This window comes from Faecalibacterium duncaniae, assembly GCF_010509575.1.
Classification (GTDB): Bacteria; Bacillota; Clostridia; order Oscillospirales; family Ruminococcaceae; genus Faecalibacterium; species Faecalibacterium duncaniae.
The window spans coordinates 2,302,791-2,416,612 of sequence record NZ_CP048437.1 but is presented as its reverse complement, the minus strand read 5'-3'; the positions used below and the strand labels follow the sequence as shown (position 1 = coordinate 2,416,612).

Sequence of the window (113,822 nt, the reverse complement as noted above, 5' to 3'; positions counted from 1 at the left end):
GGACACCGCTGTCCTGATCCCCAATGAGCATCCGGGCGATGTTGGGGAGGACGTGAGCACCCTGAGCATGAACGGCACCGACCTGCTTTTCAACAACAGGTGGTAAAAAAGATGAAAAAACAAATCGGTATCCTGCTGGCGGCAATTCTGATCCTGCTTCTGGGATGGAACCTCCTTTCAGCTCCTGCAGTACGGGAAACTGACCCGCCGGAGGAGGACATTGCCGGAAGCGATTGGCGCACCTGGGGCATCATCGACGATCAGGGGACGCTGGTGCGGGGCGGGGAGGCCATCGACTTCTGCGCCTGCGTCCACACCGGGGACACCGCCCTCTACTATGATACAGAGGATCAGGTGCTGCTGGCCGAACTGGTCTACCCCGCCCCTGTGGAGAATGCGGAGGAACGCTACCTCGGCATGGAGATCACAGACCGGAACGGCGATGGCAGCAGCGATATCCTGCTCCGCTTTTCGCAGGGAAAAGGAACCCTGGAACTGCTCTTCTGCTGGGACCCGGAGACAGAGAACTTTCTGTCTGTTCCGTCATAACCAAATCTGAAATCATTTTGCAATAGGGAGGCATTTTTATGAAAAACACGATGAAACGCACCCTTGGGTTCTTTGCGGCTGCGCTGCTGACCATGACGCTGGCACTCAGCGCCTATGCATCCGGCCACGACCTGACCTTTACCGACAAAGGCAACCGGATGCACGTCAAGGACAAGACCGTTCATGTGCAGACCTATTACCCTTATGAGTATTATGTGCTGGACGTTCTGGACGACGCACTGGTGGTGGCGAACCCCGAATGGGACGACTGTGGTTTTGCGGTCTGCCGCAGGATCACCAATGAATACCTGGACTATACCGGCTCCGATGATGACTTTGTTCTGGACTACGCAGAGGAATATCTGGAGTATGATTTCCAGCAGCTGTACGGCGGTCAGTGGCCCGATACCTCCTGGGAAGTGGTGGATGAGAGCAGCGCCACCAACCGTGTTGCAACCATGCGGGGCTATATCTGGAACGATGAGATGGATGCCTATATGTGGACTGTGATCTACTGGGACACCAGCTACAACAACGTGATGGCCAAGACCTTCTTTGTTCCGGAGTACAACGGCTACGATAAGGCAGACAAGATGGGCAAAAAAGTGAGCAGCACCGTCGGGTGCTGATGGGAGTGATGCGGTATGAGGAAACGGAACCGTGCCCCGCAGGAAAAGATGCCGGATGAGGAGTTTTCCCGCCGCATCCTGTTTTACGGCCATTTGGCAAACCTCTGCGCCTACGGCTGCATTGCAGGTGCCGTGCTGGGTGTTCTGGCAGGCATCCTGCTTGAAAGCTTTGCAGCGGGCTGCGTCATCGTGATGCTTGTGATCGTAGCAGCGGTATTTTTGATCCAGCTGATCCACGCCATGCAGAGCGCTTTGATCCTCGGGCAGCTGGGCGACGGCTTTCTGGATGCACTGCGCAAGGCCTTTGGCCCGCAGCCGGAGCACAAACAGTGGCCCATGAGCAATGAACTGGTGCGGCGTTCCGGGCTTTTTCCGGAGGAATGGGAATCTGCCAGTGCCCGCGGCAGCTACGAGGGCAGCTATCAGGGCATCCCCTTTGCCATGCACAACGCTTCCCTCACCCATGTCTGGGAGGTGCGGGACCCCATGCCCGACGACCCACACAACACCCGCACCTGCTCCAAAACGATCTTCAAGGGGTTGTTTCTGGTCTGCCGGATGCGCAGGCCGGTGGCGCAGGAAGCGTTCGTCCTGCCCGGAAGCCCCCGCCCCGGCTTTGGCCCGGAGTTGGAAAACTGGGAGCAGCAGCTGCGGAGGGCAGTGGATGCCCGGGAACTGCGGATGAGCTTCCGGGGGGATCTGATGTTTGCCGCTTTTGCCACCGACCGGCAGATCATGGCTGTTTCCAAGGATATCGACCCGAAGATCATTGAGGAATACCGCCGCAGTTTTCAGGACTCGGTTGACCTGATGAAGGGTTTGATGGAAGCTGTGGCGCAGAATACGGAGCTGTTCTGAAACAGGAGGAACGACAAATGAAACACATTGCACTTTTGCTTGCCGCACTGCTGGTCTTTTCCCTGACCGGCTGCAGCAGTTCCGAGGCCGCAGGAACGGCTTCGGACACCGACAAGGCGGGAGCCTATGAGGTCATCCCGCCGGAGGACGGCCGGGGCGACCTGATCCCTGCCTCTTCGGACGTGGCGAGTATCCCGGTGCTGGTGGGCGGCGGCCTGCCCTTTACCAGCATGGAAAACCTGATGAACGAGAACTACGAGGATGGCACTTACACCTATGAGGATATGACCCAGGACGGTTCGGTGCTGGTGGTGGATATGGCGTTCCAGTCGCTGCGGACCGACGAGACCGTGGAGGAATACGCAGAATATGCCGCCCAATTTGCGGCCCTGGATACCGGCGAGGGAGAACCCTATAACGTCACCTGCTTCCAGGATGAGGACTACACCCAGAATCTTTCCTACCCGGTGTACATTGTCTGGTACACCACAGGATCGGGGGAGGACCAGCGGGAATGGATGGTCTACACGGTAGACACCGACGACTACACCTATCTCTATGCCTTTGGCACCATTGCTGATGAGGCAGACGACATGCAGGATGTGTTCTACAACATCTGCGATCAGCTTGAGCTGGTGAATTGAGGGCTGAGAATATGACACTGGAACGATCGGTTCTGCTGCTTGTGCTGACGCTGGCCGGGCTGTATGTGCTGCCCCGGCTTTTGCCGCGGAAGCCCCGGCTGCGCCGGGGGCTTCAGGTCCTGTGCATCATGGCGGCAATGCTGGATGCGGCGTATATCCTGCTGACGCTGCTGTTTGTCTGGGCAGCGGGGCAGAAACTTTGAAGAGGAGAAAACGACCATGAAACACAAAACACGTCTGCTGCCCCTTGCCGGCCTTCTGCTGGCGGGAGGCATCCTCTGTACCGGCTGCGGCGGTGCTGCCCCGGCCAGCAGTGCTCCGGCTGCCGTCAGCACGGCTTCCTCTGTGGAGGAGGTCAGTGCCATGGATGGTTACGACTACCTCAATGATTATATCGGTCTGTGGGGCTATTACGACATCGACCTCTGGCTCCGTGTCCATGAGGACAGCACCTTTGAATTCGTCAACTCTGAGGATGAGGCCATTTACACCGGCACGGCAGATGCGGACGAATACGGTATGGATCTCTATTTCGACGATGATACCCCGCAGATGCGGCTGGATCTTTCCGTCAGCGGCGACCTGCTGGAGGTGGGGTCTTCGGATGCGCTGCACCCGGTGGATGCCATCGTCTCCCGGGCGACCTGCTTTGAGAAAAATGGGCTGGAGATCAATGCCGCCGTGGATTCCTCTGACCCCATCCAGCTGGACAGCGGCGTGTGCAGCTTTACCGGAAAGGGCAGCGGCTACAACACCGACCTGTGCTACTGGCAGGTGACAAAGTATAACGATGTGACCCACGACGGCATCCGGGAGATCCAGTTCGATGCGGTCTGCTACATCCCGGATTCCTCCATCCCCTACTTTGGACAGACCTACGAAACCTACATCTCCAGCGAGCTCTACGATGCCTATACCGGCACATGGCTCACGGCATCCACCGCCAGAGGAGATACGGGCCGGGACAAGAACCATTATTATCACACAGTGTACTGGAACGACAACGCTTACGACATCGAGTTCTTCTTCTCCACCGACTGGAATATGAGCAGCACCAGTGACGACAAGATCTTTACCAAGAGCTATGTGGTCTATCTGCCCGAGGATTACGATGGGCTGGTGTTTGCCGCACAGGCGCAGCCGGACAATTATGCCGATGCCATGGCGCTGGACAACTTGGAAAATGTCAGCCCTGAGGGCAACATCATGGATCTTTCCCCGCTGGACCCCTACGCCAGCCTGTACTTTAACATCTGCGGCTGAGCCGGACAGAGGAAAGGAGGACACTATGCCCTATGGAATGCTCTTTGTGATCGCAGTGGTGCTTCTTCTGGGGTGGCTGCACAGCAGCCGGAAGGAGGCCGCACGGCAGGATGCGGATCGCCGCATCGTTCCGGTGGTGCTGGATGCCGTGTTTCAGGAGGTGCAGTTTGCACCCAATGGCCGGATCACCTGCTTTGGAGAATCGGGGCTTCCGCTGCCCCAGTATGACCGCATGACCGGCGGGGAACACGTCCGGGCAAAGTACCGGGGCTATGAGGTGGAGCTGTGTAGCATCGAACTGGACCGGGATGTCAGCTATACGGACCCAGACGACCCCACTGTGGTCAATGCGCCGTCCTATGACACGGTCTACGCCGGTCTGTGGGGCATCTGCCGGTACGGTACACCAATGCCGGTGAGCCTGACCTTTACCCCAAGAGGGAAGCTGGGGCAGCTTGTCCGGAGCGCATCGGTGCAAAACCCCGTGGACGGCTTTGAACAGCAGTTCAAGCTGACAGCAGACGATGACACCGCCCGGAACGTCTGTCTGACGGAGGAAAAATGCCGGAAGCTACTGGCCCTGGCCGGAACAGCCGAGGGCAGCTTCAGCGGAAGCCTGCACCGGGACGGCACCCTGTATTTTGCCGTGGAAAACAACAAGGGGCTTTTCAAGGGCAGCGGCAGTGACGATGTCCTGCGGGAAAAGTTTGCCCGGCAGCTGAAGTGGTGTACCGATGTTATGGATGTTTTTGCACCCTGAATGGGGCTGAAATTAAAAAATGCAGTACCTTCTCTGCGCTTTCTCGCATGGAAGGTACTGCATTTTTGCTTGCTGCCTTATCTGTGCAGAATGGATGCCGCACGCGGCATTCAAGGGTCAAACCGGTCTGCATTCTATAATTGCCACTTGACCCAACCCGTGGTATAATGAAAGAATCGAATACTATGGGAACAAAGGACAGGGGTCAGAACAGAAAATGGCAAAACGAAAGCGAAAAACAACTGCAAAGCGCGCGTCTGCACGCAGAAAAAGCCGGGCCGAGGAGCGGATGCCGGCGGGGCTGGGCACCCTGTTTGTGGGGCTGCTGCTCATCGTGCTGGCGTTCGTGGAGGGGGACTCCGTCTGGAAGAGCGCCCACCAGATCCTATTCGGGCTGTTCGGCTGCGGCAGCTTTGTGCTGGGCGCGGCGGTGTGCTATCTGGCCATCCTCTACACCCGGGGGCAGGACCTGCTGATGCAGGTGTTCAAGCTGCTGCTGGGGCTGATCTTTGCCAGCGGCACGGTCATCGTGTTTTCGGATATCTCCGCCGACTTGACCGCTGCCCAGATGATCGCTGCCTGCTACCAGAACGGCGCAAACGCCTGGCTGGGCGGCGGCGTGCTGGGCACTCTGCTGGGCGGCAACCTGCTCCTGCTCTGCGGGCGGCCTGCGGCCAATCTGGTCATGGCGGTGCTGGCCCTGTGCGCCAGCCTGTATATTTTTGATATCACCCCTGCCGAGTGCTGGCAGTGGCTCTGCAATGTGGGCGGCGGTGTGCATGAAAAAGGCGTGGCGGTCTATGAGCAGAACGCCGCCCGCCGTGCTGAGCGCCTTGCGGCCCGGCAGGCGGAAGAGGAGTACTGCGCCGAGGAACCTGCGGACGATTACGATGATAATTTCGATGAGGAAGACGTGCCCGGCGGCATTCCGGTGCCCGGGTGGCTGTCCGGCGTGTTCAGCTGGGGCCACAAGGTGACCAAGGAGATGGAAGGCGAAGCGGAACCTGCTCCCGTGGACGATTCTCTGGGCTACGAGCCGCCTGCGCCGGTGGAGCCGGAACCGGCTCCCGCCCAGCCTGCCCCAGCCTTTGAGCCGGTCAAGGTGACCTCCAACCATCCCCGCGCGGCGTTTGATATTGATCTTGGGCCGGATACCTCTGTTTCCGAGGGCGGAAGCGAGCCCATTGAGCCCATCATCATCGGGCCGGGCGGCACCTTTGGGCAGGACCCGCTCCAAAAGGCCCCGCCCCGGGCCATCGTCAAACCGGTGGTGCCGGATGCCGTGGAGACTGCCGCCGAGGATTTCTTCGCGCCCGCCGGATCGCCTGCTCCGGCCCCGGTGGTGAATCCCACCGTGCCGCCTGCGGCCCCGGAAGCCCCTGCGGCTGCACCGGCAGAGCCCGTGCAGCCTGAGATGCCGGTGTTCCAGACCCCCACCCTGCCCACTACGGATGAGCCGGTGGTGCCGGTGCGGGTCAGCGCGGAAAACGCGGTGGCCATGCGCAGTGAACCGGACGAGGACGGCTGGATCAGCATTACCAGCGAACCGGTGGAGGAAAAAGACCTGAACACGCTGGTGGCGGCTGCCATGGAAAAACCCGCCGCAGGCGAGCAGGCTGCCGCCACCGCCCCGGCCGAGGAGCCGGAGGTGGTGGAGACCTTCCAGTATCAGTACCCCAGCATCGAGCTGTTTGAAAAGTCTGCCGAGGAGGGGGACCCCGGTGCCCAGGACGAGCTGAAGGCCAACGCCCAGAAGCTGGTGGACACGCTGGAAAGCTTCGGCGTGCGCACCCGGGTGCTGGATATCTCGCGGGGCCCCTCCGTTACCCGGTACGAGGTCCAGCCCATGGCGGGCGTGAAGATCAGCCGCATCACCTCGCTGGCCGATGATATCGCCCTGAACCTTGCCGTGGCCGATGTCCGCATGGAAGCACCCATCCCCGGCAAACCTGCCGTGGGCATCGAGGTGCCCAACCACAAAAAGACCCCCGTTTTTATCCGCAGTGTCTTTGAAAGCCAGGCCTTCCTGCGGATGACTTCGCCCTTGGGCGTGGCGCTGGGCAAGGACATTGCCGGTGTGGCCCAGGTGGCCGACCTGTGCAAGATGCCCCATCTGCTCATCGCGGGCAGCACCGGCAGCGGTAAATCTGTCTGTGTGAACAGCATCATCATCAGCATCCTGTTCCGCTCCAGCCCCGAGGACGTGAAGCTCATGCTCATCGACCCCAAGGTGGTGGAGCTGGCAGAGTACAACGGCATCCCCCACCTGCTGATGCCCGTCATCACCGAGCCGAAAAAGGCGGCGGGTGCATTGAGCAGCGCGGTGCAGGAGATGGAGCGCCGCTACCACCTGTTTGCGGAAAACAATGTCCGTGACATCAAATCCTTCAACAAGCTGGCGGCCACCGATCCCATGCTGGAAAAGATGCCCTATATCGCCATCATCATCGACGAGCTGGCCGATCTGATGATGGTCGTGGGCAAGGACGTGGAGGATTCCATCTGCCGCATTGCCCAGAAGGCCCGTGCCGCCGGAATGCACCTCATCGTTGCCACCCAGCGCCCCAGCGTGGATGTCATCACCGGCCTGATCAAGGCCAACATCCCCAGCCGCATTGCCTTTGCCGTGTCCAGCCAGGTGGACAGCCGCACCATTCTGGATGGTGCCGGTGCCGAGAAGCTGCTGGGCCAGGGCGACATGCTTTTTATGCCTGTGGGCGCGCCCAAGCCGGTGCGTATCCAGGGCACCTTTGTGCGGGATGAGGAGATCAGCCGCGTGCTGGACTTCATCAAGCAGAGCGCCACCGTCCAGTACGACGAGGCCATGATCGAAGCCATGGAAAAGCACGCCATTCAGGATGGCAAGAAGGGCGCATCCTCTGCAGATGCGGATGAGGAGACCGGCAGCGACCCGATGCTCAAGCAGGCCGTTGAGGTGGTCATCGATGCCGGGCAGGCATCCACCAGCCTGCTGCAGCGCCGCTGTAAGCTGGGTTATGCCCGCGCCGCCCGCATCATGGATGAGATGGAGCAGAAGGGCATCATCGGCCCCTATGAGGGTGCCAAGCCCCGCGCTGTCCTCATCAGCCGCCAGCAGTGGCTGGAGATGCAGATGAATCAGCCGGAGGAATAATTATAGTTTTATATAGGAGCAATAACTAATGCGACGGCCTTTAACGTGTGTTGAAATATGTGCAGGTGCGGGAGGGCAGGCTTTGGGTCTTGCAATGGCGGGTTTTGTCCATGTTGCACTTGTTGAATATGAACAAGAGTACTGTAATGTTCTGAAAGCGAACCGTCCGGAATGGAATGTTATTTGTGCAGATGTCCATAAGTTTGATGGTCATCCATATGAAGGAGTGGACTTGCTGGCAGGAGGTGTCCCATGCCCGCCGTTTTCTGTTGCAGGAAAGCAATTAGGTAAGGATGATGAGCGTGACCTGTTTCCGGAAGCAATTCGTTTGATTCGAGAGATTCGTCCAAGAGCTGTTATGCTGGAAAATGTTCGAGGTTTTCTGGACTCTGGCTTCGAGGAATACCGAGACCATATTTTTACAGAGATAAAGAAGCTAGGGTATGTTACACACATTAAATTATTGAATGCCTCAGATTATGGGGTGCCCCAGCTTCGTCCAAGGGTTGTTATAGTTGGAATCCGAAAAGATCAGGCAGGGGCATTTGAATATCCACAAGAGCATCCAAGAGAATCTCCTACGGTTGGAGAGACACTGTGCGATCTGATGTCACAAAATGGATGGAAAGGTGCAAAAAAATGGGCTGAAGGAGCTGATAGGATTGCACCTACACTGGTTGGAGGCTCTAAAAAGCATGGCGGACCGGACCTTGGCCCGACAAGAGCAAAAAATGCATGGGCAGAGCTTGGCGTTGACGGAAAGGGAATTGCAAATGAGGCACCGGAACAGGATTTTGACGGGATGCCACGTCTGACCAGTCGAATGATGGCACGCATCCAAGGTTTTCCAGACACATGGACTTTTGGAAGCAAAAAGACTATTGCCTGTAGAATGATCGGCAATGCTTTTCCGCCACCGGTGGCGCAGGCTGTTGGAATTGAAATCAGGAGGTGCTTAGAAAATGCCGAAAGATGAAGTCTTGATTGCAATGGAACGCAAGAGATACCATGAGAGACTGCTGCAGACTGGTACATTGGCAATCAATGCAAATGGTGTTGCCACAAATGCAGACAAAGACAGTGTGATATCTGTAATGATTGCTAAAGGAATTGCCGAGCAGCTGATGGCAGAAACCAATGAGCGTGTTGCAGGTCAAACAGCAGGAGCGTCATTTGAAATGCTTACGATGGAGTTTGTAAAGAGAACGTTCCCACAGCTGCAACATCTTAGACCGGGCAATTGGGAAGTCCTTAAACTTGGAAATAGAAGCAGGACGAAAACATCAACATTCGCTCAATATGAACATTTGGCGTATTTGACCGAACTGACAAAAGCTAACAGAAAATTGTCAGCTATGATTGGAAATGACTATATGGTAGCACCTGATATTGTTGTTTACCGAAACCTTTGTTCTGATGAGGAAATAAACGCAACAGAACCTATCGTAAATGATACTGTGTGTCGGTATGCTGATTTGAGAGAAAAGAATGGTGGCAAAGCAATCTTACATGCTTCTGTTTCGGCAAAATGGACAATGAGATCTGATCGAGCACAAAACAGTCGTACGGAAGCATTAAATCTGATTCGTAATAGAAAAGGGCATCTTCCGCATATTGTTGTTGTCACGGGAGAACCTCTTCCATCCAGAATTGCATCACTTGCACTTGGGACAGGGGACATTGATTGTGTATATCACTTTGCATTGCCGGAATTGATCGCGTCAGTTAACTCAACAGAACGGGCAGATGTGATAGAAACACTTAAAACATTGGTGGAAGGAAAAAGATTGAAAGATATTTCGGATTTGCCGTTAGATCTTTCCGTATAATGAGATGAATTGCGTTCTAAAAGACTTCATAAGTGTGAAGTGAGGATATAAAGGATATGCAGGAAAATACTTCCCCGATCTATACCGAATTTCTTCCCATCAGCCGGGCGGACATGGAAGCCCGGGGGTGGGATCAGCTGGACTTTGTGGTGGTGGGCGGCGATGCCTACGTTGACCACCCCAGCTTTGGCACCGCCATCATCAGCCGCCTGCTGGAGGCCGAGGGCTATAAGGTCGGCGTGCTGGCCCAGCCCCGTTATTCCGACTGCGAGGACTTCAAGCGGTTCGGCAGGCCGAAGTACGGCTTTTTCATCGGCGGCGGCAACGTGGACAGCATGGTGAGCCACTACTCCGTGGCAAAAATTCCGCGTGCCGAGGACGAATACTCTCCCGGCGGCATCGGCGGCGCGCGGCCTGACCGCAGCGCCACCGTTTACACCAGGCTGGCCAAGGAGGCCTACCCCGACCTGCCTGTGATCCTGGGCGGTCTGGAGGCTTCTCTGCGCCGGTTTGCCCACTACGATTACTGGCTGGACACCGTTCTGCCCAGCATTGCAGAGGACTCCGGAGCCGATCTCATCAGCTTTGGCATGGGCGAGCACCAGACCGTGGAGATCGCCCGGCGGCTGGCGGCAGGGGAGCCGGTGGAGTCCATCACCGATGTGGATGGCACCTGCTACCTGACCGATTTCGACCACCTGCCCGAAAAGTATGTGGAGTGCGCCGGTTTCCGGAAAGTGGCCTCCGATAAGGTGGCCTACGCCAAAGCCTGCCGCATCCAGATGGACAATCAGGATGTGGTCAGCGGCCAGATCATTGTCCAGAAGCAGAGTGAAAAGTACCTTGTGCAGAACATCCCGGCAAAGCCGTTGGTGCGCTGGGAGCTGGACAAGGTGTATGCGCTGCCCTACACCCGCCGCTACCACCCCATCTACGAGAGCATGGGCGGCGTGCCTGCCATCCGGGAGGTGCAGTTCTCCATCATCCAGAACCGCGGCTGCTTCGGCGGCTGCAACTTCTGCGCCATCCAGCTGCATCAGGGCCGCCGGGTCACCAGCCGCAGTGCCGACAGCATTGTGGCCGAGGCCGAGCGGATGACCCATGAGCCTGATTTCAAGGGCTACATCCACGATATCGGCGGCCCCACCGCCAACTTCCGGTTCCCGTCCTGCCGGGAGCAGATGCTGCGGGGCATGTGCAATGGCGGCAAGCACTGCCTGGCCCCCACCACCTGCTCCCACATGATCGTGGATCACAGCGATTACCTCAAGATCCTGCGCCGTGTCCGGGAACTGCCCGGCGTGAAAAAGGTGTTCATCCGCAGCGGCATCCGGTTCGATTACCTGATGGCTGACCCGGACGACACCTTCTTCAAGGAGCTGGTGGAGTATCACGTCTCCGGCCAGCTGAAGGTGGCCCCGGAGCACTGCGCCCCCAACACACTGGCCTACATGGGCAAGCCGCCCATCCAGACCTTCAACAAGTTCAAGGATAAGTTCTACGAGCTGAGCAAGAAGGCGGGCAAAAAGCAGTACCTCGTGCCCTACCTGATGTCCAGCCACCCGGGCAGCACCCTGAGCGATGCCGTCTATCTGGCCGAGTATCTCTACAAAAACCACATGCGCCCCGAGCAGGTGCAGGATTTCTATCCCACCCCCGGCACGGTGAGCACCTGCATGTTCTACACCGGCCTTGACCCCTACACCCTCAAGCCTGTGTTCGTGGAAAAGACTGCGGAGGGAAAAGCGCTCCAGCGCGCCCTGCTCCAGTATTACGAGCCCCGCAATGCCGAAAAGGTCATCAAAGCGCTGAAAATGACCCACAGGGAGGACCTGATCCCGCTGCTGGTGCCCGCCGAGGGCCGCCGCGCGGTCCAGCGCTCTGCCCGCCGGGCCGAGCCTGCCGAGGTGACCATCCACAACGACGGCACCTATACCGTCCGCTCCAACAAGGGCAGGGGAGGCAGGAATCAGAGCCGCGGAGCCGCCCCGGCCCGCACCGCAGGCGGCCGCCAGCCCAGCCCCGGCGCACGCTTTGCGCCCAACGGCACGGCACCCCGTAAGCCGAAGAATGATCAACAGAAAGAGAATACAGCGTGGAAAACTTCAAAAAAGAAAAAGTAAGCTTTTGGCGGCGCATTGCCGCTCTGGCCCTGGCTGCGGCGCTGGCCCTTGGCCTTGCCGCCTGTGATGCCTCGGCGGTGGTGCCGGGCAGCAGCACTCCTACGGTCAGCACTGCCCAGCCTGCCGGAGACGGCCAGACCGCCAACTTTGAGATGCACTTCCTGGATGTGGGGCAGGCCCTGAGCGTGCTGGTGGAATGTGACGGCCAGTATATGCTCTACGACGGCGGCAATGTGGACGATGGCAGCTATGTCGTCTCCTACCTGCAGAATCTCGGTGTGGAGGAGTTGCAGTATGTGTTCTGCTCCCACGCCCATGAGGATCATGTGGGCGGCCTGTCCGCTGCGCTGGCCTATTTTCCGGCAGACCATGTGTACAGCCCCGTGACGGAAGCCTCCACCAAGTGCTTTCAGGATTTCGTCAAGTACACCGGGCAGCAGGGCCTGCAGGTGGAGGTGCCCGCCGTGGGCACGGTCTGGCCGCTGGGCAGCGCCACTGTGACCATGATGGGCCCTGTGGCGCAGTATGACAACACCAACGATACCTCCATCGTTCTGCGGGTGGACTACGGCTCCACCAGCTTTCTGCTCACCGGCGATATGGAATCGGATGCGGAGCGCGATCTTGTGAACAGCGGTGCCAACCTGAAGGCAGATGTTCTGCAGGTGGGCCACCACGGCTCCAGCACCAGTACGAGCTACATCTTCCTGAACGCCGTCCTGCCCGAGATGGGCATCATCTCCTGCGGTGTGAACAACAAGTACGGCCACCCCCACGAGGAGACCCTGAGCATCCTGCGGGATGCGGGCGTGGATGTTTACCGCACGGACCTGCTGGGGGCCATTGTGATCGGTTCCGATGGACAGAACTATACCATCCGCACCGAGAAAACGGCTACCGATGCTGAGCTCAACCACACCGACCCGGCGGCAGCGTCCACCGCGCAGCAGGGGTATATCGGCAACGTGAACAGCAAAAAGTTCCACCTGCCCAGCTGTGCAAACCTCCCTGCGGAGAAGAACCAGATCCTCTTCTCCAGCTACGAGGAGGCCATTGCGGCAGGGTACAGCCCGTGCTCGAGCTGCATCAAGTAAAAAGCATATCAAACAAGCAGCGCCCTGCCGGGGCAAACCGGCAGGGCGCTGCTGTTTTTTGGGATCATTTTTTTCGCTTCTTGAAATCGACCGGCAGCGTTGTCCACCGCTTCCGGAAGAGGTACGCCGCATCCTTGGGCTGGCGCTGGCGGGTAAAGATGCCTTTTTTGTTGCCGTCCACCCGCAGGATGCCCTCGGTGGTCTGGAAATCGGCAAAATTCCACACCAGCTCACCCTGTACGAAATCGTAGTGGTCGAACACGGCGTGGGTCATCTCCAGATATTCATTCTGGTACTCGGCACTCCACATCACACTGGGGAGCTTGTGCGCACCGCTCAGGTTGTCGGTGCCGTACTCAGTGAAGATGAGTGGGCGGCCATGCAGGACTTTTGCCCAGCCGTCCATCTCATGGTGGAAGGCGGCTTCAGCATCTGCCAGCCCGGCCCCGCCCAGTACATACCAGCCGTAGTAGCGGTTCAGGCTGACGAAATCGGCAAAGCGCTGGCCCTTGCTGGTGTCGGGCAGGCTGGTCATCAGGACCGTATAAGTACGGGGGCGCTTCTGGGGGTCGAGGCGGCGGGCCAGCTCAAACAGGGGCTTGAAATATTCCTCCGTGCCCGCGCTGGTACACTGAGGCTCGTTGAGCAGGCTCCATGCGATGACCGAGGGGTGGTTTTTGTCCCGGTCGATCATATCGGTCAGGGCTGCCTTGTGGTTCTTGAGCAGCGCAGGCGTGGTCTCCTTCTCAAAAAAGCCCTGCTGCCTGCCGTTGCCCTGATTGGCGGCCAGGAAGTTGGCTGTGCTCTGCATAAAGCCCACGGCGGGGACTTCGTCAATGATGAGGAAGCCCTCCTCATCGGCCATCTGGTAGATCTCCTCGGCGTAGGGGTAGTGGCTGGTGCGGAAGCAGTTTGCGCCGATCCACTTCATCAGCTCAAAATCCCGCTTGACGGTGGGCAGATCAAGCCCGCGGCCCCGGATGTCGGCATCCTCGTGCCGGCCGAAGCCCCGCAGATAGACCGGGCTGCCGTTGAGCAGGAAACGCCCGTGCCGGATCTCAAAGGTGCGGATGCCGATCCGGTCCAGATACTCGTCCACCACCGCGCTGCCCTCGTGGATGCGGATGACCAGATCGTAGAGATAGGCGGCGTGGACATTCCACAGCCTGGCGTTTTTGACCACCAGCGTGCCGGTGGTGCCGGAGCTTTCGGCCACCCGGGTGGTGCCGTCGTAAAGCTCCACAGTCACGGGGTGGGGGCCGTTGGTGGACACGGTATAGTCGATCTCGGCCCCGGTCTCGGTCAGGCGGTATCGTGTGGAATAATCCAGCACCCGCTCCTTGGGCAGGGCCATCAGCCAGACGGGCCGGTGGATGCCGGCGTAGTTGTAAAAATCAAAGTAGGGTGCGGCGATCTTTCTGCCATCCGCAAGGGTACAGGTGGTGCCTGCGGGTAGCATCGTCTCGCTGAGCTCGTTGTTCGCCAGAACACTGAGCTTGTTGAACTGGTTGTAGCGCACGATGTTGGTCACGGTGGCATCAAAGGGCAGGAAGCCGCCCTCGTGTTGGGCCACCTCCACGCCATTGACAAAGACCCGGGCCCGGTGGGTGACCGAGCCAAACCGGAGAACAATGTCCCAGCCGCTCCATTCCGCAGGGACAAAAAAGCTGGTCTCGTACCAGAAATCACCGCAGTATTCGCGGGAGGCCTTGTCGGTGAACAGGTCGCAGAAGGAGGCGGGTACCGGCATGGAAAGAGAGGAGGGTAGGTCCAGCGCCCATCCGGCCTCCACACCCTTGCTCTCGGGGTCGAAGCTGAAACGCCACATCCCGTCCAGGCCGATGAGACGGCGGGTGGTGGTAGCGCGGGGATACAGCAGGGAGCGGTTCATCAGGATGACCTCACATTCATCAGCCCGGCGGCATTTTGCGTGCCACAGGGGCGTTTATTGTCTTTGTACCCAGTATGACAGAAATTTTATAAAAGGGATAGAAAGATTTTTGAATAAATCCAGACTTTTTTCAGGAAAAAAGGCGCTGCTCTGGGCAGAATACCTATTATCTCCGTCCGGGTTTAAAAACTTCCGTAAAGAGTGCCACAAAAAGTGAATGCTGGGAAAAAGAGGAAAAACAGAATGTGAACAAAATGTGAAAATGTACAAAAACAATACCTTAAAATTGTACGAATTCACCTAAAAAATATTCTAACATTTTTTGATAAAAGTTTGTCATAATATTGGAGTACAAACTTGGATACAGCAGAAGGGACGCTGTACCGTTTGAATTGACCACCGAAGGAGAATACAATGGCAAATGAAATGCAAAAGACCACCCCGTTTGGGATGCGGGACAAGGTCGGCTATATGTTCGGCGATTTCGCCAACGATTTTACTTTTATCCTGTCGTCCAGCTTCCTGATGAAGTTCTATACCGACGTGATGGGCGTGAGCGCCGGTGTTGTGGGCATGATCATGATGATCGCCCGCTTTGTGGATGCCTTTACCGATGTGACCATGGGCCAGATCGTGGACCGCTCCAAGCCCACCAGGGACGGCAAGTTCCGCCCCTGGCTCAAGCGGATGTGCGGCCCTGTGGCCATCGCATCCTTCCTCATCTTCCAGTCCGGTCTGGCCGGGATGTCCTACGGCTTCAAGGTGGCATGGCTCTTTGTGACCTATATCCTGTGGGGCTCCATCTTCTACACCTCCGTCAACATCCCTTACGGCTCCATGGCTTCCGCCATCTCTGCTGACCCCAAGGATCGCGCAGAGCTGTCCACCTGGCGTACCATCGGCAGCACCCTGGCCAGCCTTGTGATCGGCGTTGGCACCCCCATGGTGGCTTACGTCACCGTCAATGGCCAGACGGTCCTCTCCGGCAGCCGCATGACCATCATTGCAGGTGTTTTCTCTGTCTGCGCCATCCTCTGCTACCTGCTCTGCTTTAACCTGGTGCGTGAGCGTGTGGATGTGCCCGCCAACGACAGCAAGATGGACATTGGCAAGATGCTCAAGAGCGTGTTCACCAACCGTGCCCTGCTGGGCATCATTGCTGCCGCCCTCTTCCTGCTGCTGGCCATGCTGACCATGCAGGGCATGGCAGGCTATGTGTTCCCCAACTTCTACGGCAGCGCCGCCGCCCAGTCTACCGCTTCTCTGCTGAGCAGCGTGCTGATCCTGCTCGTCTGCGCACCCTTTGCCTCCAAGCTGGCCAACCGGTTCGGTAAAAAAGAGCTGGCCACCGTATCCTGCATCGTGGCCACGGTGCTGGAGGTCATCTGCTTTGTTCTCAAGCCCACCAATGTCTGGGTCTATGTCGGCTTCTTCTGCGCCGCCTTCATCTGCCTGGGCTTCTTCAACACCATCATCTGGGCAATGATCACCGATGTCATCGATGATTCCGAGGTCCGCAACGGCATCCGTGAGGACGGAACCATCTATGCGGTCTACTCCTTTGCCCGCAAGCTGGGTCAGGCGTTCTCTTCCGGCCTGACCGGCGGCCTGCTGACCATGATCGGTTACAGCGCTGCCACTGCCTTTGACCCGGAGGTCACCATGGGCATCTTCAACATCTCCTGTATTGCCCCCGCCATCGGCTTCATGGCCGTGGCCCTGAGCCTGTTCTTCATCTACCCCCTGACCAAACAGAAGGTGGAGGAGAACGTGGCCGCACTGGCACAGCGCCATAATAAGTAAGGAAACGGATCAAGCCGCCCACGGGAAATTCCTGTGGGCGGCTTGTTTCTGCTTCAAAATTGATGTATACTAATATATCAGGAATGACACAATGGCACGAGCGGAACAACAGGAAAAAGGAGCGGTGTACGATGCGGGTGGATCCTTTGCAGATCCTTACAAAGCTGGCAGCGGTGCAGAATATCCCGACCCGGCGGGTCACCCCGCCCTTTGAGGGGTTGGAAGAGTTTGACTACGGCCTGCGGCGATCGCTGGACCCCCAGTTCGACTGGCAGGAGTTCGGCCAGCTGCTGCTGGACAGCACCCCTGAAAATACCCTGCTGCTGGTGGAGGGCACCTTTGAGCTGCACTTTGCCCTGTTCCGCATCCCAGATGAAAAAAACACGGTCTTTCTCATTGGACCCTGGACGGTGGGCCCCCGCACCCAGAGCGCCCGCAAATGGGTCAGGCGCTATTTGGGGGAAGCCGGAGAGGCCGCTGTGCAGGAGTACTACAACGGCGTGAAGATCCTGGAGGCCAGTGATTTCTATGGAGCTTTGCGGGTTGTGGTGGATACGATGTTCGGCTGCACTGTCCCGGTGCAGGAGCTGAAGGAATTCCTGCCCTTCCAGTTCCACCCGGATACCCGCTATTTCCACGAGCCGGAGTTCCAGAAGGAGATCCCGGTCACCATGCTGGAGCAGCGGTATGAATCGGAGAACCGCATTCTGGACGCGGTGGCCCGGGGCGATGAGGAAGCCGCCATCGAGGCCATGCACCAGCACTCCCGCTTTACCTATGGCGGCCGGTTCGAGGGGACACTCTACCAGCAGAAGAACAAGATGATTGTGCTGAACACCCTGCTGCGCAAGGCCATTGAGCCCAGCAAGGTGCATCCCTATTATATTGATGCCATTTCCAGCAAGTACAGCCGCATCATTGAGGAAGCCAACGAGGTGCCCAACGAGATGATGTGGCAGATGACGCGGGATTACTGTGCCTATGTCCGCCGCTACTCGCTGAAGGAGTATTCGCCCGCGGTGCAGAAGGTGATGAACTACGTCAACCTGAACGTGGCTGAGCCGCTGACGCTGAAAAGTCTGGCCGCCATGTGCTTCATCAGCCCATCGTACCTGTCGGCATTGTTCAAGCAGGAGACCGGCAGCACCCTGATCGATTATATCAACACCCAGCGCGTCAACCGCGCGGCCCAGCTGCTGGTGCAGAACAACCACACCATTGCCGCCGTGGCCGAGGAAGTGGGCATTCTGGACGTGAATTATTTTACAAAGATCTTCAAAAAGACGCTGGGAGTCACCCCCACCCGCTACCGCCGCGAACACAAAGAAAAGTGAAAAATGAAAAAAATGCCCGGTTTTTCCCGGAAATGTACGTTTTGTGCAAAACTCCCGGGAAAAAACGGGCATTTTCTGTACAGAGAAATTTGTTGCATGAACAGAACGATGTTGTAACCATTTTGAAAGGATTTATGGATTTTTGGCATGGAATTTGGATGTATGTTGCGTTTTTGACTGATTTTGTACTTGATAGCAAAAAGAATGTTGTACACAACAATATCAACTGTGAAGAATGCACAAAGAAATGACCGGAATCTTGTGAACTTGTCCCATTGCGAATGATTTTCCAGACGGTTATAATACAAACAGAAACCATGGAACATACATGTAAGTATATTCCATGAGATGCTGTGATATGCGAATGAAGGAGAACAAGATTATGAAAATGATTTCCCGTCGTGACTTTATGAAGGCTTCTGCTGTTGTGGGTGCTGCCGGCGTTCTGACCGCCTGCGGCGGCTCCTCCAGCTCCACTGCTGCTTCCTCTACCGCCGCTTCCTCTGCAGCTGCTTCTTCTGAGGCTGCAACCGGCAGCGCAAACGTCGGTGTCTGCATCTATCAGTTTGCTGATAACTTTATGACCCTGTACCGCACCGACCTGGAAGAGTACCTGAAGGATAAGGGCTACTCCGTGACCATCGTTGACGGCAAGAACGACCAGAACACCCAGACCGAGCAGATCAACACCTTCCTGCAGCAGGGCGTTGACGTTCTGATCATCAACCCTGTTCAGACCACCTCTGCACAGACCATCGTGGATACCATTTCTCCCTCCGGCACTCCCATCGTCTTCATCAACCGTGAGCCCGAAAAGGCTGTTCTGGATTCCTACGCAGGCAAGTGCTGCTACGTTGGCGCTGACGCACGTCAGTCCGGTACTTACCAGGGCGAGCTGATCCTGGAGACCGAGACCCAGGGCGATATCAACGGCGACGGCAAGATCACCTACATCATGTGCAAGGGCGACCCCGAGAACATCGATGCTCAGTACCGCACCGAGTACTCCATCAAGGCTCTGACCGATGCCGGCAAGGAAGTGGAGTGCCTGTACGAGTACCTGGACAACTGGGACCAGACCACCGCACAGCAGGACGTTGCAAACGCTCTGGCACAGTACGGCGAGAAGATCGAAGTTGTGTTCTGCAACAACGACGCAATGGCTCTGGGCGCTCTGCAGTCCATCGAGCAGGCTGGCCGTACCGTTGGCAAGGACATCTACCTGGTCGGTGTTGACGCACTGAAAGAGGCTGTCCAGAACGTTGTTGACGGCAAGATGACCGGTACCGTTCTGAACGACGACGTGGGCCAGGCTACCGCTGCTGCCGAGGCTACTCAGCTGTTTGTTGAGGGCAAGGACGTTGAGGAGTACTACTGGGTCGACTACGTCAAGGTCACTACCGAGAACGCAGCACAGTACCTCTAATTCCTGTAGCACAAAACTCACGTTTGCAAGGTACGCAGTGAGTCCTATGGCTTGGTAAAAGCTTAAAAGCGCGTGCGTGCGAGATTTCTCTCGGGCGCACGCGCCTTCTTTTAGAAAGGACGCACCGCGCGGCCTGCAAATTGCAAGATAAGGAGGCTCTGCGGAATGTCAGAATACCGTCTGGTAATGAAAGGCGTGGTCAAGACCTTCCCCGGCGTAAAAGCGCTGGACCACGCGCAGTTGGAGCTCCGCCCCGGTAAAGTTATGGCCCTGATGGGCGAAAACGGTGCCGGTAAGTCCACCCTGATGAAGTGCATGTTCGGCATTTACAAGATGGACGAGGGCGAGATCGAATACGAGGGAGAAAAGGTCGTTATTGCGAACCCGTTGGAAGCACTGGGCCGCGGCATTGCCATGGTGCATCAGGAGCTGCAGCCCATCCCGGCCCGTACCGTGGCTGAGAATATCTGGCTGGGCCGCTACCCCACCAAAAAGATTGGCCCCATCACCATTGTGGACCACAGCAAAATGTATGCCGATACCGATGCACTGCTGAAGAAGCTGAAGCTGCAGATCAATTCCCACGCAAAGCTGGGCAGCCTGAGCATTGCCCAGATGCAGATGGTGGAAATTGCAAAGGCTGTTTCCGCAAACTGCAAGGTGCTGATCCTGGACGAGCCCACCTCCTCCCTGACCGCCAATGAAGTGGAATCGCTGTTCCGCATCATGCGCGAGCTGAAGGAGCAGGGCGTTGCACTGGTTTACATCAGCCACAAGATGGATGAGATCAAGGTCATTGCTGACGAAGTGACCATCATGCGTGACGGCCATTACATCGGCAAGTGGGACGTTGCCAACATGACCAAGGAGCAGATCATCGCCAAGATGGTCGGCCGTGAGCTGTCCAATCTGTTCCCGCCGCTGGAGAACCACCCCTCCGAGGAAGTGATGATGAAGGTGGAGGACTTCACCTCCATCCATCCGCGCTCCTTCCGCCATTGCAGCTTTGAGCTGAAAAAGGGCGAGATCCTGGGCGTGGCTGGTCTGGTGGGCGCACAGCGCACCGAGCTGATGGAAGGCATCTTTGGTCTGCGTGCACACACCTCCGGCAGGGTGTGGATCAAGGGCGAAGAGGTCAACATCAAGCAGCCCCGCGATGCCATCCGGAAGAGCGTGGCTCTGCTGACCGAGGATCGCCGCGCAACTGGCATCATGGGTGTGCTGAGCGTGGCCGACAACATCTCCATTGCATCGCTGGACGCTCTGCGCAAGGGCCCCATCATGCTGGATGACAAGAAGATTTTGGATCTGGTGGCGACCAATAAGGAAAAGATGGCCATCAAGGTGCCCAGCCCCAAGACCCAGATCAAAAGCCTGTCCGGCGGCAACCAGCAGAAGGTGCTGATCGCCCGCTGGCTGGCAAATAACCCCGATGTCCTGATCCTGGACGAGCCCACCCGCGGCATCGACGTTGGTGCAAAGTACGAGATCTACTGCATCATTGCCGATCTGGCCAAGCAGGGCAAGAGCATCATTATGATCTCCTCTGAAATGAGCGAGATCATTGGCATGTCCAACCGCGTCATGGTCATGTGCGATGGCCGCGTCACCGGCTTCATCGACGGCAAGGACGCGACCCAGGAGAACATCATGGAGCTGGCTACCCAGTTTGAGACCGCGCCCGAAACGGCAGCGGCCAATCAGTAAACAAGGAGGCTGTCTATTGTGGAAGCTACCAAGAAATTAACGGGTAAATCCGTAAAGAAATGGCTGGGCAACAACGCCATTATCGTTCTGATGCTGCTCGTCTCTCTGTTCGTCGGCATCATCCATCCGAACTTTTTTGCACCTGCAAACCTGATCAACCTGTTCAAGAACGTGTCCATCCGCTACATCATCGCGCTGGGCATCTCCGGCTGTCTGATCACCACCGGCAACGACCTGTCCGCAGGCCGTCTGGCTGGTTTTGCTGCCTGCCTGGCCTGCATCTTTGCGCAGACCGAGGGCGCTGCCGGTAAGTTCTACCCCAACATGCCCACTCTGCCCACCCCTGTGGTGTTCATTCTGGTCATTGCCATCTGCGCCATCGTGGGTCTGTGCAACGGTCTGGTCGTTTCTTACCTGAAGGTCCAGCCCTTTATCGCTACCCTGGGTATGCAGCAGGTCGTCTACGGTATCTGCCTGGTCTACACCGGCGGTACCCCCATCGGCTCCCTGAACAAGAACTTTACCTCTCTGGCCTCCAACACCATCCTGAAGGTCCCCGTGCTGATCTGGATCGCCCTGGTCGTGGCTGTGTGCTTCTGGTTCCTGTACAACAAGACCCGTCACGGCAAGTACATGTACGCCATCGGCGGCAACGAGGCTGCTGCTGAGGTGGCCGGTGTCAACGTTTACGCCACCAAGATCCGCATCTACATCCTGGCCTCCTGCATGTTCGGTCTGGCAGGCTGCCTGCTGGCTGCAAAGTCCGGCGGCGCATCCGTCAACACTGCAATGGGCTATGAGCTGGATGCCATTGCGGCTTCTACCATCGGCGGCGTTTCCACCACCGGCGGTGTCGGCACCGTGCCCGGCATTCTGGTCGGCGTTCTGGTCTTTGAGCTGATGAAGGTCGCTCTGCAGTTTATGAACGTCAACTCCTCTTACACCTATATCGTCCAGGGCCTTGTCATCATCGTGGCTGTGGCCATCGATATCCGTAAGTACCTGGCAAAGAAGTAACCCCTCATTCGCATACAGCAGAAGCCCCCCGCCGGTTCTCCCGGCGGGGGGCTTCTGCTGTTATTTTCCCAGCTGCCGCTGCTGCAGGCGGTACTGGCGGGGTGTCAGCCCCTCCTGCTGCTTGAACAGGCTTCCAAATAGCCCTCCGCGTTTTCTCGCCCACTCTCCGAAAAAAAGTTGGAGAACTTTTTCTTTTTCGTTGAATTGCACGAGAACTTGCCTCCTTGTTTGGCGGTTGCGTTGAATTTATGAACGTTCTTTGAATTTTGATATTTTCCTTCGATTTATTATAACATAGCTCCCGGAAGAGTGGTATACTACAAGCCAGAAACAGTGCTGTTATGTTCGGAAAACAAAGATCGGTGAATGAGGTGTGTCTTATGAGTGTTTACGAAAAAATTTCCGGTTTTGCGGATGAGATCAGCCAGGACTTTGACCAGCAGCTCAAAACTGTGACGGATCTGGGGATGAAGTATATCTGCATCCGCAGCGCCGAGCACAAGGGCATTGCCGATTACACCCCTGAGGAAGTACGCACCGTTCTTCTGCCAAAGTTACAGGCCGCAGGTGTGGGTGTATCCAGCCTGGGTACGGCCATCGGCAAGGTGGAGGTGGACGATGAAGAGGGCTTTGCCAAGCAGCTGGAGCAGCTGGAAACACTCTGCGAAACGGCCAAGCTGCTGGACTGCTCCTTCATCCGGATGTTCAGCTTCCTCATCCCCAAGGATGCCGATGCAGACAGCTATACCGATGTGGTGCTGGATAAGCTGCGTCAGTTTATCCGGATCGCGGAAAAGCATGACATTGTCCTGCTCCATGAGAATGAGAAGGGCATCTACGGAGACACCGGTGCCCGCTGCAAATTGCTGTTCGACCGGCTGGCCTGCCCCCACTTCAAGGCGGCGTTCGATTTTGCCAACTTTGTCCAGTGTGAGCAGGACACCGCGGAGTGCTGGGAACTGCTCCATGACCAGATCACTTATATCCACATCAAGGATGCTCTGCCCGGCTGCCTGCTGAATGTGCCCGCAGGCACCGGCCTTGGCAAGATCCCTGAGCTGCTTCGCCGTGCTTTCTGCGAGGAGGGCTACCACGGCTTCCTGACGCTGGAGCCCCACCTGGCAATGTTTGATTTCTTTGCACCAGGAGCCAAAGGCGGAAAGAGCCAGAAGCTCCAATTTGAGAATAACCCGATCGTCGAGAAGATGAAGTCCGAGATGGCCGAGCCGGGCCGCCCCAAGGACGGAGCAGAAGCTTACGCCACCCAGTATCATGCACTGGTCGAGATCCTGAATCCCATTCTCAATTGATATCCACTCTCCGTTTACCATAAGCTGCCACAGCAGAAGCCCCCCGCCGGGAGAACCGGCGGGGGGCTTCTGCTATTAGCGTGTATTGCAGCGGGAAAGGGGAACACACTCCACTCAGCGGCCCACGATGAGGTCGCGGCGGCAGCGCAGGCCGACCATCAGGAAAGCGCTGTCGCCCAGCTGCCGCAGCACCACCCGCTGGGTGTCGGTCTGGCCCTCACACAGCAGGGAAAGGTTCAGGGTGGTGGAACCCTTCTCCGTGGTGAGCACCAGCGTGGATACGCCCTGCTCCATCAGGGCCTTCATGTCCTGAATGGTGGTGCGGAAGGTGGCGGCGCAGTCCGGCACGTCCAGCGTCAGGACACGGCCCTCCTGCCGGGCGGTGTAAAGGACCTGACGGCCCAGCAGACCCTTGACGGTGTACCGGACTTCGGTGGTCTTTGCCTCGTCAGCGGAGATCAGCATGATGTCGCCCTGAATGGGGTCACCCTCCGGTGCGCCGTAGCCGCCGTAGGCGGGGTCGGTCTCGCCCACGGCAACGTCGCCGCTGTGCAGCGCGATCTCGCCCTGAAGCATTACGCTTTCATCCTGCGGGGGCAGGTAGCCTGCAACAACGGTGTCATCGGCGGCAGCCGCAGCGGCAGGCTCCTCGGCAAATGCGCCGACGCTCATGGGGATGGCAAGGGACAGCACCAGGGCTGCGGCAATGGCCTGACGGCCCAGCATTGTATTCAGAATCTTCATAAGAAATATACCTCCTGTACTATGGACGAAAAACCGCCCGTTCTGTAATGAATACGGAACGGGCGGCTGGTTTATTGCAGGGGGAAGGAAATTTTTATGGAACGTTAAACCCCTCAGTCACGCTCCGCGTGACAGGTCCGGGTTGCGGCACCCAGCATCCACTTCGTGTTGTAAACAACACTTGTGTCTTGCTGGCCGCGGCCCCAACAGCAACGCCCTTTATCCGCCACTGGCGGCGGTTGTTACTGTTGCCCCTAATAGTGGGGCCCTTGGCATAAAGGGGAACTCGCAGGGCTCTACGTAGCGCCAGAGCCGCCCCTACTAGGGGCGGTGGCAATGCGAAGCATTGACGGTGGGGTTTAACCTTCCCGGTTCAGGATTTCCATGAACTCGTCACCGGTGATGGTCTCCTTCTGGTACAGATACTGGGCCAGCTCATCCAGCTTTGCGCGGTTGTCGGTCAGGATCTGCACAGCCTTGGCGTGCTGGGCCTTGACCAGCTCCACCACCTTCTGGTCGATCTCACACTGGGTCTGGGCAGAGCAGGCAAGGGAAGTGTCGCCGCCCAGATACTGGTTGTTGACGGTCTCCAGTGCCACCATGTCAAACTCATCGCTCATGCCGTAGCGGGTCAGCATGGCGCGGGCCAGCTTGGTGGCCTGTTCGATATCATTGGAAGCGCCAGTGGTGATGGAGTGGAACACCACTTCCTCGGCGGCACGTCCGCCGGTGAGGGTGGCGATCTTGTTTTCCAGCTCCTCCTTGTTCATCAGGTAGTGGTTGCCCTCGTCCACCTGCATGGTGTAACCCAGAGCACCCGAGGTGCGGGGGATGATGGTGATCTTCTGCACGGGGGCGGAGTGGGTCTGCTTGGCGGCGACCAGAGCGTGGCCGATCTCATGGTAGGCTACGATGCACTTTTCGTGGTCGGTCAGGATGGAGTTCTTTTTCTGGTAGCCTGCAATGACCACCTCGATGCTCTCCTCCAGGTCAGACTGGGTCACGCTCTTGCGGCCTGCACGGACGGCCCGCAGCGCGGCCTCGTTGACGATGTTGGCCAGCTCGGCACCGGACGCACCGGAGGCCATCCGGGCCACGGTGGTAAAGTCGATGCCCGGGGCCAGCGCGACCTTCTTAGCGTGGACCTTCAGGATCTCCTCGCGGCCCTTGAGGTCGGGCAGCTCCACGGGCACCCGGCGGTCAAAGCGGCCGGGGCGGGTCAAGGCAGGGTCAAGGGATTCGGGACGGTTGGTGGCGGCCAGAATGATGACACCGGTGTTGCCCTCAAAACCGTCCATTTCGGTCAGCAGCTGGTTCAGGGTCTGCTCGCGCTCATCGTTGCCGCCGTACTGGCCGCCGCTGCGCTTTTGGCCAATGGCATCGATCTCGTCGATAAACACGATGCAGGGCGCTTTCTCCTTGGCCTGCTTGAACAGGTCGCGCACCTTGGAGGCACCCATGCCCACGAACATCTCCACGAACTCGGAGCCGGAGATGGAGAAGAAGGGCACGTTGGACTCACCGGCCACAGCCTTGGCCAGCATGGTCTTGCCGGTGCCCGGAGGGCCCACCAGCAGGATGCCCTTGGGCATCTTGGCACCAATGCTCTCATACTTGCTGGGGTCATGCAGATAGTTGACGACTTCCTGTAAGTTTTCCTTGGCCTCGTCCTCGCCGGCCACATCCGCAAAGCGGATGCCTGCCGTGGACTGCACATAGACCTTGGCGTTGGATTTGCCCATGCCGCCAAACATCATGGAGCCCGGGCCGCCGCCGGCCTTTTCCATCAGCTTTTTGTTCATCTGGTTGCCGATGGCCGAGAACAGGATGATGGGCAGGACGAACCAAATCAAAAAGTTCAGCACCGGCGAGGACTGCTCCACGATCTCGCTGGAGAAGGTGGCTCCGGCATCGTACAGCCGCTCGGTCAGGCCGGTGTCGTTCATCAGGCCGGTCTTGTAGACCTGCGTCTCGTCCTTATCGGTAAAGATGATCTGGTTGGATTCAATGTCCACACGGCCGATGTTCTTCTCCTCGGTCATGGTCATAAAGGTGCCGTAGTCTACCTCTTTGATCTGGCGCTCCTCCATCCACGGCAGCAGCACAAGGTTGAGGAGCAGCAGCATCAGCAGCACGAGGGCGTAATAGATCGCCAACGGCTTGCGCGGTGTCTTGACTTCTTTCATAGGATTTCCTCCTCGGTAAACGGCCTCGCCCTCTCAGTCTGCTTCGCAGCCAGCTCTCCCAAAGGGAGAGCCTTTGACAAATCGGTCAGGGGCCTTATTCTTTCGATAAGCTTATCTTAACACAACGAAAATTAACAAAAAAGCTTTTCGAGGGCTTGTTTCCAAAAACTTCCCAGATTCTTAACAAACCCCGAAGCCTGGCGGGAGGAAAGCGGGGGAATGCCCTAAGCAAGTGTCCGCTGGGGTGGGACCCTGTTGCCGCAGGCAATAGGGCGGGTGATGGAATGGCCTGCAACGACAGCGACCGCCGCCAGTGGCGGATGCAGGGAACTGTTGTTGGGGCCGCGGCCAGCAAGACGCAAGCGTAAGCGATGCGAATGCTGGGAGCCGCAACCCGATTTCACTTGCGTGGGCATCCCCCGCTTTCCCAGCGCTCTACGATTCGATGCAGAAAGCGCAAAATTTGGAAAATTGTGCCGCCCATGATGTGAATTTGTTTCATTTTTGATATGAGCCAAACTTCTTGACAGCAAATCCGGTGTTTGGTACAATAAGCTCACTTTGAAACACAAAGACCAAATGCGTTGACGGGGAAAAAACGATCTTCTTCTGCTTCAGAGAGCTGCCGGGTGGTGCAAGGCAGTGCGGAGGGTTTCGGCTACTGGCCCCTGAGCGGCAGAGCTGAACGGAGAGTAGGCTCTGACGGATGCCCACCGTTACCGGGGCAGCGATTCGCCGCCAAAAGCTGATCGTGTGAGTGGCTGGTTTTCCAGCAAAGAGAGTGGTACCACGGGTGCTCTGTTAGAAAAATGACAGGCCCTCGTCTCTCAAGGCTTATCGCCTTGGAGACGAGGGCCTTTTCGTATGTAACTCCTTCAGTCAGATCCTTACGGATCTGCCAGCTCCCTCGGGGAGGGAGCCTCTGGCGAAGCGGGAAACTTTACCGTACTGCCAAGGGCCCCATCTCAGAGGGGGCTGTCACCGTAGGTGACTGGGGGAGTTGGGCAGGAAGAAACCTCAAAAGTGTAATTTGTTTAGGAGGACACGCAAAATGATGGACGCAACCAAGTACGCACCGGGATATTACCCTGTCCCTGCCGGGTATGACAGCTGGGTGAAGAAGGATCACATTGAAAAGGCCCCGGCCTGGTGCAGTGTGGATCTGCGCGACGGCAATCAGGCTCTGATCGTGCCCATGAGCCTGGAGGAAAAGCTGGAGTTCTTCCAGATGCTGGTGAAGATCGGCTTCAAGGAGATCGAGGTGGGTTTCCCCGCCGCCAGCGATACCGAGTACGAGTTCCTGCGTACCCTGATCGAGAAAAACATGATCCCGGAGGATGTGACCGTGCAGGTACTGACCCAGTGTCGCGACCACATCATCCGCAAGACCTTCGAGGCCGTCAAGGGTGCCCCCCGCGCGGTCATCCACTTCTACAACTCCACCTCCGTGGCCCAGCGCGAGCAGGTGTTCCACAAGAGCAGGGAAGAGATCAAGAAGATCGCCACCGACGGCGCAAAGCTGGTCAAACAGCTGAGCCAGGAGTACGAGGGCAACTTCCTGTTTGAGTACAGCCCCGAGAGCTTTACCGGCACCGAGGTGGACTATGCTGTGGAGGTCTGCAACGCAGTGCTGGATATCATGCAGCCCACCCCTGACCGCCCCATGATCATCAACCTGCCGGTGACCGTGGAGATGAGTATGCCCCATGTCTACGCCAACCAGATCGAGTATTGCGACAAGCACCTCAAGTACCGTGACAGCGTGATCATCTCCACCCATCCCCACAACGACCGCGGCACCGGTGTTGCCTGCGCTGAAATGGCCGTTCTGGCCGGAGCCCAGCGCGTGGAGTGCTGCCTGTTCGGCAACGGTGAGCGCACCGGCAATGTGGATGCCGTGACTCTGGCCATGAATCTGTACAGCCACGGCGTAGACCCCAGACTGGACTTTTCCGATATGCCCGAGATCTGCGCTACCTACGAGCGCGTGACCCGGATGCACATCTACGAGCGCACCCCCTACGCCGGTCAGCTGGTGTTTGCAGCCTTCTCGGGCAGCCATCAGGATGCCATTGCAAAGGGCATGGCCTACCGCAAGGAGCGGGGCGAGCACCGCTGGACCTGCCCCTACATCCCCATCGACCCCCACGATATCGGCCGCACCTATGATGCCGATGTCATCCGTATCAACAGCCAGAGCGGCAAGGGCGGCATCGGCTTTGTGCTGGAGCAGAACTACGGCTATAATCTGCCCCCCAAGATGCGCGAGGTGCTGGGCTACAAGGTCAAGAGCGTGTCCGACCACAGCCACAAGGAGCTGAGTGCAGGCGAGGTGCTCCGCATCTTCGAGGAGAGCTTCCTCAACCGCGAAAAGCCCCTCCGTGTGGTGGAGGCCCACTTTGCACAGGTCAACGGCATTACCGCCACGGTCACCCTGGACCTGAACGGTCAGCGCAAGGTGGTCACTTCTGTGGGCAATGGTCGTCTGGATGCTGTGGCCAACGCCATCCAGAGCGCCACCGGGATGGATTTCCATCTGGAAAGCTACTCGGAGCACAGCCTGGACGAGGGCAGCACCTCCCGCGCGGCTTCCTATGTGGGCCTTGCCTGGGGCGATGGCAGCATGACCTGGGGTGCCGGCACCGACACCGATATCATCGTTGCCGGCATCAAGGCGCTGGTTTCGGCAATTAACAGTAAGTAAAAATCGAACTCCCTCAGTCACCTGCGGTGACAGCTCCCTCTAAGAGGGAGCCTGTTGCGTAACGGAAAGGCAAAGAGGCCCCCTCCTAGAGGGGGCTGTCGCGTAAGCGACTGGGGGAGTTATAGAAGATAAAAGGAGAGTATCACCATGGGAATGACTCTGACGCAGAAAATTCTGGCCGCACATGCGGGTTTGCCGGAGGTCAAGGCAGGCCAGCTCATCAATGCCAAGCTCGATATCGTGCTGGGCAACGATATCACCACCCCGGTCGCCATCAACGAGTTTGAGAAGGCAGGCTTTGACGGCGTGTTCGACAAGGAGCACATTGCTATCGTGCTGGATCACTTCGTCCCCAATAAGGACATCAAGAGCGCAACCCAGTCCAAGCAGTGCCGCGAGTTTGCCAACAAATATGATATCCTCAACTTCTACGATGTGGGTCAGATGGGTGTTGAGCACGCCCTCCTGCCCGAAAAAGGCATCGTGACCGCCGGTGACTGCATCATCGGTGCCGACAGCCACACCTGCACCTACGGTGCACTGGGCGCATTCTCCACCGGTGTGGGCTCCACCGATATGGCCGCCGGTATGGCCACCGGAATGGCATGGTTCAAGGTGCCCTCTGCCATCAAGTTTGTGCTCAAGGGCAAGTTCAGCCCTCGCGTATCCGGCAAGGACCTGATCCTGCACATCATCGGCATGATCGGTGTGGACGGCGCACTGTACAAGTCCATGGAATTCACCGGCCCGGGCGTGGCTTCCCTGACCATGGAGGATCGCCTCTGCGTCTGCAATATGGCCATTGAAGCCGGTGCCAAGAACGGCATCTTCCCTGTGGACGAGGTCACCAGAGCGTATCTGAACGGCCGCAGCCAGCGCACTCCGGTCTACTACGAGGCTGACCCGGATGCCGAATACGAAAAGACCATCGAGATCGACCTGGACAAGCTGGAGCCCACGGTCAGCTACCCTCATCTGCCGGAGAACACCCATCCCGCCAGCGAGGGAAAGGACATCCGGATCGATCAGGTGGTCATCGGCAGCTGCACCAATGGCCGTCTGGAGGATATGGAGGCCGCTTACAACATCCTCAAGGGCAAGCACATCGCCAAGGGCGTGCGGGGCATCATTATCCCGGCCACCATGGCGGTTTATAAGGAGTGCATCCTGCGCGGTTGGACCGAGGCCTTTATTGATGCGGGCTGCATCGTGTCCACCCCCACCTGCGGTCCCTGCCTGGGCGGCTACATGGGCATCCTGGCCGAGGGGGAGCGCTGTGTCTCCACCACCAACCGCAACTTTGTGGGCCGCATGGGCCATGTCAAGAGTGAAGTCTATCTGGCAAGCCCGGCCACTGCCGCTGCCAGCGCCCTGACCGGCTATATCACCGACCCCCGCACGGTCTGATCGAAAAGGAGAAACAACGATGAACGCAAAAGGTTCTGTTTTCAAATACCCGGATAACGTGGATACCGATGTCATCATTCCGGCCCGCCACCTGAACACCCAGGACCCCAAGGAGCTGGCCAGCCACTGCATGGAGGACATCGACAAGGACTTTGTCCGGAACGTCAGGGACGGCGATGTCATGGTGGGCGGCTGGAACTTCGGCTGCGGATCCTCCCGTGAGCACGCCCCTGTGGCCATCAAGGCCGCGGGCATCTCGGTGGTCATTGCCAAGAGCTTTGCCCGCATCTTCTACCGCAACAGCATCAACATCGGCCTGCCCATCATGGAGTGCCCCGAGGCTGTGGATGCCATCAGCGCAGGGGATACCGTCAGCGTGGATTTTACTACCGGCCTCATCACCGATGAGACCACCGGCAAGACCTTCCAGGCGGAACCCTTCCCGCCGTTTATCCAGAAGATCATTGCCGACGGTGGCCTGATGAAGTCGCTGACCAAGAAATAAACCCCACCGTCAATGCTGACGCATTGCCACCGCCCCTAGTAGGGGCGGCTCTGGCGTTGCGGAAAGCTCTGCGAGTTCCCCTTTATGCCAAGGGCTCCCCATACTAGGGGAGCTGTCGCGCAAGCGACTGAGGGGTTTGGGTAAGAAGCTGTTGAGGAGAATTTAGAACTATGGAAAAAAATATTGCTGTCATCTGGGGCGACTGCTCCAGCCCCGAGATCGTGAAACAGACCATCCGGGTGCTTGATAAGGTGGCTGAAAAGTACGGCCACACCTTCCACTATACCGATGCCGCCATGGGCGGCGAAGCCATTGACAAGTACGGAGACCCGCTGCCTCAGCACGAGCTGGACAAGTGCCTTGCTGCGGACAGCGTCCTGCTGGGTGCCGTGGGCGGCCCCAAGTGGGAGGGCCTGCCCGGTGAGCAGCGCCCGGAAAAGGGCCTGCTGCGCCTGCGCGCGGGCATGGGCCTGTACTCCAACAACCGCCCCGCCAAGATCTGGCCCCAGCTGGCCCCGGCCAGCCCCCTGAAGCCTGAGATCGTGGCACAGGGTATTGACTTCATCATCGTGCGGGAGCTGATCGGAGGCGTGTATTTCGGCAAGCACGAGACCCACACCCTCGAGAACGGCGAGAAGCAGGCCATCGACTCCATGCCTTACTCTGAGCACGAGATCGAGCGCATCGGCCGCATCGGCTTCGAGACCGCCCAGAAACGCCGCAAAAAGCTCTGCTGTGTGGATAAGGCCAACGTGCTGGACACCAGCCGCCTGTGGCGCAGTGTGATGCACCGCCTGCAGGCCGAGTACCCGGACGTGGAGTACAGCGAGATGTTCGTGGACAACTGCGCCATGCAGATTGTAAAGAATCCCGCGCAGTTCGATGTCATCGTCACCGAGAATATGTTCGGCGATATCCTCTCCGATGAGGCTTCCATGATCACCGGCTCCATCGGCATGATCCCGTCCTCCTCTCTGGGCGATGGCACCCGGGGCCTGTACGAGCCCATTCACGGCTCGGCCCCCGACATTGCGGGCAGGGATATCGTCAACCCCACCGCCTGCATCCTCTCTGCCGCCATGATGCTGCGCTACTCCTTTGGCATGGCTGAGGAAGCCGATGCCATTGAGAATGCTGTGAACAAGGTGCTGGACAAGGGCCTGCGCACGGCAGACAACATGAGCGAAGGCTGCACCTGCCTGGGCTGCACCGCTATGGGTGATGCGATTTTGGCCGAGATCTGATCTGAAATGAATAGCCCTCTCTGTCAGCGTGAACGCGCTGCCACCTCTCCCGAAGGGGGAGCTGGCAAGGCCTGCGGCCTTGACGGAGAGGGCATTTTCGTTCTCCCAAAAACAAAAATGCAAACTTTTTGCAAATTCCTCTTGCAATTTGCATCCGAAGCGTGTATAATCTCCCTTGCACGAAAATGCAAATTGATTGCAATTTACTGCAATAAAGCACATTACAGTTGTTTTTGGAGTATCAAATGGAATTGTTTCTGGATGTTCTGGGCGAATCTCTGGTGGACACCGCCAAGATGCTGCCCTTCCTGTTTTTGGCCTATCTGTTCATTGAATATGTGGAGAACCGCCACGGCGAGCGCATCGAAGCCATTCTGGCGGGGGGCGGACGCTGGGGCTCTGTTCCGGCGGCACTGCTGGGCTGTGTGCCCCAGTGTGGTTTCTCTGCCATTGCGTCCAATTTCTATGCGTCCCGGGTCATCAGCCTGGGCACGTTGATGGCCGTGTTCCTCGCCACCAGTGATGAAGCGGTTCCGCTGCTGGTCTCCATGCCTGCCTACTGGGATAAGCTGGTGCTGCTCATGGTCATCAAGGTGCTCTACGCCATTGCGGTGGGCCTGGTGCTGGACTTTGTCCTGCGGGGCGTTCTGCCCAGGAGCCTGCGAGGCGGCTATACCGGCAGCGTCGATGAGATCGACTGCCACGAGGAGCACAGCGATGAGGAGGGCAAGCCCGCCCCCATCTGGAAAGCCGCCCTTCGCCACACGCTGGAGATCTTCGTGTTCATCTTTGTGTTCAGTCTGGTGTTCGGCCTCATTGTGGAGGGCGTGGGTGAGGATGTCTTTGCCGACGCTCTGGGCCGGATGGGCTTCTTCCAGCCGGTGGTGGCCGCACTGGTGGGGCTGATCCCCAACTGTGCCGCCAGCGTCCTGCTGACCCAGCTCTATGTGGAGGGAGCCCTCCGCTTTTCCAGTCTGGTGGCAGGTCTGTGCACCGGCGCGGGCGTGGGCCTGGCCGTTCTCTGGCGGGCAAACCCCTCCTGGAAGCAGAACCTCTTTATCACCGGCCTGACCTGGGCTGCCGGTGCGGCTGTGGGTGTTGGGATCCAGATCGTGGTAGCCATTTTCGGTTAAAGTAAAATATTCAGTCAAAACGCCGTTTCGGGATATCCCGGAGCGGCGTTTTGTGTTATACTAGACACTATCAAAACGATAAAATGGCTCACCCTCTCCGTCATCGCTTGCGCGATGCCACCTCCCCCAAAGTGGGAGGTCTTGACAGTCTTTGGGAAGTTTCCGATTATGTCAAAAGCTCTCCCTTTGGGAGAGCTGGACGCGAAGCGGCCTGAGAGGGTGAGGATGCTGAAATAGGAGAAACGATGCAATACAAACTTCTGGCAAGCGATTTCGACAATACCCTTGTTCCCTTTGGTGAGCCCTGCCCCCGCCCGGCGGTGGTCAAGGCCGTGAAAAAGATGCAGGCCGCAGGCGGCAAATTTGTGCTGAGCACCGGCCGCGGCTACTGCGTGATCAACAAGCAGCAGCTGGGCGGCATCCGGTTCGACTACGCCATCACCAACAACGGAGCCTGCGTGGTGGACAGGGACGGCGCGATCATCGCCGAGCACCCGATGACCAATGAGGAAATGTACGCACTGGTGGATTTCTGCGAGGATTACAACTACCCCCTGCAGTTCAATTTCCGGGATGGCTACTATGCCTACTGCGAATACGAGAGCCTCCGGGATTTCTACGCCCAGCTGAGCGGCAGCGGCCTGACCTGCAAGGACGGCGAGGATCAGGACCGCCATCTCATCGATATGCCCCATGCCGCCTTTGCCTGCCTGCCCGATGAGGCGCTGGAGGCGTTCAACCGGAAGTACGGCCACCTGAACCTCCGTTTTATGATGGTGGGTGCTGTGCGGGAGGGCAGCTGGCACTGCTATGATATCGTCCGGGAGGGCATTGATAAGGGGGTGGGTCTGGCTGACCTGTGTGAAACCGTGGGTCTGACGCTGGCCGATGCTGTTTCGGCGGGCGATTCCGCCAATGATGTGGGGATGCTGAAGGCGGCGGGACTGGGCTGCTGCATGGCCAACGGCTCGGACGATGCCAAGGAAGCCGCAGACCGCATCATCGGGGATGTGCGGGAGGACGGCCTTGCCGCCCTCATTGAGGAGCTGTGGTTCAACGGCCCCCGTGCGGAGCCCTCGGGCCATGAACTTGGCTCCCCCTGGGGCCAGATGGAAGCCGCGGAGGAAAAGCAGTGAGCTTTGCACCGGTCTACAACGAGCACAGCCGGGCGCTGATCCTGGGCACCTGGCCCAGCCCCAAGAGCCGGGAAATGTCCTTCTACTATGGCCACCCGCAAAACCGCTTTTGGCCCATGCTGGCGGCCCTGACCGGGGAGCCTGTGCCTGCCCGGGAGGACATCGAAGCGAAAAAGCAGATCATCTTGCGCCACGGGCTGGCCCTGTGGGATACGCTGGAAAGCTGTACCATCACCGGCGCGTCGGATGCGTCCATCCGGGACGTGGTGCCCAATGATATTGCAGATCTGCTGGCAAAAGCGCCCATTGAGGCTGTTTTTTGCAACGGGGCTACGGCATATAAGATCTATACAAAATATCTCGAGCCGGTCAGCGGCATCCCGGCGGTCAGGCTGCCCAGCACCAGCCCCGCCAATGCCGCCTGCAGGCCGGAAAAATTACGGGAGATCTGGAAGAAGGAATTGGCGAACTGGATTCTGCCTTGAATGGCGCGCGGACTTACCCGATCTGCCAGGGGCTCCCCTATGAGGGGAGCTGGCGCGCAAGCGCCTGAGAGGTTTGACTTTTCGATTTCAAACCTGTAAATAATTCGTGAAACGCTTGCGCCCCGCTGGAAAAGGATTTATTATGGAAGATACAGGGGGCGCAGCTCCCGGAAAAGGAGGAACCCATGAGCAAGATCATTCGCACCCGGAAGCCCAGTGTCCTGCCGTACTACGCGGCGGCGCTGGCATTTGTGGTGCTGTGCGCTGTGCTTCCGGTCTATCGGCTGTGGGCACTGCTGGCGGCGCTGGGCGCGGCTGTGCTGGCCTTTGCCGGGGCCAAAAAGATCTGCCCGCCCCGGGTGGTGGAAACGGAAGTGCCTTTCCATACCGGTGTGGACGATGTGGATGCCATGCTGACCGAGATGCAGCAGCAGCTGGACACCCTCCATGCCCTGAACGAAGCCCTGCCGGACCCGCAGCTCTCCGCCGCCATGGCCCGGATGGAAAAGGCGGGCCGCTCCATTGTGGAAACGGTGGAAGCCACCCCCGCCAAGGCAAAGCAGGTGCGGCGGTTTGCCAATTACTATCTGCCCGATGCCGTGAACGTGCTGCAGCAGTACGCCAAGCTGGCAAAGCAGGGGGTGCGGGGCGAGAATGCCGCCTCCATCCGCGCGGAGGTGGAGCACAACGCAGCCTCCATTGCCACGGCATTTGAAAATCAGCTGGATGCCCTGTATGCTGCCGAGAGCATGGACCTCTCGGCAGACCTGACCGTTTTGCAGAATATGCTGAAAGGGCAGGGATTGTAACAACCCTCTCAGTCAAAGCCTGACGGCTTTGCCAGCTCCCCCGAAGGGGGAGCCCTTGGCAAACCGGTTAGAAAATAGCGCACGCCGATAGGCGGCAGGCGCTGTCGTAATTGGAAAGGATGGAATCAACAATGGCTGACAACAACACTCTGAACTTCGATCTCGATGCTCCTGCAGTGCCCACCCTGACGCTGGACCCCACCCCGGAGGCAGCTGAGGAGAAAAAGCCTGAGCCCGCCCCGGCGGCCCAGCAGCCGGAGGTACAGCTGACCCCTGAGGAGCAGGCAATGGTGGATTCCTTTGCGGAAAAGATCGATATCACCAACAGCCAGCAGGTGCTGCAGTATGGCTCCGCCTGCCAGAAGAAGATCGGCGATTTCTCCGAGGCTGCTCTGGCCAAGGTGTCCACCAAGGATCTGGGCGAGGTGGGCGATATGATCACCAACCTCATCGGGGAGCTGAAGAGCTTTGATGCCAATGAGGAGCAGCAGAAGGGCATTCTGGGCTTCTTCAAAAAGAAGGGCAATGAGCTGGACAACCTGAAGACCAAGTACAACAAGGCCGAGACCAACGTGGAGAACATCCAGTCCATGCTGGAGGGCCATCAGGTCCAGCTGCTGAAAGACATCGCCATGCTGGATAAGATGTATGAGCTGAACATGGCCTACTTCAAGGAGCTGAGCATGTATATCCTGGCCGGCAAGAAAAAGCTGGCCGAGGTTCGTGCAAACGAGCTGCAGCAGGCCATGGACAAGGCCAAGCAGTCCGGCCTGCCCGAGGATGCTCAGGCCGCCCGCGACCTGGCAGACCAGTGCGAGCGCTTTGAGAAAAAGTTGTACGATCTGGAGCTGACCCGGAACATCAGCCTGCAGATGGGCCCCCAGATCCGCCTGCTGCAGAACAACAACACCATGATGGCTGAGAAGATCCAGTCCACCATCGTCAACACCATCCCGCTGTGGAAGAACCAGATGGTGCTGGCGCTGGGTCTGGCCCACACCCAGAAGGCCATGCAGGCCGAGCGTGCCGTGACTGACATGACCAACGACCTGCTCAAGAAGAACGCCGATGCCCTCAAGATGGGCACCATCGAGACCGCCAAGGAGAGCCAGCGCGGCGTGGTGGATATCGAGACCCTGCAGCAGACCAACAAGAGCCTGATCGAGACCCTGGACGAGCTGAACAAGATCCAGACCGAGGGCCGCGCAAAGCGTGTGGCTGCCGAGCAGGAGCTGACCCGCATCGAGGACGAGCTGAAACAAAAGATGATGGAGATCCGGAGCTGAAATGGCAAACGCTGATTTTTCCAGAGAACAGAATCAAACGCCCGGCGGCTTTGACAGCGGCAGCTACCGCGAGGCAAAGCGCCCGGACACCGAGGCAGTGCGCCTGACCCCCTTGCAGCAGAAGCTGGCCGGGCTGGAAAAGGCGCTGCCCGCCGCACTGGCAAAGCAGGGCACAGCCCTTGTGCTGAGCGTGGTGGTGATGCTGGCGGCGTTCGTGGGCTTTGGCGGTGCCAAGGTCAGGGGGAAGTATAACGAAACCCGCCAGTGGTTCACCACCGGCGTTCCGGCCGACAACGGTTATGCCCTGAGCGAGGAGCTGACCACCCGTGCCAACACGGCGGCAAATATCATCACCACCGGTGCAAACACGCTGGGGGCTGACAGCGCCGAGGTGCAGGCTGCACAGGCTGCGCTGGATGATTTCTCTGCCTGCCTGGAAGCAGTGCAGAACGGCAGTAAAAAGCAGTCCCTGACCTCGCTGCCCTATTATCAGGGCAGTACCATGCACGCCCTCTATCAGGCCAATGAGGCTTTGGGCACTGTGATCGACCAGCTCTATGCAAAAATGCAGGAGCAGGCCGCTGACCCCATGAAGATGGGGGCAGTGCAGGGCCAGTACGGCCAGTTCAACAGCGCAGGCACCATCATTGGTAATCTGCAGTACAATGATGCAGTGTATGAGTATCAGAATGATGTCGGCGGCTTCCCGGCCAGTATGCTGGGCAGGCTGTTCGGCGTACAGGAGGTGGAACCCTTCACATGAAAACGATGAAACGATTTGCCGCCCGCATCTGCGCCCTGTTCGTGGTGCTGACCGTCAGCCTGACGGCTCTGGTGCCCGCCGCCTTTGCGGCCACCAAGGCCCAGCTGCCCGATCTGCCCAGCAGTCAGTGCGTGGTGGATGATGCCAACATCCTGAGCAGCAGCACCAAAACGGCCATTGAGAACCTGAATGCACAGCTCACCCAGCAGTGCGAGGGTGCACAGATCGGCGTATTGACTGTGGATTATACGGGAAGTTTATCCACGGAGGATTACGCCGTGCAGGCCGCCAACACCTGGGGGCTGGGCAGCTCCAGCAAAAACAACGGTGTGCTGATCCTGCTGGTCATGCAATCCCAGCAGTACGCCGATGGCGACTATTACCTTGCCACCGGTGACGGCTTCCGCAATACCATGCTGGAAAAGCAGGCCAGCGCCATTGCCCAGACCATGGAGGATTCCTTCGCAGCGGGCGATTATGACGCGGCTGTGACCACCTGTGCCAATAATGTGGCCAGCACCATTGCCGATCTCTACGGTGTGACCCTGAGCGGGACCACCGGCACGGTCAGTAACGGCAATACGGATGGTTATAACAACGGAAATGATTACTATGAGGCCCCGGCAGCATCCTATCAATCGCCCTTCCTCACCCTTCTGGCAGTGGTGATCGTGGTGTTTGCCCTGACCTCCATCTTCGGCGGCATCCGGCGCGGCTTTGGCGGCGGCGGGTTTGGCCCCTTCTTCGGTTTCGGGCTGGGCTACGGCCTGGGCAGCAGACGGCGGCGCAGACCTCCGTATGACGATTGGGGCCCCGGCGGCCCCCGTGGTCCGCGCGGGCCCAGACCGCCCCGCGGCGGGCCGCGTCCTCCCCGTGGGGGCGGCGGCTTCGGCGGTGGTTCTTTTGGCGGCGGTATGGGCGGCGGACGCTCCGGCGGCAGCTTTGGCGGGGGCGGCAGCTTCCACGCAGGCGGCGGCTCCTTCCATGGCGGCGGCGGTGGCCGCGGGCGGTAATATCTGAGTAAACAAAAAAGTGGGCGGTTCGTGTGAACCGTCCACTTTTTGTTGATTCAGATTTACTTCGTACCGTAGATGCGGTCGCCGGCATCGCCCAGGCCGGGAACGATGTAGCCGTTCTCGTTCAGGTGGTCGTCCTTAGCGCCCAGGTAGATGTCAACATCGGGGTGAGCCTTGTGCAGGGCCTCAATGCCTTCCGGAGCAGCGATCAGACCGATGAACTTGATGCGCTTTGCGCCGTGCTTCTTGATCTGGGTAATGGCATCAATGGCGCTGCCGCCGGTTGCCAGCATGGGGTCCAGAACCAGAACGTCACGCTCGGCGATATCCTGGGGCAGCTTGCAGAAGTATTCCACGGGCTGCAGGGTCTCCTCGTTGCGGTACAGGCCGATGAAGCCGACCTTTGCAGCGGGCAGCAGGGTCAGCATACCGTCCAGCATACCCATGCCTGCACGCAGGATGGGCACCAGAGCCAGCTTGCGGCCTGCCAGCACCTTGGTCTTTGCCATGGTGATGGGGGTCTCGATCTCGACCTCCTCCATGGGCAGGTCACGGGTGGCCTCGTAGCACAGCAGGGTTGCGATCTCGCCGACCAGATCACGGAACTCCTTGGTACCGGTCTGCTTGTTGCGCAGGATGCTCAGCTTGTGCTGCAGCAGGGGATGCTCAACGATCATAGGGGTCATAAATACACGCTCCTTTTTATGTTTATCGGGTTTCGATTGCCATCAGTTTTGCAATGCGCTTTTCGTGGCGGCCGCCCTCAAACGGGGTGTTCAGGAACAGATCCACCAGCTGGCAGGCAAGGCCGGGGCCGACAACGCGGCCGCCCATGCACAGGGCGTTGGCATCGTTGTGGCGGCGGGTGTACTCGCAGCTGAAGCTGTCGGAGCAGCAGCAGGCGCGGATGCCCTTGACCTTGTTGGCGGCCATGCTGATGCCGACACCGGTGCCGCAGAACAGCAGGGCTTTGTCGCACTGGCCGCTGACCACAGCGTCACAGGCAGGCAGTGCCATATCGGGGTAATCCACGCTGGCAGTGCTGTGGGTGCCAAAGTCGATATACTCCAGCCCCAGCTCGTCCAGGTGAGCCTTGACGGCTTCCTTCAGTTCAAAACCGCCATGATCGGCGGCAAGCGCAATGGGTTTTGCCATGAGAAATTTCAATCCTTTCCGTTTTCCGTATCGTTGTTCCGGGCAGCGGCCTCGGCAGCAAGGCGCTCGGCGCGTTCCCGCTCGGCCTGGCTCAGGCGGTGATAATCCGGCAGCAGGGCCTCGGGCAGAACGGCTTCGCCCCGCTGGGCCATCTGCTTGGCCACCAGTGCCACGGCAGCGGCCCGGCCGCCCCGCAGCTCCGGCGGAACAGTGAGCACGCCCGGAACATTGCTGTATTTATTATAGCACAGAGATGCGCCATCACCAACAAAAAACAGGGGCTTTTTGCAATTTTCTACAAATTGGGCAAGGTCAGCCACAGCCCGGGCATCGTCATCCAGCAGGCGGGTGTGGGTGGCCAGGTCAAAAGCGGCGCTGTACACCTGGGCACGGCGGGCATCCAGTGCGCAGAGCACGGTGCCTTCGCCGGTGTGGGCAGCGGCCAGCGCTTCCAGTGTGGAGACCGGAGCGCAGAGGGTCTCGCGGGGGAAAGCCAGCCCCTTGACGGCGGCCAGCCCGATGCGCAGGCCGGTAAAGCTGCCGGGGCCTGCGTTCACACCGAACAGGTCGATGTCTGCACAGGTCAGGCCGCACAGCTTCAGGCAGTGATCCACCAGCGGCATCAGGGTCTCGCTGTGGGTCATGCCGCCGTCCAGATAGCACTCGTACTTCAGGCGGTCGTCCTGCAGCAGGGCCACGCCCAGCGTCTTTCCGGCGGTGTCTACGGCTAAGATATTCATACGCTGACCCCCTCGATGGTGATGCGGCGGGTGGTGTCATCCACCCGGTCGATGTTGATGTAGATCGGGTCTTCCGGGGCCAGCAGGTCGGCGAAGTTTTCGCTCCACTCAGCGGCCACAATGGCACCCTGATCCAGATAATCGTAGAAACCGGCGGCGCACAGGTCGTTCTCGGTGGAAATGCGGTAGAGGTCGAAGTGGGCCAGCGGGCGGGGGCCGCGGTAGTAGTTGACGATGGCAAAGGTGGGGCTGCTGACCGGGTCGGTGCAGCCCAGCCCCTCGGCCAGGCCCTCACAAAAGGCGGTCTTGCCCGCGCCCAGACCGCCGGTGAAGGCAATCAAGGCCCCGTCCGGCAGCACTGCCGCCAGCTTCCGGCCCAGCGCAACGGTCTCTTCTCTGGAATGTGTAATATATTCAGCCATACAATGCTCCTTCATCTTGAAGCTTGAACTTTCCCGTTTTGCCAGCTGTCTGCGAAGCAGACTGAGAGGTAAATCAAAAGGGATGACAGAAACTTCTGCCATCCCCCAGTATAATATAAATCGAGCAAAAGTGCAACGCTCAAGCGGCCTGCTGTACTTCCTGTGGGACAGGTGCCGCGTTCGGTTCGATCAGCCGGACCCCAACATCGCCGAACAGCAGCGGGTAAGCTGCCGCCGCATGGGGGCGCTTGCCGCCCTGCGCGTTGTACCAGACCAGATCATCCGCGCCATAGGTATCCATGGAGTGCTGAACGGATTCCTGCAGGGTCTGGCCCAGGATCAGGTGATTGACGGTATCCCACAGCATACTGCGGGAATACACGGTGTAGACGTTGTTCACATAGCCTGCCACTGCTTTGGCACCACCGGCCAGCAGGGCATCGGCCATGGAGGTATCCAGACTGCCGCTCACGCCAAGGAACTCACAGGTCTCGGAGAGCACTACGGTGTCCTTGAGCTGGCCGCCCCGGTATGCCGCCCGGAAAAAGCTGGGCGTGATGCAGTACAGGCCGTTGATCTTGATGACCCGGTGGGTCAGCAGATCAATGCCGTAGTAGAGGTCTTTGTAGAAATCCGATTCCTCTGTCAGCAGGATGACCGGCTCGGTACGGGTCTGCTTGAACAGAAAACCGGAGGTGTAGGTGTAGTAGGAGCCGTGGGCGCTGAGGATGCACAGCCCGTAATCGTTCATCCGTTTCAGGTCAGAGACGGTGACTGTGGTATCGATGCGGGTGTGCAGGCCCATCGCCGTCCAGAAGCCCTTCATATAGGAGTAGTACGGGTAGCGGGAGCTGTTCACGGTGTTGTCAAAGGCGTAGTAGATCATGGCGCTGCCCAGATCACCCTGCGGGGCGTTGGACATTTCGTGCAGATCCACAGCGGGCAGTTCGGAAGGGGCGAAGGGAGTATTCTCTTCGTCCGGGTCCTCCACCAGAACGCCGCCCAGCGCACCGCAGCTGTACGCAAAGCTGACCATGCCGTTTTCTTTGTCCACATGGAGAGAGCGCGCCGAAACAAGCCCTTCCTCGGCCAGCTGCTGCAGCTGTGCCACGGCGGCATCCAGCCGCTGGGCACGGGTCATCTCAGCGTAAGCGTCGCTGCCGGTCAGGGCGGTCACGGCGCTGTCGGCCTGCTGCATCTCCTGAGCATCGGCAGTGGTCAGCGTGGTCTGGGCCACGGTGTCGGCTGTCTGTGCGGCAAAAGCAGAAGCAGGGAAGAGCGCGGAAATAAAAACAGTCAGTGCGCAGAGCGCGCACAGAAAGCGATGAGAGTTTGTTTTCATCTTGGAAGTTCCTCCGGAAAAATCCTGCCGAAAAAGCAGGTCTCCAGCTTCCATTTTAGAAGGTGGAGGGGGCTTTGTCAAGGCTGCGGCAAATATTTTGCAGAGTTGTCACAGGATGAAAAGATCTGTGGAAAAAACTTCCGCAATCTTGCGCAAAAAAGGGCGGTGCGGTATACTTATATTACATAATGGAGCAGTATACGCCCTCTCTGGCATTGCGGACGAGCGAAGCAGACCTGAGCGGGCGATCCAATGAAAGAAAGAGGTGTTTTCGTTTGGAAAACATTCGGCGCTACTTCAAGCGCACCGATAAAACTTACCTGCTGCTGTGCATCTTCAGCAGCGTGATGGCTGTGACAGCGCTTTCGAGCTGGGCAGCCAAGCAGGGCAATGGCTTTGCCGTGGATGAGATCACCGGCCAGATCACCGGTCTGGGCGATTACCGCCGGGCGGCGGTGCAGGCGGGTGCAGCCCTCATCGGGCTGGTCATTGCGGTGCTGCTGTCCAATATCGATTACCGCAGCCTGGTGAAGGTGTGGCCGGTGCACGTGGCCCTGACCTGGGGCATGGTGCTGCCCACGCTGGTGCTGCGCAATGTGAGCATCGGCCCGCTGACCATCGGCTACAACGCGGGTGATACCGACAATTATTCCTGGTACAAGCTGGGGGGCTTTACCCTGCAGCCCACAGAGCTGGCCAAGATCAGCTTTATCCTGACTTTTGCCATGCACCTGAACAATGTGCGCACCCGGCTCAACGAGCCAAAGGAGCTGGGCAAGCTGCTGCTGCATCTGGCAGTGCCCATCCTCATCATCCATGTTCAGGGCGACGACGGCACCGCCATCATCTATGCCATCATCGGCTGCTGCATGATGTTTGCGGCGGGCCTGAGCTGGAAGTATATCCTGGGGGCGGTCTCGGCGGCGGCAGTGGCTATGGCGACGGCGTTCGCCTTTTTCAGCGATAAGATCGGCAAGGGATACCAGTGGTACCGTATCCTTGCTGTCATCGATCCCGATAACAAAACCGGCTGGGCCCCCAGCGAGACCATCTGGAAGAACATCATCTACCAGCAGCAGCGCGGCGAGATCGCGCTGGGCTCGGGCGGCATCTTTGGCAATGGGCTGTTTGGCGGCAGTTATTACAGCGTGCCCAACGCCCACAACGATTTCATCCTGAGCTGGATCGGCAACGCGGCGGGCTTTGTGGGCTGCTGTGTGGTGCTGGGCGTGCTGTTCGCACTGGTCATCAAGACTTTCCTCACCGGTGCCCGCAGCGAGGATCTGCTGGGTGCCTTCATCTGCGCGGGCATCGGCGGCGCTCTGATGGCCCAGATCGCCGTGAACGTGGGCATGAACCTGCGCGTTCTGCCCGTGATCGGTGTCACCCTGCCGTTCTATTCGGCGGGCGGCAGCTCGGTGCTGATGCTGTACATCTGTGTGGGCCTGGTGCTCTCGGTCTATACCCACAATACGAAAAAGCTGTTCGGCTGAGCCGGAACAGAACGCGGCCCCGGAGAGAAGGAAAACTCTCCGGGGCCGCGTTTGTATGTCAGCCAAAGGTATTGCGCAGCTTGTTGGCAAGCCGTTTCAGCTGAGACCGGTGAGAGAACAGTTCCCGATGGGAGAACCGCTGAAATTTGAGGGAGAATTTTGGTGGAGTTGACAGTTTTCACCCGCAAAAGACGGCGTGTGTGGAATTTGCCCTTGACCCCGGGGCGTTCCGTGTTACAATATTTCCGGTACAGCCTGTCTGTTTGGGCTGCGGAACACAAAAAAGGAGTATTGAACGGTAAATTTTATGGATACGAATGCGGAATCTCCCATGCAGAACAAGGTCATTGAATATGTCAAGCAGTATGCAATGATCACGCTGAGCATTTCCATCATGTCGGTGGGTGTGTACTTTTTCAAATTCCCCAACAACTTCGTTTTTGGCGGCGTGACCGGTATGGCGGCGCTGGCGGCCAAGCTCACCCCGCTGTCGGCTTCGGCCTTTTCCTCGGCGGCCAACATGATCCTGCTGGGGGTGGGCCTGATCTTTCTGGGCAAAAAGTTTGCCATGACCACCGGCTATGCCACTGTGGTCATGTCGCTGGAGCTGATGGCGCTGGAAAAGATCTGCCCCCTGCGCGGCCCCTTGAGCGACCAGCCCATGCTCGACCTGCTGTTTGCCATTGCCCTGCCGGCCATTGCGTCGGCTCTGCTGTTCAATGTGGGCGCTTCCTCCGGCGGCACGGATGTTATTGCCCTCATTGTGGAAAAGTATACCCACATCCACAACGTGGCGGTGGCGCTGTTCCTGACTGACCTGTTCATGGTCATTGCGGACTGCTTTGTGTTCGACCTGTACACCGCCCTCTATTCCTTCGTGGGTCTGACCGTGAAATCGCTGGTCATTGATGCCGTGTTGGAAAAGATCAAGATGTGCAAGGCCATCCTCATCGTCTGCGACGACAGGAAGCCAATCTGTGATTTTGTCATGCGCAAGCTGGTGCGCGGCGCAACCTATACGCCCTGCTTCGGCGCGTATACCGACAAGCCCCACTACATCATCTACACCACCCTGACCCGCCGCGAGGCCGACCAGCTGCAGGATTTTATCCACAAACAGCACCTGAACGCCTTCATGTCCATGCTGAGCACCACCGAGGTGTTCGGCAAGGGCTTCAACCACGCATAAGGAGGAACGTATGGTACAGGTTGATCTCATCACCGGTTTTCTGGGTGCGGGCAAGACGACGTTCCTGCGCAGATATGCTGCGTATCTGACCGCGCAGGGGCATCATGTCTGCATTCTGGAAAATGACTTTGGCGCTGTGAACGTGGATGCCATGCTGGTGCAGGATCTGCTGGGGGAACGCTGCGAGATCGAGACCATCAGCGGCGGGTGTGATTGTGATACCCACCAGCGCCGGATGCGCACCAAGCTCATCTCAATGGCCATGCGCGGGTTCGACCGGGTGGTGGTGGAGCCCAGCGGCATTTTTGATGTGGACGAGTTCTTTGACGTTCTGCGGGATGAGCCGCTGGATCGGTGGTATACACTGGGCAATGTGTTTGCCGTTGTGGATGCCCTGCTGCCCGAGACGCTTTCCCCGCAGGCAGAGTACATTCTGGCATCGGAAGCCGCCAGCGCCGGACGCATCCTGCTCTCCCGCAGTCAGCTGGCCACCCAGGCCCAGCGGGAAAGCGCCATCGACCACCTGAAGCGTGCCCTTGCGGCCTGCAAGTGCAGCCGTACCCTGACGGAAGAAGATTTTCTGATCAAGGACTGGGCCGACCTGGAGGATGCGGATCTTGCGGCGCTGGATGCCTGCGGCTATCAGCATGCCGACTGCGAAAAGCTCTGCTTTGATGCGCACGATGCATTCGGTTCGGCGTATTTCCTCGAGCTGGGCCTGTCCCGGCAGCAGCTGGAAGCACGCATTCCCAGCCTGTTCACGGATGCCGCCTGCGGCCGGGTGCTGCGGGTCAAGGGTTTTGTGCAGGATGCCGCCGGTTGGGTGGAGCTGAATGCCACCGCCGACGGCCTGACCGCGGCCCCCATTCCGGCAGGGCAGGAGGTGCTCATCGTCATCGGCGAAGGGCTGGACAAGGAACGGATCGAAGCTGTTTTGCGGAACTGAGGGAGCGTGCGGGAAACACAGAAAAACACCGCTTTGCGGTGCATCGGCCCGGCAGATCGCGGCACGTGGGTGTGCGCTTTCTGCCGGGCCCTTTTCTTTTCCACAGTTTTTCCGGCAAAATATAACAATCCTTGTCAGATATTGCTGTTGCGCCCCCGGAGGTTTTGGACTATAATTTTGACTTAGCTGTTAGACAAGGGGGATTTTTTACGAATTATCTGTTTCAATTTGCGCGTATCCTCGCGTTTTGCTTTCTGGGGGAAGTATGTCATGCCGTACTGCCGCTGCCGGTTCCGGCCAGTGTGTACGGGCTTGTGCTGCTGCTGCTGGCCCTGAACTTCCGGCTGATCCGTCTGGAGGATGTAAAAGAGGTGGGCGTGTTCCTCACCGGTATCTTCCCGCTGCTCTTTGTGCCCGCCGCCGCAGGCGTGATGGAGCTTTGGGCGGAGATGGGGGAGATGCTGCTGCCCATCATCATCGCCATCATCCCGGTCACGGTTCTGGTCATGGTGACCGCCGGAAAGACCACCCAGGCTCTGACCAGCCGCAAAAAGAACAAGGAGACTGCTGCCAATGATGGAATTGCTGAATGAGTTCCTTTCGGGCTCTGTTGCCTGGGGTGTGCTGCTGACACTGGCCGCCTTTGCACTGGGAGCCCTTGTGAACAGAGTGACCGGAAAGGCATTTTTTAACCCGCTGCTGCTGGGTGCGATCTTTGTGATCATTTTCCTGTCGGTATGCGGTATCCCCTATGCCGACTACAAGGTCAGCGCCGCCCCGGTGAACTATCTGCTGCTGCCCGCCACCGTGGCGCTGGCCATCCCGCTGTATGAAAAGCTCGACCTGCTCAAGGCAAACGCCGCCGCCATCATTGCGGGCATCTCGGTGGGCACGCTGGTCAGCCTGGGCAGCGCGCTGGCACTGGCACTGGCGCTGCACCTGACCCAGGAGCAGTACGCCACCCTGCTGCCCAAATCCGTGACCACTGCCATCAGCATGGATGTAGCTGCAGAGCTGGGCGGCATTGCAGCCCTGACCGGTGCCATCGTCATCCTGACGGGCATCGTGGGCAACCTGCTGGCCGAGACGGTCTGCAAGGCGTTTCACATCACCGACCCCATTGCCAAGGGTGTGGGCATTGGCACCTCGGCCCATGCCGTGGGCACCAGCAAGGCCCTGCAGATGGGTGAGGTGGAAGGTGCCATGAGCGGCCTGTCCATCGCCGTGGCCGGTGTGCTGACCGCAGTGCTCTGCCCGGTGTTCGTGAACCTTATTGATTGATTGCATAAAAACACCCCTCTCCATCCGTGCATCAGCACAGCGGAGAGGGGTATTTTTATGCGTTCTCTTTTTTCAGAACTCTGGTCACCATGAACACACAGTAGAGCAGTGCCAGACCCCAGGCAATGGGGTTGGCAATGCAGATGCCGAAGTAGCCCAGACTATGAACGGCCAGCCAGCCGCAGAGCGCGCGGCCGATGAGCTCGCCCACACCGGAGATAACGGCCTGCACACTGTATCCCAGACCCTGCAGGGTGTTGCGGAAGACCATCAGCAGGCCGTTGATGCAGAACAGCACGCTGATCACGGTCAGGTATTCCACAGCACCGGAAGTCACGGCAGGGTCGGCATCGCCCAGAACAAGGCCCACGGCCCAGCCCTTGACGAAGAAGAGCACCACCCAGGCAGCCGCGCAGTAGCACAGCTGGAGGATGCAGCCATCCCGGATGCCCTGCCTGACGCGGTCAGTGCGGTGGGCACCGTGGTTCTGGCCGACATAAGTTGCCATAGCCGTGCCCACGCTTGCCATGGGCACGGTGAACATCTGGCGAATCTTCTCACCGGCGGTCTGGGCGGCCACGGCGGTGCTGCCCAGCAGGTTGATGGCATCCTGCATGATGAAGGCACCGATGGCAGAAACGGAATACTCAAAGCCCATCGGAAGGCCGATATAGGCCAGCCGCCCGCAGTGCCCCGCCGAGAGGACACAGTTTTCCCGGGTGAAATGGATGCCCTCCACCCGGGTGAAGAACCACCAGGTGCAAAGCAGGCCGCTGAACAGCTGGCTGACAACGGTGGCGATGGCTGCGCCCTCCACGCCCATACCCAGCGGTACGATGAACAGCCAGTCCAGCCCGATGTTCAGGAAACTGGAGATTAGCAGGAAATAGAATGGGTGCTGGGAATCGCCCAGACTGTGCAGGACGGTGGAGGTGTAGTTGAACAGCACCGTGGCCGGAATGCCGAGGAAGATGATGCGGATGTAGGCCACCGCGTCCGGGAACAGCTCGGCCGGTGTGTGGATGAGCTGCAGCAGCGGGGCAGCAGTGAGGGTGGTGACGATGGTGAACACCACGCTCAGGACCACGCAGAGCACCGCGCCGTTGAACAGATACTTGTGCATATCCTCGCTGTCCCTTGCACCAAAGCTCTGGGCCACCGGGATGCCAAAGCCCGTGCAGGAACCCAGCACAAAGCCTAAAATGAGAAAATTCAGAGAGTAGGTGGTGCCCACCGCGCCCAGTGCATCGGTGCCCAGACAGCGCCCCACAATGACGGTGTCCACAAAGCTGTACAACTGCTGGAACAGGGTGCCCAGCACCAGCGGCAGGGCAAATTTCAGGATCTGGGGCAGCGACCTGCCCACCGTGAGGTCGGTGGTGCCGGAACCCTTTTTGGTTTCTTCCATAAGTTTTACATGCTCCCTCCGGGTTTGATCTGCTATTAAGATACCACGGCAGCCGCCTCCGGTGTTAGCATTATTTTATGGAAAACCCGGATAAATTCTGTTTTTTCTCACCAAAGGGGCAGGGCACTGACTTCATCCCGGAGCTCCAGTGCCTGGGTGTGGGTCAGCTTTTTGGCGCGCTCCATCCGCTCCACCACCACAAGGGCGCGTCTGCGGGCCAGCTCCCCGTTGGCGGCGTAGACCGAGGGCGCGTTGGGCAGGCCGGCCAGCACCACACATTCGGCGCGGGTCAGCTCCCGGGTGGGTTTGCCAAAGTAGCCCTGCGCAGCCTGCGCCACGCCGGACCACTGGTTGCCGAAGTAGCAGCTGCCTGCGTACATCTCAAAGATCTGCTGCTTGGAGTAGTAATCCTCGATGTCCCTGGCGGCAAACATCTCCGCTGCCTTGCGGGCCATCTGCTTTTCCTGGGTGAACAGCTCGTTCTTGGCCAGCTGCTGGGTCAGGGTGCTGCCGCCCTCGGCCAGAGAGCGGGTGCGCAGGTCGGCCCAGAGCGCCCGGACAATGGCCGCCGGGTCGATGCCGTGGTGCTTTTCAAACCGGCTGTCCTCCACGGAAATGACTGCGTCGATATAGGTCTGGGGCAGCTGGTCACAGCTGGCAAAGCCGGGCCGGGAGCTGATCTCATCATAGAGGCCGGCAATGGGCTTTTGCGCTGCTGTGGCGCGGTAGAGCCGCCAGCCCTGCACGCCCAGTGTTCCGCCAATGACCACCAATACAAACAGCGCCGCCAGCAGCAGGCAGCTGAGCAGTCGCTTTACAAAACGTTTCAGCATCTTCACGTTCCCCTTCGGTTTTGATTCAACGTTATCCTACCCGATTTGACGACAGAATGCAAGTTACATTTTTATGAATACGGCTGCACAAGAAAAAAGCGCCCTGCCGGGGCAAACCGGCAGAGCGCTTTTACAAGTTATAGAAAGGGGATGCAGAGACGCTGCTTACAGAGCGAAGTAACGCTTTGCGTTGTCGAAGCAGATGCCCTTGACGATCTTCTCCAGAGCCTTCTCATCGTTGGGATACTCGCCATCCTCGACCCACTGGCCGATCAGGTTGCACAGGATGCGGCGGAAGTAGTCGTGGCGGGTGTAGCTCAGGAAGCTGCGGCTGTCGGTCAGCATACCAACAAAGTTGCCCAGCAGGCCCAGGTTTGCCAGGCTCTTCATCTGGTTCTCCATGCCGATCTTCTGATCGTTGAACCACCAGCCGGAGCCGTGCTGGATCTTGCCGGGGATCTCATCATTCTGGAAGCAGCCCAGAATGGTGCCAATCTGCTCGTTGTCAGCGGGGTTCAGGCTGTAGATGATGGTCTTGGGGCACTCATCAGTGTCGTTCAGGGCGCTCAGCAGAGCAGCGATCTCGCCGCCGCACTTGGCAGTGTTGATCATGTCGAAACCGGTATCGGGTCCCAGCAGGGCGTTCATCTTACGGTTGACACCGCGCAGGCAGTTGTAGTGCAGCTGCATGGCGATGTTCAGGCGGTGATACTGCTTGCCCAGGTGGATCAGGATGTAGGTCTGGTACTTCTCAGCCTCTTCAGCGGTCACAGCCTCACCGGCCATAGCCTTCTGGTAGATGGCGTTGACCTCTTCCTTGGTGGCTTCACGGTAGGGCACATAGTCCAGGCCGTGGTCAGATGCACGGCAGCCCATCTCGGCAAAGAACTCGATGCGCTGGGTCAGAGCGTCGGTGACGCAGTTGATGCACTCCAGCTTTTCCTTGCCAACGGCCTGAGCCAGCTTGCCCATGTACTCCGCGAAGCCGGGCTTCTGGATGTTGATGGCCTTGTCGGGACGGAAAGAGGGAGCAACGGTGAACTTGATGGACGGATCTTCCTTGATCTTCTTGTGCCATGCCAGATCATCGATGGGGTCGTCGGTGGTGCCGATGAAAGCAACATTGGACTGCTCGATCAGGCCGCGGACAGTCATGCTGTCATCGTGCTGCAGCTTGTCGTTGCACAGGTTCCAGACTTCCTCAGCGGTATCGCCGTTCAGCACACCCTGATAGCCGAAGTACTTGCGCAGCTCCAGGTGGCACCAGTGGTACATGGGGTTGCCAACGCACATGGGCAGAGCCTCGGCAAACTTCTGGAAACGCTCACGGTCGGGCTTGGTGCCGGTGATGTACTCCTCGGGCACGCCGTTGGAACGCATCACGCGCCACTTGTAGTGGTCGCCTGCCAGAGAGCCATCGGGCTGGCGGCCGCCCAGCCACACCTGAGCGATGTTCTCAAAGCGGCGGTTCTCGTAGATCTCCTTCGGGGAGATATGGCAGTGATAGTCGCAGATGGGCATATCAGCAGCGTAGGTGTGATACAGATGCTGAGCCACAGGAGACTGGAGCATGAATTCCTTGTCCATAAATGCTTTCATGGGTCGAAAACTCCTTTTCATTCTAATGTACTAATATATCACTATGGGGTACCTTTAACAGCGCCCGCGCAGGGCGTGTTAAGCCTATCTTTAGTATAGCGGAAAACGATAATGTATACAACTGAAAAACTGACAAATTTTCAGACTTTTCCTTGTAAAAAACGCTGGAATTTATAAAAATGGCCTGTTTTGGGCCAAAAATCTGGCAAAAAACACTTGACTTCTTTGTATACAACAGCATACAATAGAGACAGAATGCGGGGCACAAAAGGGTGCCCCGGAGAGAAGCAAAGCAAGCTAAAAGGAGAACACGTGATATGGAAACTCTGAATTACAAGGTTCTGTCTGAGACCGGCTACAACGGCTACATCCTCAAGGATGCCCCTGTCAAGGTCATGCAGTTTGGCGAGGGTAACTTCCTGCGCGCATTCGTGGACTATTTCTATGATATCGCCAACGAGAAGGCTGGCTACAACGGCAAGGTCAAGCTGGTGCAGCCCATTGGCAACTTCCCCCAGATGGCTGACTGGATCAACGAGCAGGAGGGCCTGTACACCCTGTATCTGCGCGGCAGCGAGAAGGGCCAGAAGGTGGATGCAAAGCGCGTGATCTCCTGCGTGTCTGACTGTGTCTGCCCCTACATCGATGGCAAGTGGGATGAAGTGCTGGCTCTGGCCCGCTCTGAGGATCTGGAAACGGTTGTATCCAACACCACCGAGGCCGGCATCGCTTACACCCAGGGCGACAGTGAGTTCGATCAGGTTCCTCCCAATAGCTTCCCCGCAAAGCTGACCCGCGTGCTGTACGAGCGCTACAAGGCATTCAACGGTGCCGCGGACAAGGGTCTGGTCATCCTGAGCTGCGAGCTGATCGACAACAACGGCAAAGAGCTGAAGAAGTGCTGCAACAACTACGCCAAGGACTGGAATCTGGAAGCTGAGTTCATCGACTGGATGAACAACGCCAACACCTTCTGCTCCACTCTGGTGGACCGCATCGTTCCGGGCCGCATCCGCGACCCCAAGGAGCTGGCTGCCATGGAAGAGGCCAACGGCTACCATGATCAGGTGCTGGATGTCGGCGAAGTCTTCGGCGTGTGGGTCATCGAGGGCCCTGCAGGTCTGGAGGACAAGCTGCCGTTCAAGAAGGCCGGTGTCAACGTCATGGTCGTGCCTGATGTTACCCCCTACAAGAAGCGCAAGGTCCGCATCCTGAATGGTGCACACACCGGCTTCGTTCTGGGCGCATATCTGGCTGGCTTCGACATCGTCCGTGACTGCATGCACAACGATACCGTCCGCGGCTTTATGAACAAGATGCTGCATGAGGAGATCATCCCCACCCTGCCTCTGGACAAGAAGGATTTGGAAGAGTTCGCTTCCGCCGTTGAGGATCGCTTCAACAACCCCTTCGTCAACCACGAGCTGATGAGCATCTCCCTGAACTCCACCTCCAAGTGGAAGGCCCGCAACATGCCTTCCTTCCTGGCTTACATTGAGGAGCAGAAGCAGCTGCCCAAGTGCCTGACCATGTCTCTGGCCGCTTACATTGCCTTCTACTCCAATGATATTCAGGAGCGCACTGCCGACGGCCTGATCTGCAAGCGCCCCGCAGGCAACACCTACAAGATCCAGGATGACGCATGGGCACTGGACTTCTACTATGCGCACAAGGACGACACCGACGCTCAGCTGGTGCACGCCGTTCTGACCAACACCCAGATGTGGGATCAGGATCTGACCAAGATCGAGGGCCTGGAGGCCGCTGTTCTGGCTGATCTGGAGCTGATCCGCACCCAGGGTGCCGAAGCTGCCTACAAGAGCTGCCTGTAAGCTGGAATATCACCTGCACAACAAGGGGCTGCTGCTTTGGGCAGCGGCCTCCTTGTGCTTTGTAAATGTCATTAAGGAGAATAACTATGCCGCAGGCGATTCATATCAGCCCCATTGACAACGTGGTGGTTGCACTGCACCCCATTGCCAAGGGCACTCTGGTGGAGGTGGACGGCCTTGCCGTGACCGCGCTGGAGGATATCCCTCAGGGCCACAAGATGGCAGTAAAGCCCATCAAGAACGGTGAAAATGTCATCAAGTACGGTTTCCCCATCGGCCATGCGACCGCCGATGCCGAGCCGGGCACCTGGATGCACACCCACAATGTCCACACCAACCTGTCCGGTGAGGTGGAGTACAGCTATCACCCCGCCCCCGACCTGGCCCCCCTGCCCAAGGTGGAGCCTGAGACCTTTATGGGCTTCCGCCGCAAGGATGGCCGTGCCGCCATCCGCAACGAGATCTGGATCATTCCCACGGTCGGCTGTGTCAACGACATCGCCAAGAAGATGGTGAACGACAACCAGGATCTGGTTACCGGCTCCATTGAGGGTCTGTACACCTTTACCCATCCGTTTGGCTGCAGCCAGACCGGCCACGACCATGCCCAGACCCGCAAGCTGCTGGCCGCGCTGGTCCGCCACCCCAATGCCGCCGCTGTTCTGGTGCTGCATCTGGGCTGCGAAAACCTGCAGCACGATCAGTTCGTGGAAGAGCTGGGCGAGTATGACCACGACCGGGTCAAGTTCCTGACCTGCCAGGATGTGGACGATGAGTTCACCGCCGCCCGCGAGATCCTGAAGGAGCTGGCTGCTTACGCCGGTCAGTTCAAGCGTGAACCTATCCCTGTGAGCGAGCTGGTGGTCGGCATGAAGTGCGGCGGCTCGGACGGCCTGTCCGGCATCACCGCCAACCCTACCATCGGCCGCTTCTCCGACATGATGGGCCAGCGCGGCGGTTCCACTGTCCTGACCGAGGTGCCCGAGATGTTCGGTGCCGAGGGCTTCCTGATGGACCGCTGCATCAACAAGGAGGTATTCGTCAAGGCCGAGCACATGATCAACGGCTTCAAGGAATACTTCATCAGCCACAACGAGGTGGTTTACGACAACCCCTCTCCGGGCAACAAGCAGGGCGGCATCACCACCCTGGAGGACAAGAGCTGCGGCTGTGTCCAGAAGGGCGGCACCGCCCCCATCATGGATGTCATCGGCTACGGTGACCCCGTGGTGACCAAGGGCCTGAACATGCTCTACGGCCCCGGCAACGATCTGGTGTCCGCAACGGCCATGACCGCCGCAGGCGCTCACCTGATCCTCTTCTCCACCGGCCGCGGCACCCCGTTCTCTGCCCCGGCTCCCACCCTGAAGATCTCCACCAACACCCCGCTGGCCGAGAAGAAGTCCGGCTGGATCGACTTCAACACCGGTGTCATCGCGGACGGTGAAAAGACCATCGACGAGGCCGCCCGCGACCTGCTGGATCTGGTCATCCGCGTTGCAGGCGGTGAGCAGACCAAGGCCGAGAAGCACGGCTTCCGCGAGATCTCCATCTTCAAGGATGGCGTTGTTCTTTAATTGAAAAATGGCTGCTGTGCGTGCTTTTTGCGCGTACGGCGGCCTTTTTGTATCAAATGATATGGAGGTACAACTTATGAACCAGATCACCACCCAGTACGTCACCGAGGGCGGCGCATGCTTTGAGCAGTATGTCATCACCGACCCCGTGGCAAAAACTGCCCTGACCATCACCCCCGAGCGCGGCGGCATGGTCACCGGCTTTACCCTGGACGGCGACGAGTACATCTGGACCCGCCGCCCCAACTTCAGCGAGTGCAACCGCCCCCGCTTCGGCATCCCTGTGCTGTTCCCCAACTGCGGCAAGCCCGACAACGGCGTGCACATCTTCAACGGCCAGGCCTATCCCATGGAGATCCACGGCATGGCTGACCTGTGCCCCTGGGAAGTGGAGAGCGTCGGCCCCGACGGCGTGACCCTGATCCTGGAGTCCAGCCCCCTGACCAAGTTCCTCTACCCCTTCGATTTCACTGTCCTGATGAACTACAACCTGCAGGGCAACACCGCTTCCCTGAGCATGACCGTGATCAATGAGGGCGATATTCCGATGCCCTTCAGCTTTGGTTATCATCCCTACTTTGTGGCCTCTGCTCTGGAGAATGTGGACTTTGACATCAAGTGCGCCACCTGCTCCGAGGATGCCAAGGGCGAGCAGCCTGCTGCACCCGAGAAGATCACCCTGACCCGCAAGGAAGGTTCTGACAACTCCATCCGCCTGATGACCGGCGTGGAGTTCCCCATGACCTTTACGGATAAGGGCAACGGACACAAGGTCACCGTGGATGCCGATGAGAGCTTTACCAACGGTGTGCTGTGGCAGCAGGATGCCGAAAACTTCGTCTGCATGGAGCCCTGGAACGGCTGGGCCAACAGCGTGAACGAAGAGGGCAAGCACGAGGTGCTGGAGCCCGATGAGGCTATGACCAGCGAGTGGACCATCACCATTGAGAAGGTCTAAGCTTGAAATTCCTTTCTTTTTGAGATAACAGAAAAGACAAACGCCGCATGTGCTCCGGGGAGGAAGCCATGCGGCGTTTGTCTTGCTGATAGAAGAGGGTCTCAGAGGTTATGCTGGTAAAAAGGGAGAAATGTCATTTGAGGAGGCTGGCCAGGGTGCGGGCATCGGGGGTGTTTCCGGCACTCTTACCGTAGTGTGCGTAGAGGATCTTCCGCTCCTTGTCCACCACAAAGCAGGCGGGCAGCTGCAGCTCGTTGCCCTCATAGGCACCGTGCTTGTAGCCTGAGGCAGTTGCTTTGGCAATCTTCAACATCGTCCCGGCATCAGCCATCTTGGCCATAGAGGCTGCGGGCTGGATGCCAAAGCGTTCATACAGAGCGGCTTTCGGATCACACAAGATGGAGAAGGGGAAGGTATCGGGCTGCAGCTCCTGCGCCAGCCCGGTGGGGTCGGATTGCAGGACAACGATGACCTGACCGCCCACATCGGTGATCTGGTGGTAGTTCTCGGCCAGCTGATGGATGTCGTACTGGCAGAGGGTGCAGCCGTAGTAGCGTAGGAAGAGCAGAGCTGTTTTCGGGGTCTTCTGCACTGTGTCGGACAGTGTCAGACCAGTTGCAAAAGGCGTGTCATAGATGAAGTTGGGCATCACCTCGCCCACCGTCAGGCGGGCAGCAGTTTCAGCAGCCATAACTCACACCCACTCTCCATTGAACACGTGCTTGTCCAGACGGTCGAAGGCTTCCTTCACGCGGGACAGGGGCAGTGCAAGGTTCATGCGGATGGAGCAGGGGCCGTGGAACATCCGGCCATCCTGGATCGCAACGCCCACGTTCCAGCAGGCCTTTTCCAGTTCCTGAATGGTCTTGCCGTGCTTCTCGCACCATTCGGTGCAGTCCACGAACAGCATGTAAGTGCCCTCAGGCTTGGAGACGGTTACACCCTCAAAGTGCTTTGTGATGTAATCGCAGGCGTAATCCACATTGCCGGTAATGGTCTGACGCAGCTCATCGACCCACTCGTAACCCTCGGGCTTGTAGGCACCGATCAGGGCGTGCATGGACAGGACGTTCATATCGTTATAGTGGGGCTTGCTGCTCTTGGCGACCACACGGTCACGGATGGTGGGGTTATAGATGATATGATAGCTGCCCACCAGGCCGGCCAGGTTGAAGGTCTTGGAGGGAGCATAGACGGCGACAGTGCGCATCCGTGCATCCTCGCTGACAGACTGGGTGGGAATGTGCTTGTGGCCTTCCAGAATGATGTCGGACCAGATCTCGTCAGAGATCACGATACAATCGTTGGCCTTGTAGACCTCCATGGCCTTCTCGATCTCCCAGCGTTCCCAGACACGGCCGCAGGGATTGTGGGGGCTGCAGAACACAGCAACGTGGATGTGGTTTGCCTTGATCTTGGCATCCATATCCTCGTAGTCCATCCGCCAGATGCCGTTTTCATCCTTGACCAGTGGGCTGTGAACGATCTTATAGCCGTTGTTCTCAATGCACATGGTGAAGCCGATGTAGGTGGGGCTGTGCAGCAGCACGGCATCACCGGGGGCGGCATAGCAGGTCAGTGCAGAGACAACACCTCCCAGAACGCCGTTTTCGTAGCCGATGCACTCTTTGGTCAGACCCTTGACATCGTTGCGGGTCTCGTGCCACTTAATGATGGAGTCAAAGTATTCATCGGTGGGCTGGAAGTAGCCGTAGGCCGGGTGCTTTGCACGCTCGATGATGGCTTCGGGGATGGTGGGGACGGTGGGAAAGTTCATGTCTGCCACCCACATGGGAATGACATCATAGCCTTCCTTGGGCAGGTCGGGAGTGAAGCCGGGCATCGAGCCCAGACCATCGATGGCGGTTGCGTCCTTGCCATGGCGGTCCATGATGGAGGTGAAATCGTACTTCATAGTAAATTCTCCTTTTCCGGCAAATGCCGATTTCTTACAGTGTGTATGGGATTGAATCTTTTGTAATAAACATCGAAACATCAGAAAACTCAGGCGGCTTTTGCCTCGTCAGCAGTGGTATCTGCAATGGCCTGACGGACGATCTCCTCTTTCTTGGCGGCCAGATCTTCGGCCTTGACAGCGCCCTGCTTCAGGCGCAGGATGCTCAGTGCGCACAGAACGACCACGATGACCACTGCGAACACAGCATCGTTGAAGGTCAGATCCTTGAACAGGTTGTAGGCAACTACACCGGCGCAGAAAGCACCCAGCACGCAGCAGATGTTGTAGAACCACAGGGGCATCTTGATGCTGCGCTGTGCCCACTGCTCCGGGTATTTCTTGGGCAGTGTCAGGCAGGCCAGGTTCATGTAGATGTTGATGAGCATGGCAGGAATCATCACCTGAGAGACGATGGCATCCAGGCTGCGGCCGGTGACGATGGGGAAGACACTAATGACGTAGAACAGCAGATAAATGGCGTAGGGGTAGCCGTTCTTATCGGTTTTCTTAAAGACGGAAGGCAGCCAACCATCGTTGGCCACTTGCAGCAGGGGATAACGGAACATGCCCAGACCGCCCAGAGCAGAGCTTGCAATGGCACCGATGCCGCCGCCGACCACGAAGAATACATACAGTGCATTGGGGAAGATGGCCCGTGCGGTCACACTGATGTTCTGGCCAGCAGTCTCAGCGTAGGGGAGAACACCACCGGCAACGATGCCCATGGCACCGTAGATCACGGCCAGCAGCAGGGTAATGATGATGATGCCCAGAGGGATGGTACGCTTGGGATTCTTGGTGACAGCGGCCATAGAGACGGGAGCCATCGTAGTGCCCTGGCAGGCAAAACCCATCACGGCCAAAGCGGAGACGAAACCAGTGAAACCGCCGTGGAAGAAGCCGCCGTCAGCGCTGGTAAAGGTGCTGGCAAAATCAACCTTGGGAATGCCGAAAATAATAAACAGTGCAAGAGAAGCTACCAGAACCAGAGTAATGATGTTTTCCAGAATGGTGATGAAGCGGGAACCCTTGATGGTGGAAAGGAAAAATAGCGTGATTGCAATGAAAGCAACGAGTGTCTGATGATTTTGCAGGGCTGGAACAGCGATAGCCAAATACTGTGCCAGAGCTACCGCATAGCTGGACATTGCCAGACCATTGACCAGGATCATCCAGGCACTGACACCGCTCATGAACGGGTTAAACAGCATGGCCTTCATGCTGTAATCACCGCCCTTCAATACGAACATAGAAGGCATGATCAGATTATACCAATAGGCCAGCAGCATGAAGAAGCAGCCGATGGTAACAACCAGAGAAATGGAGCGGCCGGTGTAGGCAACGCCGTAGCCCAGCAGCACGAAGACACCGGTGCCGATGGCACCGCCAAGGCCCAGACCAATAATGTTCCAAAGACCTAGTTTTTTGCCTTTTTCTTCCATAATGAAATACCTCTCTTTTCTTGGCACCGTTTATTGAGGTGACCGTTGTGACCTGTGGGAAAAGTGAGAAAATCGGCAGGGGGTGCAGAATGTTACTTGACTGCAACGGCCTCGATCTCGACCCGGGCACCTTTAGGTAGTGCAGCCACCTGGAAAGCGCTGCGGGCCGGGCATACACCGGTAAAATAGGAAGCATAGACTTCGTTCATTGCGCCGAAATCTGCGATGTCCTTGAGCAGGACGGTGGTCTTGACCACATCGGACAGCTCATAGTCTGCTGCAGCGAGGACTGCCTTGACATTTTCCAGCGACTGGCGGGTCTGGCTGGTGATGTCATCGCCTGCAAATGCGCCGGTTGCCGGATCAATGGGCAGCTGACCGGAAACATAGACGGCTGTGCCGGTGGCGGTGATGCCCTGAGAGTAGGGACCAATGGCTGCGGGTGCTGCGGGGGTAGATACCTGATTCTTTGCCATGATAGAAACAACTCCTTTGAATTTAAGAATACCGAAATCACTGTGATAATTTATTTATCACTTGTTGATGCGATTATACAATACCACATCACAAATGTAAATACTTTTTTACAAATATTTTTATCATCGTGAGTAAAATTTTATCACTCTAAATTGTGCAGATTGCTAACTTGCGCTCTGCCGCAAAATTCTATATAATAAATAATAATAGAATAATTACGGTGAGAAACAGGAGGACAACGATGTGACAGATCAGGAATTGCTGAAGTGCTACACGGATTTCGTTCCGTTTCTGGCGGCTGTGTGCGGACCGGGGTGTGAGATCGTCATCCATGATGTGACCAACCCGGAACAGTCTATTATCGCCATTGGAAACGGGATTTCTGGCCGTGAGCTGGGTGACCCCATGACCGACCTTGCACGGGAATTGCAGGAAAAGGGGACTTACGCTGATACCGAATGCCTGTTGAACTACAAAGGAAAGACCAAGAGCGGGGAATTCCTCTCCTCGACGTACTTCATCAAGAACGAGGGACGGCTCATTGGGATGCTCTGTGTCAACAAGGAACTTGCCGCTGCACAGGAACTGAATCTTGCTCTGCGCGCGCTGTTGGATCGGTTCAATCTCTCGGCCCCGCCGGAAGATTCGCCCTCTGAGGATCTGAGCAGCCCGCTGGAAAGTGTAATGCACTCCCGCATTGCGGAGATCATCAGCAGGGAAGGCACTGCCCCGGCCCACATGTCCATGCAGGAAAAGATCCGCGTAGTACATAAGCTGGATGCAGACGGTATCCTGATGATGAAAGGCGCGGTCGCAGAGATCGCAGACCAGCTTTCGGTTTCAGTTCCTACGATTTATCGTTATCTGAACAAACCGCAGGCCTGAGAAAAAACGGATAAAAAAAGCAGAGACGCTTTGGAAAGCTCCTAAGCGTCTCTGCTTTTTGTGCTTTTATCTTACCACATTATAACCCGGTTGGAAAGGGCAAAACCGCACAAATAATAAAATAATTATCAACTGATTTTTTAGTTATCAGCCAGGCTGCAAATCTCTCTGTCAGTACGAACGCACTGCCCGCTGCGAAACCTTTGATACGCAAAAAACTCCCCTGCATTCCGGTAAAATGGAGTGCAGGGGAGTTTTTATGTTACAGGCTCAGGCCTGCGTTTTTTTACTGCTCCGGAGCGGTGAAGCTGATGGGGGTAGCACCTGCAGCAGCATCAACGCTCAGCAGGGAGATGGGAGCAACCTCGTAGCTCAGGGTGTCGAAGCTCTGGGTGTCGCCGCTCTCGGTGGTGAACTCCAGGACATACTCAGCGCTCTTGTCAGCGTCCTCGGGCAGGGTCAACACAACGCTGTCGCCGTCAGCCAGGCCGTCAGCAGCCAGGTTCTCGCCCTTGTCCTCAGAGCCGGCAACGTACAGGTACAGATCGGTGACGTTCTCGCCGGTGGTGTTGTAGACAGTGTACTCGGCGGGCTCGACCTCGGCCTCGCTGGAAGCTGCCTCAGAGCTTGCAGCCTCAGAGGAAGCGGCAGCGGAAGAAGCAACAGAAGAAGCAGCGGAAGAAGCGGTGGTGGAAGAAGCAGAACCGCCGCAAGCGGTCATACCAACAGCCAGTGCCAGAGCAGCGGCAACAACAGCAACATTCTTGAGTTTCATTGTGTAATCTCTCCTTGTTCGTGACGAAAATCTTTTCTCGTGGGCAGCTCTCGTGAAAAGTTGCCCACAAGCAACTATTATACAAGGATGTGTCGAAGAATACAATAACAAATCCTTTACAAAAGTGTGAAAAGTATGACAAAGACCCTCTCCGTCCTGCTGATGCCCGCCAGCACCTCCAAAAGGGAGGGGCGGCATTGCGCAGCAATGACGGAGAGGGTCTTTTCTATTTCGAGGTGCTTTACTTACTTGGGCTGCTTGCCGATGTAAGCCAGGATGCCGCCATCAGCGTACAGGATCTGGCCGTTGACAAAGTCGGAAGCATGGGAGGCCAGGAACACGCAGGGGCCGACCATGTCCTCGGGGGTGCCCCAGCGGCCTGCGGGGGTCTTGGCGCAGATGAAGGTATCGAAGGGATGGCGGCTGCCATCGGGCTGGATCTCGCGCAGGGGAGCGGTCTGAGCGGTGGCAATGTAGCCAGGGCCCATGCCGTTGCACTGGATGTTGTACTCGCCGTACTCGGAGGCGATGTTGCGGGTCAGCATCTTCAGTGCGCCCTTGGCGGCAGCATAGGCGGAGACAGTCTCGCGGCCCAGCTCACTCATCATGGAGCAGATGTTGATGATCTTGCCCTCGCGCTTGGCGATCATATCGGGCAGAACAGCCTTGGAGCAGTTGAAGGCACCGCCAACGTGCACATCGATGACGCGCAGGAAATCGGTGTGGCTCATCTCGATCATGGGCACGCGCTTCATCAGACCGGCATTGTTCACCAGAATGTCCACGGGGCCGACTTCAGCCTTGATCTGGGCGATCATGGCGTTCACGGCAGCCTCATCGGTAACATCGGCCACATAGCCGTGTGCGTCGATGCCAGCAGCCTTGTAGGCGGCCAGGCCCTTTTCCAGGCTGCCCTCGTTGGAGCAGTTGAAGCAGACGGTAGCGCCGCACTTTGCCATGCCCTCGGCAATGGAGAAGCCGATGCCATGTGCGCCGCCGGTGACCAGGGCAACCTTGCCCTTCAGATCAAATGCAGTAAGATCCATAAGTAGAACTCCTTTACTGAAAGACCCCGCGCCGGTTTGCCGGTGCGGGGTCTGGTTTGTGCTTAGCGCAGGTCGGTGGTAGCGATGTTGTCCATGTCGTCAAACTCCATGTTCTCGCCGCCCATAGCCCAGATAAACGTATAGTTCGAGGTGCCGACACCACTGTGGATGCTCCAGGAGGGGCTGATGACAGCATCCTCGTTGTGCATCACGATATGGCGGGTCTGGGTAGGCTCACCGCACATGTGGAACACCACCTGCCCCTCGGGCAATTCAAAGTAGGTGTAGATCTCCATCCGCCGCTCATGGGTGTGGCTGGGCATCGTGTTCCAGTTGGAACCGGGGTCCAGCTCGGTCATGCCCATGCTCAGCTGGCAGGTCTTCAGCACGTCCGGGTGGATGAACTGATTGATGGTGCGCTTGTTGCAGGTCTCCACGCTGCCCAGAGGACGATGATTTGCATCGGCCATCTTGATCAGGCGGGTCTCGTAAGCGCAGTGTGCCGGAGCAGACACCATATAGAACTTGGCAGGATGCTCGGGATCGGCGGAAGCAAAGGTCACTTCCTTGGTGCCCTGGGTGATGTACAGGCAGTCCTTGTAGCCCAGCTCGTACTTCACGCCGTCGGCCACCACGATACCGGTGGAATCCTTGCCGATGTTGAACATACCGATCTCGCGGCGCTCCAGGAAATAATGGGTGCCGAAGTTTGCCCAGATGTCGATGCCCTTGTCGATGGACACGGTCTCGTGCACCGGCATACAGCCCAGCGTGACCATGCGGTCCACATGGCTGTACACGGCAACAACTTCATCTGCCTTGTACAGGCCGGTGATGAGCATCTCGTCCCGCATTTCCTCGGTGGTATAGCGCTTGAAATCCTTCTGGTTGCAGGAATAACGGATATCCATTGCGGACGACCTCCTGTAACGCTTGCTTAGCGCTGGATACGGCCGGAACCGTCGCCGCCAGCCAGCTTCTCGACCTCGGACACGGTCATCATGTTGTAGTCGCCCTCGATGGAGTGCTTCAGAGCAGAAGCAGCAACAGCGAACTCAACAGCTTCCTGAGTGCTCTTGCCGGTCAGCAGGCTGTAGATCAGGCCGCCGCCGAAGGAGTCACCGCCGCCAACGCGGTCGATGATGTGCAGGTCGTACTTCTTGGAGAAGCAGTACTCGTTGGAAGCAACGTCGTACAGCATAGCGCTCCAGCCGTTGTCGAATGCGCTGTGGCTCTCACGCAGGGTGATAGCAACCTTCTCGAAGTGGAACTTGTCAGCCAGCTGCTTGGCAACGCTCTTGTAGCCCTCAGCATTCAGCTTGCCGCCGTAGATATCGGTAGCCTCGGCCTCGATGCCGAACACGTCCTTTGCATCCTCCTCGTTGGAGATGCAGACATCAACGTACTGGCACAGATCGGTCATGGCAGCACGAGCCTGCTCACGGGTCCACAGCTTGCCGCGGTAGTTCAGGTCGCAGCTGATCTTCACGCCGTGAGCCTTAGCAGCCTTGCAGGCCTCGCGGCAGATCTCGACAACGTTCTCGCCCAGAGCCGGGGTGATGCCGGTGAAGTGGAACCAATCCACGCCCTCGAAGATCTTCTCCCAATCGAAATCGGAAGGCTGTGCCAGCTGGATTGCGCTGTTGGCACGGTCGTAGATGCAGACAGAACCACGCTGAGAAGCGCCCTTCTCGTTGTAGTAGATACCAACGCGGTCACCGCCACGGGTGATCATGCTGGTGTCAACGCCGTAGCGGCGCAGGCTGTTGACAGCGGCCTGACCGATGGCGTGTGCGGGCAGCTTAGTGACGAAAGCTGCGTCCAGGCCGTAGTTGGCCAGAGAAACAGCAACGTTGGCCTCGCCGCCGCCGAAGGTGAACTCCAGGCTGTTAGCCTGGACAAAGCGCTCATAGTTGAACGGCTGCAGACGGACCATCAGTTCGCCAAAAGTAACGACTTTCATTGTGGTGTTCTCCTTTATAATCAGATGTGTTTTATATCACCCGCCGCAGGGTGGACCGGTGCGGCGGGAAACGCCGTGAAAATGCTCAGGAACTCAGGCCTGGACCAGGTGCATTGCAAAGCCGGCGATCTCGTCAGCAAAGTAGCAGGCAATGGTCTTGCCGTTCTTGACATTCTTGCTGTCCAGATCGAACTTCACGCCGCGCTGAGACAGGTGATAGATGGCACGGTCAACGTTGTTGCAGGCGATGGCAATGTGGCCATTGGTGCCGCGGCCGGGCTTCTTCATGATCTCGAATTCCTTGTTGCCCACAAAGATGCTGGAGTTGCCGGGAGCGACCTTCATGTTCAGCAGACCGCCCAGCAGGGTGGCGACCTTCATGGCCTCTTCTTCGTTGCCGGTGTTGATGCCGATATGGTGCAGGCGCAGGCCCAGCATGGTGTCAACGGCTTCCTTGCTCTGAGCGGTGATCTTTGCCCAGTCGCCAGCCTTGATGACATCGCTCTTGCACATCCAGGTGCCGCCGACAGCGAAGATCTGGTCGTAGCCCAGGTAATCGTTGACGTTCTTTGCGTTGACACCGCCGGTGCACATCCAGCGTGCGCCCTTCAGGGCAGCGCCGATGTTCTTCAGCATACCGACACCGCCGTTTGCCTCAGCGGGGAAGAACTTCAGGGCCTCGCAGCCCATGTTCATAGCCTGCTGCATCTCGCCGGCAGAAGCGGTACCGGGCATCATAATGCCGCCCTTGTCGATCACGTGCTTGCAGACCTCGGGGTCAAAGCCGGGAGCAACGATGAAGGAAGCACCAGCTGCCATTGCACGGTCAGCCTGCTCGCAGGTCAGGACAGTGCCTGCACCCAGCAGCATCTCGGGCATCTCTTCGTGGATCTTGCGGATGCACTCCTCAGCACATGCAGTGCGGAAGGTGACCTCGGCTGCGGGCAGACCGCCCTCGGCCAGAGCCTTGCACAGGGGCAGGGCCTCGTCTACGCTGTTGAAGGCGATAACAGGGATAATGCCGATCTGATAGACCTTTTCAACGATGGGATTCATAACGCATTTCTCCTTTTTATTTGACACTCAGGGCGGGGCAGGGCCGGATGGGCACACTCTCCCCACCATACGTTCACAGTATTAGTATAAACGACCCGGCCGCTTTTGGTAATGCTCAACAAGCACAATGTTTTGCATAAGAGCTTGTATACATTGCACAAAAATGCCCAACGGTCACAGCCCGAGCCGCTCAAACAGCTCTGCAACGCCGTCGTGGTCGTTGTCGCGGGTGCTGACGATATCCCCCAGTGCCCGGATCTCGGGCAGGGCGTTGGCCATCACGGCGGCCACACCGGCCCGGGCCAGCATGGCACGGTCGTTGTCGCTGTCGCCGATGGCAAGGGTGGCCTCCCGGGGGATGCCGAGCCGGTCGGCCAGAGCCAGCAGGGCGGTACCCTTGTCCACCCCTGCGGCGGTGACCTCTACATTGTCCGGGGCACCCTGTACGGCCTCGATGCCGGGAAACGCCCGGAAACGGACGAGAGCGGCCTGTGCAATCTCGATGCTGTCGAAGAACATACAGAATTTTTCCACTTCGTGGGCGTGGCGGCTCATCCATTCGTCCAGATCCCGCACAACATGGGTACGGCCATCGTCCGGCTGTCTGGCCTCGGTGGAATGGCGCTGGATATGACGGTTCTGAAACAGGGCCATACCGGTACCGTCCAAATAAGAGCGCCCGTCCGAAAAAATGCTCAGTGGGCCATGATATTCCCGGTAGAGGGCAAACACTTCCCGGGCGGTTTCCGGGGGCAAACAATGACGCTCCAGCAGAACCGGTTCATGGGTCGGACGCCGGGCCGCATCGGAGTAACGGCTGTATACGGCACCCAGCGGGTCTGTGCCCATATCCCAGACAGCGGCACCGTTGGCGGTGATGGCGTACCGGATGCCGGGCAGCTGCGCCACCAACGGCGGCAGGCTGGCAAGGGGCCGCCCGGTGCAGGGCAGCACGATGACCCCGCGCCCGACGGCATCGGCAATGGCCTGCCGGGTGCGGGGGGAGATCTGGCTCTGGGAATTGAGCAGGGTGCCGTCCAGATCAAGGGCGACAAGACGGATGGGGGTAGAAGGTGACATAGTTTCTCCTTTGATTTAAGAACCTCTCCGGCAGCAGCATAAACATGGCTCCCCTGCCAGGGGAGCTGCCGCGATAGGTGACGGAGAGACTGATACCCTTATTTTATCCTATAAAGAATATTTGCGCAAGCGCCGGTTCTGTGTTAAAATATTCGCTATGCGGCGAGTGATTTTATAGGAGAAAAGAATATGAACGCAAAGACTCTGCGCACGCGGCTCAAGCCCCACCTGTGGTATCAGGCTTACTGGGTGGTCTACCTCATCTGGTTCTTCTGGCTGGATCTGACCATCACGGACCCCAAATACATCATCCACTCCCCGGTGGATGACCTCATTCCCTTCAACGAGTGGTTCATTTTCCCGTACTGCAGCTGGTTCGTGCTGCTGGCGGCGGTTACGGCTCTGCTGTGGTGGTTCGACACCGCCAGTTATGACAAGCTCTGCCTGATGATGTTTTCGGGTATGACGTTCTGCCTCATTATTTATATGGTACTGCCCAACGGCCTTGACATCCGCCCCACGGCGGAAGCCATCGGCCGGGAGAATTTTGCCATGACTTTGATGCAGCTCATTTGGAAAGCGGATGCCTCGGTCAATGTCTGCCCCTCTATCCACTGCCAGAGCACGGCCTGCATGGCCATTGCCTTTTCGGGCAGCACGCTGACAAAGCAGCGCCCCTGGCTCAAAGCAGCGGCCTGGGTGTGGGCAGCGCTCATCTGCGCCTCCACCGTGCTCACCAAGCAGCATTCCATCATTGATGTGGTCTGCGGTCTGGCGCTGGCGGCTGTGTGGGGCGTGATCCTTTACGGCCCGTGGAAAAAGCGGCAGGATTGACAAGAAAAAGTTTCTAATTTTGGCAGTTTCCCAATTGACGCGGACAAAGCGTGTGGGGTACAATACAATCGAGACTGATATATCAGTAAATGGCAAAGAAAACAGGCGTGCAGAAGCACAAAAGGAGCGAAGACAGTATGGCAGTTCGGAGCGCCCGCGAGGCAGCCTACGAAACCATCCGCAGCCGGATCATCACCATGGAGCTCAAACCCGGGGATGAACTGAACGACCACGAGCTGGCCCAGGAACTGGGCATCAGCCGCACCCCCATGCGGGAAGCGCTGATCATGCTCAACATTGCCCACATGGTGACCATCAAGCCCCAGAGCGGCACCTATGTGGCCCCCATTGATCTGGAGCTGATGGAGATGGAGCAGTTTGCGCGCTTCACGCTGGAAAAAGAGCTTCTGAACCATATCCGGGGCCGCCTGACCGGCGAGCAGGAGAGAGCCTACCGGCTGCTGATCGAGCAGTACCGTGTGCTGGAAAGCCACCCGGAGGCTGAAAACCGCGAGACCCGGATGCTGGATCTGGACAACGCCTTCCACCGCCGCGCCTTTGAGCTCTGCGGCATGGAGGTACACTTTGACCACATGCTCTCCACCTTTCAGCACATTGAGCGGCTGCGTAAGTTCAGCCTGCAGACGGATGAGAACAAATCGGTCTGTGGTGCCCACACCCGCATCCTGGAGGCTGTGCTCCACGGCACGGAGGAGGATGTGAGCCGGGCGCTGAGTGAACATCTGCACCGGTATAAGCTCAGTGTGGATCAGGCCCGTGCCGCCCACCCGGATTATTTTATCGGCAACGGCGATACCTGGTAAAAATTCCTTTCGTCAAACTGCCAAAGGCGTGTATTTTGCGGCCGGATGGGGGCAAAATCCCATGTGTGGCCGTTTCTTTGTGTAAAGTATACAAGAAAAAACATCAAAACTTGTCAAAACGTCAATTGCCAATTTGAAACTGATATATTAGAATATAAGCAAGAATGTGCCACGGCATCCGCCGCGGCATTTAAGAAGCAAAGCAACAAACAAGGAGGAACCCACTATGCCTATGAAAATGGGTTGGCGTTGGTACGGTGAGGGCAACGATCCCATCACCCTCAACGACATCAAGCAGATTCCCGGCGTGACCAGCATCGTCTGGGCACTGCACAACAAGATGCCCGGTGAGATCTGGGAGATCGACGAGATCCAGAAGGTCGCCGATCAGATCCACGCCTACGGCTTCGACATGGACGTGGTCGAGTCTGTCAATGTCCACGATGACATCAAGATCGGCCTGCCCACCCGCGACAAGTACATCGAGAACTACAAGCAGTGCATCCGCAACCTGTCCAAGTTCGGTGTCAAGGTCATCTGCTACAACTTCATGCCCATCTTTGACTGGACCCGTACCGACCTGTTCCACCCCGTCGGCGACGGCTCCACTGCTCTGTTCTACCAGAAGGACATGATCCAGGACGATTACAAGGCCATGGCCGACTACATCCTGGGCTTCACCGAGAAGTACAACATGACCTTCCCCGGCTGGGAGCCCGAGCGTATGGCAAAGCTGGACGAGCTGTTCAAGGCCTATGCCCCTGTCACCAAGGAAAAGCTGTGGGAGAACCTGAAGTACTTCCTGGAGGCTCTGATGCCCACCTGCCGCGAGTGCGACATCAAGATGGCCATCCACATGGACGATCCCCCTTGGGATATCTTCGGCCTGCCCCGCCTGCTGGTGGATGCTGAGAGCATCGACCGCTTCCTGAGCATGGTGGACGACGAGTACAACTGCTTGACCCTGTGCTCCGGCAGCCTGAACGCAAACCCCAACAACAACGTTGCTGAGATCGTCCGCAAGCACTGCGACCGCATTGCATTTGCTCACATCCGCAACATCCACCACTTCCCCAATGGCGACTTCTCCGAGGCTGCTCACCGCGACTGCTGCGGCGAGACCGGCATCATCGAGATCCTGCGCGCCTACCATGACTGCGGCTACGAGGGCTATATCCGCCCCGACCACGGCCGTCAGCTGTGGGAGGAAGGCCCCGGCAACTGCCGCCCCGGTTACGGCAAGTATGACCGTGCTCTGGGTATCCAGTACATGCTGGGTGTCTGGGACCTGCTGGACCGTCTGGATGAAGAGAAAAAGAAAGGCTGAGTACTATTATGAAGCTGTCTGATATCAAGAACGGCAATCTGTCCGCCGAGTGGGCAGAAAAGGGCTACGAGCTGCCCAAGTTTGACGTGGAGGCTGTCAAGGCCAAGACCCACGCAGAGCCCACCTGGGTGCACTTCGGCGCAGGCAATATCTTCCGTGCCTTCCCCGCTGCCATCCTGAATGAGGCCCTGAACAGCGGCAAGTATGACCGCGGTGTCATTGTTGCTGAGAGCTTTGACTACGAGATCATCGACAAGGCTTACCAGCCCTACGACAACCTGAGCCTGCTGGTCTGCCTGAAGTCCACCGGCGACATCGAGAAGAAGGTCATCGCTTCTGTGACTGAGAGCCTGAAGGCTGATTACTCCTTCGGCGAGGATTGGGCTCGTCTGGTCGAGATCTTCCAGAACCCCAGCCTGCAGATGATCTCTTTCACCATCACCGAGAAGGGCTACGGCGTTGCTCCTGCTGACCTGGAGCGCGGCCTGACCCCCGTTCTGGCCATGGGCAAGGTCACCGCTCTGCTGTACGAGCGCTTCAAGGCCGGCAAGCTGCCCCTGACCGTTCAGAGCATGGATAACTGCTCGCACAACGGCGACAAGGTCAAGAGCGCTGTCCACGCCTACGCTTCCAAGTGGGTCGAGCAGGGTCTGGTTCCCGCTGAGTTCCTGGCATACGTTCAGGACGAGACCAAGATCACCTTCCCCTGGAGCATGATCGACAAGATCACTCCCCGTCCCGATGCAAAGGTCCAGGAGATGCTGGCCAAGGATGGCTTTGAGGACAACTACACCATCGTGACCGAGAAGCACACCTTTACTGCTCCCTTTGTCAACGCAGAGGAGACCCAGTACCTGTGCATCGAGGATCACTACACCAACGGCCGTCCTCCGCTGGAGCTGGGCGGTGTGCTGTACTGCGACCGCGAGACCGTTGACAAGATCGAGAAGATGAAGGTGTGCACCTGCCTGAACCCCCTGCACACCGCAATGTCCATCTACGGCTGCATGCTGAATTACACCCTCATCAGCGCCGAGATGGCCGACGAGGATCTGCGCTCCTTCATCCAGAAGATCGGTTATATCGAGGCAATGCCCGTGGTCGTTGATCCCGGTGTCCTGAACCCCTACGAGTTCATCGGTGCTGTCATCAACCGCCGCCTGCCCAACCCCTTCATGCCCGATGCTCCCCAGCGTATCGCTACCGATACCTCTCAGAAGCTGGCCATCCGCTTCGGCGAGACCATCAAGGCATATCAGGCACGCGGTCTGGACAAGTCCAACCTGGTGCTGATCCCCCTGGTGCTGGCAGGTTATGCCCGCTACCTGAAGGGCATTGATGACAACGGCAAGGCCTTCGAGATCTCTCCCGATCCGATGCTGGCTGAGCTGCAGGCCATCGTGGCTCCTCTGGAAGTCAAGGAAGGCGAGCAGGACTTCAGCTGCCTGAAGAACCTGTACAGCCGTGCCGATGTGTTCGGTGTTGACCTGTACGAGGTCGGCCTGGGTGAGCAGATCGAGGGCATGGTCAAGGAGCTGTACGCTGGCAACGGCGCAGTCCGCAAGACCCTGCACAAGTACGTTGTCGCCCGCTGAGCACTGACACGATCCTGAATTAAGCTATCTTCGTTCCCGCGCTGCGTTTTGCTTTGCCGCAGCGCGGGATTTTCTTGTTTTCCGGCATGGCGGAGCGCATGGCTCTTTACATTTGGAGAGCGATTTGCAATAATAGAAAAAAAGCGCAGGAGGGTCTGTACATGAAAGTAATGGTTTTTGATGTGGGCGGCACCGGGATCAAATATTCGGTGATGGATGAGCAGCTGAACCGGACCGATACGGGCAGCACGCCCACCCCGGCGGATTCACAGGAGCACTTCCTGAACACTCTGCGGGAGATCTACCTGCCCCACAAGGACGAGGTGGACGGCATTGCCCTGAGCCTGCCCGGCTTCATTGATGCCGAGCAGGGTGTGGTCAGGGGCGGCGGAGCACCCTCGCTGGCCTACAACGTGGGCACGCCTGTCGGCCCCCGGCTGGCCGAGGCCTGCGGCTGCCGTGTCTGGATCGAGAATGACGGCAAAGCGGCCGCCATTGCAGAGCTGGAGCGGGGTGTGCTGAAGGGCTGCAGGAACGCAGCAGTGTTCATCATCGGCACCGGTGTGGGCGGCGGCCTGATCATTGATGGGAAGCTGGTGCGCGGCCGGGACTGCACGGCAGGCGAGTATAGCTTTATGAACACCAACGCCGATGCCTGGAACGACCCCACAAAGAGCGTTGCCTGCCAGTGCAGTACCAGCGGCCTGTTGAGCGGCTACCGCGCCCGCAAGGGCCTGCCCGCCGATGCACCTATGGATGGACGCATCTTCTTTGAGGCGGTCCACGCTGGGGAGACCGAGGCCAACGAGACCCTGCGCAGCTTCTGCCGGGCCGTTGCCGTGCAGATCTACAACCTGAACGTTTTGCTGGATCTGGAAAAGGTGGCCATCGGCGGCGGCATCAGCAAGCAGCCCATCCTTGTGGAGACCCTGAACGAGGTATATGAGGAGTACATCCTGCGGGGCCATCCCTTCAGCGAAGCGCAGGCCCGCTGCCTGCCCCGCCCGGAAATCGTGCCCTGCCGGTTCCTGAGCGAGGCCAACCAGATCGGTGCCTTTGCAAGCTACCAGAAGGCGTTTTTAGAAGATTGATGGACAAAACACACGAAGCTGTGTTATACTGGGCGTGACAGGAGGGTGGAATTATGCCGGAGATCAGTTTGTTTTGCGGGATTCGGATCACAATGTTTTACAGTGACCATAACCCACCGCATTTCCATGCGGAATATGGTGGCTATAAAGCACTGGTGGATATTCAGCACTCCTGTGTTATCCGTGGTGCATTGCCCAGCCGCCAGTTGAAATTGATTCTGGCATGGTGTGAGCTGCATAAAGATGAGCTGATGCAGAACTGGGAACTTGCCAGGGATGCAAAGCCCTTGAATCATGTGGCACCATTGATTTGAAAGGGGAGTACAGTATGGAATATATTCCAAAAGTATTGCAGGCTGTTGCAGGAGAAGATTTTACCATCTACCTGTATTTCAGTGATGGCTCTGTCCGCCTGTATGATGCAAAGCCCCTGTTGCAGCTGGGGGGAGTGTTCGAGCCTATGCGCGACCCGGATTATTTCCGTGACCGGCTGACGGTGCTGAATGACACGGCGGCATGGGATGTGAGCGGTGACATGGACCCTTGCAATTGTATCGACCTTGACCCGATAGAGCTGTATGAGACCTGTCCGGTGGTCGTTGACCCGTTGGAAAAGGCATCCTGAAATAAAACACAACGGCACAGCGCTGGTGCATCATCGTAACTGCGCTGTGCCTTGATTTTTGGGCGCACCCATGATATGATAGACCCTGCGCGCAGGGCGCGCGGAAAACAAACAAAGGAGTTCTTTTTCTATGAAAACCATGCATAAATTTCTGGCCGTTGTGATCAGTGCCGCTCTGGCTGCCGGGCTGCTGGCAGGCTGCGGTGCAGCTTCCAGCACGGCATCCAGTGCCGCCTCTTCTGAGGCCGTGTCCTCTGTGGCAGCTTCCAGTGAAGCCGCTTCCTCTGAGGCTGCTTCCGGGCAGGCTGAGGATGCCAAGGTCAAGGCAGAGTTTACCGTGACCGGCGCGGATGGCGAGAGCCAGACCTTTACGCTGGAAGTGACCGATGGCGAGAAGCTGAGCGATGCTCTGGTGGAAGCCGGGCTCATCAGCGAAGAGGAGGCTGCTGCAGGCTTTGTGACCACCGTCAACGGCGAAACCGCCGACTGGGATAAGGATCAGGCATGGTGGTGCCTGACCGATGCCACCGGCGAGATGACCACCGTGGGCGTGGCAGACATTGCGCTGCACGATGGCGACAGCTATGCCTTTACCTACACGAAGTAAGGAGCCTGTGCACATCCGGGTGCTGCGGCTGGTGCTCAGCGGCCTGATGGGTGCGCTGCTGGTGGTGAGCAAGCAGGCCATGAGCGGCCTGCCCAACATTGAACCGGTGACACTGCTCGTCATCCTGTTTGCGCTGGAGCTGCCCCGGGAAACGCCGGGGGCTGTTACGGTGTTCATCCTGCTGCAGGGTGTGCTGTACGGCTTTGGGCTGTGGTGGGCCATGTACCTGTATGTCTGGTATCTGCTGGCCCTGCTGGCATGGCTGCTGCGCCGGATGGACAATGCCCTTGGCTGGGCGGTGTTCAGCGGCATCTACGGCCTGTGCTTCGGCGGCCTGTGTGCGGCGGTGTATCTGGTGGCAAAAACACCGGCCTTTGCCCTGAGCTGGTGGCTCAGCGGCCTTTCCTACGATGCCATGCACGGCGTGGGAAATTTTGTCATCATGCTGCTGCTCTACCGCCCCCTGCGCAGAGCGCTGCAGACAGCCAAACGGCAGATCCATCTGGATTGAACAAAGGGAGCGTCCCACGGTGGAAAACCATGGGACGCTCCCTTTTGTTCTGCGCGGAAACAGGAAAGAAAGCAGGTTGCAGCTGAGGAAATCAGCGTTTTACGTTGAAGGCGGCCATGCCGGGGTAAACGGCGCTTGCACCCAGATCTTCCTCAATGCGGAGCAGCTGGTTGTACTTGGCAACGCGCTCGGTGCGGCTGGGGGCACCGGTCTTAATCTGGCAGGTGTTCAGGGCAACGGCCAGATCAGCAATGGTGGTGTCCTCGGTCTCGCCGGAGCGGTGAGAGCTGATGGCGGTGTAGCCGGCCTTGTGGGCCATTTTGATGGCCTCCAGCGTCTCGGAAACAGAACCGATCTGGTTCAGCTTGATCAGGATGGCGTTTCCTGTACCCAGCTGGATGCCCTTGGCCAGACGCTCGGTGTTGGTAACGAACAGGTCGTCGCCCACCAGCTGGACCTTGCTGCCCAGTTCCCGGGTCATCTCCTGCCAGCCTTCCCAGTCTTCTTCATCCAAGCCATCTTCAATGGAGATGATGGGATACTTTTCCACCAAGCTCTTCCAGTGTGCGATCAGCTCACTGGAAGTGTACTCTGTGCCGGCCTTGGGCAGCTTATAGAAACCCTTGCCCTTGGGGCTCTTCCACTCGGAGGAAGCGGCATCCATGGCCAGCATGAAGTCCCTGCCGGGCTGATAACCGGCCTTCTCGATGGCGGCCAGAATGGTCTCGATGGTCTCCTCGTCGCTGGACAGGTTGGGGGCAAAGCCGCCCTCGTCGCCCACGGAGGTGGCCAGGCCCCTGGCCTTCAGGATGGAGGCCAGAGCGTGGAACACCTCGGCGCACCAACGCAGGGCTTCCTTGAAGCTGGGTGCACCCACGGGCATGATCATAAACTCCTGCGTGTCCACGGTGTTGGCAGCGTGTGCACCGCCGTTCAGGATGTTCATCATGGGCACGGGCAGGCGGTTGCCGTTCACGCCGCCCAGAAAGCGGTACAGGGGCATTTCCAGAGAAGCGGCGGCAGCGCGGCAGGCGGCAATGGAGACCGCCAGAATGGCGTTTGCGCCCAGATTGGATTTGTCCTTGGTGCCGTCGGCCCGGAGCATGGCGGCATCAATAGCGTAGATGTCGGATGCATCCATGCCCACCACCGCGTCAGCGATGACAGTGTTGATGTTCTCCACAGCCTTGGTCACGCCCTTGCCCAGATAGCGGCTCTTGTCGCCGTCGCGCAGCTCCAGAGCCTCGAACTCGCCGGTGGAAGCGCCGGAGGGGGCACAGCCGCGGGCAACCGTGCCGTCGGCCAGAGTGATCTCGGCCTCAACGGTGGGATTGCCGCGGGAGTCCAGGATCTCGCGGCCGATCACAGATTCAATTTCCAGATAGTTCATCACAGTAACCTCCCGATCTTCGATGAGAAATTATATAGATAGTCAAAACTAACTAACTGCCTTTATCCTACCACGTCCCGCACCCTTGCGCAAGAGGGTCTGCGGATGTTTGCCGCTGTAAACATTGATAGGATGCCCGCCGGGGCGGGTGCGTATCCGGCAGAAAGCGGGAAAAGGATGGGGGAGTGTGTGGATTTGTGAGTTTACATTCCGAAGAGGGGACGGTAAAATGATAGATAGACAAGAGAGAACCAAAGATTGAGGAGGATTTTTTTACATGAACAAAGACCTGACCGTGGGCTCCCCGTCCAAGGTGCTGTGGCAGTTCTGCCTGCCCATGTTCGGCAGCATCCTGTTCCAGCAGCTCTACAACATTGCCGACAGCCTTGTGGCGGGCAAGCTGATCGGTGAAAACGCTCTGGCCGCTGTGGGCAACAGCTACGAAATCACCCTGATCTTTCTGGCGTTCTCATTCGGCTGCAACATCGGCGGCTCTGTCATCGTTTCCCGGTATTTTGGCGCAAAGGACTACAACACCATGAAAACCGCCGTCTCCACGGCGCTTATCGGCACGGTGGTGCTCTGCGGTGCCCTGATGGCGGTGGGCCTGCTGGGCTGCCGGAGCCTGCTGGTGCTCATCCGCACCCCGGCGGAGCTGATGGCCGACTCGGCAGAGTATCTGGATATCTACACCCTGGGCCTGCCCTTCCTGTTCCTTTACAATGTGGCAACGGGCATTTTTACGGCGCTGGGCGACAGCCGCACCCCGTTCCTGTTTCTGGCGGGTTCCTCTACCGCAAACATCGCGGTGGACGTGCTGTTCGTGGCTGCTTTTGATATGGGGGTTGCCGGTGTGGCCTGGGCGACCTTTCTGTGCCAGGGGGTGAGCTGCGTGCTCTCCCTGTGGGGGGTGGCCCGGCGGGTGCGTGCTGTCCCGAGTGAGGGGGAGCGGGTCTGGTTCTCTTGGAAGATGCTGGGCCAGATCGCAGTGGTGGCCATCCCCAGCATTTTGCAGCAGAGCTTTGTCTCAGTGGGCAATATCATCATCCAGAGCGTGGTCAACTCCTTCGGTGCCAGCGTGATCGCGGGCTTTGCCGCGGCCACCAAGCTGAACAATGTGCTCATCTCCTCCCTGACCACGCTGGGCAGCGGCATTTCCAACTACGCCTCCCAGAATCTGGGTGCCGGGAAGAACGAGCGTGTCAAGGCGGGTTTTGGGGCCGGTGCCAGACTGCTGGGCAGCATCTGCCTCTGCTTCACGGCCCTGTACCTGCTGGCAGGCCGCCAGCTGCTCATGCTCTTTATGAACAGCCCCACGGGCGAGGCCATCAACACCGGCCTGACCTTCCTGCAGACGATCGCACCCTTCTACCTGCTGCTGGCCTTCAAGCTGACCTCAGACGGCCTGATGCGCGGCTGCGGCATGATGGGCCGCTTTATGGCGACCACCCTTTCCGACCTGTTCCTGCGCGTGGTGCTGGCCATGCTGTTTTCCCGCTGGCTGGGCGTGAACGGCATCTGGCTGTCCTGGCCTGTGGGCTGGTTTGTGGGCACCGTGCTCTCCATGGTGTTTTATCGTACCTCTATTTACCGGCAGGCAGAAGAAAAAACGACGCTGTAACTTTTTTGACATGGGTGAAAGCCCTTCATTTCACGATGAAACAAAGTGAACAAAATGAAAAAATAACCAAAAACAACATGGATTTTTTGGTGGCTTTCACATAAAATGCCGGAAAATGCCCGGAAAAGTATGGACGGTTTGTGAATTGCACAACCCGCCCGGCGAGACTATAATGAATACACACACAAAGCAGGGCGGCTTTGAGGGAAGCGCCCTGCTTTGTGCATCTATCATACGAAAAACTTCCAACAGGAGGATATTGTATTATGAAAAAGATGATCTCTCGCCGCAACTTTCTGACCACTGCCGGTGTCGTGGCTGCTGCCGGTGTCCTGACCGCCTGCGGCGGCTCCTCTTCCAGCACTGCCGCTTCTTCCACTGCCGCATCCGCTGCAGGCTCTGCCGCTGCTTCCGGTGACACCATCAAGATCGGCGTGATGGGCCCCCTGACCGGCAACGTTTCCGTTTACGGCCAGGCCGTTGTCAACGGCGCTTCTCTGTACCTGAAGCAGGTCAACGCCGACGGCGGCATCAATGGCAAGCAGATCGAGATCCTGACCGAGGATGAGCAGGGTGATGCTACGCAGGCTGTCAACTGCTTCACCAAGATGGTGGACGAGGGCATCACTGCTCTGGTGGGCGATGTCACCACCACCCCCACCCTGGCAGTTGCTGCCGAGAGCGCAGATTACAACATGCCCATGGTCACTGCTTCCGCTACCGCTGAGGCCGTTACCTACGATGCCGAGACCGACACCGTGAACGAGAATGTCTTCCGTGCCACCTTTACCGACCCGTTCCAGGGCATCAAGATGGCTGATTATGCTTACCAGAAGCTGGGCTACACCAAGGCAGCTGTCATCTTCAAGAAGGGCGCTGACTACAACGAGGGTCTGGCTGAGAACTTTGTCAACGAGTTCGAGAGCCTGGGCGGCACCATTGTCGATCAGGAGAGCTACTCCGAGGGCGACGTGGACTTCAAGACCCAGCTGACCAGCATCCTGGGCAAGGGCCCCGAGACCGTGTTCTGCCCCAACTACTACGAGGAAGTGGGCCAGATCCTGTCTCAGGCTGAGAGCGTCGGCCTGAATGTTCCCTTCCTGGGCGGCGACGGCTGGGATGGTCTGGAGGGCTATGCCACTGCCGATCAGCTGAAGGACAGCTACTTCTGCGCAAACTACGCAAAGGGCTCCAGCCCCGAGTTCGAGGATGCCTACAAGGCAGAGTACGGCGAGGATTACCCCAACGGCTTTGCTCCTCTGGGCTACGATGCCGCCAAGACCGTGGTTTACGGCGTGCAGGCTGCTGAGGATGCCGGCCTGGAGGCCGGTACCGATGAGTACAAGCAGGCTGTCAACGATGCCATTGCCTCCGGCACCATCGAGGGCATCACCGGCACCTTTACCTTTGATGAGCACCACGATCCTGTCAAGAAGACTGCGATCCTGACCTACGTGGACGGCAAGCCCGAACTGAAGGAAATGTTCTGATCCCGCTTCTGCGCCGCACACCGGTGTGCGGCCTGAATGCCGGAACCAGAGAATGATGTACCCTTGCGGAGGCCGCCGGAACAGGTTGTCTCCGCTTTTTTGGTAGAAAGAAAGGAAGTGTCCATCCAATGACAGTGTTCTTTAGTCAGCTGATCAACGGCTTGTCCCTTGGCAGCATCTATGCACTGATCGCACTGGGTTACAGCATGGTGTACGGTATCATCCTGCTGCTGAACTTTGCCCACGGCGATGTCATCATGGTGGGTGCATACATGTCCTGGTTCGTTATGAACCAGCTGGGCCTTGGCCCGGTGACGGCCGTGTGCGCCACCATTATTACCTGCACCCTGCTGGGTGTGGTGATCGAAAAGGTCGCCTACACCCCGTTGCGCAACGCGCCCCGCATCTCCCTGCTGATCACGGCCATTGGTGTCTCCTTCTTCCTGGAGTACACCGCTGAGCTGGTGATGGGTTCCGGCGCGAAGGTCATCCCTTCCTACTACGGCAACAAGACCTTTATGATCGGCAGTGTGCCCCTGGGCCTGACCTCCGTGATCACGCTGGTGGTCACCGTGCTGTCCATGCTGGTGCTGACCTTTCTGGTGCAGAAGACCAAGCTGGGCAAGGCCATGCGCGCTGTCTCTGAGGATATGGACGCTGCCCGCCTGATGGGCATCAATGTCAACAGCACCATCTCCTTTACCTTTGCGGTGGGCTCCGCGCTGGCCGGTATCGGCTCGGTGCTGTACTGCTGCTCCTACCCGCAGGCTACCCCCACCATGGGCTCCATGCTGGGCCTGAAAGCCTTTGTTGCCGCCGTTCTTGGCGGCATCGGCTCCATCCCGGGCGCAATGATCGGCGGCATTGCCATCGGCCTGTGCGAGTGCTTCGTCTCCGCCATCGGCCTTTCCGCCTGGAAGGATGCCGTCACGTTTGCCATCCTGATCATCGTGCTGCTGTTCAAGCCCACCGGCTTCCTCGGCCGCAAGGTGCAGGAAAAGGTGTAAGGAGGGCAGGAAGATGAATAAGAACCGTAAAACGATCAAAATGCCCGTGCGCTACCTGATGAACGCCGTGCTGGTGGCTCTGCTGTTCGTGGCGCTTTCCTACCTGACCCGGAATATCCTGTCCACCTACCAGAACAAGGTGCTGATGACGGTGGGCATCAATATCATCCTGGCGGTCTCCCTGAACGTTGCCACCGGCTATCTGGGGCAGCTGCCGCTGGGTCATGCTGGTTTCATGGCTGTGGGTGCCTACACCTGCGCCCTGTTCACCAAGTTCTGCCCGCTGCCGGACGGTGTCTCTTTTGCCATCGGTCTGGTGCTGGCCTGCATCGTGGCTGGTCTGTTCGGTGTGCTCATCGGCATCCCGGCCCTGCGCCTGACCGGCGACTATCTGGCCATTTTGACGCTGGGCTTTGGTGAGATCATCCGCATTACCCTGAACAACATCGATGATGTGCTGGGCTTTAAGCTGTTCTATGGCTCCAAGGGCCTGAAGAACATCCCCAAGTACTCCAACTTCACCAACGTGTTCCTCTGCGTGGTCATCACCTGCTTCCTGATCCACGCCATGATGAAGAGCCGCCACGGCCGTGCCGTGCTGGCCATCCGCGACAACGAGATCGCCGCCGAGAGCTGCGGCATCCAGACCACCTACTACAAGGTCATGGCCTTTGCCTTTTCCGCTGCCTTTGCGGGTCTGGCAGGCGGCCTGTATGCCTGCTACATCGGCGTGCTGAACCCCTCCACCTTCGGCTTTATGAAGTCCATCGAGATCCTGGTCATGGTGGTTCTGGGCGGCATGGGCTCTATGCTGGGCTCCATCCTCTCCGCAACGGTCCTGACCATCCTGCCTGAGGCGACCCGCAGCTTCGACAGTTACCGCATGGTGATCTACTCGCTGGTGCTGATCCTGATGATGATCTTCCGCCCGGGCGGACTGCTGGGCAGCTATGATTTCTCCATGAGCCGCCTTGTGGAGCGTGTCCTGTTTGGCAAGAAAAAGAAGGAGGGTGCAGACCATGAGTGAGTTCCAGACCAGACTGAACAGTGTCCCCTCCGGCGGCTTTCTGACGGACCGCGATAAGGACAAAAAGCCCATTCTGGATGTCCGTGAGCTGGGCATCGATTTTGGCGGCCTGACCGCCGTGGATGGCTTCAACCTGATGATCGGCCGCAACGAGATCACCGGCCTGATCGGCCCCAACGGTGCCGGTAAGACCACGGTGTTCAACCTGCTGACCAATGTTTACCAGCCTACCCGCGGCTCCATCCTGATCGATGGAATGCCCACGGCGGGCAAAAAGACCTATCAGGTCAACCGGATGGGCGTGGCCCGCACCTTCCAGAACATCCGTCTGTTCAAGGAGATGAGCGTCATCGACAACATCAAGGTCGGCCTGCATGAGTCCATGAAGTACGATCTTGCCTCGTCGCTGATCCGCCTGCCCAACTACTGGAAAGAGGAAAAGCGCTGCACCGAGCGTGCTTTTGAGCTGCTGGACATTTTCCACATGGCAGATATGGCCTATACGCAGGCTGGCAGCCTGCCCTATGGCGCACAGCGCCGTTTGGAGATCATGCGCGCGCTGGCCACCAGCCCCAAGCTGCTGCTATTGGATGAGCCTGCCGCCGGTATGAACCCCTCGGAAACCGCTGAGCTGACCGAGACCATCCGCCGCATCCGCGATGAGTTCAACATCGCTGTGCTGCTGATCGAGCATGACATGAGCCTGGTCATGGGCATCTGCGAGGGCATCGCGGTGCTGAACTTCGGCCGCATCATCGCCAAGGGCACCCCGGATGAGATCCGCAACAATCCCCAGGTCATCGAGGCCTACCTGGGCAAGAAGGAGGGCTGAACCGATGGCAGAAACGATGCTGAAAGTTGATAACATCAACGTTTATTACGGCAACATCCACGCTGTCAAGGATGTTTCGTTTGAGGTGAACGAGGGCGAGATCGTGACCCTGATCGGTGCCAACGGTGCCGGTAAGTCCACCACCCTGAAAACCATCTCCGGCCTGCTCCACCCCAAAACAGGCGACATTCTGTACAAGGGCAAGAGCATCAAGGGCGTGCGCGCCCATAAGATCGTGGAGGCCGGTCTGGCACAGGTGCCGGAGGGCCGCCATGTGTTCCTGCACATGACCGTGGAGGAAAACCTGGATATGGGTGCCTACACCCAGCCCGCTTCCACCATTGCGGCCAACAAGGAAAAGGTATTCACCCTCTTCCCCCGCCTGAAGGAGCGCCGCAGGCAGCTGGCCGGTACCATGTCCGGCGGCGAGCAGCAGATGCTGGCCATGGGCCGTGCCCTGATGAGCAACGCCTCTATGCTGATGTTGGATGAGCCCTCTATGGGCCTTTCTCCGCTGCTGGTGCAGGAGATCTTTGATATCATCCGCGATATCCACAAGGAAGGTATGACCATCCTGCTGGTGGAGCAGAACGCACAGATGGCCCTTTCCGTGGCCGACCGCGCCTATGTTCTTGAGACAGGCCACGTGGTCATGGATGGCACCGGTGCAGAGCTGCTGACCAATGAGCGCGTCCGCAACGCTTATCTGGGCGGCTGAGACTGCAGTTGGATAGAATGTAAAAACAATACGCCCGCCGAGCGGTACGAGAAGTACCACACCCGGCGGGCGTTGTTCTGTTTGTAAGGGAATTATTCCGGCGCTTTCATGCTTTCCACCATGCTGATCTGGCGGACATGGCGGCGCATGAGCAGGCAGACGGCAAAGTTGAAGAGCATGGTGAGCGCCACGCTGAACACAAAGCTGCGGGGGGCGATGGAACGGATGAACATCATCTGGTCCATTTCCACAGTGCGGATGATGAACTGGTGCAGGGGAATGCCCACCACCAGACCCACCAGGGAGCCGATGAGAGAGAGCAGGTCGATCTCCCGGAAGATGTAGCGGTAGACCTCCTTGTCATAGAAGCCCAGCACCTTGATGGTGGCAAGCTCCTTTTTGCGCTCGCCCAGGTTGACGCTGATGAGGTTGTAGAGCACCACGGCGGCCAATGCGGCAGCGCAGACGATGACCAGCATGACCACATAGTTCAGGCAGCCGATCAGGCCATCGAACATCTGGGTGGTGTCCTCGATGAAGGAGGCGGAGCTGACATAGTTGCAGGCCAGAATGGCGGAGGAGAGGGAGGCGCGGGCTGCATCGGTGGGGCAGTCGGTCTGACCGTAAACGGCGTTCCAGGCGGGCAGAGCACCGCTGTTCAGCGTTTTGAGCTGCGCCTGCGAGAGGTACAGCCGGGTAAAGACATAGTTTTCGGTGATGCCGGTCAGGGTCAGAGACCTGCGCCCGCCGTCAGCAGTCTCCACCTCAAAGCTGTCGCCCACCGAAAGCCCCAGCTTTTCGGCAGTCTTTTCGGTCAGGATGACGCTGGAATCGTCAAAGGCAATGGCCTTGTGGCCCTGCCGGGTGCGGAAGGTGAAGTATTCGGTCATCTGGCTTTCGTCTGCGGCGGCAACCAGGCTGACGGTCTCTTTTTCCCCCTCGGCGTTGTAAAGGGTGACGCTCTTGGTGTAATAGCGGCCCCAGCTGGTGATCCCGCTGCTGGAATCCAGCAGGTCGGCCAGACCGTTCTCCATGGTCAGAGCCTTTTCGTCGCTCAGGGAGATGGTCAGGTCGGCGTGGGTCAGCTCGGTGGTCTGCTTGGTCAGCATGGGCAGCAGGGAATCCTGGATGCCGAAGCCGATGAGGAGCAGGGCAGTGCAGCCCGCCACGCCAAGAACGGTCATAAAGAAGCGCTTTTTATAGCGGAACAGGTTGCGGGCGGTGGTTTTCTGGGAAAAGCTCATCCGCTTCCACAGCGGGGTGAGATATTCAAGGAGGATGCGCTTGCCCGCTGCAGGCGCACGGGGCAGCAGCAGGGCGGCGGATTTTTCCTTGAGGCTGGCGCGGCAGGCCTGCAGGGTGGCAAGGCCGATGACCGCCGCGCTGAGGGCCATGCTGCCCAGTGCCAGGCCCGGGTAGAAGTGCAGGGTAAAGGTGGGGAGGGAGAACATCATGGTGCGGTAGGCGTACCAGAAGATGGTGGGGAACACCACAAAGCCCACGGCAATGCCTACGATGCTGCCCAGAACGCTGGCGGCAATGCCATAGAGTAAGTACTTGCCTGCAATGCTGGCGTTGGAGTAGCCCAGCGCCTTGAGGGTGCCCATCTGCAGGCGGTTCTCGTCCACCATGCGGGTCATGGTGGTGGAAGCCACCAGCGCCGCCACCAGGAAGAAGAACACCGGGAACACCCGGGCAATGGCAGCCATCCGGTCGGCGTACTGTTCCAGCGTGACAAGGCTCAGGGTGCTGCCGCGGTCCAGCACATACCACTCGCCGTTCTGGATGTCCGCGATCTTCTCTTCCGCATCGTTGATCTGCTGCTGGCCTTCGGCGAGTTTCTGCTCCGCATCGGCCTTCTGGGTCTCGTATTCGGTGCGGGAAGCGTCCAGCTGTTCCTGCCCGGACTGGTACTGTGCCCAGCCCTCGTCCAGCTGGGCACGGGCGGCCTCAAATTGGGTGTAGGCAGTGGCAGTACCGGTGCTCAGCTGGAGCTGGCCCTGCAGCAGCTGTACCTTCATGCTGCGCAGGGCGGCTTTGGCTTCGGTGACAAGGTCGGTGTTGGAGAGGTTGGGCGAGGAGATGAGCCCTTTGGCATACATCTGCTGCTTGCCGGCATCCAGCTGGGCCTGATAACCGTCCAGCTGGCCCTTGATGTTATCGTAAGCGGCCTGTGCCTTGGCAAGCGCGTCCCGCAGCTCGGTGTATTCCTCGTCCTCGGGCTCGGCCTCATCCAGCGCCTTTTGGGCATTGTTCAGAGCGGTCTCGGCATAGCCCAGCAGGGGGTCAGCCACCTGTTTCAGGTTGACCAGCAGCTGGATCTGCTGAAGCTGATCCTCAAATTCCAGCACCTGCTCTTCGCTGCTCACCAGCGTGGCGGCACCGCTCTGCATGGTATCGGGCAGGGCGGCCTTCTGGGCGGCAAGCTCGGCTTCGCCTGCGTCCAGCTGGGCCTTGGCGGCATCCAGCTCCCGCTGCGCGTCGGTCAGCTTCTGCTCGGCTTGTGCAAACTGGCGCTCGGCTTCGGCCTTCTGCTCGCTGTAGGTCTGTTTGGCATCGTTCAGCTGGGTGGTGGCATCCTCGATAAGCTGAGCCCGGCGGGCCACACAGTGCTCCTTGCTGATGGCATCCAGCCGGTCAGCCACAGTATCCACAGCGGTCTGGTATTCATCACTGTAATTGTCATACTGTGCGGCATCTGCTACCTTGAGATAACAGACAGTATAATAATCTGCGGTCAATTCACCGTCCTGCACGAACACAAGAGCATCCAGGATGCCGTCGCCGACGGTGCTGGTCTCCTGGGTGGCAGAAAAATATTGAGGGTCCTGCACCTGGCCCACCACGGTATATTCGGTGCGGCGGATGTCCTCGGTGTCCTCGGGCAGGGTGACCACGGTGCCCAGCGGGACAGGGTCAGCGTGGCCCAGCACCTGCACCACACACTCGTTGGCGGTTTCGGGCATCCGGCCCTCCAGCAGGGTCAGGCGGTTCATATTGGCCTCGGTATCCGCAGCCGGGTCGGCGGGAAGCTGCTGCACCCGCAGCACGGCTCCGTCAGTAGAGCTTGACCAGCGGCCCTCGGTGTCCAGATACTTCACGGGCATCACGGCGCTCACGCCCTCCGTGGCGGCAATGGCGGAGAGATCTGATTCCGAAAGGCCCAGCGTGGAGAGCACCCGCAGGTCGAACACATTTTGCTGGACATAGTACTTCTGCCCGGCGGTGCGCATACTGGGGGCAAAGCTGACCAGGCCTGTCAGCATCATCACGCCCAGCGCCACGATGCCGAACAGGGAAAGGAACCGGTTCAGATTGCTCCGGAAGTCACGCCGGATATTTTTACGATAGCTTTTCTGCATAGCGGTCACCACTCGATCTGTTCCACCGGCACCGGGTGTTCGTTGACCTTGTTGGACAGGATCTGTCCGCTCTTGACCTGGATGATCCGGTCCGCCATGGCCGTCAGGGCCGTGTTGTGGGTAATGACGATGACGGTGCGCCCTGTTTCGCGGCAGGTGCGCTGAAGCAGGGCCAGCACCTGCTTGCCGGTCTTGTAGTCCAGTGCACCGGTGGGCTCATCGCAGAGCAGGAGCTTTGGGTTCTTGGCCAGCGCCCGGGCAATGGAGACACGCTGCTGCTCGCCGCCCGAAAGCTGGGCAGGGAAATTGTTGAGCCGCTCGCCCAGACCCACGCTTTCCAGCGTGGCGGCGGGGTCCAGCGGATCACGGCAGATCTCGCTGGCCAGCTCCACATTTTCCAGTGCAGTCAGATTCTGCACCAGATTGTAGAACTGGAACACGAAGCCAACATCATACCGGCGGTAGGTGGTGAGCTCTTTTTCGGAAAAGTGGCTCACATCCTGCCCGTCCAGCCAGACATGGCCCTCGTCGCAGGTGTCCATGCCGCCCAGAATGTTCAGCAGGGTGGTCTTGCCTGCACCCGAGGGACCCACAATGATGCAAAACTCGCCCTTGTCTACATAAAAATTCAGGTGATCGGCCGCCGCAATGCGGACACTGCCGGTCTGATAATATTTGGAAACATCCTCAAACTGCACAAAATGTTCCATATACTGCTCCTTGCCTTGAAAAAATTATTGTTCCATCTTAACTATAACATATTTTGTAGCAGGTTTGCAGGGGCAGAGCGCTGGAATTTGCAAAAAGTTAACAGGTCGTATCAAGGATAAAGTCAACGGTCTGCTCGATCTGGAATTTTGCGAAATACCCCTCTTCCAGCGGAATCCACCGGGCGGTGAAGCCGGAATAGCGTTCTCCCTCCCGCGCCAGCAGACGGCGGGCCTGCTCTTCCTTGGAGCAGGTGACGAAAACCTTCAGATCATAACAGTCCGCAAGGGTGGGGTGGCAGCTGTAACTGCCCTCCACGATGACCAGCGGCTGGGGCGCAAAGCATTGTTCCGGCAGGTAGGCACCCGCCCGGCAGGAGTAGGCACGGTAGGGGATCGCCTGCCCTGCCCGGGCGGGGGTGAGCACCTGGGCACGCAGACGCTCCAAGTCCATGTTGGCGCAAGGGATCTGCTCCCAGTTTGCCACACGGCTGGCTGGAGGAAGATAAAAGTCATCGGTATGCACCGTGATGCTCTGGGGAAACTGCCGGGCCAGCTGTGCCGCCAGCGTGGTTTTGCCGCTGCCGCACCGGCCGTCCAGCGCCACCAGCACCGGGTGATCGGGATGGACAGAGAGAAAATTGGAGAGTTTTTCCACGAGAGGGGAAAGGGTGGTTGAAAGCATAGGGAACACATCCTTGACAAATCGTTAAAAATTGACTATACTATAAATAGAAAAGGCGCTGATCCACATCGGTCAGCTTTCCTTCCCGAGAATCAAAAAAGATTGACTGTCAGGTTTGGTACGCTGAGGCAGTCAATCTTTTTTGCTATCATCGTTTTTCTTCTGCGAAAACTTATCCATGACCTCAAGAGTCAGGCGGACCACATCCACAATCAGGCTCAGCAAGCCAAGCATGAAAGTGAGCAGTGCCAGAGTTTCCAACAGCGTCATTCGACATCCCTCCCTTCGCCATCAGGCTCCGGGAAGTTTCCTTCAAAAAAGTTCCGTCCCCGGTATCCTACTTTATTCCATGTAGGAAGAATCAGCGATACGGGATTGGAAAGCATGACCACCAATGATGCAGACAGCACCTTGCTGCCATTTCTGGCAACGGATACAGTATAACAGAAAATTCGACAGCTTGCAATGAAAAATGCTATAACTGCTTTTTGAATGTCAGACTTTTGTATTCGGTCTGAGAGCCACTTCGGCGGAAGGTTCCATTTTCAGTGGGCGTGAAACCTAGTGCACGCATCACGCCGCAGGAACCGGCATTTTCGGCGGCAACATCGGCCAGAACGGTTTTTATACCGTTCTGTGCACCGAACTGCACCAGAGCGTTTACCATTTCTTTGGCATAACCCTTGCGCCAGCAGGTAGGGTGGATGCAGTAACCGATATCCCAGCAGCTGCCGCCATCCTTGACCACAGCACAGCAGGTACCAATGGGCTGGTGGGTGACTTTGTTCTCTGCAATGACATAATAGCAGTCGGTGCTGTCGCTCAGGCTGCGGAGCAATTCCATATATTCGTTCAGGTCATCGATATCGTCCAGCACCGGGTCGGACAAATATTTTCCGGTGATGGGGTCACCCCAGATGCAGAGTGCAAACCCGGCATCCCGAGCTTCCTGCGGGCGCAGGCGAAGCCGGGCGGTTTCAAAAGGTGTGAAAGTCATAGAAAACTTGTCAAAACCCCTTGACACCACCCCAGAGCTGTGGTAAGATAATGCCATGTTAGAAATAACTAACCACGAAGCGGTCAGCAAACAAATGGTCTGAGCCGCATTCTTTTAAAGTTTGAGGTTAGAAATATCTAACTGCAACGCCTGCATAGAACGCGGCGCGGCGGGGAACGCTGTTCCTGAAGAAAACGAGAGCGGAGGAAAGCAGCCATGGAGCGTAATTTTGAGACCGTGATGATCGAACAGTGCGCGCCGGTGCTGGCAGGGCTGAAGCCAGCCGGGCTGTTCCGCTATGAGACCCGGGACTGCGCCGACTTGGCTGCCCGGGTGCGCTGCTGGAATGACCAGCTGGGGGAGAAGGGGCTGAAGGTCCGGGTCCTCAAGGGCTGTGCTCAAACCCACCGGTATCTCATTTATGTTTACCGCGAGAGCCGCCTGCGTCAGGTGTTGGCCGATGAGGCGGTGCAGGAGTTCCTGCAACGCGAGGGCTATGCCCTGCCGGAGGATGCTTCCGATTGTGACGGTATGCTGCGGCAGCTGTCCCGGCGGCTGTGCTGCGAAGCCGATTTTCCCCATGAGATCGGTGTGTTTCTTGGTTATCCGCTCACCGATGTGGTGGGCTTTATCGAAAATCAGGGCCGCAACTTCACCTGCTGCGGCTGCTGGAAGGCTTACGGCGACCCCGATGCCGCCGCGCGCCATTTTGCCCAGTTGAACAAGTGCACCAGAGTATATCTGCGCCTGTTCCACGAGGGTACCCCCATTTTCCGCCTTGCTGTGGCGGCTTGACAAGTCATTCTCTACCAATACTCTCTTTTTATCCTGGCACCCACCGGAACAAACCACGCTCCGGTGGGAAGAAATCCTCCTTTTGACACGCGGCCGTCCGTTGCAGCCTTGACTACTGCACCGGGCGGCTGTGTCATTTTCAAACAGAAAAAATGACGGTAAAATGTAAACAATGGCTAACTTTTACTCAGGAATTTGAGTTAGTTGTTGTTGATTGTGATAAAAAAACTGGGATATTTGGGCAGAAAAACTGTTTGTTCATATAAACTAACTTTTAATGATGAAAAAACTGTTGACAACAAAGGTTAGTAAGCGTAAACTATCTATGCTGATAGTTCCGACTGACTAACCCCTCCGGTGCATCAGCAGCCCACAAACAGTATGAAAAAGGGAGTGGAATGTTATGATGCCTCTGACAATGGCGAAGGCGGGCGAGACCGTCACCATTAAGAAGATCACCGGCAAAGATGAAGTCCGCCTGCATCTGGCAGAGCTTGGTTTTGTGGTGGACAGCGAAGTGACCGTGGTCAACGAGATCGCAGGCAACCTGATCGTACAGGTCAAGGAAAGCCGCCTGGCACTCGACAGGACGATGGCAAATCGCATTATGATCGGCTGAACAGCGCAGCACGCTGTTTGGGACCTGCTCCGACACTGGAATGGTCTCTGAATAAAGACAAGTAGAGGAGGAAATTTGCATGAAAACTCTGAAGGACGTGAAGGTCGGCGAGACCTGCACCGTGGCACGCCTGCATGGCGAAGGCCCGGTCAAGCGCCGCATCATGGACATGGGCATCACCAAGGGTGTTGAGATCTATGTCCGTAAGGTGGCACCTCTGGGCGACCCCATGGAGCTGACCGTGCGCAACTACGAACTGAGTGTGCGCAAGGCCGACGCTGAAATGATCGAAGTGGTTTGATTCCAAAGAGAGGAAAGGACACGCAATGAGTATTAAAATTGCACTGGCCGGTAACCCGAACTGCGGCAAGACTACCCTGTTCAATAACCTGACCGGCTCCAACCAGTACGTTGGCAACTGGCCCGGCGTTACCGTGGAAAAGAAGGAAGGCAAGCTGAAGGGCGATAAGGACGTCATCATCCAGGACCTGCCCGGCATCTACTCCCTGTCTCCCTACACGCTGGAGGAGGTCGTCTCCCGTACTTACCTGGTCAAGGAGAAGCCTGATGCCATCCTGAACATCATCGATGGCACCAACATTGAGCGCAACCTCTACCTGACCACCCAGCTGATCGAGCTGGGCATCCCCGTTGTTATGGCGGTCAACATGATCGATCTGGTCCGCAAGAACGGCGATAAGATCGACCTGAAGAAGCTGAGCAGCGAGCTGGGCTGCCAGGCAGTTGAGATCAGCGCACTGAAGGGCGAGGGCACCGAGGCTGCTGCCAAGGCTGCGGTTGCCGCTGCCCAGAAGCAGAAGGCCGGTGAGCTGCCCCACGTCTTTACCGGCAGTGTGGAGCATGCCATTGCACACATCGAGGAGTCCATTCAGGGCAAGGTCGATGACCGCTTCCTGCGCTGGTACGCGGTCAAGCTGTTCGAGCGGGATGAGAAGGTCGTGGAAGAGCTGAAGCTCGACAAGGCTCTGGCTGACCACATTGATGAGCACATCAAAGACTGCGAGAAGGAGATGGACGATGATGCGGAGAGCATCATCACCAACCAGCGCTACTCCTACATCAACGGTGTCGTTGACAAGGCCGTCAAGAAAAAGGCCCGTGTGGAGCACCTGACTGCTTCTGACAAGATCGACCAGATCGTGACCAACCGTGTGCTGGCTCTGCCCATCTTCGCGCTGGTCATGTTCCTGATGTACTCCCTGTCCATGGGCACCTCCATTGCAGATGGCGGCTGGGCTATCGGCACCTTTGCGACCGACTGGACCAACGATGTCCTGTTTGGAGAGATCGTGCCGGGCGCGCTGGGCGGCTTCCTGGAGAGCATCGGTGTGGCAGGCTGGCTGTACGGCCTGATCATGGACGGTATCGTGGCCGGTGTCGGCGCGGTGCTGGGCTTCGTTCCCCAGATGCTGGTCCTGTTCTTCCTGCTGTCCATCCTGGAGGATGTGGGCTATATGTCCCGTGTCGCCTTCATCATGGACCGTATCTTCCGCCGTTTCGGCCTGTCTGGTAAGAGTTTCATCCCCGTGCTGGTCGGTACCGGCTGCGGCGTGCCCGGTGTTATGGCTTCCCGTACCATCGAGAACGAGCGTGACCGCCGTATGACCATTATGACCACCTGCTTCATCCCCTGCGGCGCTAAGATGCCCATCATCGGCCTGATCGCAGGTGCAATGTTCGGTGGTTCCTCTCTGGTTGCTGTTTCCGCTTACTTCATCGGCATGGCTGCCATCATTTGCTCCGGTGTTATTCTGAAGAAGACCAAGCTCTTCGCTGGCGACCCCGCACCCTTCGTTATGGAGCTGCCCGCCTACCATGTGCCTGCATGGGGCAACGTTTTCCGTGCCACCTGGGAGCGCGGCTGGTCCTTCATCAAGCGCGCCGGTTCCGTCATTCTGGCAGCTACCGTTGTGCTGTGGTTCCTGCAGGGCTTCGGTTTCGAGAATGGTGCCTTCGGCATGGTCGAGGATCAGGACAACTCCGTCCTGGCCGCTATCGCTACCAAGATCGCCTGGATCTTCGCTCCTCTGGGCTTCGGCAACTGGCGTGCAACCGTTGCTTCCGTCTCTGGTCTGATCGCAAAGGAGAACGTGGTTGGCACCTTCGGTGTTCTGTATCACTTCGGCGGCGAGCTGTCTGAAAACGGTGATGAGATCTGGGCAGCAGTTGCGCAGGATTACACCGCTCTGTCCGCTTACGCCTTTATGATCTTCAACCTGCTGTGCGCTCCCTGCTTCGCTGCTATGGGCGCGATCAAGCGTGAGATGAACAACGGCAAGTGGACTGCCATCGCCATCGGTTATATGTGCGCTCTGGCCTACTGCGCGGCTCTGGTCGTGTACCAGATCGGCGGCCTGATCACCGGTGAGGTTGGCTTCAACTTCTTCACCATCGTGGCAATCGTGATTTTTGCCGCATTCCTGTACCTGATGTTCCGCCCCAACAAGTACGTTGGCGACAACGAGGTCAAGATCGACGTTTCCAAGATCAAGTAAGATCATCTGTCCAGTTTGAAAGGGTGTGTTCTGTATGATGGAATTCCTGGCCACGAACTTTAATCTGCCTACCATTATTGTAGGTGCTATCGTGTTTGGCGGTGTGGGCTGGGCCACATGGCACTCCCACAAGCATGGCGGCTGTGGGGGCTGCGGCGAAGGCGGCTGCAATGGCAATTGCGGCGGCTGCAGCGGCTGCCACTGATCGGTAAAAACCGCTGGGCGCGGGTCGAACATTCAATCGGCCCGCGCCCTTTTTTAGAATGAAAAAAGTTAGCTTTGGATAACACTGGAAGCAGCTTACATTATTATAGAAGAGAGTGATACTATGGAACTGACAGCAGCCCATCTGCGGTATCTCCTGGCCATCTATGAGGTCTCCCAGACGCATCTGGATATCTGCTCCCGCAGCATTGCCGAAAAGCTGAACGTGACTAAGCCCAGCGTGGTGCGCATTATGAACCTGCTGATGGATCGGGGAATGATCGTGAAGGAACACTATGGAAAAATCTATCTGACCGATCGGGGCATCTTTGTGGCAAAGGCGGTCAGGGCTCAACTGGAAACGGTGCTGACGCATTTTCCGCCTGTGCGCATCGACATGACCGAGGAGGAACGCTATAATGCCGCTTTGGCCCTGACTTCGGCCCTGCCCGAACGGGCTTTTACCGGCGAATATGACCGCCTGTTCGGCCCGGATGAATCTGAAAAGGAGAACGCTTCGTGATCAACAAGAAACTGCTTTCCTTTGATCGGAAGGCCCTGCACTATGTGGGGCTGAACGTGCTGTTCCAGTGGCTGGGGATGCTGTGCAATGTGGTGCTGGTGATGACGGTATCCCGCCTCATCGGCGGCGTGTTTGCGGGCAGCCTGACCGGCAATGCCCTCTGGCAGGGGATGCTGCTCTGCCTGCTGACTGTGCCGGTGCGCTATGGCCTTACCCTCTGCGCCTCCGATATGAGCGACCGGGCTTCCAAGGATGTCAAGCGCACCCTGCGCAGCAGCATCTATGCAAAGCTCACCCGGCTGGGGGCCGGTTACAGCGAGACGGTGGCCACCAGCGAAGCCGTGATGCTGGCCAGCGAGGGTGTGGAGCAGATCGACACCTACTTTGCAAAGTATCTGCCTCAGCTGTTTTACAGCCTGCTGGCCCCGGTGACCCTGTTTGTGCTGCTGGTGGGCGTGCACGCGCGCTCGGCCATCCTTCTGCTGTGCTGTGTGCCGCTCATCCCCCTGTCCATTGTGGCGGTGCAGAAGTTCGCCAAGAAGCTGCTGGCGAACTACTGGGGCGAGTACACCACCCTGGGCGACAGCTTTCTGGAGAATATCCAGGGCCTGACCACCCTGAAGATCTATCAGGCAGACGGTTGGAAGCACGAGGAGATGAATGCCCAGGCCGAGCGGTTCCGCAAGATCACGATGAAGGTGCTGACCATGCAGCTGAACAGCGTGACCCTGATGGATCTGATGGCCTACGGCGGTGCCGGTCTGGGCATCATCAGCGCGGCATCGGCCTTTGCCAAGGGCCAGCTCAGCCTGACCAGCGCCCTGACCATCCTCCTGCTGGCGGCGGATTTCTTCCTGCCCCTGCGCCTGCTGGGCAGCTACTTCCACATTGCCATGAATGGCGCGGCTTCGGCTGAGAAGATCTTCAGGCTGCTCTCTGCCCAGGAGCCTGAAGATGGCGAAAAGACCGCCGACCCGGCCGACAGCACCCTTGCGCTGGAGCATGTCACTTTTGGTTACGAGAAGGAGCGCACCATCCTGCACGATGTGACCCTGACCATCCCGCAGGGCAGTTTTGTCTCGCTGGTGGGCGAAAGCGGCTGCGGCAAGAGCACCATAGCGGCCATCCTGTCCGGTGCCCGCACCGCGACGGAGGGAGAGGTTACGCTGGGCGGCATCCCGGTCAGCGAATGGAAGCAGGCCGACCGTCTGCGCCTGCTGACACTGGTGCCCCACAATGCGGCCATCTTCAAAGGCACGGTGGAAGCCAACCTCCGGATGGCCCGGCCCGATGCAGCCGAAGCCGAGCTCTGGGCGGCCCTGGAGCAGGTGAACCTTGCAGACTTCTGCCGCAGCCAGAGCGGCCTTGCAACGGCGCTCCACGAGGGCGGCTCCAACCTGTCCGGCGGGCAGCGCCAGCGCCTTGCCATGGCCCGTGCCCTGCTGCATGATTCACCCATCTATGTGTTCGACGAGGCGACCTCCAATGTGGATGCCGAGAGCGAGAACGATATAATGAAAGCCATCCACAGCCTGGCGGGAAAGAAAACAGTGATCCTGATCTCCCACCGTCTGGCCAATGTGGTGGACAGCGACTGCATCTATGTGCTGGAGGCAGGCCGCATCGCCGAGCAGGGAACACACAACGACCTGCTGGCGGCACAGGGGGTGTACAGCCGCCTGTACAACGCCCAGAAACAGCTGGAAGACCTTGGGGAGGTGAGCGCATGAACAACACAAAACACCGCAGTCCGTTTGCCATTGCCGCACGGCTGATCGTGCTGGTCCGGCCCATGCTGCCCATCATGCTGGCAGCCATTGTCATGGGTGTCATCGGCCATTTCTGCGCCACCTTTATCACGGTTTTCGGCGGCTTTGCCCTGCTCACGGCGGCAGGCCTGCCCAGCCCGCTGGCAGGCGTGGGCACAGCCTTTGTCTGCATCCTTGTCTTTGCTCTGCTGCGCGGCGTGCTGCGCTACGCAGAGCAGGCCTCCAACCACTATATCGCCTTCAAGCTGCTGGCCCTCATCCGGGATAAGGTGTTCGGCGCGCTCCGCCGCCTGACCCCCGCCAAGCTGGAGGGCCGTGACCGGGGCGACCTGATCTCCCTGATCACCGCCGACATCGAGCAGCTGGAGGTGTTCTATGCCCACACCATTTCGCCGGTCTGCATCGCGATCCTCTGTGTGACCGGCATGACCTGCTTTACGGCCAGCTATCATATTCTGCCCGCACTGGTGCTGCTGGCAGGCTATCTGCTGGTTGGCATTGCTCTGCCGGTGTGGTCTGCCAGACGGGGCGACAAAGCCGCCCGCGAGTACCGGCAGGCTCTGGCCGACACCAACAGCTATCTGCTGGAAAGCCTGCGCGGCCTGCGGGATATCCTGCAGTACCAGAACACCGCCGCGCGTGCCGAGGGCATCACAGTCCACAGCGAGACGCTGGGGGAGAAGCAGAAGGCCATGAAGTACCGCGAGGGCGTGACTGTGGGCACGGCCAACACTCTCATCGTGCTGACGGCGCTGGCTGTGCTGGGGGTAAGCATCCGGCTGTATCAGAATGGCCAGCTGGGTGCGGAGGGGGTGCTGGTCTGCACCCTGTCGGCCCTGAGCTCCTTTGGCCCGGTGGTGGCGCTGGCCAACCTCGGTGCCAGCCTGACCCAGGTGTTCGCCAGTGCCGACCGCGTCCTTGACCTGCTGGACGAGGACCCCGTGACCGCCGATGTAACCGACGGTGCGGATACCGTCTTTACCGGTGCACAGGCTGAGCATGTCAGCTTTGCCTACGCCAAGGAAGAGGTGCTCCACGACCTGAGCCTGACTATCCCGGAAAAGAAGATCGTGGGCATCACGGGCCGTTCCGGCAGCGGCAAATCCACCTTTCTGCGGCTGCTCATGCGCTTCTGGGATGTGAGCAGCGGCACCATCCGGTTTGGTGAACGTGACATCCGCGCCGTGAACACTGCCGCCCTGCGCGCCCAGGAAAGTCTTGTGACCCAGGAAACGGAGCTGTTTGACGATACCATTGAAAACAACATCCGGATCGCCCGGCGCGATGCCACCCGTGCCGAGGTGGAGGCTGCCTGCAGAAAGGCCGCGCTGGATGGCTTTATCAACAGCCTGCCCAAGGGATATGATACCCCTGTGGGCGAGCTGGGCGGTGCACTCTCCGGCGGTGAGCGTCAGCGCATCGGTGTGGCCCGTGCCTTCCTGCACGATGCACCCTTTCTCCTGCTGGATGAGCCTACTTCCAATCTGGACAGCCTGAACGAAGGGATCATCCTCAAGGCCGTGCGGGATGAGTGCAGGGAAAAGACCGTCCTGCTGGTTTCCCATCGCAGATCCACCATGGCCGTGGCCGACCTGAGCTTCTCGGTAGAAAGCGGACGGCTGAGCTGAGAAAACCGGATATCATGCAAAAAAAGACGCGCTCTGTGATGAGCGCGTCTTTTTTGTGTGCAGGGAGAAATTTACTGCTTGCGTGCAAACACGATGCCGATGGTACCGGGGCCGGAATAGCCGCCGATGGTAGTGCCGATGTCGGTCTCGTAGACATTCTCAAAATTGCCGTACTGCCGCAGTCCGGCCTTGATGGCCTCCATGCAGCCGGGCTTCGCCTGGGTGGAAGAGATGAACACCATGCTGCGGTCGATGTCCTCCCGGTTCGCCAGCTGGTCGGTGATGTACTTGCCCACGCAGATGGGCAGACTGCCCCGGTACTTCCGCACGACTTTCAGTTCACCATCGATGACGGCCAGGCTGGGCTTGATGCCCAGAATGTTGGCCCCGAAGGCCAGCACGCCGGAGCAGCGGCCGCTTTTGGCCATGTAGTCCAGCTGGTTGAGCACAAAGCTCAACTCGACCCGCTTGGCAAGGCCCTGTAAGCGCATGGAAATGTTCTTGGGCGGCAGGCCGTCAGCGGCCCACTTGGCTGCCTGCAGAACGAGATAGCCCTGCCCGGTGCAGATATTCTCGCTGTCCACAACATAGACGTTGCCGAACTCCTGCGCCGCCAGCCGGGCGTTCTGGAAGCAGGAGGAGAATTTGGAGCCGACATTGATGTGGATGACGGCATCGTAGTCTCTGGCAAAGGGGGCGAGGAAGTCGGTGTATTCCACCAGATTGGGGGCGGCGGATTTGGGCATTTTGCCGCCGTTCTGGGCATGGGCGAATACATCGACGGGGTGGATGGTAACGCCGTCCAGATAGCTTTCCTCCCCCATGAGGATGTGCATGGGGATCAGGCTGATGTTCCACTGCCGGAGCAGCGCTTCGGACAGATCGCAGGTGCTGTCCGCAGTGATCTTGATGTTCAAAATGAGATTCCTCTTTTCCAGCCGCGCGTCCGGCGGCAGTGTGATAGTTCAAAATTTACCACTATCATATCACAAATACTTCAAAATTGTTAGCTATCAAGCTGATAAAAAATGTAAATCTTTTATGAAGTGTGCAAAAGGGGCGAAAATCCATGGGCTATCTGTACAGTTGTCACAAAAATGTGCCGGAGTTTCTGGTTCTTTCCGAAAATTCGCTCGGAACTGTTTATTTTGTCGGCCAAAAATTATATAATAAGTAGTACCCAAGAATTAAGATGGATTCGGTCTGCCTTGCGGCCGTTTGTTTATTGGAGGTTTGCCTGCTTATGTTCGTTACTGATTATACCATGCATCTGCTGGATCATGTAAAAAAGATCCACTTCATCGGCTGCGGCGGCAGCGGTATGTATCCGCTGATCCAGATCCTCACTGCCAAGGGATATGATATCTCCGGCAGCGATGTGCTGGACGGCAGCATCATCCGCTCGGAGCGGGAGATGGGCGTGAAGGTCAGCCTGGGTCATGCTGCGGACAACGTGATCGGCTCTGACCTGGTGGTCTACTCTGCCGCCATTGCCAAGGACAACGTGGAGCTGAACGCTGCCGCTTCCTATGGCATCCCCACTGTGGAGCGCAGTGTTCTGCTGGGCTATGTGAGCCGCCTGTACAAGGACAGCATCTGCGTTTCCGGCACCCACGGCAAGACCACCACGACTTCCATGATCACCACCGCACTGGAGCTGGCAGGCCGTGATCCCTCTGCAGTCATCGGCGGCAAGCTGCCCCTCATCGGCGGCTACGGCAAGGCCGGCAAGGGTGATGATATCGTCATCGAGGCCTGCGAGTTCTCCGAGACCTTCCTCAAGCTGACCCCCTATATGTCCGTGGTGCTGAACATCGATAACGACCATCTGGACTATTACGGCAGCATGGGCGAGCTGAAGTTTGCCTTCAAGCGCTTTGCCCTGATGACCCATTTTATGATCTTTGCCAATGCAGATGATAAGAACACCATGGATGTCATGTACACCCTGGACCGCCGCGTGCGCACCTTTGCCATTGACAATGCGGCCGATTACCGTGCTGTCAACGTGCAGGAATACAAGCCCGGCTTCTTTGAATTTGATCTGAAGGAGTGGGATACCAATGAGCTGGGCCACATCCGTCTGGCAGTGCCGGGCCGCCACAACATTTACAATGCACTGGCCATGTGTGCTGTCTGCCGCTCTGTGGGCCTGACCGTGGAGGAGTGCGCCAACGCTGCCCTGAACTTCAAGGGGGCAGGCCGCCGTTTTGAGGTCTACGGCGAGTGCAACGGCGCGGTGGTCGTGGACGACTACGCCCACCATCCCACCGAGATCCGCGCGACCCTGAACACCGCCAAGGAGCTGGGCTACAATCGTGTCATCGCAGTCCATCAGCCGTTTACATACAGCCGGACCAAGATGCTGTTCAACGACTTTGTGGATGTGTTCAAGATCCCTGATATCACGGTGATCACCCCCATCATGGGCAGCCGCGAGCCCAACGACCCCACCATTACCAGCGCAAAGCTGGCGGCGCAGATCCCCAACTCTGTGCTGGTGGACAGCCTGGAGGCTGCCGCTGACTGGGTCAAACAGAACGCCCGGGAGGGCGATCTGGTCATCACTCTGGGCTGCGGCGATATCTATAAGGCCAGCAAGATGATGGTGAAGAAAGACTGATCGTTTGGAATAGCTGAAAGCCGCCGGGTCAAAAACGCCCGGCGGCTTTTGCCTGCCGGACGTTTCACAGACCGAACTGGTCTGCAATATCCACCCTGCGAAAGCGCCCTGCCGGGAGACCGGCGGGGCGTTTTTGCGCTATGGGATGGGCGTAATGAAAAATATCTCAAAAATTTTACACAAATCAGACCCGGAAGGGTGGCGGCGGGGGTGGGATTCTGCTATACTGATTCTGGTACGAAAAGGAGGAGAGAGGATATGCCATCTACGTATGCACACCGCCGCTTTGGTGCGGATGTTCTGGTGCAGCTGCCCAGGGAGCTGCGGGAAAAGATCACCCCGTACCGGCCGCTGTATGATATGGGCCTGCACGGGCCTGACCTGATGTTCTACTACCGGGCGTTGCAGTCCAACCCCGTGAACCGGCTGGGCAACGCCATGCACGAGCAGCCGGGCCGGGTGTTCTTTACCCGGGCCCGGGGCGTGGTGAACACGGCCCGCAACAAGAATGCTGCGTTGGCCTATGCGCTGGGGTTCGTCTGCCACTTTGCACTGGACAGCACCTGCCACCCCTATGTGGAGCGCTATACCCGGGAAAGCGGTGTGAGCCACTGCGAGATCGAGACGGAGTTTGACAACCAGCTGATGCGGGAGGACGGGCTTGACCCGATGCACTTTTTCACGGCGGGGCATATCCGCCCCAACCGGGAGTTTGCAAAGATCATTGCGCCGTTCTATGAAAATGTCACGGCAGACGAGACCTACGGAGCCATGCGGGGCATGGTGCGGGTGCACCATCTGCTGCAGGCTACCAGCCCGGTCAAGCGCTGGGTGGTGTTGACGGCCCTGAAAGCGGCAGGTACCTATGATGTCATGCACGGGCTGGTGGCGAACCTCCAGCCCAATCCCCGGTGCGAGGCCAGCGACAAAGAGCTGGAAGCGCTGTATCAGCAGGCTCTCCCGCTGGCAGTGCGGCTCATCACGGAATATGTGGAAGGGCTCTCCAACGGCGCACCGCTGGACAAGGCCTATGACCACACCTTCGGAGAATTTTGAGAGGAATGCAAATGGACAAAGCAAAGCAAAAATTTCGCCTGACCAGCCTGGAACGGGCGTGGATCTTATACGATGTGGGCAACTCGGCGTTTGTGCTGCTGGTGGCAACGCTGATCCCCATCTTCTTCAACGCACTGGCTGAGGGGGGCGGCCTGAGCTCGGTGGAGTATCTGGCCTACTGGGGCTATGCAGCCTCGGCGGTCACAGTCATCACGGCGGTGCTCAGCCCGATCCTTGGCACACTGGCCGATACCCGCAACTACAAAAAGCCCATCTTCACCTTCTGCGTGGCAGTGGGTGTGATCGGCTGCTGCGCCATGGGGATGGCAAGCACCTGGCTGCCGTTCCTGCTCATCTTCATCTTTGCCAAGGTAGGCTTTTCGGGCAGTTTGGTGTTCTATGACTCCATGCTCAGCGATGTGACTGTGCCGGACCGGATGGATGAGGTCTCCTCCAAAGGCTATGCCTGGGGCTACATTGGCAGCTGTGTGCCCTTTGTGGTCTGTCTGGCGCTGGTGCTGGGGGCCGGGAGCATCGGTATCTCCCAGATGACGGCGCTGAACCTTGCTCTCTTTATCACCGCCGTCTGGTGGCTGGTGACCACCCTGCCCCTGCTGCGCCAGTATAAGCAGGTGCACTTTGTGGAGGTGCAGGAACATGCCATCCGCCAGAGCTTTGCCCGCATCGGCCACACCCTCCGCCACCTGAAAGAGGACAGGCAGGTATTCTGGTTCCTGCTGGCCTTTTTCTGCTACATCGATGGTGTGTACACCATCATCGATATGGCCACGGCCTACGGCACGGCCCTGGGGCTGGACACCACCGGCCTGCTGCTGGCGCTGCTGGTCACCCAGATCGTGGCCTTCCCCTCGGCACTGGTGTTCGGGCGGCTGAGCGGGCAATACCCCTCAGGCACCCTCATCCCGGTCTGCATCGCAGCCTATGCGGGTATTGCGCTGTTTGCCTTTTTCCTGAAGCACCAGTGGCAGTTCTGGGTGCTGGCCGTTGTGGTGGGCATGTTCCAGGGCGGCATCCAGGCGCTGAGCCGGAGCCATTTTGCCAAGATCATCCCGCCGGAAAAATCGGGCGAGTACTTCGGTCTGTTCGATATCTGCGGCAAGGGCGCATCCTTTCTGGGCACCATGATCGTCAGTGTGGGCAGCCAGCTGACCGGCAGCGCCAATGTGGGCGTGGGCAGCCTGATCGTGCTGTTCGTTGTGGGATTCGTGCTGTTCCGGGTGTCGGATCAAAAGTGAATTGAACCCCCCAGTCACCTGCGGTGACAGCCCCCCTAGTAGTGGGGCCTTTGGTATTTCGCAAAGCCTGACCTCTTTGCCAAGGCCGCCCCTACCAGGGGCGGTGGCATCCCGCAGGGATGACGGTGGGGTTTAACCGCAAGAGCCTTCCCTTTGGGAGGGCCTTTTTTTGTTCGTTGCGTCTTACCGGAAGGCGTGGTACAATAGGGCCAAACACTTTGAAAAAATATGACCCAAAGGAGAAACAACATGAACTATCCCGGTTATACGCTGGTGCGCCGCGAGGACTGCCCGGAGCAGCACGGTGTGCTGACGGTTCTGAACCACGATGTGAGCGGGGCCACTGTCCTGCTGGTGGAGAACGAGGACACCAACAAGGCGTTCGGCATCGGCTTCGGCACCTTCCCCTCCGACGACACCGGTGTGTTCCACATTCTGGAGCACTCGGTGCTGGCGGGCAGCGAGAAGTACCCCGTGACCTCGCCTTTTTTGCAGCTGCTCAAGAGCAGTATGGCCTCCTTCCTGAACGCCATGACCTTCCCGGACAAGACGGTGTATCCCTTTGCCACCCCCAACGAGACCGACTTCAGGAACCTGATGGACGTGTACCTGAACGCCGTGTTCTGCCCGCTGGCCATGGTGGACAAGGCCGTGTTCGAGCAGGAGGGCTGGCACCGGGACGCGGACGGCACGGTGAGCGGTGTGGTCTACAATGAGATGCAGGGTGCGCTGGCCTCCCCGGACGCGCAGCTGCAGAACGCGCTGGAGCGGGCCATGTTCCCGGATACGGCCTACGGCTTTGTGTCCGGCGGCGACCCGGCCTCCATCCCGGCCCTGACCTATGAAAAATACCAGCGGGTGTACCGCCGTCATTACAGTGCCGACAACTGCTGCATCACCCTGTACGGCAAGATGGATATGGCCGAGAAGCTGGCGTTTCTGGATGAGCACTACCTGAGCAGGATGCCCAAGGGCACCAGCCGCCCCCGGCTGACGGTGCAGGACCAGCAGAACGGTGTGCGTGTGCACATCCCGTACTACACCGAAAACCCCGAGCCGGATCAGGTGCAGTGTGCGCTGGCCTGGTACACCGGCGCGTTTGCTGATCGGGAGCGCCAGCTGGGCGTGGAGATCCTGCTGGATGCCCTGCTGGGCACCAACCAGTCCCCGCTGAAGGCAGCTCTGCTGGAGCAGAAGCTGGGCGCGGATATCGACATTGGCTTTGACGACAGCACCCTGCAGCCCACGCTGGAGCTGGTGCTGCGGGGGGCCACCGCAGAGACTGCCCCCAAATTTGCAGTTGGTGTGAAACAGGCTGTGACCGACCTGCTGGCAGGGGGCATCCCCGAGGAACTGCTGCTGGCCAGCTTGAACGCCATGGAGTTTGCCTCTCTGGAGCGCCCGGGCAGCCTGCCCGACGGTGTGCTGGATGCCATCTATGCCGCCACCGGCTGGCTCCACACCGGAGACCCGGCTCTGCTGCTCCACACCGACAAACTGTTTGCTTCCCTGCGGGAGAAGCTCTCCACCGGCTGGTTCAACGATCTGCTGAAGAATCTGCTGCTGGCCGAGCCGGTGCAGGTGATCCAGACCCCGGCCCTGCCCAAGAAGAACGAAGAAGATGCTGCCCCTGCCCGCAATGACGGCAAGCTGGTGCTGGACCATCCGCTGACCGTGGCCGACCTGGGCGACGGTGACAGGAGCGCTGCCGGTACAGTGGAACCGCTGGCCGGTGCGGAGCTGCTGCACCACCCCTCCAAGGGCAGTCTGTATCTGAATTTCTACTACGACCTGGGCGAGTGCACCCCGGAAGAGGTGCAGTATCTTGACCTGCTGACTGATATTCTGGACGAGCTGGATACCCCGGAGCACACTGCCCGGGAGCTGCAGACCCAGCGCGCCACCTGGCTGGGCAACAGCATGGCCTGCATCAGCTTCTGGACCGGGCGGCAGGAGGGCAGCCCCTGCCACGCAAAGCTTACCTGGAACATGAGCCTGTTGGAACGGAATCTGGACAAGGCCATTGCGCTGGGCAGTGAGTACCTCTACAAGACCTGCCTGACCGGTCCCAAGGCCGAGGAAGCCTTTGCCCGGGTGCTGAGCCAGCAGAAGCTGAACATGGAGCAGCAGTTCATCCGGCAGGGCAACCAGTACGCTGCCGTGCGTGCCGCCGCCCACTACTCCGTGGAGTATGCCCTGAGCGAGCGGTGCAGCGGCGTGACCGGGTACCACTTCCTGTGCGGCCTGCTGGAACAGGCCGACTGGGCCGCCATGGGCAAAAAGCTGGAAGCGGTGCGGGAAAAGGTGCTGAACCATGCAGCCCTGACCGTCAGCCTGCATGGCAGTGAGGAAGCGCTGGCAAAGCTGCGTGCCCTGCTGCCCGGTAGTGCCTTTGCTGCCCAGGGCCGCACCGCTGCCAAGCCCTACACAGAGGTGCTGACGGCCCCCGTGAACGAGGCATTTATTATTGACGGCGGCGTGAACTATGATATCCTGACCTGGCCCATGGAGCGGCAGGCCGACCGCCGGGTGCTGGCCCGCATTATGAGCTACGAATACCTGTGGCACAACATCCGTGAGGTGGGCGGCGCTTACGGCACCGGAATGCTGACCCGTGCCCAGACCGAGGGACTGTACACCTACCGTGACCCCCACCTGACCGAGAGCTACGAGACCTTTGCCAAGGCCCCCGAGGCGCTGGCAGGCCGGGAGTACACCGAAAAAGACCTGACCGAGTTCATCGTGGGTGCGGTGTCCGAGATGGATTCGCCCAAAAAGCCCAACGCTGAGGCCAAGGAGCTGGACCGCCGGTACTTCTGCGGCATCACCGATGCTATGCTGGCCGCGGACCGCAAGGCCATGTGCAGCGTGACAGCTGAAACGATCCGGGCACAGGCCGCAGACCTTGCAGACCGGATGGCAAACGCTACCCGTGTGGTCTTTGGCAGCAAGGACGCTGTGGAAGCAGGCAAGCAGCTGTTTGACCGCATCGAGACCCTGTAAGCAGAACCGAAACTGAATCTGTAACGAAAGCAGGCACTCTGACTTTGCCCCGGACGGGGCGGGCGGAGTGCCTGCTTTTTTGCGCAAAAGGCGCTTCACGCACCTGATGTGTCTGCGCGTGAAAAATCCGAGAGAAAAACGGAGATTTCTGCACGGTGCGATACAGCGATGAAAAATGAAAGATTGTTTTATACGGATGGGATTTTATGACGCTAAAAGTACAAAACAGCCCTGCAAAAGTGCGCGCTGTTGCAGGGGACGAAAAGCTGGTATCCTTGTGCCAAGCCAAACAGAAAGGATGTGAGAACACAGGATGGCGCAAGCAAAACAGCCGGGCAGGGACAAGAGCCTTGCCAGCCTGCACAAGGCCACCGACACCCTGAGCACCATGCTGGCGCAGGAGGTCAAGGAACTGAACGCCCGGCAGAAGGCCCAGCGTGGCGATGGCTCTGACCCCGCCCTGATGAAGGGGCTCAAGGAGGCTACGGCGGTGCTGAAGGATCTGGCTGCGGTGGCCAAGACCCTGAATGATCAGGGTGCGGATGCCGAGGCCCGGGCGTGCGGCGTGGTGCTTCTGCCAGCCGTGGAGGACGTATGAATGCAGAGATCGTATGGCGGCCCCAGCCCCGGCAGGCGGAGTTCATGCGCCGCCCAGAACCAGAAGCCCTGTACGGGGGCGCGGCAGGCGGCGGCAAGAGTGACGCGCTGGTGATCGAGGCCCTGCGGCAGGTGCACATCCCCCACTATCGGGGGCTCATCCTGCGCAAGACCTACCCCCAGCTCAGTGATCTGGTGGACAAGAGCATGGCCTACTACAAGCGGGCTTTTCCTACGGCGCAGTACAACGCCACCAGCCATGTGTGGGTGTTCCCCAGCGGGGCAAAGATCTACTTTGGTTCCATGCAGTACACCAAGGACCGCACAAATTATCAGGGCAAGGCCTTCGACTTCATCGGGTTCGATGAGCTGACCCATTTCGAGTGGGAAGAGTACAGCTATATGATGAGCCGCAACCGCCCTACCGGCCCGGGCACCCGGGTCTACCTGCGGGCCACCACCAATCCCGGCGGTGTGGGGCACGGCTGGGTGAAAGCCAGGTTCATCACGCCTGCCCCGCCCGGCACCCCCATTGTGGAACAGTTCCCGGTGCGGATGCCGGACGGAACCGAGAAGGTGCTGGAGCGGGCAAGGGTGTTTATCCCGTCCAGCGTGTTCGACAACCCCGCCCTGCTGGAAAATGACCCGGACTACCTTGCCAGTCTGGCAAGCCTGCCCGAAGCGGAAAAGCAGGCCCTGCTCTATGGCAGCTGGGACAGCTTTTCGGGGCAGGTGTTCACCGAGTGGCGGAACGACCCGGGGCATTATCAGGACCAGCGCTGGACCCATGTCATTGCGCCCTTTGCCATCCCCAGACACTGGAAGATCTACCGGGGGTACGATTTCGGTTTCTCGAAGCCGTTCTCGGTGGGGTGGTACGCGGCGGATGAGGAGGGCAGGCTTTACCGCATCAAGGAGCTGTACGGCTGCACGGGCCGCCCCAACGAGGGCCTGCGCATCGATCCGGTGGAACAGGCAAGGCGGATCCGGGAGGCGGAGCAGAACGACCCGATGCTCAAGGGCCGCACCATTCTGGGGGTGGCTGACCCCGCCATCTTTGATGAGAGCCGGGGCGAGAGCATTGCCGCCATGATGGAGCGGGGCCCCCATTTTCTCCACTGGGTCCCCGGTGACCACACCCGCCTGGCGGGGAAGATGCAGTTCCACTACCGGCTGGCGTTCGATGGGGAGGGGCGGCCCATGTTTCAGGTGTTCAACACCTGCAGGCACTTCATCCGCACCCTCCCGAACCTGGTCTATGACGAGAGCAATGTGGAGGACATCGACACCCGGCAGGAGGACCATATCTATGACGAGTGCCGCTATGTGCTGATGGAAAATCCCATCTCCCCGCCCCGGCAGACCGTGCAGCCTCCGTTGGGGGATGACCCGCTGGAGCTGCACCGGAGGGCAAGATTTTACAGGGTATAGGCGGCTCACCCTCTCCGTCAGCGCTGGCGCGCTGCCACCTCTCCCGAAGGGCGAGGCCTTGGCAGTTATTGCAAAGTTTGCAGTTTCGTCAGAAGCTCCCACTTTGGGAGCAACGACGACGACCGCCGCCAGCGGCGGATTGAGGGAGGAGTTGTTGGGGCAGCGGCCAGCAAGGATGCGAACAGAGTGAAGCAGACGCTGGGAGCCGCAACCCGGCTGTGGGCGAGCGGAGCGAGACTGAGAGGGTGAGGAAGCTAACAAGAAAGGAGTAAGCAATGATCGATGAAAAGCCCCCCATCGGGGTAGAAGAAGTGGCCGAAGCCACTGCCATTTTACAGAAATACAAGGCCGGAAAGGCCGCGCTGGACAAACGCATTGTGGACAACGAGCTGTGGTTCCGGATGGGACACTGGAAGAACTACCAGAACCCCATGATGGAGGGCAAGCCCCAGCCTGCCAGTGGGTGGCTGTTCAACAGCATTGCCAACAAGCACGCCGATGCCATGGACAATTACCCGGCCCCCAACGTTCTGCCCCGGGCGGCAGACGATGCGCAGACCGCACAGGTGCTTTCCAGCATCCTGCCGGTGGTGCTGGAGCAGGCAGACTATGAGCAGGTGTACAGCGACACCTGGTGGCGCAAGCTCAAGCAGGGCACCGGGGTCAAGGGCGTGTTCTGGGACCCGGAGGCCCGGGGCGGCGTGGGAGAGATCGCCATCCGGCCCATGAACCTGCTCATGCTCTACTGGGAGCCGGGCGTGGCTGATATCCAGGCCTCGCCCCACTTTTTCTCCCTGAGCATGGAGAACACCAAACAGCTGGAAAACCGCTGGCCCCAGCTGAAGGGCCACAGCGCCAGTGTGCTGGATGTACCCCGTTTTCTCCACGACGGCGGGCTGGATACCACCGAAAAAAGCGTGGTGGTGGACTGGTACTACAAAAAGCCGGACAAGGCCGGACACACCCTGCTCCACTACTGCAAGTTCTGCAACGGCGTGGTGCTCTACGCCAGCGAGAACGACCCGGCCCTTGCCGGGCGGGGCTTCTACGACCACGGGAAATATCCCTTCGTGTTCGACCCGCTGTTTATGGAAGAGGACAGCCCGGCGGGCTTTGGCTATATCGATGTGATGAAGGAATGCCAGACCGCCATCGACCGGATGAACCATGCCATGGATGAAAATGTCCTGCTGGCATCCAAGCAGCGGTATGTGCTCAGCGACACGGCGGGCGTGAACGAGGAGGAACTGGCGGATCTCAGCCGGGACATCGTCCATGTGGCCGGGCGGCTGGGAGACGAGAGTTTCCGTCCATTGCAGACCGCCGGTTTGCAGGGAAACAGCCTGAGCTACCGCAACAGCCGCATTGAGGAACTGAAGGAGATCAGCGGAAACCGGGATATGACCCAGGGCGGCACCGCAGGCGGCGTGACGGCGGCAAGTGCCATTGCGGCCCTGCAGGAGGCGGGCAGCAAGCTCTCCCGCGATATGCTCAAAAGCGCCTACCGGGCCTTTGCAAGGGAGTGCTACCTCATCATTGACCTGATGCGGCAGTTTTACGATGAGGAGCGGGTGTTCCGTGTCATCGGGCCTGCCGGAGGCAGGGAGTTCGTGCCCTTTTCCGGGGCAGCGCTGCGTGCCCGCCCCATGGGGCTGATGGGCGGCGTGGAGCTGGGAAGCCGGGAACCGGTGTTTGATATCGTGGTGAGCGCTGAGAAAAAATCCACCTTCAGCCGCCTTTCCCAGAATGAAACGGCGAAGGAGTGCTACCAGCTGGGTTTCTTTGCACCCCAGAATGCCGACGCGGCCCTGGCGGCACTGGAGATGATGGACTTTGAGGGCATCGAAAAAGTGCGCCAGAGGGTGCGGCAGAACGGCACGCTGGCACAGAAGCTGACGGCGGCCCAGATGCAGATTACGCAATTCCGCGAAAAATTGAGCGGCGCGGAGGAAAATCTGAGCACAAGAGCATTGGCGAAGAATCTCTCCGGCGCTTTGCGCCAGCTCTCCTGACAGGAGAGCCAGGTTCACGCTGCTGCTGGCTTGCCTCCCCTATGAGGGGAGGCGGCACCGCAGGTGACGGAGAGGTTTTACATGAGAAGGAGGCAGAAATGATCAAGGTGAATTATACGGAATTGGACGGCCCTTACGGCCCGGCCATGCGTCTGGAGGCGGCGGGCCATGCAGGCTATGCCCCGGCAGGGCAGGATATCGTGTGCGCCGGTGTCAGCACCCTGATGCAAGCACTGGTCAGCCTGCTGGCGGGCGAAGAAAACGCCCACAGCGATGCTTTTGACGAGCCCGATGGCCCCCGCCTGACGGTGACTGCTGCCCGGCCCTGTACCGCATGGGTCGAGGGAGCCTTTGAGCTGGCCAAGGCGGGCTTTGCCCTGCTGGCAGAGCGCTACCCGGACAATGTCTGCTTTGCCGACCGGAGTGCCCGGGGCAAGCAGGGGATGATGGACCTGCAGCTGTTTGCTGGCGGCGGCGAAGCGGCTGCCCCTGCCCTGAGCGCGGCCCAGGAACAGCAGGCTGTGGCATCGGGTACCATGAAGCCCGGTGAAAAAGCGGACGCAAGGCAGGAGACGACCGCCCCGGAGGGGGAGAAGGAGGTGAAAGAGACCGAACCGGTCAAGGTGGAAGAAGGGCAGGAACAGGAACCGCCCCGCCCTGCGCTGCCAAAACGTTTCCCGGGAAGCCAGGCTGTGGATGCTCTGCACCGGCGCTGGGCTGCGGAGGAGGCCATGATGCGCCGGGCAGTGCCGGAGTTTTCCCTGCAAAAGGAGCTGGCGGACCCCGAGATGCGCCGTCTGATGCAGCTGCCCGGGATGCGGATGCTGGATGCCTACCGGCTGGCCCACTACGGGGATGCCATGCGCCAGACTGCCCGCACCGTGGAGCAGGGCGTGGTGGAGCGCATCCGCCAGCGCGGGGCACGCCCTGCTGAAAACGGCACCCACCCCGGCAGCGCCGCCGTGACCGGTGCGGATGTGAACCGGATGACCCGCAGCCAGCGGGAAGCGCTGGAGCGTCAGGCGCTCCATGGTGCAAAGATCAGTTTTTGAGGGAAAACCCTCTCACCGCTTCGGTCTGGCTTTGCCAGCGCCTTGCGGAGCTCCCCCGAAGGGGGAGCTTGAAATCAATGAAAGAAAGGATAATGACTATGAACAACTTCAACATTCAGCTGTTTGCCGAAACTCCCCTGAACTCCACCACCACCATGACCCCGGAGATGAAGACCTTCTACGAGAAGCGCCTCATCGACCAGGCAGAGCCCCGGCTGGTGCATGACCAGTTTGCGGATTACTATCCTGTGCCCCAGAACGGCGGCAAGACCATCGAGTTCCGCAAGTACGACAGCCTGCCCAAGGCTTCCACTCCGCTGACCGAGGGCGTGACCCCGGACGGTCAGGCCCTGAACGTGACCACCATCACCAGCGACCTGCACCAGTATGGCGGCTGGACCCCGCTGACTGACGTGCTGCAGATGACCGCCATCGACAACAATGTGGTGCAGGCCACCCGTGTGCTGGCAAGCCAGGCGGGCCGCACCATGGACAGCATCACCCGTGATGTGCTGGCGGGCGGCACCAATGTGCTGTATGCCCCCAAGCAGAATGCAGACGGCACCGAAACGGAGGTGAAGAGCCGCAAGGAGCTGGACAAGACCTGCACCCTGACCCCGAAGCTGTTCTTCCGGGCGGCGGCGCAGCTGGGTGCCATGAACGCGGATCCCATCGGTGACAGCTACATTGCCATCATCCACCCCTATGCCGCCTATGACCTGAAGACCTGCAGGGAATTCATTGAGGCGCACAAGTATGCTGACCCTGAGACCATGTACCGCGGCGAGATCGGCAAGCTGGGCAACATCCGCTTTGTGGAGACCAGCGAGGCCAAGATCTGGAAGGACACCACCTGTCCCAGCGGTCTGGCCGTGTTCGGCACGCTGGTGCTGGGTGCCCATGCCTACGGTGTGACCGAGCTGGAGGGCGGCGGCCTGGAACACATCGTCAAGCAGCTGGGCTATGGCGACGACCCGCTGAACCAGCGCGCTTCCGTGGGCTGGAAAGGGATGCGCGCCGCCGAGCGTCTGGTGGAGCAGTACATGGTGCGCATTGAGAGCGTATCCAGTTATTCGGAGAATGCGAGTGCCAACTGAACCTCTCAGGCGCTTCGCGCCAGCTCCCCCAGTAGGGGAGCCCTTGGCAAACCGGGCAAGCCCTGCTGGATGAACGAAACTAGGCGAGGCGTAAAAGGCAGTGCCCCTGCGACAGAGGGCAGAAAGGATGAAAAATGGACAAGAAAAACGTAAGGATCCGGCTGTTCAAGGACAACAGCCGGTACAAAGGCGACCTGTTTGTGAGTGTGAACGGCGTGAGCTATAAGATCCGCCGTGGCGTGGAGGTGGAAGTGCCGCCCGAGGTGGCAGAGGTGCTGGAACACAGCCAGGTGCAGGATGAGCGCACCGCCGCCCGCATTGCCGCCGCCGAGAGGATCGAGGGGTGAGCGCATGACGGTGGGAGAGGCTCTGGAACGGGCCGAGGAACTGCGGCCGGGCTGCAAGGTGGACAGCCGCACCCGGCAGCGCTGGCTCTGTGAGGAGGACGGGATGCTGCGGGCCCTGCTGTTCTCCGGCTGCGGGCTGCGGGCCGGAGTGGGGGCGGACCTTGCCTGGCCTGCGGAGGGCGGTCTGGACGATGCCGTAGAGCTGCTGGTACCCGTGCCTTTTGATGCGCTCTACCCGCATTACCTCTGCGCAAAGCTGGATGCTGCCCTGGGCGAGACGGAACGTTACGCCGGGGAGCAGGCCCGGTATAACAGCATTCTGGCTGAGCTGAGCGCCTGGCTGCGGCGGCGGGCAAAGCCGAAGCGCGGTGCGCAGTGGCGGTGGTGAAAGGGAGGAAAGTGGATGCTTCTGACAAATCGGACCGGTGTGAAGAATACCCGGGATCTGCTGCGGGCCTTTGGCGGCCTGAACGAGACCTACGGCTGCACCGAGGCTGAGTACAGCGGGGGAATGAATTTTTCGGCCCGGGATTTCCCGGCCCTGAGCACCCGGCTGCCCCGCCGCAGGCTGCAGGAGCTGGCCGGGCTGAACGGGATGTATCACCTGAACGGTCTGCTGACCGTCTGCGGGCAGGACCTGGTTTATACCCCGGACGAGGCCCCGGCCCAGCCCGTCACCGTGAAAAATGCCGTGGCAGACAGCCGCAAGACGATGGTGGGCATCGGAACAAAGATCCTGATTTTTCCGGACAAGGTGGCGTTCGATACGGCAGACGGCAGTGCGGCCCCGCTGGGTGCTGCTTGGGAAGCGGGAAGCCTGAGCGTGAGCTTTGCGCCCTGTGATGCTTCGGGGAATACCTACGAGGTGAAGGACAAGGGCACGAAGGAGCCGGAACACCCGCAGGACGGCCAGCTGTTTCTGAAGCTGAACGAGCCGGACAAGCCCTATTCCGCAGAGAATACGCTGGAGGTATACAGCGAGGCTTCGGGCAACTGGACGGTGATCCCGCTGGACTACTGCCTTGTGACCGCTGAGGGCATCGGGGCAGAGTTCCGGGTGTGGGATACCGTGACCCTGACCGGTACGGGGGCTGAACAGGCAGGCCAGTGGGCCGGGCTGGACGGCGACCGCATCGTGTACGGTGTGACCGAAACCACCCTGCGCCTGCGGGCTGACCCGGGCGGTGAACATTTTTACGGCAGGCTTGTCCACAATGGCAGCAGTGCTGTCTGGGTGAGCATGGACGGCACACAGCGGGAAGAGTATTTCCCGGCGGAGGGGGTGAAGGTGGAGCGCCGGGTGCCCGATCTTGAGTACCTGACCGAATGCGACAACCGGGTGTGGGGCTGTTCCAGCAGCGAGAATGTCATCTACGCCTGCAAGCTGGGCGACCCCACCAACTGGTTCTCCTACCGGGGCATCGCGGCAGACAGCTATGCTGTGACCGTGGGCAGCGACGGCCCCTTTACCGGCGCAGCCACCTGCATGGGCTATGCGCTGTTCTTCAAGGAAAACACCCTGCACAAGCTCTACGGCTCCAAGCCCTCGGATTTCCAGCTCAGCTCCCTGCGCTGCCGGGGCGTGGCCAGAAACGCGGCCCGCAGTCTCTGCGTGCTAAACGAGACGCTGTACTATCTCTCCTCCGACGGCGTGATGGCGTGGGACGGCAGCATCCCGGCCAAGGTGTCGGCGGCGCTGGATGCCGGGCGGCTTGCCAATGTGAAGCAGGCTGTGGGCGGCGCGCTGGATGGCCGGTATTATCTGCATGTCAGCCGGGAAAACGAGGTGCGTCTGCTGGTCTATGATACCGAGCGGGGCCTCTGGCACGAGGAGGATGTCTGCTCCTTTGAGATGGCCAGCACCGGCGGGCAGCTCTATCTCTGGGATGGCCGGGCGCTCTGGGCCGCTGATCCCAGCCGGGAAGCGGCAGGGCAGAGAAGCGAGGGAACGGAACAGGGCGTGGAGTTTGCCCTGACCACCGGAGATCTGGGGTTGGACAGCCCCGAGGAGCGGTACCTATCCCGGCTGACGCTGCGGCTGGATGCCGCCTGCAGGAGCCGGGTGACTGTGGAAGTGAGCTATGACGGCGGCCCCTGGGAGAACGCCGCTGCCCTGACAGTGGAGGGCCCGCGCCGCAATTGTGATTTGCACCTTGTGCCCCGGCGGTGCGCCTCGCTCCGGCTGCGGCTGTGGGGCTATGGGCAGATCACCCTGCGGAGCCTGGCCAAGACCTTCAGCGGGGCAAAGGGAAACTGGATGGAACTGGAGGGATGAACCATGGCAAGCATTGCAGGCCTGGGCAAGATCGGCCTGCCCAGGCTGAGTGAGAATATGGACCCGGAGGATGCCCGGGCCCTGCGGAATTATCTGTACCAGATGCAGGAGCAATTGCAGTATGTGCTCTGCAATCTGGACACGGAGAATTTCTCGGAGGAGCTGCGGGGCAGGCTTTCCGGCAGTTTGGGAAAGGAGGAGACATGAGCGAAAAAAAGAAGCAGGAGTACACCACAGGCGGGCTGAAAAACCGGCAGGATGTGGAAAACGCGCTGGCTTCGGCAGAGTACCGGCCCTCGCAGGAGGTGACAGACGCGGCCAGCGACCTGAAGCAGTGGCAGGCCAACCGCCCTGGCGATTACGAGAGCGCCTATCAGGGCCGCATTGACGGCCTGATGGAGGATCTGCTGGACCGGAAGGAATTCAGTTACAGCTACGGTGCCGACCCACTGTACCGCCAGTACGCCCAGCTGTACACCCAGAATGCCCAGAACGCCAGTGCCGACGCGGCGGCGCAGGCCGCTGCCCTGACCGGCGGCTATGGTTCCAGCTACGCGGCCAGTGCGGCCCGGCAGGCATACCAGCAGCAGATCGGTGCACTGAGCGAGGCCATCCCCACGCTGTACCGGCTGGCGCTGGATACCTACCAGAGCGGCGGCGATGCATTGGTGGAGCAGATCGACCAGCTGAACGGGCAGGAGCAGAATGCCCAGCAGAAGTATGAGCGGGAGCTGGCGGATTACTACACCCAGCTGGAACAAAAGGGCAATGCCTACAACACGGCTTACACCCAGGATTACGGGCGCTATCAGGATTATCTGGGCCAGTTGGACAGCCTGTACGGTTACTACGCGGCACAGGAACAGCAGGAGGCGGCCCGCCGCCAGCAGGGCTTTAACAATGTGATGACCGTGCTGGGCCTTCTGGGCGATGCGGCCCAGCTGGCCATTACCGGCACCACGGGTCTGGGCAGCATGGCAGGCAGCCTGCTGAACACCGGGTACAACATCTATGCGGGCAACCGCGCCTATGAAGCCGAACGGGCCGACACGGCATGGAAACAGAAAATGCAGGAGCAGCTGCGGCAGGATGAGCTGGCACAGCAGCAGTACAAAAACGAGCAGGCGCAGCAGGAATATCAGGACAAACTCCGCCAGCAGCAGGTCAGCAATGCCCTTGCGGCAGAGCGGCTGGACCTGAGCAAGAGCCAGTGGGCAGCCAAGCAGGAAAAGGCCAGCCGGACTGCCGAAAAAGCCAGCGCCGATGCAGCGGCGAAGCGCGGCAGCCTGACGGGTGACACCGGCCTGAAGGTGGGCAAAAGCGGCGTTTCCAGCGGCGGCACCGTGCCGTACAGCGCGGCGAGGATGCGCAGTCAGGGCCACAGTGATACGGCCATCCGCACCCAGCTGCTCAAGGAGGGATACTCCAGCAGCGAGGTCAGGAAGATCATGCAGCAGCTGAACAGCTGAAAAAAGGGGAGGGCAACCGTGAAGGTGCTCTCCCCTTTGTGCTATGCCCGGACATC

The 113,822-nt window shown here is 58.7% G+C and carries 106 protein-coding genes and 1 other annotated feature (2 of these 107 cut by a window edge); of the genes, 76 read left to right on the top strand and 30 right to left on the bottom strand.

Features of this window, described 5'->3' with window-relative positions:
• The 13 genes from GXM22_RS11620 to GXM22_RS11560 all read left to right on the top strand — a co-directional run.
• Positions 1–106 carry the 3' end of a hypothetical protein gene (locus GXM22_RS11620; RefSeq protein WP_035393727.1) on the top strand. Its footprint begins 713 nt before the window's first position, so the window shows 106 of its 819 coding nt (coding positions 714–819); the start codon falls outside the window, past its left edge; it ends in the stop codon at positions 104–106.
• Between the two features lie 5 nt (positions 107–111).
• Positions 112–549, top strand: a complete 438-nt coding sequence (locus tag GXM22_RS11615) for a hypothetical protein (RefSeq protein WP_097773489.1) — start codon at positions 112–114, stop codon at positions 547–549.
• 38 nt (positions 550–587) lie between these two features.
• Positions 588–1,178: a hypothetical protein gene (locus GXM22_RS11610; RefSeq protein WP_005931631.1), complete on the top strand. Its 591-nt coding sequence runs from the start codon at positions 588–590 to the stop codon at positions 1,176–1,178.
• 15 nt (positions 1,179–1,193) lie between these two features.
• The gene (locus tag GXM22_RS11605) at positions 1,194–2,036 is read left to right on the top strand and encodes a hypothetical protein (protein ID WP_005931628.1); all 843 of its coding nucleotides are present in this window, start codon (positions 1,194–1,196) and stop codon (positions 2,034–2,036) included.
• 17 nt (positions 2,037–2,053) lie between these two features.
• Entirely contained in the window at positions 2,054–2,680 is a 627-nt protein-coding gene (locus GXM22_RS11600; RefSeq protein ID WP_005931626.1) for a hypothetical protein, read from the top strand.
• An 11-nt stretch (positions 2,681–2,691) separates the two neighbouring features.
• Positions 2,692–2,883 carry a hypothetical protein gene (locus tag GXM22_RS11595; protein WP_005931622.1) on the top strand — a complete coding sequence of 64 codons (192 nt, stop codon included), beginning with the start codon at positions 2,692–2,694 and terminating at the stop codon, positions 2,881–2,883.
• A 16-nt stretch (positions 2,884–2,899) separates the two neighbouring features.
• Entirely contained in the window at positions 2,900–3,943 is a 1,044-nt protein-coding gene (locus GXM22_RS11590) for a hypothetical protein (protein WP_005931619.1), read from the top strand.
• Between the two features lie 25 nt (positions 3,944–3,968).
• Positions 3,969–4,703 carry a DUF3137 domain-containing protein gene (locus GXM22_RS11585; protein ID WP_005931616.1) on the top strand — a complete coding sequence of 245 codons (735 nt, stop codon included), beginning with the start codon at positions 3,969–3,971 and terminating at the stop codon, positions 4,701–4,703.
• Positions 4,704–4,920: 217 nt separating this feature from the next.
• On the top strand, positions 4,921–7,836 hold the full coding sequence (locus GXM22_RS11580) for a DNA translocase FtsK (protein ID WP_035393724.1): 2,916 nt from the start codon (positions 4,921–4,923) through the stop codon (positions 7,834–7,836).
• Between the two features lie 28 nt (positions 7,837–7,864).
• Positions 7,865–8,812, top strand: coding sequence for a DNA cytosine methyltransferase (locus tag GXM22_RS11575; RefSeq protein ID WP_035393721.1), 948 nt, complete (start codon positions 7,865–7,867; stop codon positions 8,810–8,812).
• A complete protein-coding gene (locus tag GXM22_RS11570; protein ID WP_005931608.1) occupies positions 8,799–9,665 on the top strand; it encodes an NgoMIV family type II restriction endonuclease in 867 nt (288 codons plus the stop codon). Before GXM22_RS11575 ends, GXM22_RS11570 begins: the two co-directional genes overlap by 14 nt.
• Before the next feature lie 56 nt (positions 9,666–9,721).
• The gene (locus GXM22_RS11565) at positions 9,722–11,788 is read left to right on the top strand and encodes a YgiQ family radical SAM protein (RefSeq protein ID WP_099357290.1); all 2,067 of its coding nucleotides are present in this window, start codon (positions 9,722–9,724) and stop codon (positions 11,786–11,788) included.
• Positions 11,761–12,882, top strand: coding sequence for an MBL fold metallo-hydrolase (locus GXM22_RS11560; RefSeq protein WP_099357291.1), 1,122 nt, complete (start codon positions 11,761–11,763; stop codon positions 12,880–12,882). Before GXM22_RS11565 ends, GXM22_RS11560 begins: the two co-directional genes overlap by 28 nt.
• 64 nt (positions 12,883–12,946) lie before the next feature.
• On the opposite strand, the gene uidA is transcribed toward GXM22_RS11560, so the two are convergent.
• Positions 12,947–14,773, bottom strand: a complete 1,827-nt coding sequence (uidA, locus tag GXM22_RS11555) for a beta-glucuronidase (protein ID WP_005931592.1) — start codon at positions 14,771–14,773, stop codon at positions 12,947–12,949.
• A gap of 414 nt (positions 14,774–15,187) precedes the next feature.
• Between uidA and GXM22_RS11550 the strand changes: the two genes are divergently transcribed.
• The 5 genes from GXM22_RS11550 (at position 15,188) to GXM22_RS11530 (ending at position 22,060) form a co-directional block, all read left to right on the top strand.
• A complete protein-coding gene (locus tag GXM22_RS11550; RefSeq protein ID WP_005931581.1) occupies positions 15,188–16,576 on the top strand; it encodes an MFS transporter in 1,389 nt (462 codons plus the stop codon).
• Positions 16,577–16,707: 131 nt separating this feature from the next.
• Positions 16,708–17,910: an AraC family transcriptional regulator gene (locus GXM22_RS11545; RefSeq protein WP_035393717.1), complete on the top strand. Its 1,203-nt coding sequence runs from the start codon at positions 16,708–16,710 to the stop codon at positions 17,908–17,910.
• Between the two features lie 382 nt (positions 17,911–18,292).
• On the top strand, positions 18,293–19,336 hold the full coding sequence (locus tag GXM22_RS11540; RefSeq protein WP_099357292.1) for a substrate-binding domain-containing protein: 1,044 nt from the start codon (positions 18,293–18,295) through the stop codon (positions 19,334–19,336).
• A gap of 165 nt (positions 19,337–19,501) precedes the next feature.
• Complete coding sequence (locus GXM22_RS11535; protein WP_005931574.1) at positions 19,502–21,043, top strand: sugar ABC transporter ATP-binding protein; 1,542 nt, start codon at positions 19,502–19,504, stop codon at positions 21,041–21,043.
• 18 nt (positions 21,044–21,061) lie between these two features.
• A complete protein-coding gene (locus GXM22_RS11530) occupies positions 21,062–22,060 on the top strand; it encodes an ABC transporter permease subunit (RefSeq protein WP_005931572.1) in 999 nt (332 codons plus the stop codon).
• A gap of 60 nt (positions 22,061–22,120) precedes the next feature.
• Here GXM22_RS11530 and GXM22_RS11525 read toward each other — a convergent pair whose 3' ends face one another.
• On the bottom strand, positions 22,121–22,270 hold the full coding sequence (locus tag GXM22_RS11525; RefSeq protein ID WP_005931570.1) for a hypothetical protein: 150 nt from the start codon (positions 22,268–22,270) through the stop codon (positions 22,121–22,123).
• Positions 22,271–22,440: 170 nt separating this feature from the next.
• On the opposite strand from GXM22_RS11525, the gene GXM22_RS11520 reads away from it, so the two are divergent.
• A complete protein-coding gene (locus GXM22_RS11520) occupies positions 22,441–23,370 on the top strand; it encodes a sugar phosphate isomerase/epimerase family protein (protein ID WP_035393714.1) in 930 nt (309 codons plus the stop codon).
• Positions 23,371–23,484: 114 nt separating this feature from the next.
• On the opposite strand, the gene GXM22_RS11515 is transcribed toward GXM22_RS11520, so the two are convergent.
• The gene (locus tag GXM22_RS11515; protein ID WP_005931565.1) at positions 23,485–24,114 is read right to left on the bottom strand and encodes a hypothetical protein; all 630 of its coding nucleotides are present in this window, start codon (positions 24,112–24,114) and stop codon (positions 23,485–23,487) included.
• 359 nt (positions 24,115–24,473) lie between these two features.
• Positions 24,474–26,300, bottom strand: coding sequence for an ATP-dependent zinc metalloprotease FtsH (gene ftsH / locus GXM22_RS11510; RefSeq protein ID WP_005931562.1), 1,827 nt, complete (start codon positions 26,298–26,300; stop codon positions 24,474–24,476).
• Between the two features lie 575 nt (positions 26,301–26,875).
• Positions 26,876–27,131: a binding site (T-box leader), on the top strand.
• Between the two features lie 220 nt (positions 27,132–27,351).
• Here ftsH and GXM22_RS11505 point away from each other — a divergent pair.
• The 11 genes from GXM22_RS11505 to GXM22_RS11455 all read left to right on the top strand — a co-directional run bounded on the left by GXM22_RS11505 (position 27,352) and on the right by GXM22_RS11455 (position 38,785).
• The gene (locus tag GXM22_RS11505) at positions 27,352–29,004 is read left to right on the top strand and encodes a 2-isopropylmalate synthase (RefSeq protein ID WP_005931556.1); all 1,653 of its coding nucleotides are present in this window, start codon (positions 27,352–27,354) and stop codon (positions 29,002–29,004) included.
• Positions 29,005–29,151: 147 nt separating this feature from the next.
• The gene (leuC, locus tag GXM22_RS11500; RefSeq protein ID WP_005931551.1) at positions 29,152–30,411 is read left to right on the top strand and encodes a 3-isopropylmalate dehydratase large subunit; all 1,260 of its coding nucleotides are present in this window, start codon (positions 29,152–29,154) and stop codon (positions 30,409–30,411) included.
• A gap of 19 nt (positions 30,412–30,430) precedes the next feature.
• Complete coding sequence (gene leuD / locus GXM22_RS11495) at positions 30,431–30,916, top strand: 3-isopropylmalate dehydratase small subunit (RefSeq protein WP_005931549.1); 486 nt, start codon at positions 30,431–30,433, stop codon at positions 30,914–30,916.
• Positions 30,917–31,086: 170 nt separating this feature from the next.
• The gene (leuB, locus tag GXM22_RS11490) at positions 31,087–32,160 is read left to right on the top strand and encodes a 3-isopropylmalate dehydrogenase (RefSeq protein ID WP_005931546.1); all 1,074 of its coding nucleotides are present in this window, start codon (positions 31,087–31,089) and stop codon (positions 32,158–32,160) included.
• Positions 32,161–32,405: 245 nt separating this feature from the next.
• Positions 32,406–33,293 carry a putative manganese transporter gene (locus GXM22_RS11485; RefSeq protein ID WP_005931543.1) on the top strand — a complete coding sequence of 296 codons (888 nt, stop codon included), beginning with the start codon at positions 32,406–32,408 and terminating at the stop codon, positions 33,291–33,293.
• 245 nt (positions 33,294–33,538) lie between these two features.
• On the top strand, positions 33,539–34,429 hold the full coding sequence (locus tag GXM22_RS11480) for a Cof-type HAD-IIB family hydrolase (RefSeq protein WP_097770458.1): 891 nt from the start codon (positions 33,539–33,541) through the stop codon (positions 34,427–34,429).
• Entirely contained in the window at positions 34,426–34,914 is a 489-nt protein-coding gene (locus GXM22_RS11475; protein WP_005931535.1) for a DNA-deoxyinosine glycosylase, read from the top strand. Before GXM22_RS11480 ends, GXM22_RS11475 begins: the two co-directional genes overlap by 4 nt.
• 185 nt (positions 34,915–35,099) lie before the next feature.
• On the top strand, positions 35,100–35,723 hold the full coding sequence (locus tag GXM22_RS11470) for a 5-bromo-4-chloroindolyl phosphate hydrolysis family protein (RefSeq protein WP_005931529.1): 624 nt from the start codon (positions 35,100–35,102) through the stop codon (positions 35,721–35,723).
• A 131-nt stretch (positions 35,724–35,854) separates the two neighbouring features.
• A complete protein-coding gene (locus tag GXM22_RS11465) occupies positions 35,855–37,009 on the top strand; it encodes a toxic anion resistance protein (protein ID WP_005931526.1) in 1,155 nt (384 codons plus the stop codon).
• Position 37,010: 1 nt separating this feature from the next.
• A complete protein-coding gene (locus GXM22_RS11460) occupies positions 37,011–37,772 on the top strand; it encodes a hypothetical protein (protein ID WP_005931522.1) in 762 nt (253 codons plus the stop codon).
• The gene (locus GXM22_RS11455; protein WP_099357293.1) at positions 37,769–38,785 is read left to right on the top strand and encodes a TPM domain-containing protein; all 1,017 of its coding nucleotides are present in this window, start codon (positions 37,769–37,771) and stop codon (positions 38,783–38,785) included. The genes GXM22_RS11460 and GXM22_RS11455 overlap by 4 nt, the downstream gene beginning before the upstream one ends.
• 62 nt (positions 38,786–38,847) lie before the next feature.
• On the opposite strand, the gene upp is transcribed toward GXM22_RS11455, so the two are convergent.
• The 5 genes from upp to GXM22_RS11430 form a co-directional block, all read right to left on the bottom strand.
• Complete coding sequence (upp, locus tag GXM22_RS11450) at positions 38,848–39,474, bottom strand: uracil phosphoribosyltransferase (RefSeq protein ID WP_035393712.1); 627 nt, start codon at positions 39,472–39,474, stop codon at positions 38,848–38,850.
• A gap of 22 nt (positions 39,475–39,496) precedes the next feature.
• Positions 39,497–39,943 carry a ribose 5-phosphate isomerase B gene (rpiB, locus tag GXM22_RS11445; RefSeq protein ID WP_005931511.1) on the bottom strand — a complete coding sequence of 149 codons (447 nt, stop codon included), beginning with the start codon at positions 39,941–39,943 and terminating at the stop codon, positions 39,497–39,499.
• 8 nt (positions 39,944–39,951) lie between these two features.
• Positions 39,952–40,683 carry a tRNA (adenosine(37)-N6)-threonylcarbamoyltransferase complex dimerization subunit type 1 TsaB gene (gene tsaB, locus GXM22_RS11440; protein WP_005931509.1) on the bottom strand — a complete coding sequence of 244 codons (732 nt, stop codon included), beginning with the start codon at positions 40,681–40,683 and terminating at the stop codon, positions 39,952–39,954.
• Positions 40,680–41,105, bottom strand: coding sequence for a tRNA (adenosine(37)-N6)-threonylcarbamoyltransferase complex ATPase subunit type 1 TsaE (tsaE, locus tag GXM22_RS11435; protein WP_035393710.1), 426 nt, complete (start codon positions 41,103–41,105; stop codon positions 40,680–40,682). Before tsaE ends, tsaB begins: the two co-directional genes overlap by 4 nt.
• Positions 41,106–41,244: 139 nt before the next feature.
• Positions 41,245–42,447, bottom strand: a complete 1,203-nt coding sequence (locus GXM22_RS11430; protein ID WP_050762776.1) for a hypothetical protein — start codon at positions 42,445–42,447, stop codon at positions 41,245–41,247.
• Between the two features lie 275 nt (positions 42,448–42,722).
• Between GXM22_RS11430 and GXM22_RS11425 the strand changes: the two genes are divergently transcribed.
• The 5 genes from GXM22_RS11425 (at position 42,723) to GXM22_RS11405 (ending at position 47,356) form a co-directional block, all read left to right on the top strand.
• Positions 42,723–43,940, top strand: a complete 1,218-nt coding sequence (locus GXM22_RS11425; RefSeq protein ID WP_227622529.1) for an FtsW/RodA/SpoVE family cell cycle protein — start codon at positions 42,723–42,725, stop codon at positions 43,938–43,940.
• A gap of 307 nt (positions 43,941–44,247) precedes the next feature.
• Entirely contained in the window at positions 44,248–45,129 is an 882-nt protein-coding gene (locus tag GXM22_RS11420) for a YitT family protein (protein WP_163397095.1), read from the top strand.
• A gap of 10 nt (positions 45,130–45,139) precedes the next feature.
• Positions 45,140–46,075, top strand: a complete 936-nt coding sequence (locus GXM22_RS11415) for a GTP-binding protein (protein WP_005931493.1) — start codon at positions 45,140–45,142, stop codon at positions 46,073–46,075.
• 131 nt (positions 46,076–46,206) lie between these two features.
• Entirely contained in the window at positions 46,207–46,668 is a 462-nt protein-coding gene (locus GXM22_RS11410; RefSeq protein ID WP_005931490.1) for a CidA/LrgA family protein, read from the top strand.
• A complete protein-coding gene (locus GXM22_RS11405; RefSeq protein ID WP_005931487.1) occupies positions 46,649–47,356 on the top strand; it encodes an LrgB family protein in 708 nt (235 codons plus the stop codon). The genes GXM22_RS11410 and GXM22_RS11405 overlap by 20 nt, the downstream gene beginning before the upstream one ends.
• A gap of 55 nt (positions 47,357–47,411) precedes the next feature.
• Here GXM22_RS11405 and GXM22_RS11400 read toward each other — a convergent pair whose 3' ends face one another.
• The 3 genes from GXM22_RS11400 to uxaC all read right to left on the bottom strand — a co-directional run bounded on the left by GXM22_RS11400 (position 47,412) and on the right by uxaC (position 51,196).
• A complete protein-coding gene (locus GXM22_RS11400) occupies positions 47,412–48,764 on the bottom strand; it encodes an MATE family efflux transporter (RefSeq protein WP_005931484.1) in 1,353 nt (450 codons plus the stop codon).
• A gap of 107 nt (positions 48,765–48,871) precedes the next feature.
• A complete protein-coding gene (locus GXM22_RS11395; RefSeq protein WP_005931481.1) occupies positions 48,872–49,597 on the bottom strand; it encodes a biosynthetic peptidoglycan transglycosylase in 726 nt (241 codons plus the stop codon).
• A 165-nt stretch (positions 49,598–49,762) separates the two neighbouring features.
• A complete protein-coding gene (gene uxaC / locus GXM22_RS11390) occupies positions 49,763–51,196 on the bottom strand; it encodes a glucuronate isomerase (protein ID WP_005931478.1) in 1,434 nt (477 codons plus the stop codon).
• A gap of 317 nt (positions 51,197–51,513) precedes the next feature.
• Here uxaC and GXM22_RS11385 point away from each other — a divergent pair, with 317 nt between their 5' ends.
• From GXM22_RS11385 to GXM22_RS11375, 3 genes are all read left to right on the top strand, one after another.
• Positions 51,514–53,028 carry a tagaturonate reductase gene (locus GXM22_RS11385; RefSeq protein ID WP_005931471.1) on the top strand — a complete coding sequence of 505 codons (1,515 nt, stop codon included), beginning with the start codon at positions 51,514–51,516 and terminating at the stop codon, positions 53,026–53,028.
• An 86-nt stretch (positions 53,029–53,114) separates the two neighbouring features.
• Positions 53,115–54,605 (top strand): UxaA family hydrolase, encoded by a 1,491-nt coding sequence (locus GXM22_RS11380; protein WP_005931468.1) that lies wholly within the window; start codon positions 53,115–53,117, stop codon positions 54,603–54,605.
• Positions 54,606–54,681: 76 nt separating this feature from the next.
• On the top strand, positions 54,682–55,563 hold the full coding sequence (locus GXM22_RS11375) for an aldose epimerase family protein (RefSeq protein WP_035393707.1): 882 nt from the start codon (positions 54,682–54,684) through the stop codon (positions 55,561–55,563).
• A gap of 133 nt (positions 55,564–55,696) precedes the next feature.
• Here the strand turns inward: GXM22_RS11375 and GXM22_RS11370 are convergent, their stop codons facing one another.
• The 4 genes from GXM22_RS11370 to GXM22_RS11355 form a co-directional block, all read right to left on the bottom strand.
• A complete protein-coding gene (locus GXM22_RS11370) occupies positions 55,697–56,254 on the bottom strand; it encodes an AhpC/TSA family protein (protein ID WP_005931462.1) in 558 nt (185 codons plus the stop codon).
• A 3-nt stretch (positions 56,255–56,257) separates the two neighbouring features.
• On the bottom strand, positions 56,258–57,478 hold the full coding sequence (locus tag GXM22_RS11365; RefSeq protein WP_005931460.1) for a MalY/PatB family protein: 1,221 nt from the start codon (positions 57,476–57,478) through the stop codon (positions 56,258–56,260).
• A gap of 89 nt (positions 57,479–57,567) precedes the next feature.
• Entirely contained in the window at positions 57,568–58,962 is a 1,395-nt protein-coding gene (locus GXM22_RS11360; protein WP_005931457.1) for an APC family permease, read from the bottom strand.
• 92 nt (positions 58,963–59,054) lie between these two features.
• Complete coding sequence (locus tag GXM22_RS11355) at positions 59,055–59,438, bottom strand: RidA family protein (protein ID WP_005931451.1); 384 nt, start codon at positions 59,436–59,438, stop codon at positions 59,055–59,057.
• 244 nt (positions 59,439–59,682) lie between these two features.
• Between GXM22_RS11355 and GXM22_RS11350 the strand changes: the two genes are divergently transcribed.
• On the top strand, positions 59,683–60,324 hold the full coding sequence (locus tag GXM22_RS11350; RefSeq protein ID WP_005931448.1) for a helix-turn-helix transcriptional regulator: 642 nt from the start codon (positions 59,683–59,685) through the stop codon (positions 60,322–60,324).
• A 286-nt stretch (positions 60,325–60,610) separates the two neighbouring features.
• On the opposite strand, the gene GXM22_RS11345 is transcribed toward GXM22_RS11350, so the two are convergent.
• The 6 genes from GXM22_RS11345 to GXM22_RS11320 all read right to left on the bottom strand — a co-directional run bounded on the left by GXM22_RS11345 (position 60,611) and on the right by GXM22_RS11320 (position 66,244).
• A complete protein-coding gene (locus GXM22_RS11345) occupies positions 60,611–61,099 on the bottom strand; it encodes a hypothetical protein (protein WP_005931443.1) in 489 nt (162 codons plus the stop codon).
• A 245-nt stretch (positions 61,100–61,344) separates the two neighbouring features.
• Positions 61,345–62,145: a gluconate 5-dehydrogenase gene (locus GXM22_RS11340; protein ID WP_005931440.1), complete on the bottom strand. Its 801-nt coding sequence runs from the start codon at positions 62,143–62,145 to the stop codon at positions 61,345–61,347.
• A 62-nt stretch (positions 62,146–62,207) separates the two neighbouring features.
• Positions 62,208–63,056, bottom strand: coding sequence for a 5-dehydro-4-deoxy-D-glucuronate isomerase (gene kduI, locus GXM22_RS11335; RefSeq protein ID WP_005931438.1), 849 nt, complete (start codon positions 63,054–63,056; stop codon positions 62,208–62,210).
• Positions 63,057–63,082: 26 nt separating this feature from the next.
• Complete coding sequence (locus GXM22_RS11330; RefSeq protein ID WP_005931436.1) at positions 63,083–64,108, bottom strand: sugar kinase; 1,026 nt, start codon at positions 64,106–64,108, stop codon at positions 63,083–63,085.
• Positions 64,109–64,201: 93 nt separating this feature from the next.
• A complete protein-coding gene (gene eda, locus GXM22_RS11325; RefSeq protein WP_005931434.1) occupies positions 64,202–65,164 on the bottom strand; it encodes a bifunctional 4-hydroxy-2-oxoglutarate aldolase/2-dehydro-3-deoxy-phosphogluconate aldolase in 963 nt (320 codons plus the stop codon).
• A gap of 174 nt (positions 65,165–65,338) precedes the next feature.
• Positions 65,339–66,244 (bottom strand): Cof-type HAD-IIB family hydrolase, encoded by a 906-nt coding sequence (locus tag GXM22_RS11320; protein ID WP_035393706.1) that lies wholly within the window; start codon positions 66,242–66,244, stop codon positions 65,339–65,341.
• A 189-nt stretch (positions 66,245–66,433) separates the two neighbouring features.
• Between GXM22_RS11320 and GXM22_RS11315 the strand changes: the two genes are divergently transcribed.
• From GXM22_RS11315 to GXM22_RS11275, 9 genes are all read left to right on the top strand, one after another.
• Complete coding sequence (locus GXM22_RS11315; RefSeq protein WP_005931408.1) at positions 66,434–67,078, top strand: phosphatase PAP2 family protein; 645 nt, start codon at positions 66,434–66,436, stop codon at positions 67,076–67,078.
• 137 nt (positions 67,079–67,215) lie between these two features.
• Positions 67,216–67,902, top strand: a complete 687-nt coding sequence (locus GXM22_RS11310) for a GntR family transcriptional regulator (RefSeq protein WP_035393704.1) — start codon at positions 67,216–67,218, stop codon at positions 67,900–67,902.
• Between the two features lie 226 nt (positions 67,903–68,128).
• On the top strand, positions 68,129–69,229 hold the full coding sequence (gene uxuA / locus GXM22_RS11305; RefSeq protein WP_005931401.1) for a mannonate dehydratase: 1,101 nt from the start codon (positions 68,129–68,131) through the stop codon (positions 69,227–69,229).
• 8 nt (positions 69,230–69,237) lie between these two features.
• Positions 69,238–70,824, top strand: coding sequence for a mannitol dehydrogenase family protein (locus tag GXM22_RS11300; RefSeq protein WP_005931397.1), 1,587 nt, complete (start codon positions 69,238–69,240; stop codon positions 70,822–70,824).
• 161 nt (positions 70,825–70,985) lie between these two features.
• Positions 70,986–71,915, top strand: a complete 930-nt coding sequence (locus GXM22_RS11295; RefSeq protein ID WP_035393701.1) for an ROK family protein — start codon at positions 70,986–70,988, stop codon at positions 71,913–71,915.
• A gap of 53 nt (positions 71,916–71,968) precedes the next feature.
• Positions 71,969–72,229 carry a DUF4160 domain-containing protein gene (locus tag GXM22_RS11290; RefSeq protein WP_005931391.1) on the top strand — a complete coding sequence of 87 codons (261 nt, stop codon included), beginning with the start codon at positions 71,969–71,971 and terminating at the stop codon, positions 72,227–72,229.
• A 14-nt stretch (positions 72,230–72,243) separates the two neighbouring features.
• A complete protein-coding gene (locus GXM22_RS11285; protein ID WP_005931388.1) occupies positions 72,244–72,540 on the top strand; it encodes a DUF2442 domain-containing protein in 297 nt (98 codons plus the stop codon).
• A gap of 130 nt (positions 72,541–72,670) precedes the next feature.
• Positions 72,671–73,147 carry a DUF4430 domain-containing protein gene (locus tag GXM22_RS11280; RefSeq protein WP_005931384.1) on the top strand — a complete coding sequence of 159 codons (477 nt, stop codon included), beginning with the start codon at positions 72,671–72,673 and terminating at the stop codon, positions 73,145–73,147.
• Complete coding sequence (locus tag GXM22_RS11275; protein WP_099357295.1) at positions 73,125–73,658, top strand: hypothetical protein; 534 nt, start codon at positions 73,125–73,127, stop codon at positions 73,656–73,658. Before GXM22_RS11280 ends, GXM22_RS11275 begins: the two co-directional genes overlap by 23 nt.
• Before the next feature lie 91 nt (positions 73,659–73,749).
• Here the strand turns inward: GXM22_RS11275 and eno are convergent, their stop codons facing one another.
• On the bottom strand, positions 73,750–75,048 hold the full coding sequence (gene eno, locus GXM22_RS11270; protein ID WP_005931378.1) for a phosphopyruvate hydratase: 1,299 nt from the start codon (positions 75,046–75,048) through the stop codon (positions 73,750–73,752).
• Positions 75,049–75,325: 277 nt separating this feature from the next.
• Between eno and GXM22_RS11265 the strand changes: the two genes are divergently transcribed.
• The 6 genes from GXM22_RS11265 (at position 75,326) to GXM22_RS11240 (ending at position 81,743) form a co-directional block, all read left to right on the top strand.
• On the top strand, positions 75,326–76,669 hold the full coding sequence (locus GXM22_RS11265; RefSeq protein WP_005931375.1) for an MATE family efflux transporter: 1,344 nt from the start codon (positions 75,326–75,328) through the stop codon (positions 76,667–76,669).
• 266 nt (positions 76,670–76,935) lie between these two features.
• On the top strand, positions 76,936–78,159 hold the full coding sequence (locus tag GXM22_RS11260; RefSeq protein WP_005931366.1) for an ABC transporter substrate-binding protein: 1,224 nt from the start codon (positions 76,936–76,938) through the stop codon (positions 78,157–78,159).
• 128 nt (positions 78,160–78,287) lie between these two features.
• Positions 78,288–79,166: a branched-chain amino acid ABC transporter permease gene (locus tag GXM22_RS11255; protein WP_005931363.1), complete on the top strand. Its 879-nt coding sequence runs from the start codon at positions 78,288–78,290 to the stop codon at positions 79,164–79,166.
• A gap of 13 nt (positions 79,167–79,179) precedes the next feature.
• Positions 79,180–80,193 carry a branched-chain amino acid ABC transporter permease gene (locus GXM22_RS11250; protein WP_005931359.1) on the top strand — a complete coding sequence of 338 codons (1,014 nt, stop codon included), beginning with the start codon at positions 79,180–79,182 and terminating at the stop codon, positions 80,191–80,193.
• Positions 80,186–81,025 carry an ABC transporter ATP-binding protein gene (locus GXM22_RS11245; RefSeq protein WP_005931356.1) on the top strand — a complete coding sequence of 280 codons (840 nt, stop codon included), beginning with the start codon at positions 80,186–80,188 and terminating at the stop codon, positions 81,023–81,025. Before GXM22_RS11250 ends, GXM22_RS11245 begins: the two co-directional genes overlap by 8 nt.
• Before the next feature lie 4 nt (positions 81,026–81,029).
• Positions 81,030–81,743, top strand: a complete 714-nt coding sequence (locus tag GXM22_RS11240; protein WP_005931353.1) for an ABC transporter ATP-binding protein — start codon at positions 81,030–81,032, stop codon at positions 81,741–81,743.
• A 92-nt stretch (positions 81,744–81,835) separates the two neighbouring features.
• Here the strand turns inward: GXM22_RS11240 and GXM22_RS11235 are convergent, their stop codons facing one another.
• The 5 genes from GXM22_RS11235 to GXM22_RS11220 all read right to left on the bottom strand — a co-directional run bounded on the left by GXM22_RS11235 (position 81,836) and on the right by GXM22_RS11220 (position 87,494).
• The gene (locus tag GXM22_RS11235; protein ID WP_005931351.1) at positions 81,836–85,105 is read right to left on the bottom strand and encodes an FtsX-like permease family protein; all 3,270 of its coding nucleotides are present in this window, start codon (positions 85,103–85,105) and stop codon (positions 81,836–81,838) included.
• 5 nt (positions 85,106–85,110) lie between these two features.
• Positions 85,111–85,815: an ABC transporter ATP-binding protein gene (locus GXM22_RS11230; RefSeq protein WP_005931348.1), complete on the bottom strand. Its 705-nt coding sequence runs from the start codon at positions 85,813–85,815 to the stop codon at positions 85,111–85,113.
• A gap of 97 nt (positions 85,816–85,912) precedes the next feature.
• Complete coding sequence (locus GXM22_RS11225) at positions 85,913–86,497, bottom strand: uridine kinase family protein (RefSeq protein ID WP_005931342.1); 585 nt, start codon at positions 86,495–86,497, stop codon at positions 85,913–85,915.
• 132 nt (positions 86,498–86,629) lie between these two features.
• Complete coding sequence (locus GXM22_RS15080) at positions 86,630–86,767, bottom strand: hypothetical protein (protein WP_005931339.1); 138 nt, start codon at positions 86,765–86,767, stop codon at positions 86,630–86,632.
• Positions 86,768–86,972: 205 nt separating this feature from the next.
• Positions 86,973–87,494, bottom strand: coding sequence for a GNAT family N-acetyltransferase (locus GXM22_RS11220; RefSeq protein ID WP_005931330.1), 522 nt, complete (start codon positions 87,492–87,494; stop codon positions 86,973–86,975).
• Between the two features lie 216 nt (positions 87,495–87,710).
• On the opposite strand from GXM22_RS11220, the gene GXM22_RS11215 reads away from it, so the two are divergent.
• The 8 genes from GXM22_RS11215 (at position 87,711) to GXM22_RS11180 (ending at position 95,548) form a co-directional block, all read left to right on the top strand.
• Positions 87,711–88,289, top strand: coding sequence for a DUF3793 family protein (locus GXM22_RS11215; RefSeq protein WP_035393698.1), 579 nt, complete (start codon positions 87,711–87,713; stop codon positions 88,287–88,289).
• A gap of 403 nt (positions 88,290–88,692) precedes the next feature.
• Positions 88,693–88,908 (top strand): FeoA family protein, encoded by a 216-nt coding sequence (locus GXM22_RS11210; protein WP_005931323.1) that lies wholly within the window; start codon positions 88,693–88,695, stop codon positions 88,906–88,908.
• 79 nt (positions 88,909–88,987) lie between these two features.
• The gene (locus GXM22_RS11205) at positions 88,988–89,209 is read left to right on the top strand and encodes a FeoA family protein (RefSeq protein ID WP_005931321.1); all 222 of its coding nucleotides are present in this window, start codon (positions 88,988–88,990) and stop codon (positions 89,207–89,209) included.
• A gap of 25 nt (positions 89,210–89,234) precedes the next feature.
• Positions 89,235–91,424, top strand: a complete 2,190-nt coding sequence (gene feoB / locus GXM22_RS11200; RefSeq protein ID WP_005931319.1) for a ferrous iron transport protein B — start codon at positions 89,235–89,237, stop codon at positions 91,422–91,424.
• 34 nt (positions 91,425–91,458) lie between these two features.
• Positions 91,459–91,629, top strand: a complete 171-nt coding sequence (locus GXM22_RS11195) for a FeoB-associated Cys-rich membrane protein (protein ID WP_005931317.1) — start codon at positions 91,459–91,461, stop codon at positions 91,627–91,629.
• Between the two features lie 123 nt (positions 91,630–91,752).
• Positions 91,753–92,151: a metal-dependent transcriptional regulator gene (locus tag GXM22_RS11190; protein ID WP_005931315.1), complete on the top strand. Its 399-nt coding sequence runs from the start codon at positions 91,753–91,755 to the stop codon at positions 92,149–92,151.
• Positions 92,148–93,881, top strand: coding sequence for an ABC transporter ATP-binding protein/permease (locus GXM22_RS11185; RefSeq protein WP_005931313.1), 1,734 nt, complete (start codon positions 92,148–92,150; stop codon positions 93,879–93,881). Before GXM22_RS11190 ends, GXM22_RS11185 begins: the two co-directional genes overlap by 4 nt.
• Positions 93,878–95,548, top strand: coding sequence for an amino acid ABC transporter ATP-binding/permease protein (locus tag GXM22_RS11180; protein ID WP_005931311.1), 1,671 nt, complete (start codon positions 93,878–93,880; stop codon positions 95,546–95,548). Before GXM22_RS11185 ends, GXM22_RS11180 begins: the two co-directional genes overlap by 4 nt.
• Positions 95,549–95,619: 71 nt before the next feature.
• Here the strand turns inward: GXM22_RS11180 and GXM22_RS11175 are convergent, their stop codons facing one another.
• Entirely contained in the window at positions 95,620–96,465 is an 846-nt protein-coding gene (locus GXM22_RS11175) for a DegV family protein (protein WP_005931309.1), read from the bottom strand.
• A 326-nt stretch (positions 96,466–96,791) separates the two neighbouring features.
• Between GXM22_RS11175 and murC the strand changes: the two genes are divergently transcribed.
• The 14 genes from murC to GXM22_RS11105 all read left to right on the top strand — a co-directional run bounded on the left by murC (position 96,792) and on the right by GXM22_RS11105 (position 113,766).
• Complete coding sequence (murC, locus tag GXM22_RS11170; protein ID WP_035393696.1) at positions 96,792–98,171, top strand: UDP-N-acetylmuramate--L-alanine ligase; 1,380 nt, start codon at positions 96,792–96,794, stop codon at positions 98,169–98,171.
• 258 nt (positions 98,172–98,429) lie between these two features.
• Positions 98,430–99,227 carry a zinc dependent phospholipase C family protein gene (locus tag GXM22_RS11165; protein WP_005931300.1) on the top strand — a complete coding sequence of 266 codons (798 nt, stop codon included), beginning with the start codon at positions 98,430–98,432 and terminating at the stop codon, positions 99,225–99,227.
• 5 nt (positions 99,228–99,232) lie between these two features.
• Complete coding sequence (locus GXM22_RS11160; RefSeq protein ID WP_005931296.1) at positions 99,233–100,483, top strand: MFS transporter; 1,251 nt, start codon at positions 99,233–99,235, stop codon at positions 100,481–100,483.
• Positions 100,484–100,732: 249 nt separating this feature from the next.
• On the top strand, positions 100,733–103,486 hold the full coding sequence (locus GXM22_RS11155) for an insulinase family protein (RefSeq protein ID WP_035393693.1): 2,754 nt from the start codon (positions 100,733–100,735) through the stop codon (positions 103,484–103,486).
• 313 nt (positions 103,487–103,799) lie between these two features.
• Positions 103,800–104,084 carry a hypothetical protein gene (locus GXM22_RS11150; RefSeq protein WP_005931289.1) on the top strand — a complete coding sequence of 95 codons (285 nt, stop codon included), beginning with the start codon at positions 103,800–103,802 and terminating at the stop codon, positions 104,082–104,084.
• Positions 104,081–105,514: a phage terminase large subunit gene (locus GXM22_RS11145; protein WP_005931285.1), complete on the top strand. Its 1,434-nt coding sequence runs from the start codon at positions 104,081–104,083 to the stop codon at positions 105,512–105,514. The genes GXM22_RS11150 and GXM22_RS11145 overlap by 4 nt, the downstream gene beginning before the upstream one ends.
• A 275-nt stretch (positions 105,515–105,789) precedes the next feature.
• Positions 105,790–107,526: a portal protein gene (locus GXM22_RS11140; RefSeq protein WP_005931278.1), complete on the top strand. Its 1,737-nt coding sequence runs from the start codon at positions 105,790–105,792 to the stop codon at positions 107,524–107,526.
• 98 nt (positions 107,527–107,624) lie between these two features.
• Positions 107,625–108,578, top strand: coding sequence for a ribosomal-processing cysteine protease Prp (locus GXM22_RS11135; RefSeq protein WP_035393690.1), 954 nt, complete (start codon positions 107,625–107,627; stop codon positions 108,576–108,578).
• 98 nt (positions 108,579–108,676) lie between these two features.
• Positions 108,677–109,675 carry a N4-gp56 family major capsid protein gene (locus tag GXM22_RS11130; protein WP_082210765.1) on the top strand — a complete coding sequence of 333 codons (999 nt, stop codon included), beginning with the start codon at positions 108,677–108,679 and terminating at the stop codon, positions 109,673–109,675.
• A 134-nt stretch (positions 109,676–109,809) separates the two neighbouring features.
• Entirely contained in the window at positions 109,810–110,022 is a 213-nt protein-coding gene (locus GXM22_RS11125) for a hypothetical protein (protein ID WP_005931267.1), read from the top strand.
• Positions 110,023–110,026: 4 nt separating this feature from the next.
• Positions 110,027–110,410, top strand: a complete 384-nt coding sequence (locus tag GXM22_RS11120; protein ID WP_005931264.1) for a hypothetical protein — start codon at positions 110,027–110,029, stop codon at positions 110,408–110,410.
• A 15-nt stretch (positions 110,411–110,425) separates the two neighbouring features.
• Complete coding sequence (locus GXM22_RS11115) at positions 110,426–112,297, top strand: hypothetical protein (protein WP_005931261.1); 1,872 nt, start codon at positions 110,426–110,428, stop codon at positions 112,295–112,297.
• 3 nt (positions 112,298–112,300) lie between these two features.
• Positions 112,301–112,504: a hypothetical protein gene (locus GXM22_RS11110; protein WP_005931258.1), complete on the top strand. Its 204-nt coding sequence runs from the start codon at positions 112,301–112,303 to the stop codon at positions 112,502–112,504.
• Positions 112,501–113,766 (top strand): hypothetical protein, encoded by a 1,266-nt coding sequence (locus GXM22_RS11105; RefSeq protein ID WP_005931256.1) that lies wholly within the window; start codon positions 112,501–112,503, stop codon positions 113,764–113,766. Before GXM22_RS11110 ends, GXM22_RS11105 begins: the two co-directional genes overlap by 4 nt.
• A gap of 41 nt (positions 113,767–113,807) precedes the next feature.
• Here the strand turns inward: GXM22_RS11105 and GXM22_RS11100 are convergent, their stop codons facing one another.
• Positions 113,808–113,822: the 3' end of an ABC transporter permease gene (locus GXM22_RS11100; RefSeq protein ID WP_005931253.1), read on the bottom strand. It continues 720 nt past the right edge of the window; 15 of the gene's 735 nt are visible here — the last part of the coding sequence; its start codon lies off the right edge, out of view — the gene reads right to left on this strand; it ends in the stop codon at positions 113,808–113,810.

What these genes read in the sequence shown, in the direction of transcription:
- GXM22_RS11600 (WP_005931626.1), top strand. Translation starts at nt 2,054, where the DNA reads ATGAAACACATTGCACTTTTGCTTGCCGCACTGCTGGTCTTTTCCCTG.
- GXM22_RS11480 (WP_097770458.1), top strand. Translation starts at nt 33,539, where the DNA reads ATGCAATACAAACTTCTGGCAAGCGATTTCGACAATACCCTTGTTCCC.
- GXM22_RS11565 (WP_099357290.1), top strand. Translation starts at nt 9,722, where the DNA reads ATGCAGGAAAATACTTCCCCGATCTATACCGAATTTCTTCCCATCAGC.
- GXM22_RS11290 (WP_005931391.1), top strand. Translation starts at nt 71,969, where the DNA reads ATGCCGGAGATCAGTTTGTTTTGCGGGATTCGGATCACAATGTTTTAC.
- GXM22_RS11580 (WP_035393724.1), top strand. Translation starts at nt 4,921, where the DNA reads ATGGCAAAACGAAAGCGAAAAACAACTGCAAAGCGCGCGTCTGCACGC.
- GXM22_RS11220 (WP_005931330.1), bottom strand. Translation starts at nt 87,494, where the DNA reads ATGACTTTCACACCTTTTGAAACCGCCCGGCTTCGCCTGCGCCCGCAG.
- GXM22_RS11355 (WP_005931451.1), bottom strand. Translation starts at nt 59,438, where the DNA reads ATGGCAAAGAATCAGGTATCTACCCCCGCAGCACCCGCAGCCATTGGT.
- GXM22_RS15080 (WP_005931339.1), bottom strand. Translation starts at nt 86,767, where the DNA reads ATGACGCTGTTGGAAACTCTGGCACTGCTCACTTTCATGCTTGGCTTG.
- GXM22_RS11115 (WP_005931261.1), top strand. Translation starts at nt 110,426, where the DNA reads ATGCTTCTGACAAATCGGACCGGTGTGAAGAATACCCGGGATCTGCTG.
- upp (WP_035393712.1), bottom strand. Translation starts at nt 39,474, where the DNA reads ATGACCCCTATGATCGTTGAGCATCCCCTGCTGCAGCACAAGCTGAGC.
- GXM22_RS11610 (WP_005931631.1), top strand. Translation starts at nt 588, where the DNA reads ATGAAAAACACGATGAAACGCACCCTTGGGTTCTTTGCGGCTGCGCTG.
- GXM22_RS11590 (WP_005931619.1), top strand. Translation starts at nt 2,900, where the DNA reads ATGAAACACAAAACACGTCTGCTGCCCCTTGCCGGCCTTCTGCTGGCG.
- tsaE (WP_035393710.1), bottom strand. Translation starts at nt 41,105, where the DNA reads ATGGCTGAATATATTACACATTCCAGAGAAGAGACCGTTGCGCTGGGC.
- GXM22_RS11395 (WP_005931481.1), bottom strand. Translation starts at nt 49,597, where the DNA reads ATGCTGAAACGTTTTGTAAAGCGACTGCTCAGCTGCCTGCTGCTGGCG.
- GXM22_RS11275 (WP_099357295.1), top strand. Translation starts at nt 73,125, where the DNA reads ATGCCTTTACCTACACGAAGTAAGGAGCCTGTGCACATCCGGGTGCTG.
- GXM22_RS11360 (WP_005931457.1), bottom strand. Translation starts at nt 58,962, where the DNA reads ATGGAAGAAAAAGGCAAAAAACTAGGTCTTTGGAACATTATTGGTCTG.
- GXM22_RS11365 (WP_005931460.1), bottom strand. Translation starts at nt 57,478, where the DNA reads ATGAAGTACGATTTCACCTCCATCATGGACCGCCATGGCAAGGACGCA.
- GXM22_RS11380 (WP_005931468.1), top strand. Translation starts at nt 53,115, where the DNA reads ATGCCGCAGGCGATTCATATCAGCCCCATTGACAACGTGGTGGTTGCA.
- GXM22_RS11310 (WP_035393704.1), top strand. Translation starts at nt 67,216, where the DNA reads ATGGCAGTTCGGAGCGCCCGCGAGGCAGCCTACGAAACCATCCGCAGC.
- GXM22_RS11130 (WP_082210765.1), top strand. Translation starts at nt 108,677, where the DNA reads ATGAACAACTTCAACATTCAGCTGTTTGCCGAAACTCCCCTGAACTCC.
- GXM22_RS11165 (WP_005931300.1), top strand. Translation starts at nt 98,430, where the DNA reads ATGCCATCTACGTATGCACACCGCCGCTTTGGTGCGGATGTTCTGGTG.
- GXM22_RS11215 (WP_035393698.1), top strand. Translation starts at nt 87,711, where the DNA reads ATGGAGCGTAATTTTGAGACCGTGATGATCGAACAGTGCGCGCCGGTG.
- GXM22_RS11330 (WP_005931436.1), bottom strand. Translation starts at nt 64,108, where the DNA reads ATGAAAGTCGTTACTTTTGGCGAACTGATGGTCCGTCTGCAGCCGTTC.
- GXM22_RS11230 (WP_005931348.1), bottom strand. Translation starts at nt 85,815, where the DNA reads ATGGAACATTTTGTGCAGTTTGAGGATGTTTCCAAATATTATCAGACC.
- uxaC (WP_005931478.1), bottom strand. Translation starts at nt 51,196, where the DNA reads ATGAAAGCATTTATGGACAAGGAATTCATGCTCCAGTCTCCTGTGGCT.
- GXM22_RS11515 (WP_005931565.1), bottom strand. Translation starts at nt 24,114, where the DNA reads ATGAAGATTCTGAATACAATGCTGGGCCGTCAGGCCATTGCCGCAGCC.
- GXM22_RS11295 (WP_035393701.1), top strand. Translation starts at nt 70,986, where the DNA reads ATGAAAGTAATGGTTTTTGATGTGGGCGGCACCGGGATCAAATATTCG.
- GXM22_RS11205 (WP_005931321.1), top strand. Translation starts at nt 88,988, where the DNA reads ATGAAAACTCTGAAGGACGTGAAGGTCGGCGAGACCTGCACCGTGGCA.
- GXM22_RS11430 (WP_050762776.1), bottom strand. Translation starts at nt 42,447, where the DNA reads ATGAAAACAAACTCTCATCGCTTTCTGTGCGCGCTCTGCGCACTGACT.
- GXM22_RS11255 (WP_005931363.1), top strand. Translation starts at nt 78,288, where the DNA reads ATGACAGTGTTCTTTAGTCAGCTGATCAACGGCTTGTCCCTTGGCAGC.
- GXM22_RS11415 (WP_005931493.1), top strand. Translation starts at nt 45,140, where the DNA reads ATGGTACAGGTTGATCTCATCACCGGTTTTCTGGGTGCGGGCAAGACG.
- GXM22_RS11180 (WP_005931311.1), top strand. Translation starts at nt 93,878, where the DNA reads ATGAACAACACAAAACACCGCAGTCCGTTTGCCATTGCCGCACGGCTG.
- GXM22_RS11455 (WP_099357293.1), top strand. Translation starts at nt 37,769, where the DNA reads ATGAAAACGATGAAACGATTTGCCGCCCGCATCTGCGCCCTGTTCGTG.
- GXM22_RS11125 (WP_005931267.1), top strand. Translation starts at nt 109,810, where the DNA reads ATGGACAAGAAAAACGTAAGGATCCGGCTGTTCAAGGACAACAGCCGG.
- GXM22_RS11370 (WP_005931462.1), bottom strand. Translation starts at nt 56,254, where the DNA reads ATGGCTGCTGAAACTGCTGCCCGCCTGACGGTGGGCGAGGTGATGCCC.
- GXM22_RS11235 (WP_005931351.1), bottom strand. Translation starts at nt 85,105, where the DNA reads ATGCAGAAAAGCTATCGTAAAAATATCCGGCGTGACTTCCGGAGCAAT.
- leuD (WP_005931549.1), top strand. Translation starts at nt 30,431, where the DNA reads ATGAACGCAAAAGGTTCTGTTTTCAAATACCCGGATAACGTGGATACC.
- GXM22_RS11345 (WP_005931443.1), bottom strand. Translation starts at nt 61,099, where the DNA reads ATGAAACTCAAGAATGTTGCTGTTGTTGCCGCTGCTCTGGCACTGGCT.
- ftsH (WP_005931562.1), bottom strand. Translation starts at nt 26,300, where the DNA reads ATGAAAGAAGTCAAGACACCGCGCAAGCCGTTGGCGATCTATTACGCC.
- GXM22_RS11300 (WP_005931397.1), top strand. Translation starts at nt 69,238, where the DNA reads ATGAAGCTGTCTGATATCAAGAACGGCAATCTGTCCGCCGAGTGGGCA.
- GXM22_RS11315 (WP_005931408.1), top strand. Translation starts at nt 66,434, where the DNA reads ATGAACGCAAAGACTCTGCGCACGCGGCTCAAGCCCCACCTGTGGTAT.
- GXM22_RS11160 (WP_005931296.1), top strand. Translation starts at nt 99,233, where the DNA reads ATGCAAATGGACAAAGCAAAGCAAAAATTTCGCCTGACCAGCCTGGAA.
- GXM22_RS11285 (WP_005931388.1), top strand. Translation starts at nt 72,244, where the DNA reads ATGGAATATATTCCAAAAGTATTGCAGGCTGTTGCAGGAGAAGATTTT.
- GXM22_RS11535 (WP_005931574.1), top strand. Translation starts at nt 19,502, where the DNA reads ATGTCAGAATACCGTCTGGTAATGAAAGGCGTGGTCAAGACCTTCCCC.
- murC (WP_035393696.1), top strand. Translation starts at nt 96,792, where the DNA reads ATGTTCGTTACTGATTATACCATGCATCTGCTGGATCATGTAAAAAAG.
- GXM22_RS11505 (WP_005931556.1), top strand. Translation starts at nt 27,352, where the DNA reads ATGATGGACGCAACCAAGTACGCACCGGGATATTACCCTGTCCCTGCC.
- GXM22_RS11385 (WP_005931471.1), top strand. Translation starts at nt 51,514, where the DNA reads ATGGAAACTCTGAATTACAAGGTTCTGTCTGAGACCGGCTACAACGGC.
- GXM22_RS11190 (WP_005931315.1), top strand. Translation starts at nt 91,753, where the DNA reads ATGGAACTGACAGCAGCCCATCTGCGGTATCTCCTGGCCATCTATGAG.
- GXM22_RS11105 (WP_005931256.1), top strand. Translation starts at nt 112,501, where the DNA reads ATGAGCGAAAAAAAGAAGCAGGAGTACACCACAGGCGGGCTGAAAAAC.
- GXM22_RS11485 (WP_005931543.1), top strand. Translation starts at nt 32,406, where the DNA reads ATGGAATTGTTTCTGGATGTTCTGGGCGAATCTCTGGTGGACACCGCC.
- GXM22_RS11405 (WP_005931487.1), top strand. Translation starts at nt 46,649, where the DNA reads ATGATGGAATTGCTGAATGAGTTCCTTTCGGGCTCTGTTGCCTGGGGT.
- feoB (WP_005931319.1), top strand. Translation starts at nt 89,235, where the DNA reads ATGAGTATTAAAATTGCACTGGCCGGTAACCCGAACTGCGGCAAGACT.
- GXM22_RS11150 (WP_005931289.1), top strand. Translation starts at nt 103,800, where the DNA reads ATGGCGCAAGCAAAACAGCCGGGCAGGGACAAGAGCCTTGCCAGCCTG.
- GXM22_RS11470 (WP_005931529.1), top strand. Translation starts at nt 35,100, where the DNA reads ATGAGCAAGATCATTCGCACCCGGAAGCCCAGTGTCCTGCCGTACTAC.
- GXM22_RS11320 (WP_035393706.1), bottom strand. Translation starts at nt 66,244, where the DNA reads ATGTCACCTTCTACCCCCATCCGTCTTGTCGCCCTTGATCTGGACGGC.
- kduI (WP_005931438.1), bottom strand. Translation starts at nt 63,056, where the DNA reads ATGGATATCCGTTATTCCTGCAACCAGAAGGATTTCAAGCGCTATACC.
- leuC (WP_005931551.1), top strand. Translation starts at nt 29,152, where the DNA reads ATGGGAATGACTCTGACGCAGAAAATTCTGGCCGCACATGCGGGTTTG.
- GXM22_RS11540 (WP_099357292.1), top strand. Translation starts at nt 18,293, where the DNA reads ATGAAAATGATTTCCCGTCGTGACTTTATGAAGGCTTCTGCTGTTGTG.
- eno (WP_005931378.1), bottom strand. Translation starts at nt 75,048, where the DNA reads ATGAACTATCTGGAAATTGAATCTGTGATCGGCCGCGAGATCCTGGAC.
- GXM22_RS11135 (WP_035393690.1), top strand. Translation starts at nt 107,625, where the DNA reads ATGATCAAGGTGAATTATACGGAATTGGACGGCCCTTACGGCCCGGCC.
- GXM22_RS11595 (WP_005931622.1), top strand. Translation starts at nt 2,692, where the DNA reads ATGACACTGGAACGATCGGTTCTGCTGCTTGTGCTGACGCTGGCCGGG.
- GXM22_RS11570 (WP_005931608.1), top strand. Translation starts at nt 8,799, where the DNA reads ATGCCGAAAGATGAAGTCTTGATTGCAATGGAACGCAAGAGATACCAT.
- GXM22_RS11110 (WP_005931258.1), top strand. Translation starts at nt 112,301, where the DNA reads ATGGCAAGCATTGCAGGCCTGGGCAAGATCGGCCTGCCCAGGCTGAGT.
- GXM22_RS11245 (WP_005931356.1), top strand. Translation starts at nt 80,186, where the DNA reads ATGAGTGAGTTCCAGACCAGACTGAACAGTGTCCCCTCCGGCGGCTTT.
- GXM22_RS11465 (WP_005931526.1), top strand. Translation starts at nt 35,855, where the DNA reads ATGGCTGACAACAACACTCTGAACTTCGATCTCGATGCTCCTGCAGTG.
- GXM22_RS11420 (WP_163397095.1), top strand. Translation starts at nt 44,248, where the DNA reads ATGGATACGAATGCGGAATCTCCCATGCAGAACAAGGTCATTGAATAT.
- GXM22_RS11400 (WP_005931484.1), bottom strand. Translation starts at nt 48,764, where the DNA reads ATGGAAGAAACCAAAAAGGGTTCCGGCACCACCGACCTCACGGTGGGC.
- GXM22_RS11120 (WP_005931264.1), top strand. Translation starts at nt 110,027, where the DNA reads ATGACGGTGGGAGAGGCTCTGGAACGGGCCGAGGAACTGCGGCCGGGC.
- GXM22_RS11265 (WP_005931375.1), top strand. Translation starts at nt 75,326, where the DNA reads ATGAACAAAGACCTGACCGTGGGCTCCCCGTCCAAGGTGCTGTGGCAG.
- GXM22_RS11585 (WP_005931616.1), top strand. Translation starts at nt 3,969, where the DNA reads ATGCCCTATGGAATGCTCTTTGTGATCGCAGTGGTGCTTCTTCTGGGG.
- tsaB (WP_005931509.1), bottom strand. Translation starts at nt 40,683, where the DNA reads ATGAATATCTTAGCCGTAGACACCGCCGGAAAGACGCTGGGCGTGGCC.
- GXM22_RS11155 (WP_035393693.1), top strand. Translation starts at nt 100,733, where the DNA reads ATGAACTATCCCGGTTATACGCTGGTGCGCCGCGAGGACTGCCCGGAG.
- GXM22_RS11280 (WP_005931384.1), top strand. Translation starts at nt 72,671, where the DNA reads ATGAAAACCATGCATAAATTTCTGGCCGTTGTGATCAGTGCCGCTCTG.
- GXM22_RS11140 (WP_005931278.1), top strand. Translation starts at nt 105,790, where the DNA reads ATGATCGATGAAAAGCCCCCCATCGGGGTAGAAGAAGTGGCCGAAGCC.
- GXM22_RS11460 (WP_005931522.1), top strand. Translation starts at nt 37,011, where the DNA reads ATGGCAAACGCTGATTTTTCCAGAGAACAGAATCAAACGCCCGGCGGC.
- GXM22_RS11550 (WP_005931581.1), top strand. Translation starts at nt 15,188, where the DNA reads ATGGCAAATGAAATGCAAAAGACCACCCCGTTTGGGATGCGGGACAAG.
- eda (WP_005931434.1), bottom strand. Translation starts at nt 65,164, where the DNA reads ATGAATCCCATCGTTGAAAAGGTCTATCAGATCGGCATTATCCCTGTT.
- GXM22_RS11145 (WP_005931285.1), top strand. Translation starts at nt 104,081, where the DNA reads ATGAATGCAGAGATCGTATGGCGGCCCCAGCCCCGGCAGGCGGAGTTC.
- GXM22_RS11615 (WP_097773489.1), top strand. Translation starts at nt 112, where the DNA reads ATGAAAAAACAAATCGGTATCCTGCTGGCGGCAATTCTGATCCTGCTT.
- GXM22_RS11260 (WP_005931366.1), top strand. Translation starts at nt 76,936, where the DNA reads ATGAAAAAGATGATCTCTCGCCGCAACTTTCTGACCACTGCCGGTGTC.
- uxuA (WP_005931401.1), top strand. Translation starts at nt 68,129, where the DNA reads ATGCCTATGAAAATGGGTTGGCGTTGGTACGGTGAGGGCAACGATCCC.
- GXM22_RS11575 (WP_035393721.1), top strand. Translation starts at nt 7,865, where the DNA reads ATGCGACGGCCTTTAACGTGTGTTGAAATATGTGCAGGTGCGGGAGGG.
- GXM22_RS11240 (WP_005931353.1), top strand. Translation starts at nt 81,030, where the DNA reads ATGGCAGAAACGATGCTGAAAGTTGATAACATCAACGTTTATTACGGC.
- GXM22_RS11375 (WP_035393707.1), top strand. Translation starts at nt 54,682, where the DNA reads ATGAACCAGATCACCACCCAGTACGTCACCGAGGGCGGCGCATGCTTT.
- GXM22_RS11605 (WP_005931628.1), top strand. Translation starts at nt 1,194, where the DNA reads ATGAGGAAACGGAACCGTGCCCCGCAGGAAAAGATGCCGGATGAGGAG.
- GXM22_RS11250 (WP_005931359.1), top strand. Translation starts at nt 79,180, where the DNA reads ATGAATAAGAACCGTAAAACGATCAAAATGCCCGTGCGCTACCTGATG.
- GXM22_RS11340 (WP_005931440.1), bottom strand. Translation starts at nt 62,145, where the DNA reads ATGGATCTTACTGCATTTGATCTGAAGGGCAAGGTTGCCCTGGTCACC.
- GXM22_RS11210 (WP_005931323.1), top strand. Translation starts at nt 88,693, where the DNA reads ATGATGCCTCTGACAATGGCGAAGGCGGGCGAGACCGTCACCATTAAG.
- uidA (WP_005931592.1), bottom strand. Translation starts at nt 14,773, where the DNA reads ATGAACCGCTCCCTGCTGTATCCCCGCGCTACCACCACCCGCCGTCTC.
- GXM22_RS11195 (WP_005931317.1), top strand. Translation starts at nt 91,459, where the DNA reads ATGATGGAATTCCTGGCCACGAACTTTAATCTGCCTACCATTATTGTA.
- GXM22_RS11225 (WP_005931342.1), bottom strand. Translation starts at nt 86,497, where the DNA reads ATGCTTTCAACCACCCTTTCCCCTCTCGTGGAAAAACTCTCCAATTTT.
- GXM22_RS11520 (WP_035393714.1), top strand. Translation starts at nt 22,441, where the DNA reads ATGAGTGTTTACGAAAAAATTTCCGGTTTTGCGGATGAGATCAGCCAG.
- GXM22_RS11545 (WP_035393717.1), top strand. Translation starts at nt 16,708, where the DNA reads ATGCGGGTGGATCCTTTGCAGATCCTTACAAAGCTGGCAGCGGTGCAG.
- rpiB (WP_005931511.1), bottom strand. Translation starts at nt 39,943, where the DNA reads ATGGCAAAACCCATTGCGCTTGCCGCCGATCATGGCGGTTTTGAACTG.
- leuB (WP_005931546.1), top strand. Translation starts at nt 31,087, where the DNA reads ATGGAAAAAAATATTGCTGTCATCTGGGGCGACTGCTCCAGCCCCGAG.